The 115,343-nt window shown below is 58.6% G+C and carries 76 protein-coding genes and 23 pseudogenes (2 of these 99 running past the window's edge); 48 read left to right on the top strand and 51 right to left on the bottom strand.

Translation table 11 applies throughout. The annotated features are described in order from the left end of the window. Together AMC88_RS26775 and AMC88_RS26770 are read left to right on the top strand one after the other, a co-directional pair. Positions 1–37 carry the final stretch of an MreC domain-containing protein gene (locus AMC88_RS26775; RefSeq protein ID WP_029875595.1) on the top strand. 638 nt of this gene lie to the left of the window's left edge, so only the last 37 of its 675 coding nucleotides appear in the window; its start codon lies beyond the left edge, outside the window; the stop codon is at positions 35–37. Positions 38–165: 128 nt separating this feature from the next. After that, a complete protein-coding gene (locus AMC88_RS26770) occupies positions 166–705 on the top strand; it encodes a hypothetical protein (RefSeq protein ID WP_004679185.1) in 540 nt (179 codons plus the stop codon). A 550-nt stretch (positions 706–1,255) separates the two neighbouring features. Here AMC88_RS26770 and hemN read toward each other — a convergent pair. The 6 genes and pseudogenes from hemN to AMC88_RS26730 all read right to left on the bottom strand — a co-directional run bounded on the left by hemN (position 1,256) and on the right by AMC88_RS26730 (position 9,054). After that, entirely contained in the window at positions 1,256–2,602 is a 1,347-nt protein-coding gene (gene hemN / locus AMC88_RS26765) for an oxygen-independent coproporphyrinogen III oxidase (RefSeq protein WP_080712026.1), read from the bottom strand. Positions 2,603–2,690: 88 nt separating this feature from the next. Then, positions 2,691–2,888: pseudogene (locus AMC88_RS26760) on the bottom strand (hypothetical protein); the annotation flags it as partial. A 107-nt stretch (positions 2,889–2,995) separates the two neighbouring features. Then, entirely contained in the window at positions 2,996–3,889 is an 894-nt protein-coding gene (gene nifH / locus AMC88_RS26755) for a nitrogenase iron protein (RefSeq protein WP_004675840.1), read from the bottom strand. A gap of 886 nt (positions 3,890–4,775) precedes the next feature. Beyond that, complete coding sequence (locus AMC88_RS26750; protein WP_008536495.1) at positions 4,776–5,486, bottom strand: nitrogen fixation protein NifQ; 711 nt, start codon at positions 5,484–5,486, stop codon at positions 4,776–4,778. Positions 5,487–6,003: 517 nt separating this feature from the next. Beyond that, positions 6,004–6,441, bottom strand: coding sequence for a DUF3846 domain-containing protein (locus tag AMC88_RS26740; RefSeq protein WP_008536498.1), 438 nt, complete (start codon positions 6,439–6,441; stop codon positions 6,004–6,006). Positions 6,442–7,864: 1,423 nt separating this feature from the next. Further along, positions 7,865–9,054 (bottom strand): annotated as a pseudogene (locus tag AMC88_RS26730) (IS3 family transposase). A gap of 1,224 nt (positions 9,055–10,278) precedes the next feature. Between AMC88_RS26730 and AMC88_RS26720 the strand changes: the two are divergent. From AMC88_RS26720 to fni, 8 genes are all read left to right on the top strand, one after another. Continuing rightward, the gene (locus AMC88_RS26720; RefSeq protein ID WP_008536508.1) at positions 10,279–10,458 is read left to right on the top strand and encodes a cytochrome P450; all 180 of its coding nucleotides are present in this window, start codon (positions 10,279–10,281) and stop codon (positions 10,456–10,458) included. Positions 10,459–10,526: 68 nt separating this feature from the next. Next, the gene (locus AMC88_RS26715) at positions 10,527–11,807 is read left to right on the top strand and encodes a cytochrome P450 (protein WP_011053445.1); all 1,281 of its coding nucleotides are present in this window, start codon (positions 10,527–10,529) and stop codon (positions 11,805–11,807) included. Between the two features lie 5 nt (positions 11,808–11,812). Then, positions 11,813–13,414, top strand: a complete 1,602-nt coding sequence (locus AMC88_RS26710; protein WP_064820029.1) for a cytochrome P450 — start codon at positions 11,813–11,815, stop codon at positions 13,412–13,414. Beyond that, on the top strand, positions 13,401–14,243 hold the full coding sequence (locus tag AMC88_RS26705; protein ID WP_008536513.1) for an SDR family oxidoreductase: 843 nt from the start codon (positions 13,401–13,403) through the stop codon (positions 14,241–14,243). Before AMC88_RS26710 ends, AMC88_RS26705 begins: the two co-directional genes overlap by 14 nt. Then, the gene (locus AMC88_RS26700; protein WP_029875527.1) at positions 14,243–15,586 is read left to right on the top strand and encodes a cytochrome P450; all 1,344 of its coding nucleotides are present in this window, start codon (positions 14,243–14,245) and stop codon (positions 15,584–15,586) included. The genes AMC88_RS26705 and AMC88_RS26700 overlap by 1 nt, the downstream gene beginning before the upstream one ends. Before the next feature lie 773 nt (positions 15,587–16,359). Further along, positions 16,360–17,913, top strand: a complete 1,554-nt coding sequence (locus AMC88_RS26690) for a hypothetical protein (RefSeq protein ID WP_012489559.1) — start codon at positions 16,360–16,362, stop codon at positions 17,911–17,913. Then, complete coding sequence (locus tag AMC88_RS26685; RefSeq protein WP_008536520.1) at positions 17,910–18,812, top strand: terpene synthase family protein; 903 nt, start codon at positions 17,910–17,912, stop codon at positions 18,810–18,812. Before AMC88_RS26690 ends, AMC88_RS26685 begins: the two co-directional genes overlap by 4 nt. Next, positions 18,799–19,965 (top strand): type 2 isopentenyl-diphosphate Delta-isomerase, encoded by a 1,167-nt coding sequence (gene fni, locus AMC88_RS26680; RefSeq protein ID WP_016737499.1) that lies wholly within the window; start codon positions 18,799–18,801, stop codon positions 19,963–19,965. Before AMC88_RS26685 ends, fni begins: the two co-directional genes overlap by 14 nt. Before the next feature lie 188 nt (positions 19,966–20,153). Here the strand turns inward: fni and AMC88_RS26675 are convergent, their stop codons facing one another. From AMC88_RS26675 to AMC88_RS26665, 4 genes and pseudogenes are all read right to left on the bottom strand, one after another. Continuing rightward, a complete protein-coding gene (locus AMC88_RS26675) occupies positions 20,154–21,083 on the bottom strand; it encodes a polyprenyl synthetase family protein (RefSeq protein WP_008536525.1) in 930 nt (309 codons plus the stop codon). A gap of 830 nt (positions 21,084–21,913) precedes the next feature. Then, positions 21,914–22,061, bottom strand: a pseudogene (locus tag AMC88_RS34745) (IS5/IS1182 family transposase); the annotation flags it as partial. An 86-nt stretch (positions 22,062–22,147) separates the two neighbouring features. After that, complete coding sequence (locus tag AMC88_RS33380; RefSeq protein ID WP_008536526.1) at positions 22,148–22,264, bottom strand: transposase; 117 nt, start codon at positions 22,262–22,264, stop codon at positions 22,148–22,150. A 32-nt stretch (positions 22,265–22,296) separates the two neighbouring features. Continuing rightward, positions 22,297–22,587: a hypothetical protein gene (locus AMC88_RS26665; RefSeq protein ID WP_008536527.1), complete on the bottom strand. Its 291-nt coding sequence runs from the start codon at positions 22,585–22,587 to the stop codon at positions 22,297–22,299. Between AMC88_RS26665 and tnpA the strand changes: the two genes are divergently transcribed. The 3 genes from tnpA to tnpC all read left to right on the top strand — a co-directional run bounded on the left by tnpA (position 22,559) and on the right by tnpC (position 25,063). Continuing rightward, positions 22,559–22,966, top strand: a complete 408-nt coding sequence (gene tnpA, locus AMC88_RS34740) for an IS66-like element accessory protein TnpA (RefSeq protein WP_011053439.1) — start codon at positions 22,559–22,561, stop codon at positions 22,964–22,966. The two genes, AMC88_RS26665 and tnpA, sit on opposite strands and share 29 nt — an antisense overlap. Continuing rightward, positions 22,963–23,313, top strand: a complete 351-nt coding sequence (gene tnpB, locus AMC88_RS26655; protein ID WP_016737501.1) for an IS66 family insertion sequence element accessory protein TnpB — start codon at positions 22,963–22,965, stop codon at positions 23,311–23,313. Before tnpA ends, tnpB (AMC88_RS26655) begins: the two co-directional genes overlap by 4 nt. 59 nt (positions 23,314–23,372) lie before the next feature. After that, positions 23,373–25,063 (top strand): IS66 family transposase gene (gene tnpC, locus AMC88_RS32600; protein ID WP_237353185.1). Its coding sequence is split into 2 segments (ribosomal slippage): positions 23,373–23,925 and positions 23,925–25,063, totalling 1,692 coding nucleotides; the frame shifts between segments, so codons are not numbered across the junction. A gap of 675 nt (positions 25,064–25,738) precedes the next feature. Here the strand turns inward: tnpC and AMC88_RS34240 are convergent. Together AMC88_RS34240 and AMC88_RS32590 are read right to left on the bottom strand one after the other, a co-directional pair. Beyond that, positions 25,739–26,881, bottom strand: a pseudogene (locus tag AMC88_RS34240) (recombinase family protein); the annotation flags it as partial. Beyond that, positions 26,878–27,285, bottom strand: coding sequence for a hypothetical protein (locus AMC88_RS32590; protein WP_012489556.1), 408 nt, complete (start codon positions 27,283–27,285; stop codon positions 26,878–26,880). The gene AMC88_RS32590 and the pseudogene AMC88_RS34240, both read right to left, overlap by 4 nt. Here AMC88_RS32590 and AMC88_RS32585 point away from each other — a divergent pair. Both AMC88_RS32585 and AMC88_RS26635 read left to right on the top strand, forming a co-directional pair. Then, positions 27,258–27,488, top strand: a pseudogene (locus AMC88_RS32585) (transposase domain-containing protein); the annotation flags it as partial. The gene AMC88_RS32590 and the pseudogene AMC88_RS32585 sit on opposite strands and share 28 nt — an antisense overlap. Beyond that, positions 27,488–27,788, top strand: a pseudogene (locus tag AMC88_RS26635) (hypothetical protein). The pseudogenes AMC88_RS32585 and AMC88_RS26635, both read left to right, overlap by 1 nt. Here AMC88_RS26635 and AMC88_RS33930 read toward each other — a convergent pair. Next, the gene (locus AMC88_RS33930; RefSeq protein ID WP_170965075.1) at positions 27,763–27,954 is read right to left on the bottom strand and encodes a hypothetical protein; all 192 of its coding nucleotides are present in this window, start codon (positions 27,952–27,954) and stop codon (positions 27,763–27,765) included. The pseudogene AMC88_RS26635 and the gene AMC88_RS33930 overlap by 26 nt on opposite strands. A 1,543-nt stretch (positions 27,955–29,497) precedes the next feature. Between AMC88_RS33930 and AMC88_RS26625 the strand changes: the two genes are divergently transcribed. Further along, positions 29,498–30,001, top strand: a complete 504-nt coding sequence (locus AMC88_RS26625; protein ID WP_010069248.1) for a helix-turn-helix transcriptional regulator — start codon at positions 29,498–29,500, stop codon at positions 29,999–30,001. A 517-nt stretch (positions 30,002–30,518) separates the two neighbouring features. Here the strand turns inward: AMC88_RS26625 and AMC88_RS26620 are convergent. Further along, a pseudogene (locus AMC88_RS26620) lies at positions 30,519–31,462 on the bottom strand (IS481 family transposase). Positions 31,463–31,904: 442 nt separating this feature from the next. On the opposite strand from AMC88_RS26620, the gene AMC88_RS32575 reads away from it, so the two are divergent. The 4 genes and pseudogenes from AMC88_RS32575 to hisC all read left to right on the top strand — a co-directional run bounded on the left by AMC88_RS32575 (position 31,905) and on the right by hisC (position 34,832). Continuing rightward, positions 31,905–32,411, top strand: a complete 507-nt coding sequence (locus tag AMC88_RS32575) for a helix-turn-helix domain-containing protein (RefSeq protein ID WP_004671987.1) — start codon at positions 31,905–31,907, stop codon at positions 32,409–32,411. A gap of 395 nt (positions 32,412–32,806) precedes the next feature. Continuing rightward, positions 32,807–32,986 (top strand): annotated as a pseudogene (locus tag AMC88_RS34735) (hypothetical protein); the annotation flags it as partial. Between the two features lie 39 nt (positions 32,987–33,025). Next, positions 33,026–33,570 (top strand): annotated as a pseudogene (locus AMC88_RS34630) (adenylyl-sulfate kinase); the annotation flags it as partial. Positions 33,571–33,728: 158 nt separating this feature from the next. Continuing rightward, positions 33,729–34,832: a histidinol-phosphate transaminase gene (hisC, locus tag AMC88_RS26605; RefSeq protein ID WP_008536542.1), complete on the top strand. Its 1,104-nt coding sequence runs from the start codon at positions 33,729–33,731 to the stop codon at positions 34,830–34,832. Between the two features lie 444 nt (positions 34,833–35,276). Here the strand turns inward: hisC and AMC88_RS26600 are convergent, their stop codons facing one another. The 15 genes from AMC88_RS26600 to AMC88_RS26530 all read right to left on the bottom strand — a co-directional run bounded on the left by AMC88_RS26600 (position 35,277) and on the right by AMC88_RS26530 (position 50,268). Further along, a complete protein-coding gene (locus tag AMC88_RS26600; RefSeq protein WP_012489553.1) occupies positions 35,277–36,215 on the bottom strand; it encodes an SIR2 family NAD-dependent protein deacylase in 939 nt (312 codons plus the stop codon). A 30-nt stretch (positions 36,216–36,245) separates the two neighbouring features. Next, positions 36,246–36,458, bottom strand: coding sequence for a putative nitrogen fixation protein NifT (nifT, locus tag AMC88_RS26595; RefSeq protein WP_004678514.1), 213 nt, complete (start codon positions 36,456–36,458; stop codon positions 36,246–36,248). A 4-nt stretch (positions 36,459–36,462) separates the two neighbouring features. Further along, positions 36,463–36,780, bottom strand: coding sequence for a nitrogen fixation protein NifZ (locus tag AMC88_RS26590; RefSeq protein WP_012489552.1), 318 nt, complete (start codon positions 36,778–36,780; stop codon positions 36,463–36,465). A 64-nt stretch (positions 36,781–36,844) separates the two neighbouring features. Then, positions 36,845–37,051: a 4Fe-4S binding protein gene (locus tag AMC88_RS26585; RefSeq protein ID WP_012489551.1), complete on the bottom strand. Its 207-nt coding sequence runs from the start codon at positions 37,049–37,051 to the stop codon at positions 36,845–36,847. A gap of 34 nt (positions 37,052–37,085) precedes the next feature. After that, positions 37,086–38,564 carry a nitrogenase cofactor biosynthesis protein NifB gene (gene nifB, locus AMC88_RS26580; RefSeq protein ID WP_012489550.1) on the bottom strand — a complete coding sequence of 493 codons (1,479 nt, stop codon included), beginning with the start codon at positions 38,562–38,564 and terminating at the stop codon, positions 37,086–37,088. A 213-nt stretch (positions 38,565–38,777) separates the two neighbouring features. Next, a complete protein-coding gene (nifA, locus tag AMC88_RS26575; protein ID WP_011053431.1) occupies positions 38,778–40,466 on the bottom strand; it encodes a nif-specific transcriptional activator NifA in 1,689 nt (562 codons plus the stop codon). 220 nt (positions 40,467–40,686) lie between these two features. Next, the gene (locus tag AMC88_RS26570) at positions 40,687–40,986 is read right to left on the bottom strand and encodes a ferredoxin family protein (RefSeq protein ID WP_004678523.1); all 300 of its coding nucleotides are present in this window, start codon (positions 40,984–40,986) and stop codon (positions 40,687–40,689) included. Positions 40,987–40,998: 12 nt separating this feature from the next. Next, the gene (locus AMC88_RS26565; protein ID WP_008536548.1) at positions 40,999–42,306 is read right to left on the bottom strand and encodes an FAD-binding protein; all 1,308 of its coding nucleotides are present in this window, start codon (positions 42,304–42,306) and stop codon (positions 40,999–41,001) included. Positions 42,307–42,315: 9 nt separating this feature from the next. Then, a complete protein-coding gene (locus AMC88_RS26560) occupies positions 42,316–43,425 on the bottom strand; it encodes an electron transfer flavoprotein subunit alpha/FixB family protein (RefSeq protein WP_008536549.1) in 1,110 nt (369 codons plus the stop codon). Positions 43,426–43,440: 15 nt separating this feature from the next. Then, a complete protein-coding gene (locus AMC88_RS26555) occupies positions 43,441–44,289 on the bottom strand; it encodes an electron transfer flavoprotein subunit beta/FixA family protein (RefSeq protein ID WP_004678528.1) in 849 nt (282 codons plus the stop codon). Positions 44,290–44,465: 176 nt separating this feature from the next. After that, entirely contained in the window at positions 44,466–44,849 is a 384-nt protein-coding gene (nifW, locus tag AMC88_RS26550; protein WP_008536550.1) for a nitrogenase stabilizing/protective protein NifW, read from the bottom strand. A gap of 339 nt (positions 44,850–45,188) precedes the next feature. Next, on the bottom strand, positions 45,189–46,385 hold the full coding sequence (gene nifS / locus AMC88_RS26545) for a cysteine desulfurase NifS (RefSeq protein WP_012489549.1): 1,197 nt from the start codon (positions 46,383–46,385) through the stop codon (positions 45,189–45,191). A gap of 969 nt (positions 46,386–47,354) precedes the next feature. After that, on the bottom strand, positions 47,355–47,672 hold the full coding sequence (locus AMC88_RS26540; protein ID WP_009995752.1) for a HesB/IscA family protein: 318 nt from the start codon (positions 47,670–47,672) through the stop codon (positions 47,355–47,357). A 529-nt stretch (positions 47,673–48,201) separates the two neighbouring features. Beyond that, a complete protein-coding gene (gene rpoN / locus AMC88_RS26535; protein ID WP_011053429.1) occupies positions 48,202–49,653 on the bottom strand; it encodes an RNA polymerase factor sigma-54 in 1,452 nt (483 codons plus the stop codon). A 75-nt stretch (positions 49,654–49,728) separates the two neighbouring features. Then, positions 49,729–50,268 carry a peroxiredoxin gene (locus tag AMC88_RS26530; protein ID WP_004678566.1) on the bottom strand — a complete coding sequence of 180 codons (540 nt, stop codon included), beginning with the start codon at positions 50,266–50,268 and terminating at the stop codon, positions 49,729–49,731. 803 nt (positions 50,269–51,071) lie between these two features. Between AMC88_RS26530 and AMC88_RS33375 the strand changes: the two are divergent. Continuing rightward, a pseudogene (locus AMC88_RS33375) lies at positions 51,072–51,161 on the top strand (L,D-transpeptidase); the annotation flags it as partial. On the opposite strand, the gene AMC88_RS26525 reads toward AMC88_RS33375, so the two are convergent. After that, positions 51,151–51,867 (bottom strand): Crp/Fnr family transcriptional regulator, encoded by a 717-nt coding sequence (locus AMC88_RS26525; RefSeq protein ID WP_010009905.1) that lies wholly within the window; start codon positions 51,865–51,867, stop codon positions 51,151–51,153. The pseudogene AMC88_RS33375 and the gene AMC88_RS26525 sit on opposite strands and share 11 nt — an antisense overlap. 596 nt (positions 51,868–52,463) lie before the next feature. Continuing rightward, positions 52,464–52,637: a hypothetical protein gene (locus AMC88_RS33795; protein ID WP_010009909.1), complete on the bottom strand. Its 174-nt coding sequence runs from the start codon at positions 52,635–52,637 to the stop codon at positions 52,464–52,466. A gap of 306 nt (positions 52,638–52,943) precedes the next feature. Between AMC88_RS33795 and AMC88_RS26520 the strand changes: the two genes are divergently transcribed. From AMC88_RS26520 to AMC88_RS32555, 4 genes and pseudogenes are all read left to right on the top strand, one after another. Then, positions 52,944–54,122 (top strand): cytochrome P450, encoded by a 1,179-nt coding sequence (locus tag AMC88_RS26520; RefSeq protein WP_010009913.1) that lies wholly within the window; start codon positions 52,944–52,946, stop codon positions 54,120–54,122. 20 nt (positions 54,123–54,142) lie between these two features. Then, a complete protein-coding gene (locus tag AMC88_RS26515; RefSeq protein WP_004678571.1) occupies positions 54,143–54,397 on the top strand; it encodes a ferredoxin in 255 nt (84 codons plus the stop codon). Between the two features lie 204 nt (positions 54,398–54,601). Further along, positions 54,602–54,844 (top strand): annotated as a pseudogene (locus AMC88_RS26510) (nuclear transport factor 2 family protein); the annotation flags it as partial. A gap of 1 nt (position 54,845) precedes the next feature. Beyond that, a pseudogene (locus tag AMC88_RS32555) lies at positions 54,846–55,058 on the top strand (integrase core domain-containing protein); the annotation flags it as partial. Here AMC88_RS32555 and AMC88_RS33790 read toward each other — a convergent pair. Beyond that, positions 54,986–55,414 (bottom strand): hypothetical protein, encoded by a 429-nt coding sequence (locus tag AMC88_RS33790; protein ID WP_064820026.1) that lies wholly within the window; start codon positions 55,412–55,414, stop codon positions 54,986–54,988. The pseudogene AMC88_RS32555 and the gene AMC88_RS33790 overlap by 73 nt on opposite strands. 64 nt (positions 55,415–55,478) lie before the next feature. On the opposite strand from AMC88_RS33790, the gene nifH (AMC88_RS26500) reads away from it, so the two are divergent. The 9 genes from nifH (AMC88_RS26500) (at position 55,479) to AMC88_RS26460 (ending at position 65,516) form a co-directional block, all read left to right on the top strand. Further along, positions 55,479–56,372: a nitrogenase iron protein gene (gene nifH / locus AMC88_RS26500; RefSeq protein ID WP_040111861.1), complete on the top strand. Its 894-nt coding sequence runs from the start codon at positions 55,479–55,481 to the stop codon at positions 56,370–56,372. A 107-nt stretch (positions 56,373–56,479) separates the two neighbouring features. After that, a complete protein-coding gene (gene nifD / locus AMC88_RS26495) occupies positions 56,480–57,982 on the top strand; it encodes a nitrogenase molybdenum-iron protein alpha chain (RefSeq protein ID WP_064820025.1) in 1,503 nt (500 codons plus the stop codon). A 123-nt stretch (positions 57,983–58,105) separates the two neighbouring features. Beyond that, positions 58,106–59,647, top strand: a complete 1,542-nt coding sequence (gene nifK / locus AMC88_RS26490) for a nitrogenase molybdenum-iron protein subunit beta (protein WP_018247184.1) — start codon at positions 58,106–58,108, stop codon at positions 59,645–59,647. Between the two features lie 58 nt (positions 59,648–59,705). After that, positions 59,706–61,196, top strand: a complete 1,491-nt coding sequence (gene nifE, locus AMC88_RS26485; protein ID WP_012489544.1) for a nitrogenase iron-molybdenum cofactor biosynthesis protein NifE — start codon at positions 59,706–59,708, stop codon at positions 61,194–61,196. Between the two features lie 9 nt (positions 61,197–61,205). Beyond that, positions 61,206–62,561, top strand: coding sequence for a nitrogenase iron-molybdenum cofactor biosynthesis protein NifN (nifN, locus tag AMC88_RS26480; protein WP_012489543.1), 1,356 nt, complete (start codon positions 61,206–61,208; stop codon positions 62,559–62,561). After that, complete coding sequence (gene nifX, locus AMC88_RS26475; RefSeq protein ID WP_008536565.1) at positions 62,558–63,052, top strand: nitrogen fixation protein NifX; 495 nt, start codon at positions 62,558–62,560, stop codon at positions 63,050–63,052. Before nifN ends, nifX begins: the two co-directional genes overlap by 4 nt. Before the next feature lie 3 nt (positions 63,053–63,055). Next, complete coding sequence (locus AMC88_RS26470; RefSeq protein WP_037145513.1) at positions 63,056–63,544, top strand: NifX-associated nitrogen fixation protein; 489 nt, start codon at positions 63,056–63,058, stop codon at positions 63,542–63,544. A gap of 665 nt (positions 63,545–64,209) precedes the next feature. After that, positions 64,210–64,362: an IS66 family transposase zinc-finger binding domain-containing protein gene (locus AMC88_RS34625; protein WP_196411598.1), complete on the top strand. Its 153-nt coding sequence runs from the start codon at positions 64,210–64,212 to the stop codon at positions 64,360–64,362. A 221-nt stretch (positions 64,363–64,583) separates the two neighbouring features. Beyond that, positions 64,584–65,516 (top strand): cation diffusion facilitator family transporter, encoded by a 933-nt coding sequence (locus tag AMC88_RS26460; RefSeq protein ID WP_012489540.1) that lies wholly within the window; start codon positions 64,584–64,586, stop codon positions 65,514–65,516. 130 nt (positions 65,517–65,646) lie between these two features. On the opposite strand, the gene AMC88_RS26455 is transcribed toward AMC88_RS26460, so the two are convergent. From AMC88_RS26455 to AMC88_RS26440, 4 genes are all read right to left on the bottom strand, one after another. Beyond that, positions 65,647–67,239 (bottom strand): IS66-like element ISRle3 family transposase, encoded by a 1,593-nt coding sequence (locus AMC88_RS26455; RefSeq protein ID WP_016737534.1) that lies wholly within the window; start codon positions 67,237–67,239, stop codon positions 65,647–65,649. A gap of 74 nt (positions 67,240–67,313) precedes the next feature. After that, positions 67,314–67,658, bottom strand: a complete 345-nt coding sequence (gene tnpB, locus AMC88_RS34730) for an IS66 family insertion sequence element accessory protein TnpB (protein WP_003592504.1) — start codon at positions 67,656–67,658, stop codon at positions 67,314–67,316. Positions 67,659–67,749: 91 nt separating this feature from the next. Next, positions 67,750–67,908, bottom strand: coding sequence for a transposase (locus tag AMC88_RS34725; RefSeq protein WP_369685954.1), 159 nt, complete (start codon positions 67,906–67,908; stop codon positions 67,750–67,752). A gap of 722 nt (positions 67,909–68,630) precedes the next feature. Continuing rightward, positions 68,631–69,359, bottom strand: a complete 729-nt coding sequence (locus tag AMC88_RS26440; protein WP_029532496.1) for a carbonic anhydrase — start codon at positions 69,357–69,359, stop codon at positions 68,631–68,633. A 620-nt stretch (positions 69,360–69,979) separates the two neighbouring features. Between AMC88_RS26440 and AMC88_RS26435 the strand changes: the two are divergent. After that, positions 69,980–70,228: pseudogene (locus tag AMC88_RS26435) on the top strand (biotin/lipoyl-containing protein); the annotation flags it as partial. A gap of 173 nt (positions 70,229–70,401) precedes the next feature. Next, a complete protein-coding gene (locus tag AMC88_RS26430) occupies positions 70,402–71,823 on the top strand; it encodes an ISNCY-like element ISRel10 family transposase (RefSeq protein ID WP_064820024.1) in 1,422 nt (473 codons plus the stop codon). Between the two features lie 6 nt (positions 71,824–71,829). Here the strand turns inward: AMC88_RS26430 and AMC88_RS26425 are convergent. Then, positions 71,830–72,565: pseudogene (locus tag AMC88_RS26425) on the bottom strand (hypothetical protein). 311 nt (positions 72,566–72,876) lie between these two features. Here AMC88_RS26425 and AMC88_RS26420 point away from each other — a divergent pair. Beyond that, positions 72,877–74,183: pseudogene (locus tag AMC88_RS26420) on the top strand (helix-turn-helix domain-containing protein). Positions 74,184–74,412: 229 nt separating this feature from the next. On the opposite strand, the gene AMC88_RS26415 reads toward AMC88_RS26420, so the two are convergent. From AMC88_RS26415 to AMC88_RS26405, 4 genes and pseudogenes are all read right to left on the bottom strand, one after another. Further along, on the bottom strand, positions 74,413–77,502 hold the full coding sequence (locus tag AMC88_RS26415) for a Ulp1 family isopeptidase (RefSeq protein WP_064830113.1): 3,090 nt from the start codon (positions 77,500–77,502) through the stop codon (positions 74,413–74,415). 402 nt (positions 77,503–77,904) lie between these two features. After that, a pseudogene (locus AMC88_RS34720) lies at positions 77,905–78,128 on the bottom strand (hypothetical protein); the annotation flags it as partial. Between the two features lie 448 nt (positions 78,129–78,576). After that, on the bottom strand, positions 78,577–81,672 hold the full coding sequence (locus AMC88_RS26410; RefSeq protein ID WP_064830112.1) for a Ulp1 family isopeptidase: 3,096 nt from the start codon (positions 81,670–81,672) through the stop codon (positions 78,577–78,579). Between the two features lie 345 nt (positions 81,673–82,017). Beyond that, the gene (locus AMC88_RS26405) at positions 82,018–85,227 is read right to left on the bottom strand and encodes a Ulp1 family isopeptidase (RefSeq protein ID WP_237353182.1); all 3,210 of its coding nucleotides are present in this window, start codon (positions 85,225–85,227) and stop codon (positions 82,018–82,020) included. A gap of 60 nt (positions 85,228–85,287) precedes the next feature. Between AMC88_RS26405 and istA the strand changes: the two are divergent. Together istA and istB are read left to right on the top strand one after the other, a co-directional pair. Then, positions 85,288–86,781, top strand: a pseudogene (istA, locus tag AMC88_RS26400) (IS21 family transposase); the annotation flags it as partial. A gap of 5 nt (positions 86,782–86,786) precedes the next feature. Then, positions 86,787–87,521, top strand: coding sequence for an IS21-like element helper ATPase IstB (gene istB, locus AMC88_RS26395; RefSeq protein WP_064818141.1), 735 nt, complete (start codon positions 86,787–86,789; stop codon positions 87,519–87,521). A gap of 326 nt (positions 87,522–87,847) precedes the next feature. Here istB and AMC88_RS32540 read toward each other — a convergent pair. Then, positions 87,848–88,358 (bottom strand): annotated as a pseudogene (locus AMC88_RS32540) (transposase); the annotation flags it as partial. Positions 88,359–88,881: 523 nt separating this feature from the next. Here AMC88_RS32540 and AMC88_RS26380 point away from each other — a divergent pair. Both AMC88_RS26380 and AMC88_RS32520 read left to right on the top strand, forming a co-directional pair. Then, positions 88,882–89,769 (top strand): hypothetical protein, encoded by an 888-nt coding sequence (locus AMC88_RS26380; protein ID WP_008536079.1) that lies wholly within the window; start codon positions 88,882–88,884, stop codon positions 89,767–89,769. A 2,251-nt stretch (positions 89,770–92,020) separates the two neighbouring features. Then, positions 92,021–92,578 (top strand): annotated as a pseudogene (locus AMC88_RS32520) (radical SAM protein); the annotation flags it as partial. A 209-nt stretch (positions 92,579–92,787) separates the two neighbouring features. Here the strand turns inward: AMC88_RS32520 and AMC88_RS26365 are convergent. The 8 genes and pseudogenes from AMC88_RS26365 to tssK form a co-directional block, all read right to left on the bottom strand. After that, a complete protein-coding gene (locus tag AMC88_RS26365; protein WP_012489527.1) occupies positions 92,788–93,798 on the bottom strand; it encodes a LysR family transcriptional regulator in 1,011 nt (336 codons plus the stop codon). 191 nt (positions 93,799–93,989) lie between these two features. Then, a pseudogene (locus AMC88_RS33360) lies at positions 93,990–94,316 on the bottom strand (carbamoyltransferase N-terminal domain-containing protein); the annotation flags it as partial. An 823-nt stretch (positions 94,317–95,139) separates the two neighbouring features. After that, positions 95,140–95,378 (bottom strand): annotated as a pseudogene (locus AMC88_RS26360) (SIR2 family protein); the annotation flags it as partial. Positions 95,379–95,477: 99 nt separating this feature from the next. Further along, on the bottom strand, positions 95,478–97,094 hold the full coding sequence (locus tag AMC88_RS26355) for a hypothetical protein (protein WP_012489526.1): 1,617 nt from the start codon (positions 97,092–97,094) through the stop codon (positions 95,478–95,480). A gap of 296 nt (positions 97,095–97,390) precedes the next feature. Next, positions 97,391–100,996, bottom strand: coding sequence for a type VI secretion system membrane subunit TssM (gene tssM / locus AMC88_RS26345; RefSeq protein ID WP_012489525.1), 3,606 nt, complete (start codon positions 100,994–100,996; stop codon positions 97,391–97,393). 9 nt (positions 100,997–101,005) lie between these two features. After that, positions 101,006–102,295: a type IVB secretion system protein IcmH/DotU gene (gene icmH / locus AMC88_RS26340; RefSeq protein WP_008536065.1), complete on the bottom strand. Its 1,290-nt coding sequence runs from the start codon at positions 102,293–102,295 to the stop codon at positions 101,006–101,008. After that, complete coding sequence (locus AMC88_RS26335) at positions 102,295–103,515, bottom strand: type VI secretion system-associated FHA domain protein (RefSeq protein WP_210256236.1); 1,221 nt, start codon at positions 103,513–103,515, stop codon at positions 102,295–102,297. Before AMC88_RS26335 ends, icmH begins: the two co-directional genes overlap by 1 nt. A gap of 7 nt (positions 103,516–103,522) precedes the next feature. Then, positions 103,523–104,878, bottom strand: a complete 1,356-nt coding sequence (tssK, locus tag AMC88_RS26330; RefSeq protein ID WP_016737477.1) for a type VI secretion system baseplate subunit TssK — start codon at positions 104,876–104,878, stop codon at positions 103,523–103,525. 653 nt (positions 104,879–105,531) lie between these two features. On the opposite strand from tssK, the pseudogene AMC88_RS32505 reads away from it, so the two are divergent. Both AMC88_RS32505 and AMC88_RS26320 read left to right on the top strand, forming a co-directional pair. After that, positions 105,532–106,079 (top strand): annotated as a pseudogene (locus AMC88_RS32505) (transposase); the annotation flags it as partial. Between the two features lie 1,355 nt (positions 106,080–107,434). Next, entirely contained in the window at positions 107,435–109,714 is a 2,280-nt protein-coding gene (locus AMC88_RS26320) for a hypothetical protein (RefSeq protein WP_064820044.1), read from the top strand. Between the two features lie 1,248 nt (positions 109,715–110,962). On the opposite strand, the pseudogene AMC88_RS33355 reads toward AMC88_RS26320, so the two are convergent. Continuing rightward, positions 110,963–111,319: pseudogene (locus tag AMC88_RS33355) on the bottom strand (IS3 family transposase); the annotation flags it as partial. 93 nt (positions 111,320–111,412) lie between these two features. Here AMC88_RS33355 and tssA point away from each other — a divergent pair. The 5 genes from tssA to tssE all read left to right on the top strand — a co-directional run. Beyond that, positions 111,413–112,405, top strand: coding sequence for a type VI secretion system protein TssA (gene tssA, locus AMC88_RS26315; protein WP_004680423.1), 993 nt, complete (start codon positions 111,413–111,415; stop codon positions 112,403–112,405). A 35-nt stretch (positions 112,406–112,440) separates the two neighbouring features. Further along, positions 112,441–112,995 (top strand): type VI secretion system contractile sheath small subunit, encoded by a 555-nt coding sequence (tssB, locus tag AMC88_RS26310; protein ID WP_016737476.1) that lies wholly within the window; start codon positions 112,441–112,443, stop codon positions 112,993–112,995. Positions 112,996–112,997: 2 nt separating this feature from the next. Then, positions 112,998–114,485, top strand: coding sequence for a type VI secretion system contractile sheath large subunit (gene tssC, locus AMC88_RS26305; RefSeq protein WP_004680425.1), 1,488 nt, complete (start codon positions 112,998–113,000; stop codon positions 114,483–114,485). A 115-nt stretch (positions 114,486–114,600) separates the two neighbouring features. Then, the gene (locus tag AMC88_RS26300) at positions 114,601–115,134 is read left to right on the top strand and encodes an Hcp family type VI secretion system effector (RefSeq protein ID WP_004680426.1); all 534 of its coding nucleotides are present in this window, start codon (positions 114,601–114,603) and stop codon (positions 115,132–115,134) included. A gap of 86 nt (positions 115,135–115,220) precedes the next feature. Continuing rightward, positions 115,221–115,343, top strand: partial view of a type VI secretion system baseplate subunit TssE gene (gene tssE, locus AMC88_RS26295; protein WP_004680427.1) — the beginning only. 381 nt of this gene lie beyond the right edge of the window; 123 of the gene's 504 nt are visible here — the first part of the coding sequence; the start codon lies at positions 115,221–115,223; its stop codon lies beyond the right edge, outside the window.

Below are 115,343 nucleotides of genomic sequence, written 5' to 3'. Positions count from 1 at the left end.
AAATGAAGATCTGCGCAAACGGCTCAAGCTCGATTGATATAAGCAGCCGGTCAATAAGCGACCGGATCTACATTCTTATCGAGACAAACAATTCGGCAACGGTAATGCTGTTGCCGGACCCCAAACTCACTGCCTGCTTGCGGGATAAAACGCGAGGTCGGATAGATGGCGTCTCCCTGGAAACTTCTTGCCCGACTGATCTCACCGGGTCGCGAACAAAAGCGAGAAAACGGCTCGGACCAGAAGGTTACGCCGGACACATTGGCCATTGCCGGTCCGACCGAAACGCCTGCCGAGAAGAGCCTGATAAGCGCCGTTCGACCGGCAAGCGAGGGGCCTCCCCGTCACGGCCATTCTCCTGCAATTTCCACCGAGTTTGTTGTTTCTAAGGAAGTCGGAATCGGTGGCCACGATCAGGTCGAAGGCCAAGATGCCAAAAACGTTGAGGCGGCCGATCCACCTCCATTCGGCGGGCTTAGTACCGACATCGCCGCTGGGCACGATGCTACGAGGCTCGAGCGAACTCTCGAGGTCGCCCCGCGTAAGAAGGCATCAGCCGCGATTGCAAACGCTGCCCCGGCAGTTCACACTGCGGACCAGATGAGCCTCGACGAAGACATCAGGGTGCTCAGGAGGCAGCTAGCCAGAAAGCTAAGGCTGCAAAACGCGCAGTTGAGAACAATGCTGGAGCGGTTTGAACGGTGACCTGTCGCAGTGCAACAACCTGTCGCCCTGGGCATGTAGTGGAGCCAACGGCAGCATCACCTGTGTACGGCAAGGACAAATAATTGGGGTCCGAACACGGTCCCATTTCGTCGAGATCAACGACAAGAGTGTTTAGGCCATGTTCTAGGCATTTAACCGCGCTCGATCGCCACCGTGAACATCGAGCCTGCCGCAGGTTTCCTGGATGCGCGTCTCCGCCGCCTGCGCAATCGAAGCCGCATTGGTGGCGTCAAGCTGAACTGTCCGGGCGTCTGGTCCGTTTTGAACGAAGGTGTCGCCTGCTTCAAGTTGGCGCGCGCAACCGAGCCGGTGAAGCCGTGCTGCGCCAGACCTTTCACGATATTTGACGGCGGATTTCTTTGCCAGTGGCGAGAGCTGAACTGTGACGCGATCGAGACCGACACATGCCATGGACTGCGAATTCAGCGATCGATTTAAAATCGAGCAATTGGGGGCTTGCCTCCTGCCTAACATCTCCACGAACTCGAGCTCGATTAAGTGATCACTCCAAGGTCCTCCGTTTGCCAGTCTAGATCGGCTGGCGGCCAAGATAAGCATCGAACGCGGCAGCGACATGGCGAAGGGCAGAGCGACGTTCGTGCCGCACACTGACTAAACCGTTGTCAAACTCAACGATCCCATCCTCAGCCAGAATCTCTAGCTGCTTAGCTGAACTCACTAGATGGGTCTGATCAAATCCCTGAGCCGTACAGATTGCTGATATGTCCGCCTCCAAGTAGCACATGAGCTGTTCGATGATTGCAGCTCTTACGCGATCCTCGGTAGCTAAACGGTAGCCCCTTGAGATCGCCAAGCGGCCGGATGCTATGTGCCGGTTATAACAGCTTTGCGTGAGATCGTTTTGAACGTAACCGTCGCCGCAACGACCAATGGCGGACGCGCCCAAACCGATGACAGTTGAGCAGGTTTCGGCAGAGTAACCAAGCGAATTTCGGCGCAGACGACCAGCTCTCTGTGCTATTGCAAGCTCGTCATCCGGCAAAGCAAAATGGTCGAGACCAATTTGCAGATAGCCTGCTGCAACTAACGTATCGGCCATGGCTGAGGCCTGCTCAGCTCGCGCGGCTATATCGGGCAGTGCTGCTGTGTCAATCAAGCGCTGATTTTTTCGAAAAGATGGAACGTGGGAATAACCGAAAACCGCGAGGCGGTCGGGACGCATCGCAATAGCTAACATAGCGCTCTCGAGACAGGACTGGACGGTTTGGTTCGGCAAACCGAACATCAAGTCGAAATTGATACGCCTGACCCCATACAGGCGGAGGTTTTCGACGGCGGTCATCACTTGCGCCTCGCTCTGAATCCGGTTGATCGCTTTTTGTACGACGGGATCGAAGCTCTGCACACCGACGCTTGCGCGATTCACACCGGTTCTTTCTAGGGCTTCGGCCATATCGGTGGTGAACGTGCGCGGGTCGACCTCAACGGCAATGGTTGCACCTCGCTCAAGCGCAAAACGGCCGCGCAGGAGTTCCATTAGCGACAGGAAGTCTGCCGATGGCATAATGGTCGGGGATCCGCCGCCAAAGTGCACGTCACCCACGGAGAGTGCCTGCGGCACTTGCTCGGCGACCAGGCGGATTTCCTCGCGCAGCATTGCTAGATAATCGGTTATCAAAGTGTCCCGACGAGTGATGCTAGTCGGAAAACCACAATACCAGCACATCGAGCGGCAGAATGGAATGTGGAGATAGAGCGAGACAGCGTCATCAGTTCCCTGGCTTCTCAGCCATTGCTCATAAGTGTGGGCGCCGATTTCTGGAGAAAACTCCTGTATTGTTGGGTAGATAGTATACCAAGGCAACTGCGCCCCGCTATTTGTGTTCGGAACGAAAATCGACGACGGTGCGCGCAAAGACTTTCGCCTGCAGTCCGTGTCACGTTCACATACAATATTTGACACGTTTTTTTCCTTCGAAAGCGTGGTCCTATTGGGCACATGCCACGCCCGGAATGGACTTGATGTTCGATTTGACGACGCATTCGGAAAGGGCCTTCGGCTCATCGCCAGGCTCGTCGCCGCTCGTTGCGACGCTGAGGTGCTTCTTGCGGCGCTTCGCCGCCTTGTCTGGATATTGCGCTAACACTTCCGCAATGAGCTGTTCATGCAAAACGCTGTCATTCTCGTAATCAAGGCTCATGGGCCCCTGCCCCCTTTCAAGGTTCGGGTTAGGTCGTCGTCGCCGAAGCGGCTTTCTTGGAAGGACGCGCTGGCGCAAGGGCCAGCGCGTCCTGTCGACAGCGGCAGTTATTGAGCCGCAACCACCGCTGACTCCTTGGCCTGTAGTTCGGCCAGCATCTGCTCGTCGCTCTTCATGATGCCGAAGTCGAGCAGCATGTCTTCGAGCTCTTCCATGGTAATCGGGGTCGGAATGGTCCCTTGGCCCGAATTGGCATGGATCTTCTCGGCTAGCGCCCGATATTCCCCGGCCTGCTTGGAGTCCGGCGCGTACTGGATCACCGTCATCTTCCTGAGCTCGGCGTGCTGGACGATGTTGTCACGCGGCACAAAGTGGATGAGCTTGGAATTGAGCCTGGCAGCCAGCGCCTCGGAGAGGTCGAGCTCGCGGTCCGTCTGGCGCTCGTTACAGATCAGGCCGCCGAGCCGCACGCCGCCGGAATGGGCATATTTCAGGATGCCCTTGGCGATGTTGTTGGCGGCATAGAGCGCCATCATCTCGCCGGACATCACGATGTAGATCTCCTGGGCCTTGTTCTCACGGATCGGCATCGCAAAGCCACCGCACACCACATCGCCGAGCACGTCATAGGAGACGTAGTCGACATCGTCATATGCACCGTTCTCTTCAAGGAAATTGATCGAGGTGATGACGCCGCGCCCGGCGCAGCCGACGCCCGGTTCCGGACCGCCGGACTCCACGCACTTGATGCCTTTGTAGCCGGCCTTGAGCACGTCCTCGAGCTCAAGGTCTTCCACCGAACCTTCCTGCGCTGCCAGATGCAGAACCGTGTCCTGTGCTTTGGCGTTCAGGATCAGCCGGGTGGAGTCGGCTTTCGGGTCGCATCCGACGATCAGGATCTTCTGCCCGAGGTCGACAAGCGCTGCGAGCGTATTTTGGGAGGTGGTGGACTTGCCGATCCCCCCTTTGCCGTAAAATGCGATTTGACGCAAATCTGACATATCGCCTTCCTTCTTTCGTTCCATCCATCGCTGAGTAAAAGGCAGGCAGCTCGCGCCGCCTCGCATGGCAATCTTCAAAACCCGTGCCATGTGGGCAGCAGCATATAAAACAGCTGTTTTGCTGATCTTCAGCTATTTAGTTCCGAACTTTCGAAGGCGGGATCGACAAACTCTTGTCTCGAAACCGCCAAACTGGACGAAGCGGCTGCGAGGTCTTGTCGGTTGGAAATCGCTTGCGTCAAAGATCAACAAATCTCGTCCGTATCCTTACATCTCAGGCGAGGGACAGAAGTAGTGTGGCAAGTCGTAGAGCCAAGCAGATCGGTACCGTCTTGACGGCCGATCGGCTTCGCACCACGCGTCGAATCAAGGCCGGATGATCAGCAGAACGCATATGAAGGCACAGTAGAGATTGTCGCTTACAACAAACTCGCTGTTATGCTGTCTCCATGAACAAATAGGGGGAATGCCGACAGCTTGGCAGCTGCAGTCTTGCAGGCCCGGATTGTTTCGCCATTGGCTGAGATTGACAACGGAGCCGGTTTCGATCGTCAGCGGGCCAGATTCTGAGGAAATGCTCGAAGGCTACAGCAAAGATCGCGAGCAAGCTATCAAGTTAAAGCGCTAGTCGCGGACGCTTTTTTCCGGCCATACGCTCAGCTCCGACAAATTGTGGATCGCGTAGTCGAATACGGCGAAGAGCTTAAGGCAATTTTAGTAGGTGCTATCAGAATTGACCGATGATCATTATCCGACGACGACATCACCGCTCATCTTTAGGAAAGTGGCATTTGCGCGTGCCCGCACAGTCGTAATATCGGGAGCAATAATCCCCCGTATCGGTTCAACGTCGCCGGACAAGCCCGCCAAGTTGCATCTGTGGCCTTCACGTTTTCAAGATCTCGCGCCCGACGAACTCTGCCGCTCCAGAAAGACTTCCGCTTTCCTCAGGGAGAAAGCATTCATTAAAATCGCCGCATTCCTTGCAGCTGGGAGCGCTACAAAGGGAAAAGCCTTCAGCTTCGCAAATCTTGCGGTAAAAATACTTCTTCCACCTCATGTTGTTGGTGTTGCCTGCCACCAGCGCCGGAAAATGCGCGAACAGCAATCTCCTAAGTTCGGCTTTGTCAAGCAAGCCGAGATCCCGCCAGAGGTGGTCTTCGCGCATGGAACGTCGCGCAATGATCTTAGCAAAACGCACGCCCTCAGGGTCGCCTGGCCGCACATGCCCTAGGAGCATATCGCGCAACAGTTGCTCCTCCGCATCAGGCACGCAATCACTCGCCTCTTGCAGGGCAAAAGCGCGGATAAGCCTTGCCGGGAAACTGCGGGCTGGTATATCCCGCAGCTCCCTAAGCGAAAGGCCGGTTGCCTCGGTCGCGGTGGCAATCCCCATCTCAATTTCTTCAAGTGCGCGCGAAAAAACGCGGAAGAGCACATAGTCATCAAAATATAACTTGAGACCCATCTGGCATGGTCGGCTGAAATAGCGTGTTTGGCAATCGTCGCAGTGGTCGACGGCTATGCCGGTTTGACGTGCGGCGTCCGCAGCTGGCACCGCCACCGTCGAGACCCCGATGTGATGCACATTTGGCATGCGCTTCGTCGCTTTCTCCAATAATCGAATTCAGTTGGCTGCTTTGATCCCCGCAAGGCGAGCATTCAAAGGTTGTGCCAGCTTGAGCAAGTGACAGTTGAAGCCGGCTTTTCAATCACTCGATCGCCCGTGCAGCGGGGAGGCGATCCCGCCTCCCAGTTATCGCCAAACGGACAAACGCAGGCTTTCAATCTGCGGCGCCGATCGAGCAGTCTGAGTGTAGCAATCTGAGGGAAGATCAAAGATCAATTGCTGCGCAACGACGTGTTAGCCGCCGATAGAGTTATCATATGTCTCTTCGATAGTCCTCAGAGTAGTTGGAGACCGGCACTGAACGTCTTCCGACCTTCAGTGTTGACCTTTGTCCAGTTGAACGGGAGGCCTTCGGCAACGTAGTAAACGCCGCTTTGAGGCGTCAGCTTTCCGTTTCTCGAGCCCATGTCGCCACGCTCGCGGACTCTCAGCGAATCGGCGCGATAGAGTTCATTCTCCTGGATCCTATCATTCGTCATTGCGCTCATAGGAGCACCGGGGAGCGGCGATCAATACGCACTTGCAGGCCTTCCAGTGCGCCCGCAACGATGAGGCCCTTGTTCGCCACTCGGTCCATCGGAACAAACACAGGATCAAGCACCGGCCGGCAACATTCAAAACGTCGCGCGGCTTCCGTCATCGTTATTGACGGCGAACGATAAGGTTTACTACCATCGCCTCCCAAAAGCGCTATCTGCCCGGCAAGAGGGATCGGGTACCCGTCAAAGATCGTAAAGGCGGTTAACCCAACTCGCAAAGCTTCTTCGCCAACAAATAGCGAGTGCATGTCGTCGAAGCGGATCATCTGAATAAGATCACTGCCAATTAAACCGGCGATCGATGCAATGCTGTTGCGATCAGGGAGCTCAGCGGCGCGAAAGATCGCACTTTCTGGCTCCAACAGATACACAAAATTTTCCATATCCTTGCCTTCTAAATTCTTGAAAAGAGCTCGTGCCCAGCTGCTTTTGACGGGAGCGAAAGCGACTCGTGCATCAACTTGGGATAGCGACAACGCGCGGCAATATGCAGATTTCAGCGTGCTGTGTAAATGGTCCTGCGCCAATTCGGTTCGGTTCAATTCAAGCCAGGCTCCGGACGCGTCGCTCCGATGTCGCCCAGCCAGTTGATTCTATTGAGATATTTTAATGGGCGTGTTTTTATTCCGGCCAGCCCCCATACCAACTCCGGGCCAAACATGAACGCGACGATGTTAGACCATACCGGCAGCCGCGAGTCGACTAAGCGGGTTCAGCAATCGAACGCGGCGGCCATCGGCGTCGCCGCACGTATGGCTCGAATTTGTCCCAAATTTGCGGAACGGATCCCGACCTTGGGCAAACTATGCAAACGGGTGCGTGTTCCAAGTTTGACGAGATCTGTACGTTGTACGAATACCCGGCAGAATTAGAAATCATTTCCCATGCTGCAGACGCGAGAGCCTGAACTCGAAGCTAACGAGTGGAGCTTCTATCAAGGCACCCCTTACGACGTATAAAGCAGAAAGAAAATTTGCAATCGGCGAGTTCCATCCGAGCATCACGACATTTGGCTAGCGCAACCGGGGCAACAGCCGCGCTCACTGTTGGCTGACTTAAAGTGTGCTGAAAGCCGCGGTCGCGAGTTCGCGCTCGGTCCCCAGGCGTTTTCGGTGCCGCGTTTTTAGCGTTATTCAAAACGCGGATGATGGCATCCAATCAATCTATTTTGCCTGATTAGCGACCTTGGTGCATGACCAAGGTGTCTCACCAAACAAGCCGATCGCGACCTCAGCGGAGAACGTACAAAAATGCAATAGATAGGAAGCGGCAGATTTTATTGCGTATCCCGGAGAGATACTGGCGCCGCCTTGTTGCTCGCTATGGCGGCGGCCTTCGGAGTCTGGCGAACAGGATTTGCCGAGTCGGAAGCCGCGAAAGAAGAAGTCGTCACTTTGGCGTATTCGCGCTGACCCAACTTTTGGCAACCTATGGCACTCACGGCGAAGTCATGCACGTTCATAGCGTGGACGAATCGGGCGAAACGTCAGCGTCGACGCAGTTCAAGTATTGGACGAACGAACGGGAGCAAGGCTTTGTCCTTTAGAACTTTTTTTTGCATCCTGCTACTGGTCACGTGCACCAGCGCTGTTTCGGCCTACGCCGCGTCGCTTTCCATCTTCAAAGCGTTCGCCGTAACACTAGCGGCTTCGGTTTTCCTTCAGGTCGTTTATTTCTTGAGCCTGCTATTTATGTCCTTCCGGCCCACGCGCGAGAGCGACAGGTCGATACATTCAGGAACTCGGCAGGCAAACCAGCCACAAAAACATGATCGCGATGAAACTGAGCTGACCTGCCACTGAATTTTCATCCGGCGGCGATTAGAGCCTCGGCGGTTTTGAATACGCCAAGTGGCGCGGTGTGAGCAACCGGCGGAAACGCGAAGCCTTCATCTTGCGCAGCGTTGGAGCCGGTTGCGGCGATGGTCCCGGCATAATCTGCCGGGGTCTGATATCCGAGCGATTAGTGCGGCCGGAAATTATTGTGATCGTCCGCCCATTCGGCAATGGCGCTTCGGGCATGATTGAGGCCAAAGAACAGGCTTTCGTTGAGCAGTTCGTCGCGCATCCGACCATTGAAGCTCTCGGCATAGCCGTTCTGCATCGGCTTTCCCGGCGCGATGTAGTGCCAGTCGACTTTGTGATCCTTCGACCACGCGAGGATCGCATTCGAGGTGAGTTCAGTGCCGTTGTCGGAGACGATCATCCCCGGCTTGCCGCGTCGTTCGATCAGCGTCGTCAGTTCTCTGGCGACACGGCGGCCGGAGATCGACGTGTCCGGGATCGCCGCCAGGCATTCGCGCGTTACGTCATCGACGATGTTGAGCACGCGAAACCTCCTTCCGCAAGCGAACTGGTCGTGCACGAAGTCTAGCGACCATCGGGCATTGGCCTTAGCTTCGACCAGAAATCGGAGCACGCGTGCGGACAGCACGGCGTCTGGCTTTGCGCTTGCGGACAGAGAGACCCTCCTCCCGATAAAGGCGATAGATGCGATTGACCCCGGACGGTTCTCCCTCCCGCCGAAGCAGGACGAACAGTCGCCGGTAGCCGAAACGCCGCCGCTCATTGGCGAGGTCGCGCAGCTTCGCTCGCAACTCGGTTTCCGGCGGTCGGTTCGACTGATAGCGGATCGTCTTGCGGTCGGCGGATATGATCTGGCAGGCCCGCCGTTCCGAAAGACCCATGACGGTCTTCAGATGCGTGACGGCGTCACGCTTCGCGACAGGCCCTACCATTTTTTTGAAAGAAGCTCGCGGAGTGCTGCTGCGTCCAACATCTGCTCGGCCAGCAGCTTCTTCAGCCTGGCATTCTCATCTTCAAGCGCCTTCAGCCGCTTGGCCTCGGAGACTTCCAGGCCGCCGTATTTGGCTTTCCAGTTGTAAAACGTCGCTTCTGAAATCCGTGCTTGCGGCAAAGGTCGGCCGCCTTCGCACCAGCCTCCTGCTCCTTCAGCACCGCAATTATCTGCTCTTCGGTAAATCTCTGCTTCTTCATTCGTCCGTCCTTTGATGGGCCGGACTCTAATCAATTCTGGAGGAAATTCGCAGGGGCAGGTCAGAGCAGTCCAACGTCCCCCAGCTTGACCTAAGGCGTAAACGGCGCACCCCTTAGTTAGCGGTGTAGGTATTGACCCAATTCATCAGGCTAAAGCTCAATTCGATGTCATGGAACTACTCAACAACCTCCAGCAACCGAGGACCGCTTTCTTCACCACGGTGCGGCGGTCCATGAGATGCTGCATTGGTCTCCCGATTGCTTCATCTTCGGCAGGAGGCTTCTGGATTGGGCATCGTCTGGTTTAGAAAGCACCTCCGACTCAGGCGACTGTTGCCGACCGCCGCTCCTGATTAGATGACATGTTTCCGGAAGAGAACATGCTTCGAAATTTGAGCGTTTCCCGTTGCCTTTTCTACCTACGCCGATCGAGAAGCTCGACCGTCTCGGTAAGCGCGGGGGTGGAAACATTAAGAACAACGTCAACGAGATGACTACAAGCTCAGAACTTGCATTTGGCGGAAATAAGCTCCGCAAACTTTACTACCGGAGGGTCGAGGCGGGTCCAGTCTGATTTGCCCAGAGCCGGCGCTTTTAACGCGGCGGCCTCGGCGCAGTCGACGACGTTCCCGCCCATCGGACGAAAACTGGCGGGGCAACTTCGACGTCGAAGATGGCGCGGATTGTTGCACGAAAGCCCGCCGCGAGGGCATCCCATGCAGGTCGCCGACTATCGGACGCAGACCGGCTTAGAGCAGTCTTTTGTCAGACATGTACTCCGCGGTTGTCGGCATTGAGACTGAATGGCGGGAGCTTGACACTACGCGCTGCTACGAAATGCCTGCTGAACCCACGAATTCACTTCGGCACGCGATTTGCTCTGGTCACGGTATGTCGCCAATCGCAGCGCGATGGTCTTCGGGCGGCGCATCGCTGTTCGCGTCTCGTGAGTTCCGATGGTTTGCTGGGCAATGATAGTGGCTCGGTTGTGTGTGCCGGGAAAATGTGAGGAGTGTTAGATGCGATCTAGAGTTCTTCGTTTGCGACCCACAACAATCGCCCACGTCGCGAGCGGTACAGCCAAAGCGGCAGACCTTGAGCCAGGCGGGAAGCCGGGGGTGTGGGACTGGACTGGAAGTTCTGTTTGCGGACGGGTCGGTGGGCGGGTGCGGTCGAACCTGCTGCGCCAATTCCTACGGTCGGCCGACCTATGGCGATACCGACATGTTCGATTTCAACCGGCTGCAAAACCCGCACCTGCCGCTCGGCCAGGGGCCGCATCTGTGCCTGGGCGCTGCGCTGGCGCGCCTGGAATTGGGAAGTGTCTTCCCCCCGCCGTTCGTGCGGCCGGAGGATCTGGCGCTGGCAATCGCCGCAGAGGGCGTGGTCTACACGTTGCCTTAACTCATTTGCTGCCCGCAGTCTGCCCATCATCTTCCGCCCCTTCCGGGCTTAAAGAGTGAAGCGTCACCATGTCCGAACAATCCTTGCCGACGCTGCCGATGTGGCGGGTCGATCACATCGAGCCCTCGCCCGAGATGTTAGCGCTACGCGCCAAAGGTCCGATCCACCGCGTGCGCCTTCCGTCCGGGCACGAATGCTGGTGGGTGACAGGCTATGACGAGGCCAAGGCGGTTCTGTCTGACGCGGCATTCCTGCCCGCGGGAATGCCTCCGGCGGATTTCACCCCCGATTCGGTCATTCTCGGTTCGCCGGGATGGCTGGTCTCGCACGAAGGGGACGAGCATGCTCGGTTACGCACGATCGTGGCGCCGGCCTTCAGCAACAGCAGGGTGAAGCTGCTTACGCAGCAGGTCGAGGCGATCACCGTGCAGTTGTTCGATACGCTGGCGGTTCAGCCCCAGCCCGCAGACTTGCGACGCCATCTCTCCTTTCCGCTTCCGGCCAAGGTAATCAGCGCGCTGATGGGCGTGCCCTTCGAGGAACACGCCTTTTTCGCAGGGCTCTCCGACGAGGTGATGACGCACCAGCATGAAAGCGGCCCGCGCAGCGCGTCCGGCCTGGCCTGGGAAGAGCTCCGCGCCTACATCCACGGCAAAATACGGGGCAAGCGACAGGATCCGGGCGATAACCTGCTGACGGATCTGCTAGCCGCGGTCGACCAGGGCAAAGCGACCGAGGAAGAGGCGATCGGCCTCGCGGCGGGCGTGCTGGTGGCGGGGCACGAGAGCACCGTCGCGCAGATCGAATTCGGCCTGCTGGCCATGTTTCGCCATCCGCAACAGCGCGAACGCCTGGTCCGCGATCCTTCCCTGGTTGACAAGGCGGTGGAAGAAATACTGCGCATGTATTCGCCTGGCGCGGGGTGGGACGGCATCATGCGCTATCCCCGGACCGACGTTACCATCGCGGGCGTGCATATACCCGCGGAGAGCAAAGTACTGGTCGGCCTGCCGGCGACCTCGTTTGATCCGTGCCATTTCAAAGACCCGGAAGTCTTCGACATCGGACGCGACGCAAATCCCCACCTGGCGTTCTCCTACGGGCAGCACAATTGCATCGGGGCGGCGCTGGCGAGGCTGGAACTGAAGGCCATATTCGGTTCGATCTTCCAGCGCTTTCCCGCGTTGCGCCTGGCCGTGGCGCCCGAAGAACTGAAGTTGCGCAAGGAGATCATCACCGGCGGGTTCGAGGAGATGCCGGTGCTCTGGTGCGGACGCCCCCCGGCATCGCAATCTTCTCATTTGGCGGCGCCTGGCGCGCACCGGTCAGATCAGCCACTCGACAGGTAATCAAGATGGACGTGCAAGACACCACGGCAGCATGCCACGACGCCTTCGCCGAGCTGGCGTCGCCAGCATGCATCCAAGACCCGTACCCGTTCATGCGGTGGTTGCGAGAGCACGATCCGGTGCACCGCGCGGCGTCGGGCCTCTTTCTGTTGAGCCGCCACGCCGACATCTACTGGGCGTTCAAGGCTACGGGCGATGCGTTTCGGGGGCCGGCGCCATCCGAACTGGCGCGCTATTTCCCGCGTGCGGCGAGCAGCCTGTCGCTCAATCTGCTGGCGTCTACGCTAGCCATGAAGGAACCACCGACGCATACGCGTCTGCGCCGGCTGATTTCGCGCGATTTCACCGTGGGCCAGATCGACAACCTGCGGCCGAGCATCGCGCGCATCGTCGCAGCTCGCCTGGATGGCATGGCGCCCGCACTGGAGCGAGGAGAGGCGGTGGACCTGCATCGGGAATTCGCACTGGCCTTGCCCATGCTTGTCTTCGCTGAATTGTTCGGCATGCCCCAAGACGACGTTTTCGAGCTCTCAGCGATCGTCAGCGCCATTCTAGAAGGCCTGAGCCCGCACGCCAGCGATCCACAGCTCGCCGCGGCGGACGTGGCCAGCGCCAGGGTGAAGGCCTATTTCGGCGACCTCATACTGCGCAAGCGCGCCGATCCCCGCCGCGACATCGTGTCGACACTGGTCGGCGCACACACCGACGACGCCGATACGCTCTCGGACGCGGAGTTGATCAGCATGCTGTGGGGCATGTTGCTGGGCGGCTTCGCCACCACTGCTGCGACTATCGACCATGCGGTGCTGGCGATGCTGGCCTACCCCGAGGAGCGGCACTGGCTGCAGGGAGACGCCGCAGGGGTGGAGGCATTTGTAGAAGAAGTACTGCGCTGCGAGGCGCCCGCCATGTTCAGCTCCATTCCGCGTATCGCCCAGCGCGACATCGAACTGCATGGCGTGGTGATCCCGAAGGACGCGGACGTGCGCGTGCTGATCGCGGCCGGCAATCGCGACCCGGACGCTTTCGCTGATCCCGACCGCTTCGATCCGGTGCGGTTCTACGGCACCAGGCCTGGCATGTCGAGCGACGGAAAGATTATGCTGAGCTTCGGCCACGGCATCCACTTCTGCCTAGGTGCTCAACTCGCCAGGGTGCAACTGGCCGAGAGCCTGCCGCAGATCCAGGCTCGCTTCCCCACGTTGGCCTTGGCCGAGCAGCCGACCCGGGAGCCCTCAGCGTTCCTTAGGACGTTCCGCGCGCTGCCGGTGCGGCTGCACGCGCAGGCGGCGGCTGAGGTTCGCGCCGTGGTCGACCAGGACCTGTGCGGAACCACTGGTCAGTGCGTGTTGACGCTGCCGGGCACCTTTCGTCAGCGCGAGCCGGACGGCGTGGCGGAAGTGTGCATGGCGACGGTCCCGCAGGCGCTGCACGCCGCCGTGCGCCTAGCAGCCAGCCAGTGCCCGGTCGCGGCCATTCGGGTGATCGAAAGCGAAGCCGGCGATGACCATTGCACCAACCCCGGCCCTACGCCCTCTCCGGCAGACGCTGAGCGACATGCAGCGAAAGACCTACGCAATCCAGGAGAACATGATGGAACGATTTAAAGGCAAGGTGGCCGTGGTGACCGGCGCCGGCGCCGGGATCGGCAAGGCATGCGCCCTCGCCATCGCGCGCGAGGGCGGCAGAGTGGTGGTGGCCGACATTGATGGCCCCGCTGCCATCGCCTGCACCGCACAGATCGCAGCCGAAGCGGGCCAAGCGCTGGCCGTGGCCATGGACATCGCAGATGCGCAGGCGGTGGCAGAGCTGTTCAAAACGGCGAAGCGGCGCTTCGGTGGGGTCGACGTGCTTGTGAACAATGCGAGCGCCATGCATTTGACTCCGCACGACCGCGCGATCCTCGACCTGGACGTGGCGGTCTGGGACCAGACCATGGCGACCAATTTGCGCGGCACGCTCCTTTGCTGCCGGCAGGCCATCCCACAAATGATCGGCCGTGGTGGTGGCGCGATCGTGAACATGTCATCGTGCCAAGGGCTCAGCGGCGACACCGCACTGACGTCATACGCCGCGTCGAAGGCCGCAATGAACATGCTGTCGGCCTCGCTTGCCACCCAATACGGACACGCGAAGATCCGCTGCAACGCGGTTGCGCCAGGTCTTGTCATGACCGAACGTCTCTTCGCCAAGCTGGACGAGTGCATGCAACGGCATCTACACCGGCACCAGCTCCTGCCGCACGTCGGCCGCCCCGAGGACGTAGCCGCGCTGGTCGCGTTCCTGCTCTCGGAGGAGGCTGCGTTCATCACCGGCCAGGTGGTGTGCATCGACGGCGGCATGTTGGCGCATGTTCCAACCTACGCCGACGGTGGCAACAGCGCGGCTCGGCCGGCCGGTGACGCCGCCGAAGCAGCCGCAGCGTCGCATTGGTGATGGACATGCTGCTCAACCCGCTGAACCGCTGGCGCCGGCTACGGGACGACATCCCGGTCATGCCTGGCGCTTTCCCCCTGGTCGGGCATCTTCCCGCCATCGTCTGCGATCTGCCGCGCCTGCTGCGGCGCGCGGAAAGGACCCTAGGCAGCCACTTCTGGCTGGACTTCGGCCCGGCCGGACACCTGATGACATGCCTGGATCCAGATGCGCTCGCATTGCTCCGGCACAAGGAAGTGTCCTCGGCACTGATCGAAGAGATCGCGCCCGACATCCTTGGCGGAACGTTGGTCACTTTGGACGGTAGCGCGCACCGGCAGGCGCGCGATGGGATAAAAGCGGCGTTTCTGCCGAGGGGTCTGACCGAGGCCGGCATTGGCGAGCTGTTCGAACCAATTATTAGGGCTCAGGTCAAGGCGTGGCGCGACCGCGGTGAAGTCGCTATCCTGCCAGACACCCGCAACCTGATGCTCAAACTCACCTTCAGTCTCATGGGCATCCCCGCCCAAGACCTGTCGGAGTGGCATCGCAAGTATCGGCAACTGCTACAATTGATGGTCGCGCCCCCGATCGACCTGCCGGGGATGCCCTTGCGACGCGGCCGCGCCGCCCGCGATTGGATCGACGCGCAGTCGCGCCAGTTCATCCGGGACGCGCGCGCGCGCGCCGCGCGCACCGGGTTGATCAACGACATGGTGAGCGCCTTCGATTGCAGCGATGGCGCGCTCTCCGATGACGTCCTGGTCGCCAATATCCGCTTGCTGCTGCTTGCCGGCCACGAGACCTCCGCCTCGACGATAGCCTGGATGGTGATCGAGCTGGCGCAGCATCCAGAGCTGTGGGACGCCCTGGTCGAAGAGGCGCAACGCGTGGGCGCGGTGCCGACCGGGCACGAGGACCTGGCGCAATGTCCGGTCGCAGAGGCGCTGTTTCGGGAGACGCTACGAATGCATCCGGCTTCCTCGCTCGTACCGCGTCGCGCGATGCAGGAATTACAACTCGGCCAGCGGCGCATTCCTTCGGGCACTCATTTGTGCATCCCACTACTGCATTTCTCGACCTCGCCGCTGCTGCACGAAGCGCCCGATCAGTTCCGTCTGGGGCGGTGGCTGCAACGCACGGAGCCGATCCGGCCGGTGGACATGCTGCAGTTCGGTGCCGGCCCACACGTCTGCATGGGCTATCACCTTGTATGGCTGGAGCTGGTGCAGTTCAGCATCGCCTTGGCATTGACCATGCAGGAGGCCGGGGTGCGGCCGCGATTGATGAGCGGCGTCGAAAAAGGCCGGCGCTATTACCCGACCGCACATCCGTCCATGACAGTCCGCATCGGATTCTCATGAGCTGGGATCCTCTGCCCCGTGTCAAGAGGCAGCGGCGACGACGATGGGCGGCATTGCTGCACTCGGCGCGCGCGCGCGGTGCGACGCCGGCAGCACCGCGGCGGCTCGCCGCTCGCCGCGGCATTCTCTGTCAGGTAGAAGGAGATGAACAACATGCAGAAGGGTTCCACGCTAAACGACGACCGAACTGGCGTTTCCCCGTTCGGCGGATCGGGCGCGCAGGCGTGCGGCGGATTGCCGGTGCGCGCGTCCATAGGCATTGGCGCGCTATGCGCCGTCGCGGAGGATGCCGCGCTTTACTCTGTACCGCGCACTGGATCGCTATCGCGCCTGTTTCGGCCTTGTATTGTAGGTGGTCGAGGATGACACGCCAGCGGATGACGCGACGCTGGGCAAGCCCCCGGCAAGCATGCGGCGGAGAAGAAAGCAACCGGCGTGCCGATCACGAAGCTGCATGCAGCGCCCCAGTCAGTGCCGGGCCTATGGCCAGAGGCCGAGGAAGCCATCACCTCGCTGCGCCCGCGTGCGGAGCGGTTGGCGCAGGCCGTGCAGCGGGCCAAAAGGGTATCTGTTCAAGCACGCGCCGTGCGCATTGGCGCCGGTCCGCACGGAGGCGCCGCCGTACCGCTGCGATCGGCCGGCGGCACCGCTAGATGCTACATTGTGTTCGATTCCACGGCGCAGATCGGAGCGGTTGCCCACCGCGGACCGCCGCCAGCATAGGTGCGCTTCGCCGCGCTTCTCGTCAACTGCCTGCAGAGGGAACATCCCGCATGAGTGCGCTGTCCGAACAGATCCTTTCTGAATTGCGCCACTTGCTGAACGAGACGCGCGATGGCGGCAGCGTGAGTCCGTCCGTTTACGACACGGCGCGCGTTTTGCAGTTCAGCGGCAACGTCACCGGTCGGCAGAACGGATACGCGTGGCTCATGGCGCAGCAACAGGCCGATGGCGGGTGGGGAAGTGCTGACTTCCCACTGTTCCGCCATGTACCCACGTGGGCGGCGTTGCTTGCATTGCGGCGTGCCGATCCTCTTCCCGGCGCTGCGGACGCAGTTCAGGCTGCAACGCGGTTCCTCGAGCGCCAGCCGGATCCCTACGCGGATGCGGTGCCGGAAGACGCGCCGGTAGGCGCGGAGCTGATCCTGCCGCAGATCTCCGGCGAGGCCACATCCTTGGTGGGCGACGTGGTGTTTCCGCGCTACCCGGCGCTGTTGCCGTTGCGGCAAGCGTGCCTGGTTAAGTTGGGGACGGTGGGACCGCTGCCGAGCGGCCATCCGTTGTTGCACTCCTGGGAAGCCTGGGGGACGTCGCCGACCACGGCATGCCTGGACGACGACGGCAGCATCGGCATCAGCCCGGCGGCAACCGCCGCGTGGCGTGCGCACGCCCTCACACAGGCGAGCGCGCCACAGGTCGAGCGTGCCGACAGGTATCTTCAGGCCGCATCGCGCGCGGCGCGCAGCGGCATCGAAGGTGTCGTTCCCAGCGTCTGGCCGATCAACGTGTTCGAGCCATGCTGGTCGCTGTACACTCTGCATCTGGCCGGGTTGTTTTCGCATCCCGCGCTCGCCGAGGCGGTGCGCGTGATCGTCGCGCAGCTCGATGCCTGTCTGGGCGTGCGCGGTCTGGGTCCGGCCTTGCACTTCGCGGCCGATGCGGATGACACTGCTGTTGCGTTGTGCATCCTGCACCTAGCAGGACGCAACCCGGCTGCCAACGCGTTGCGCCACTTCGAAATCGGCGGGCTGTTCGTTACCTTCCCCGGCGAGCGCAATGCCTCGGTGTCGACCAACATCCACGCCCTGCATGCGTTCAGACTGTTGGGAAAGCCCACCGCCGGTACCAGCGCTTACCTTGAGGCCAATCGCAACGCGGACGGTCTATGGGACAATGACAAATGGCATGTTTCGTGGCTGTATCCCACCGCGCATGCAATCGCTGCGCTCGCGCAAGGCGCGCCCCAGTGGCGCGACGAGCGCGCGCTGGCGGCGCTGTTGCAGGCGCAGCGCGACGACGGCGGCTGGGGCGCGGGTCGCGCGTCAACATTTGAGGAAACCGCCTATGCGCTGTTCGCGTTGCACGTGATGGATGGGCGCGAAGAGCCGACAGGGCGCGCCCGCATCGCGCTGGCGGTCGCGCGCGCGCTGGAGTGGATGCTCGCTCGCCATGAGGCGCATGAATTGCCGCAGACGCCGCTGTGGATCGGCAAGGAATTGTATTGCCCGACCCGGGTCGTGCGCGTGATCGAACTCGCCGGCTTGTGGCTGGCTCTTCGTTGGGGGCGGCGCATCCCGACCGAGGGAGCAGGAGGAATGGCGCAATGATCCCGACGGAAAGCGCGCTGCAGCAAGTACTGGAGTGGGGGCGTTCCCTGACCGGATTCGCCGACGAGCATGCCGTAGAAGCAGTTAGGGGCGGACAGTACATCCTGCAGTGTATCCAACCGAGCTTGCACGATATCAGCGCCCGCACCGGCCGAGATCCGCAGGACGAAAAGCTGATCGTGGCGTTTTATCGCGAGTTGGCGCTACTGTTTTGGCTCGACGATTGCAACGACCTTGGCCTGATCGCGCCGGAGCAGCTGGCCGCGGTGGAGCAGGCGCTGGGGCAGGGCGTGCCATGCGCGGTCCCCGGTTTCGAGGGCTGCGCTGTGCTGCGCGCTTCCCTGGCCGCGCTCGCCTACGATAGGCGCGACTATACTGAGCTTCTAAACGATACCCGGTGCTACTGCGCGGCGCTGCGCGCCGGACCCGCGCAGGCGGCGGGGGCTGAACGCTGGTCGTACGCCGAATACTTGCACAATTCCATCGATTCGATCGCCTACGCGAACGTGTTCTGTTGCCTGTCGTTGCTATGGGGGCTGGACATGGCGACCCTGCGCGCGCGTCCGGCGTTTCGCCAGGTGCTGCGGCTCATCTCCACGATAGGGCGCCTGCAGAACGATCTGCATGGATGCGCCAAGGATAGGGCGGCGGGAGAAGCCGACAACGCTGCCATCCTGCTCCTGCAGCGTTATCCGGCTATGCCTGTGGAGGATTTCCTCAACGACGAGCTGGTCGGCCATGCGCGCATGCTGCACCGAGTGATGGTGAAAGAACGCTTTCCTGCACCATGGGGACCGTTAATCGAGGCCATGGCGGTCATTCGCGCGAAGTACTACCAGACCTCGATCAGCCGCTACGGCAACGATGCGGCGGGGGGAGGCCAGCGTGCGCCGGCGTGAACGCGCGGGAGGCGGCGGCGTGCGCGCGGCGCCCTCGGTCCGATCCGACGCAACGCCAACGCCCAATACGGCGGATCGAGCGAGCGGGTGCGACGACGCCCTGACCCGGCGCAAGGACGACCATCTGGACCTCGTGCTGGATCGGCGAACGGCGCCAGCCACGGTCGCTGCCGGCTGGGAGCAAATCCGGTTCGAACACTGCGCACTGCCCGAGCTGGACCTGACGCAGATCGAACTGCGCACATCGCTGTTAGGCAAGCCCATACGTGCGCCGCTGCTGATCAGTTCCATGACCGGCGGAATGCCACGCGCAAAGGCCATCAATCGGCACCTGAGCGAGGCGGCGCAAGCCTTGGGGATCGCCATGTGCGTCGGTTCGCAGCGCGTGAGCCTCCAATCGCGCAATTCCCAGGGGCTGACGCGCGCCCTACGCCGCCTGGCGCCTGACATTCCCTTGCTGGCCAATATCGGCGCTGCGCAACTGCGCGAGGCCGACGGCCTTGATCTGGCGCGCCGGGCTGTCGATGCGCTGGAGGCTGATGGGCTGATCGTCCATCTCAATCCGCTGCAGGAAGTGCTACAGCCGGATGGCGACCGCGACTGGCACGGCGTACTGGCGCAGGTGGCTCGCGCCGCGCGTAGCGTGGGCGTGCCGATCGTGGCCAAAGAAGTCGGGTGGGGCCTGTCCGCCTCGGTGGCCTGCGCGCTCGTCGAGGCGGGTGTTGAGGTGATTGATGTCGCCGGAGCCGGCGGCACCAGTTGGGCCGCGGTGGAGGGCGAGCGCGCCCGCGATGCCGCCGGCCGTGCAGTGGCGATGGCGTTTGCCGATTGGGGGATCCCGACACCGGCCAGCTTGCAGGCGGTCCGTCGGGCACTGCCAACGGTGAAGCTTATCGCGTCCGGCGGGATCCGCGACGGCGTCGACGTGGCCAAGGCCATTCGCCTGGGTGCGGACATTGCCGGGCAGGCAGCCGGCGTGCTGCCGGCGGCTACGGTATCGACCGAAGCGGTCGTTGCGCATTTCGAGGTCGTCATCCGCCAGTTGGCCGTCGCCTGCTTTTGCACCGGCTCACCTGATCTGGCGACGTTGCGCCAGGCGCGCTTGTTGCCCTCCGCGCACTTGTTGCCCTCCGCGCATCCGCCAGTCGGATGATGCCGGCGTCGCCCGCTCTGTCGGCCGGCCCTCCAAGCTGGTTGCAAAAACCGTTAACGCTAAAGCTAGACCTCTAATCCACCTTGGCCCAGCGGTTCGATGCAGGGAACGAAATGTTCATGAAGCAGCTGTTGACGATGAAGCGGTAATGATGCCGCCGGCTAGGTTATGCGTACCGTAACTCGGGCTTACAAAGGCGCGCAATCCAGCGCCGTTTGTTGAATCAGACCGGCTTTTCCCGGTCCAGCCACGCCTTTGCAAAGTGCATGATTAAGCCAGTCAACGAAGGACCGTTTTTGAGGGCTGGCAGGAATGGTGTCACCTATCTGTTCGAGATACGCATAAAATCTGGCGGCTGCGCTGTCCAATCCTTGGCCGCGAACGATACTGGGTCGATTCAGCTGCGTGTCCACGGCAGGCAATTTGCCAAGCACTTCTGCGCGGCCGACTGTATCTGCGATGTCGTCGGCGATCTGATACGCGTGCCCGAGCAATTCCCCCACCTTAGACCATGGGGCCGGATCTGCACCACTTGCCAGGGCACCGCAAGTGGCCGCCGCGACAAAGAGGGAGCCGGTCTTGTAATGGTGATAGCGGTCGATTGGGACGTGCGTCATTGCCTCCATCGACTGTCCGGCGATCAGTCCGTGACTGGGGCCGACCGCCTCCGCAACCACCTCGATCATGCGCGCGCCCAACTCAGGTGTTAGCGCAGCCTGCAAGCTGAGGTATTTGAAAGCCATCACAATCAAGGCATCGCCGGTCAAAACGGCGATAGGCTCTCCGAAAAGCCGGTGCACCGTTGGTCTGCCGCGGCGTAGCGCCGCGTTATCGAAGCAAGGCAAGTCGTCATGCACCAACGAGGCACAGTGCAGCAATTCAATTGCTGCCGCGGCTCTTGTCGCCAGCTCAGGATCTTTTTCGCCGCACACATAGGAGACTTTCAAGCAGAGCTTGGGGCGCATCCGGGAGCCCCCTGGAAACACTGCCGCGTCCAGCGCTCCACGCAGGTGAGCCGGCGCAGCCGGACTTAGAGCAGTATCCATGGCAGCTCGCAGCGCTTGCTCGATGAGCTTGTCGCTATCGCCAACCACGTCGGCTTGGTGATTCGAAATCATATCGCATCTCCACTTTTGAGACGAAAACGAAAACGGGCCTAGTCCAACCGGTGCCAAACAAAAGGCCGATTTCGCTGTGTCTCTTCAGGTTCTAAGGCACCGTTAAGTTTAGCGGATTGCGGCGGCCAACATGCGGCACCGGCGTGACCAATGAAACCGTGTGCCAGTGGGAGCCTTAACTCGGCAAGGCGATCTCCCACTGGAATCCCTTGAAGCAGTCTCATTCGTGGCGACCTGACATCTGAACGTCGGTTACTTCGATCGCGCGCGAAGAACATTGGCTCCGGCGGCGCTGTCGGCCAGAATGGCATCGCTCTCAACGTCTTGGTCCAAAGCTGAAGAGGCTCCCGCGCTGAGCAGTGGCTGGTGACAAAGCTCTTTGGATCGGCTGCACGCCGCCGCGCGTGATGATCGCTGACGAGCTCCGTTCGTACGGTACGACATGGGCGAAGATGGGCCTTACATCTAAAGGTGTTGGTCATCGTCGATAGTAGCCACTGGAGCTTGGACCGGAACCATTGCTGGCAGAGATCTGGGCTCCTACAAGCAATTGGTGTGCCACCAGATCATTGTTAGTGAATGTTTCAATGGCGACAGAAGGCGTCTTCCGGTGCTCACCGTGTGTCGGGAGTCGCGGATTGTGCCACTCCGCCTAGTATTTGAACAGCGTCAACCTTGCGAGCGATCCGTCCGAAGGCCAACCCAGCATTGGAGTGATTTGGGTTGAGGTCACAATGCACGTCGGCGCTTGCATCATGCCAGCCTGTCAATGTGCGCGATCGCACACGACTGTCAGCTTTGCGTCAATTACGATCGAACCGATGCTTTTGACGTTTCACGAGGTTACGCTGCCGATAGACCCAGCGTGAGAAGACGACTGAGCCTTCCAGTTGTTCTTCGGCGCAATGTTGCCGAAGCCTTACACTCGACCGGCTTGGCGAGGATTTCAGCGCTGCCGTAGCCCTTGTCGGCCGGCAGGAAACCGCTTCGAAAAGTCGGTCCCCTACCGCCTTTTGCTAGCGGACTAAAAGGGCGGAGCAGGTGGATCTATACAGCGCTTTCTTTCAAAGCCCTGGTTGCGCCTTGTGTTCGTCAGCGATCAGGAGCGCCTTCGGCTCCACATGCTTGGCGACGGCCGCCCATGCATCCTTGCCGTTCTCGTCCAGGATCACCCGCGTCACCGTTCTGTTCGGTGCATGGCGGTTGGCCTCCCTCAGCGCCAGAACTCACATACGCTTGCCGTTCTGATTTTCCTTCTTGCGCCCGTCCTTGCGCTCTTCCTTCTTGTCACCTTGCGGAGGACGCCGCCCACATACTTGCCGTCGATCTGCACCGTACCGTGCAGCTTGATCGCATCACGGCGAAGGTCGGCTGCCTCCCGGAGCTTCTGCAGCAGGAAGTAGGCGGTCTTGTACGTACCCATCCGGCGAAGGCCGTCTGTCCTGACTTGCTGATTGGCTTTAAGTCCATGCCTTATGTCATGCGCTACAATCATTTCCCCCATTGAGGTCTTGTCCGTCGACGATCTTGGTCGCCGACGGGATTGGTCGGACGAAGAGAAGGTTCGGATCGTCGAGGAAAGTCTACAAGGCTTTCGGAAAGGCTCGGTGACGGCGCGGCGATATGGATTGTCACGGTCATTGTTGACCCGTTGGCGTCGGGAATACCGTAGTGGTCTTCTGAGCAGTTCCGCTACAACGGGCTTCGTGCCACTTACGATTTCGCCACCGGCGGCGGCATCTTGCGAGGTAGCCTCACGGCCGCGATTTGAAGACGACATGACGATCGAGATCGGCCTGCCGAATGGCCGACGGCTGACGATCCCAGCCTCGCTTGATCCGACCATTCTTGCCCGCCTGTTGCCCGTCGTGGATGGGTCATGATCGCGTTTCCCGCGGGGGTAAAGGTGTGGATCGCGGGCGGGGTGACGGACATGCGTTGCGGCATGAACAGCCTGGCGCTGAAGGTTCAGCAAGGTCTTGGCCGCGATCCTCATGGCGGCGAAGTCTTCTGCTTCCGGGGTCGCAAGGGTGACCTGATCAAGGTCCTCTGGCATGACGGCGTCGGCATGTCGCTTTACCTGAAGCGGCTGGAAGCTGGAAAGTTCATCTGGCCGGTCAGCCAGAATGGCTCCGCCGTGCCTGTATCGTCGGCGCAGCTCGGCTATCTCCTGGAAGGGATCGACTGGCGCAACCCGCGCTGGACGCAGCGGCCTTCGAAGGCAGGCTGACCGCCTGCATTCCTCTGTTTTTGTTGGGCTTTCGGCATGCGGCATGGTAGCTTTCGGCCATGGATGATGCTGCTTCGGAGATAGCCAGACTGCGCGCCGCGCTTGCGGCATCGGAAGCGCGTGCCGCCTCTGCCGAGGCCGACCTCGCACAGGTGCGCGCGGTCGTGACGACGTCTGAGGCGATGATCCGGCATCTCAAGCTCGAGATCGCCAAGATACGTCGCGAGCAGTACGGCCAGAGCTCGGAGCGCCGCGCCCGGCTGATCGAGCAAATGGAATTGCAGCTCGAAGAACTTGAAGCCGACGCCACCGAAGACGAGATCGCTGCGGAACGCGTGGCGACGAGAATCACAAATGTCTCCGCTTTCGAACGCCGCCGGCCGGCCCGCAAGCCGTTTCCCGAGCACCTGCCGCGCGAGCGCCTGGTCATCGATGCCCCGTCGACCTGCACCTGCTGCGGCTCGCACCGCATCGTGAAGATGGGCGAAGACATCACCGAGACGCTGGAGATCATTCCGCGCCAGTGGAAGGTGATCCAGACGGTGCGCGAGAAGTTCACCTGCCGGGACTGCGAGAAGATCAGCCAGCCACCGGCCCCTTTCCATGCGACACGCGGGGATGGGCAGGACCGCACCTGCTGGCGACGATCCTGTTCGAGAAGTTCGGCCAACATCAGCCATTGAACCGCCAGGCTGAGCGCTACGCCAGGGAAGGCGTCGCTCTCAGTCTCTCCACACTGGCCGATCAGGTCGGAGCCTGCACGACGGCCCTGCAGCCGATCCATGACCTGATCCGTGCCCATGTTCTGGCCGCCGAGCGGCTGCATGGTGACGACACCACCGTGCCGCTTCTGGCCAGGGGAGCAACAAAGCAGGCGAGGCTCTGGACTTACGTCCGCGATGACCGCCCTTTCGCGGGCGGCGCGCCTCCCGCCGCACTCTTCCACTTCTCTCCCGATCGCGAGAAGACCCACCCCAACACGCATCTCGCCGGATGGCACGGCACCCTGCAAGCCGATGCCTATGGCGGCTACAACGACCTCTATCGTGCCGACCGCCGCCCCGCGCTGGTGATCAGCGCACTTTGCTGGAGCCACGCGCGGCGCAAATTCTTCGAACTCGCTGACATCGCCGGCAACGTGCGCAAGGGCAAACCTGCCCACGAGATATCGCCCGTCGCGCTTGAGGCCGTTGCCCGCATCGACGCGCTCTTCGACATCGAGCGCGGCATAAACGGAATGCCTGCCGAGGATAGGCTCGCAGCGAGGCTGCAACATGCTCGCCCGCTCGTCGAAGAACTGCACGATTGGCTCATGGCCCAGCGCGGGCAAATGTCGAAGCACAACCCCGTCGCCGAGCCGATCAACTACATGTTCGAGAAGGAGGGTCGCTGGGAAGCCTTCGCCCGGTTCCTCGACGACGGCAGACTGTGTCTGACGAACAATGCCGCCGAACGAGCCCTGCGCGGCGTTGCCGTACCTGAGTCATTGTGCACTCCCTCTTTAAGTATCTGTAAACATTGGAAGCGTCTCGGTGTCAGCAATGCGACACGGGCGGCCCTTTCGGGCTATCGCGGCTTGGACGGTTGCCGAAGTCAGATTGCTGGCCCGGATTTGATACGGCGCGCCGGGAACCACCTGCTCGGCAGACAACACGTTCGTCTTGATCAGGTGGCGTATTCGGTGGTTGGTCACGCCCAAAACCGCCGCCGCCTCTGTCATGGTCAGCCATTCGCCCTCTTTATCGGCTGATTTGTACGCGTGAATGGCCCGGACCCGCCTTACTGAAGCGACCCGGTGTGCAGTCCAGGTTTTTCCTTGCCCCGTGGGCATTCCCATTCGATTGAGCGACGCGGCGATATGTTCATCGGACCAGCGTCCTGCCATGCTCCGCATCACTGCCAAAGCATCTTCCGTTGTGGCGCACCCGTGTTCAACCGTCTGGGGCTTGCGAACCTTGAGCTCCGAATGCTGACCGCCTTTCCAATGGATGGTCAGCACCACGTCGCGCACCTCATCATCGACATCGACAACAATGTCGGCGATCAATGTACGTAGCAGTTGCTGGCGCACGCGCATGGTGACATCCGGCGACTCCCAGGCCGCCTGCAGATTGTCGGCGAGGTTTGCGAAAGTGCCTGGGTCAACTTCGATGGTTGAAGGACTTTCGGTAGGCCTGCGCACTTCCAGATCACGGACGCGGCGTAGCGCCGTTTCCCAATTCTTCTCAAGCTGTGCAGCTATCAGGCGGTTGTCGGGATCGCATGCCGCATAGCGGCGCTCGGCGAGGCTAGCCTCGTAGCGGGCCTGTTGTAGCTCCAGATCGTGAATGTGGCGCTGGTCTTCCTGTCGCTCCCGGTGCATCCGCTCTGCTTTAAAAGTCGCCTCGATCGCTAATGGTTCTACCGCGCGCAACAACTCGCGCGCAACCGCCGCATCGACCTTCGAGCCGCCGAACGTCATGCAACGGGGCAAGCCCATCATCAGGTTCTGTTTATAGCAGCGATAGACAGGATTTTGTGGATTTCCCGTATAGGCAACACTCAGTCGCCGTCCAGACCGTCCGCAGGTCAGGAGACCTGATAATAATGCTTTGCCGCCGCGGCCCGATTTAGTCCCACCCGATCGGCCATAATTATTGAGGGCCAGTTGCTGTTGGTTACGCTCGTATTCGCCCCAACTAATGTAACCTTCGTGATGGTCCCGGATCATCACCTCCCAGGTACCGACGGGCTTGCCGTGCCCGTAACTGCGCCGAGCCCATCCATCGACGATGGCAGTCCGCTTCTCGCTCTTCCCATAGACGTAAACGCCGGCGTAGAAGGGGTTTTTGAGGATGCCGATCACATTGCGATAACGTACTGGCATCCATACGAAGTTGGTCATGCGCCCTTCATCCGACGGCCGAGGGAAGTGAATGTGATCTTTCGTCATCGACAGCAGCACCTGACGCGCGCTTCCAAGGTCGTGGAAGCGGGCGAAGATGGATCGAATTACCTCTTGCAGACGCAGATCAGGATCGAGCCCAAGCCCGGCCTCCCGATGCCAAATGTAGCCGAACGGAACAGAAAGTCGCAGTTCGCCACGGCGCGCCTTCGACCTGGCGGCATCGAGCATCCGGGCTCTCAGCACGCCCAGTTCGAACTCGCTGATACTGCCCTTCATTCCCAGCAGCCGATCGTTGGGTCGACATGGATTGTAGACGCCGTCATGGTCAATGACGCGGGCTTCGACCAGGCCGCACAGTTCGAGCAGGTGATGCCAGTCCCGACCGTTGCGCGCAAGCCGTGAAGCATCGAAGCAGAAAACGGCACCAACTTTGCCGGCGCACAGTAGGGCGACGAGACGATCGAAGCCCGGACGGGCGACGGTTCCGCTGGCAGAGCGCCCGAGGTCGTCGTCGATCACCTCGACGTGGCTGAAGCCGTGGTGTCGCGCAATGTCAACAAGATCATACTGCCGTCGCTGGCTTTCCAGATTGGTTATAACCTGCGACTGAGTGGATTGCCGCACATAAACGACGGCCTTGCGCGCGAGCAGCGCTGTCGGAATCAAATCAGTGATGGTCATCGTTGAGCTCCTCGAATATCAGGTCGAGCTGCCGGCCCGACGCCGGCACCAGCGTATTGCGAGATCTCATCATGGTCCTCCTGAGTGATTCTACGTCCACTTCGGAAGGGTGCCGCTTTGCTGCCGCCAGAGACCAGCCTGTTCAATTCGATTAGCGTCGCAAGATCGACGCGTGGCGTTCCCATGGTCATGCCGCGGCAGACCACGGGATCGATCATCCACCCTGAGATCGCGATGACGACACCTGTCGGCCCCAGAACCTTCAAAAACCGGCCTGTCGCTCGTTCTTCGACGCGACGAATGGAAACCTTCTGGCCAAAATATGGATGCCAGCAATAGTGAACCTCGACTTCATCGCCGACATGGGCAGAATGAACAGGGCATTGCTCTCGGAAGAAAGGCATGGCTATTCGCCGGTTCCCAGCGCGGAGGCGAGCGTGCTGCCTTCATGTATTCCCTAATCGTCACGGCAAAGACGAACGATATCGATCCGCAGGCCTGGTTGGCGGACGTGCTCGCCCGCATGCCTGGCATTCCCGTATCACGGCTGCCGGAACTGCTGCCGTGGAACTGGCCCGCCGGAAGCGCCCGGCAGATGGCGGCCTGATGGCGCGCCCGACGCATGTCTACACGATCAACTACGTCGCCACGCTGATTGGCGAGAACCTCGAACTCATCCAGGAGGTCGCCAGCAACTCCGACAACATCGACTATGGTGAGATGATCCATGCCCATGACGGCAGCGAAGAGGGCATCACGACCTTCACCGACCGGGGCATCGAAAGCTTGAAGGAGTTCCTCGCCGATATCCGCACCTGGGAAGGAGGTGTTCGGCAGTTCCTTGTCGACGAGCAATGCGATCGCGACAAGATTCGAACGCATCATGGCAGACGAGCCGAAATCATAAGTGCCGCGGCCTTCGCCGGATGGATACTCTTGTACTGGACGTTGACCTTGCGGCTCAGATGGAGCGCCGCCATGCCCTTGGCGGCCGTGATTCCTCCCAGATTGCCATGATGATCTTCTTGAATGAAAGCTTGCGGTCGGCGAAAACCGAAAATTCGGCGCGGCATTCCGGCTCCGAGCATCAGAACGACGACGCCGTACGGCGCCAGGCAGCCACAGCGAGGGCAATATGGCTTCCCGACGTTCTTGGGCCAACGGAAGTCGACGAACAGGCCGTAGGTGTCGTCCTCGGCTGCCCGAAGCCTCTCTCGGGTCAGGCCAGGCGCACTGGTCGTATTTCGAACCTCCGGTCTCCTGCGGAGAAAGCGTCGTAGGAATTGGAATTCGCTCCTGCAGCATGTTCAGGCTTCCGGTCCATACGCGAGACATAAGCAGACAACTCCGTCGTAAGGACGGAAGCGAAAGGTCAGTGCTCTATTCGTATCGATTTGAACATGAAAGGACCCTTACCAGGAGAACGAAACCACGTTCAGGGGTTAGCACTTTCGTAAGGTTGTCAAACCCGTGCCCTTATATCGGGAGAAAATTCAATGTCTCAGAGCCAGACTACCCAGCGCAATCTATAATCCAGTTCAGTGAATGGGTCCAGATCGTGAGAGCTGTCTTCGGGTGACCGCGCCTCATGACGACTATTAACGACTCGTTCCCAACAATCGAACATCCGCAAGGTAGATTCACGTTCGAGCATCTTGTGCCTACCTCTGTATGCCTTACTGGGCAGGTAACATTGCCGTTTCAGGCCCTGTCCTGACCTCTGGCCTTAATGATCTTGTTGTTTATTACCTTTTCCCGAGCAGATCAGACGAACACAACGTAGAACTGGTGGTAAAAAGCGCTGATCAGAAAGAAATTAATTTCAGCCGCATCAAGCGAAGGTGTAACGTCTGCCAACTCGTAAAAAAGGCTCATTTCCAGCAAATAAGGGTGCCCTAGAAACAAAAAAGGCCCCCTAAAGGAGCCTTCCCATGGCGTTTCCGCCGAACGCGTGTGCCCTACCGTGGTGTACCGACCTCTAAGGGTGCACCTGCAACAGCGACCTTTCGGAAGCCTCGTTGTCTGCTGCTCACAAAGATATAACCCTCACGGTCGACTATTTCAAGCCCTTTGTGTGGATGCGATAAGGTGGCGGCTTCGTTTAGCAAAGTTCACGTTTGTGGCACTTGCTCCATGATGCCGGAATTTTCAGAGAGCATCGAACCTACACGCTAGCGGGAGCGGTAACCGATATGGGTTCTTGGCTGAGTGATTTCCAGCACGGCGGAGCTTTCCCAGCTAGCCAAATGGGATATCGTGGGACGGGGAAATGGATCGGTTTTCGAGGATTATGTCTTATCGTCCTCAACGAAGACCGCTTAGAAGATGTTGAGCATTGAATGTGAATTTTCGCTCAAATTCGACGCAACCTAGATGTTTCAGTCGCGGGTGCGGCCATAGCCGACTCATCTTTCATGGAACTGGGCCACCGGTCTAGCGAGACTGTTTTGAATGCATTCATGAAGCAATTTGGCTAAACTCTCAAATATTTGCTATAACGCAAAAAATGCCCAAAATGGGTATTTAAAACGGTTGTAGTGTGGCGATGACAAGTGGTTCAAATCGGTTCAGGTTGGCTCAAGCCTACAACGAGTGGCAGGAAAACAGGGACGTGCGGTGACGGAAGATCTAGCAAGCTACAGAAGTTCGAGAGGCCTCGTCAGCACCGCCGATCCGGAGGTTGACAAGGCGATCTATCGAAAGCCAGGTTTCGGCGGCGAAATTACATCGTTGGGTCACATGGAGGAATTGATCAGCGCGTTCCTGAAAAAGACACGCGAAGCGCAGGGCCTGTCTCGCGCAGACGTTGCTCCAATGCTTGGTCTGTCCATCCCTGTATACGGACGCTACGAGCGGGCATTTTCCAAAATGACTGTTACTCGGATGATCCATCTGTGTGAGATTCTTGGCTTCATGCCTATCGATATGATCTTTGAAGCTGCGCCACATCTTTGGGGCCGCACATCGGAGGAGGCCGAGGATTGTCTCACACTGGCGAGGATTCTTAGGAGACTTCCGAACGGCACGACGCGCGATCTTATTCGGCTCCTGCAGCGAATGATCCCCGATGACGACGAGAGCGACAGAGGTATCAGTGATGTAGCGGAGCCCGTGAAGTGAGCTGGGTTTGTCTATGACGCCCCGACCAGTAGTTAGCAGTATTGGTGATAGCTGTCGCAGCCGACGCGCTGTCGTCGGTGTGCAGACACCCGCAATCTCACAACTTAGTTTTTCACTCGAATTTCCGTCTGATCAACAATACGCGCCGATTGCGCAATTTTTCGATGTTTGGTTGGCGTTGATCTCGCTCGATGCTCGAGCGATTCGTCGGCGAGCGACGCCAAGTCTATTTGCATGCGCTTTGCTTCGACAGTAGGGTCTGTGTTAAACTCCCTCGTTGGGTTTTCCCGCTCAATGCCATGTGGGTATTCGAGCTGCCGGCGCGCATGCTTTGATTTCGATTGCTGAATCTAAGCCCGTCCTCTCCGCGCCTCCGTTCCATCGCGCCGATCCTTTTTGCCATTCGGCTCGGAAACAGTCTTTTGACATCACGATCAGGTTCCGCGAAAACGGGGTCGAGTCGCTGAGACTGGAAACGCTGTTCATGGCTGTCGCCGTTCAGAGGTAAGGGCATCGCCTAGGTGTTTAGTCCCGGCATTTGATGGATGGGGTCGATGATGAATCGATCCGGCTCCAAAGTCCATCGTCTACAGATGAACTCGTAAGGCGTAAGGCCCTTTAACGTCTTGAGCCGGCGCCCGAAATTGTAGGCGTCGATAAAGTCGGCCAGATGTTTTTTCAACTGCGCATGATCGTCGTAGTGGAAGCGCTTGACGGTCGGCTCCTTGATCGTTCGGTTCATCCGTTCGACCTGTCCGTTGGTCCAGGGATGCTTCACCTTGGTCAGGCGATGCTCGATGCTGTGATCGTCGCAGACCCAATCGAAGATGTGCTGGAAGGCATTTCGATCACAAGCTCGGTTGGTGAACTGAATGCCATTGTCGGTCAAAACGGTGTGAATGGTGTAGGGCACTGCCGCGATCAGATTGCGCAAGAACTGAGCGGCATTCATCTTGCCGGCTTTGGTGTAGAGTTCCGCGAACGCGAACTTGGATGTTCGGTCAATTGCGACAAAGAGATAGAGCTTGCCCTCAGCCGTCTGCACCTCGTCAATATCGATGTGGAAGTAAGCGATCGGATAGCTTTTGAACTTCTTCTTCGGCTCCTTGTCGCCTCTGACCTCCGGCAGACGTGAAATGCCGTGGCGCTGCAAACACCTGTGCAACGACGAACGCGTCAGATGTGAAATGGTCGGCTGAAGAGCGTAGAGGCAATCATCGAGCGGCAGCAACGTGTGCCGGCGGAAGGCGACGATAGCGGCCTCTTCTTCGAGGGAAAGGGTCGTCGAGTGCGGGTCCTTTGGGCCTGTAGGAAGGTCGACCAACGATGTCCGCTTCTTCCATTTCGCCACGGTTTTCTGGTTGATCCCGTATCGCTTCGAAAGCGTTTTCAGGCTCTCTTCACTATTGCTCGACGGATTGCCTCTGTCGTCGTGGCGCTCCCGTGTAGAACCTGGCCCATAGTGCTTCCCTCCATGCCAAGGAAAATATTGCACCATCAAATGCCGGAACCAAACACCAGAGCAGCCAGCGCGCGGAGCCGTGATTGGTCTGCCGTGAACCGAGAGCTCCACGTGCAGGACAAAAGGCCACCATGCCCGCACACGACGTCCCGGGAGCTAGACGAGGAAATGAAGCGACCGTTATCACCAAAATCACTGAGGGTCATAGCCAATTTGGCGCAAGTGGATAATCCTTGCGTGAAGCGATTTCGGTATGATCTATGTCTATGTACTTGCGATCACTTATATATTTTGGTGAACGATAGCTATCGGGTGAGGTCCGCGTGGCCCAAAATGCGCCAAATTAGATCGAAACGAAACATTGGTGGTTCCAAGCACATCACTTTCCGTATAAAGAGCTTTGGCGCATTTACCTCAGTCGGAGCAATGTCAGGACCACCATTGAAGCAATGGATTAATGAACTCGGTTTGCAACAAGTCGATGATCCAGGCATAGACAAGCCGGTCTATCGAAAACCTTTTGACGGACGGATTGCACTTAGCGCCGAACTCGAAAACTTGATCAGCATCAGCCTTCGCGAAGCCCGCGATAAGCGAAAACTCCCGCGCTCGAAACTGGCGCCCTTGCTTGGCATCACTAAGCAGGTCTACGGCCGGTACGAAAATGGAGTATCCCGCTTGACCGTGAGCCGACTGATTCATCTGTGTGAGGTTTTGGATGCCACTCCGGAAGAGATTATCGCCCCGGCGGCACCTTATCTTTGGGGCGAAACTGAAACCAAAGCGGTTCTGCTGCTGGCTACTATCGTGAAGTTGCGGACTTTCGATGAAGAGATCTTGCAAGATATTTTCAGCTTACTAAGCCGCATAGACGAGACCGGTAGCGATAGCGGCGATCGTGCCATGAAAGTCGCGTCTACCAGCGCCACTGCAGACGATCGCGAATAGGACGTAGATCGCTAGCTTCAATAAACAGAACGTGCGTCCCTGATGAAGTTCCATCAGAAACCGCGAAGGACTAGCTGGCGACCGTTCATCGCCACTCCGGGACATAGGTGGGTAAACCGGGGAGGGCGCAGTTGGGTCAACTGGTCCAACGCATCCCTGCTTTCGGCCGCTGGAGGGGACGCGCGGTCGTCTTTACGCCGCGAGTGCCAGGGAGGTCACGTCAAAGTCTAAGAAACCCGTATATTCGACATACAAAGCATCGATAATTCCATTCATACAATCCATTTTACCAATCTCCCGTGATGATGCACTAGGAATGATCTCAGACGCGAGTGACGGCGAAACATTTGACGATCCGGACTGGCTATAGCGCGAACCCGAGCAACGGCGCCGACATGCATCGGGGCGGCCACTGCTTCGATCGCACAGTGCGGGCTTCAAAAACAGCAGCAGGAAATACCAAAGGAGGTCTTTGCATGCGTTCTGAGGTGCGGTGGAAGCTGTGCTGGGAAAACGAGCTGGAACTCATCGACCACGTCGATCCTCCCGAGCTCTTTCGCAAAGCCCAAGGGCCGACCGGGGTCTTCAATTTCAGTGGCAGCCAAAGCTGGGCAAGGCGCGCCGACAACCTGCATTGGCAGGCGACCGACGCTGACAAGGGCGCGCGCGGCGATGAAGAGTCAGCAGCCAGCCGTCCTTTTGTTCACTGGACTTTCCGGCTCCGGCAAGTCGACAATCGCCAATGCGCTCGACCGGCTGCTGCATGCCCACGGGAAGCACACCTACATCCTCGACGGCGACAACGTGCGCCACGGGCTCAATCGCGACCTGGCTTCAATCAACCCGATCGCGTCGAGAACATCCGCCGCGTTGCCGAGGTCGCCGAGCTGATGGAGGAGGGGAGCTTATTGAAATCCTCGTCGACACGCCGCTTGAGGAATGCGCGCGACGCGATCCGAAGGGGCTTTATCGGAAGGCGCTCGCCGGCAAGATCGCCAATTTCACCGGCGTTTCCTCGCCGTACGAAATCCCTGAGGGCGCTGAATTACATCTCGAAACGGTTGGCCACGACCCTGCGGCGTTGGCGTTTGAGATCGAACAGTTCCTCGAAAGGCGAATGGAGCAAGTGACGCATGAGTGTGAGAGTGGGGAGGCTTGACCATTGGCGGCTTGAAGCGGCCGCGGCGGTCCTTGGCCTATTAACTACGCGGCGACCGTAGCAGCCCGCAGGCGGCCCGCGCCAACGTCCGATGTGGCTTCAACAGGAGACGGCCGATCACGCGCTCACGACTCGGCTTACTGAAACGGAGAAAAGATATGGCTGATGCAAAGCTGCAAGCCGTGCTTTCGGCTCTTTCGCCGATGGCGAGACAGCTAAATGCGCTACCCTCCAATCAACCGGGGCGAGATGCGAACTGCGTTAAACTAAACACGAATGAGAATCCGTTTCCGTTGCCGATGATGGTGTTGCAAAGTGCGCTGGCGGCCCTCGAACGGCATTATCTGTATCCCGAAGATGACAATCTGAGCTTGCGCGACGCAGCCGCCAGCGCGTATGGCCTCTCCCAGGATCAGGTGGTCGCCGGGAACGGCTCGTCGGAGCTGCTTGGGCTCATCTACAGAGCATTCCTCGACCCGGGAGATAGCGTTGCGATGATATCGCCAGGTTTTTCCTTTAACCGCAAACTGGCCAAGTTGCAGGGTGCCAGATTTCTCGAAATCGAATGGGGCGAGTCTTATTCTCTGCCAATCGAGCAGCTGCTTCTTGGTCCAGCAAAAGATGCAAAATTCATACTGCTGGCCAATCCGAACAATCCAACGGGAACATTCGTTCCGGTGGCTGAAATCGACCGCCTCGTCGCGCAATCGGACCAGTTGATAGTGGTGGATGAAGCGTATGTCGACTTTGCACCCGATGATGCCCTGCGCCTAGTCGATCGTCATCCAAACCTTCTAGTATTGAGAACACTTTCGAAAGGCTTTGCAGCCGCGGGAATTCGCGTCGGTTTCGGCTTTGGTCATCCCGAACTTATTGGGAGGCTACGCAACCTGCAAAATGTCTTTAACATGAACGTGATCGGCCATGCGGTGGGCATTAGTATCCTTTCGCACCGCGCCGACTACGACGAGAACCACAGATATATTAAACATGAAAGACACAGAACGACCACTGCCTTGTCTCAATTGGGCTTTTCTGTCATTCCCTCCCACACAAACTTTTTGCTAGCTCGGGTGCCACCCGGACGAGATGGCAAATGGTGGCAAGCGTCTTTGGATAGGCAGAACATACTTGTAGCCGTCTTTCCCGATGCCGGTTTGGAAAATTTTATCCGCGTCAGCATCGGCACCAGAACCCAAATGGACGCGTTCCTTTCAGCCGCCAGGGACATCATTTCTGGAAGTATGAAGACGCAGAGCTAGGCGGTTAGAATTATTGGCCACACTGCTTGTCACTTGGAAACACCAAGTATCGAAGTCCATATTGTGGGATAAAGATCACAAATAAGCGCAAGACCGTAAAGCGTGTGCCGTCTCGATCCCGTTGATTACGCGTGTTATTGGCGCACGAGTGGAGCACCCGGTGGCCGATGCGAGGCTTATTTCTGGCGATTCGGCCGCGGCTCTGCCGCTGTATTGGGAATGGTTTAGGTTTCTTCATAATCGGTCCTTCGCATTGACATTGAGCGAACAGTAATCTGCGGTCGTCGCCGATCTTCCGTCGATCACCTGCGACAGAACCTCGATCCGCTAAAGATCACGCTCGCTCATCGCCATTGATCCCACCCGCAATCCCCTACGCCAGCAAACGTGGGCAGTATGGCATTCGAACTTGGCAGAAACAGAACTTTTTCAATCTGCGGCACTCTAGCCGCTACAGAGATTCGAAGCGGGAGCCGTGCGGCCATGGTCACCATCCGCCTTGCTACCAAATGGTACAAGCAGAGCCGCGGCTTCGCCGATCGGCAGGTCGACCACCGTGATTCCGCTTGCTGCAAGGAAACGGCGCTCGTTTTTGGTAAGGCCTTCCGCATCAAGTACTGCAAAGTGGGGGCCGTGAGAGCGCTTGATGATCTGTCGAGCGTAGATCCGGAGCATCTGATCGTTGAAGCGGCAGCCAATGAAAAGAAAACCGCGATCTATACGCCGTTCTTTCACCATTCCAGGTATTGGCGTCTGGATATCGATTTCGGTTAGGACTTCCACGTAATCGGAATCGGACACCAGAAAGTTCGAAGCTGGTATAACACTGCCGTACGGCGCATAGAGGACCGTCTTTGGCGCTGCGACGCATTCGACGTCTCTCCCGGACAGATCGTAAGTTTTTGTCCAAATGTCGCCGCCGCCGTTTGCACGCGTGACGCCCTGAATCTCGACGACATCCGTTCGACCGGTCTTCGCGAAAGCCGCACGCATTGTCCCGTCGTACCAACCGTCGACGATAAGGGAGAGCGGCAGCGTTGCGAGCCAGTCGTGGAGGGCGGTCGGCGCCACGGGTGCTCCAAATATTTCTGCCATCCAGGCCTGAAGCGTCCGGCGATGCCGTCGCTGTTCAATAAACTGCGCGACTGACCACATATTGCTGCGTATCCTGGAAGGGGCAGGTGTGCGTTCGTTGAGTGCCGCGGAGACGGCTTCCGGGGTGTCCGGTACAGGTGGTTCCGTGGATTGCAGCCGAAGGAGATCCGGACCGAGATAGGGAACGATCCGATCCGCAGCGAGCGCTTCCTGAAGCAGCCTAAGTCTTTCTTCGGCGTCACCGTTGCGAATGATCAGGAGACGGTCCGAGGTCAAAATTTTATTCATGCTGTTTTCTCTTACCTCTCGTTTGCAGCATCAGTCCTCGTCAGGAATCTTCCTTGCGTGGACGGTGATCGGCAGAGGCGTATCCCGCGATAGCTTGGGCAAGACGAGTCTCCAGCCGTTCCTGAGAGTGATCGTGCCGCCCCACATGTCATCAGCCTCGACATCTACGATCGGCTCTTCGAGATCTTTCTTTGGTACGTAAGCCGACAAGCCGGCGCTCGTTCTGCGAATCATTATCTTCATGTCGCTATTCCTTCGTTGGGGGCCCCGCGATTTCAGCAGCGCCGCAAGCAGCGGCGTTGTCTAGACTCGTCAGTTCACGGGCACGCATGCCGACGATAGTGCCACGTTCGACCCATTCGACGGCATAGATGTAAAACTGCTGGAGAAAGGTGCCGATGTCGCGCACATAGCCTTCGTCGCCCTTCCGCACCAAACTTTCCCCAATTTTTTTGCCAGCATAGGTGCCGTCATTCTTTACGTGAAGTCTGGCCCGCACCCGCTCGCCGGGTGTAAATCGTGGAGGCCTGTGGATTTCGACCTCCTGTTCACGTCCAAGGCCCATGGGCATTCCTCCTTGCAGGATATCATTGAAGGCTTCTCCGCAGGAGCCCCGACCATGCTGAAGGTCAAATCGCAGGTGCGGCGAGGACGCAGGTCTTCGGCACGGGGCAAACCTCCGCGCATTGCTGCGTTTCGAAGGTACCCTTGCATTCGGTGCATTTTTCCGGGTCGATAACGTAGATCTCACCTTTGAACCTGATCGCACCGGAGGGGCATTCGAACTCGCAGGCACCGCACTGGGTGCATTGGGACGCTATGATCCTGAAGGCCATTTTTAAACTCCTGAAGATGTTGGATTAAGAGCGCTCACGCCGTCGCCGCTTGTGGTTCGACGCCAAACTTGGCGGCGTAGAGGGTGCCGATGGCGGTCTCGATGTAGTCATAGCAATAAGCATCCGTTGCCCGAACCCCGGCCTCCATGAGCTTAGTCTTAGGGCACTCCCCGATCTTGGCGCATAGCACGACGTCAATACCGACCAGCGCAGTTATGATGCCGTCGAGGGTGGCTTCCTCGCCCCTGCCTCCGAGGCAATACTGTTCGATCTTGCGATGCCCGACGTAGGTGATGCCTCTCGACGAAGCTTCGTATACTTGGAACTCCTTCGCATGGCCGAAGTGCTCGTTGATGCGACCGCCACCCTTTGTCGCGACCGCGACGTGGAGGGACCCATCGCCGGCTGCTTTGACTGTCTCGATTGCCTCGCTCTTGGCGGTCGCGTGATCGCCGCGTTCGCGGGCGATCACTTCCCGATAGGCCTCGCGCTTACGGGCGTCATAGGTGATCTCTCCGGGAAGCTGGTCGAGTGCGAACTCCTGGCCCCGATCATCCCCAAGCAGGCCGACGGCATCGGCCCTACACTGCCGGCAATGGCGCATTAGCTTTGCGCCGCCTTCGAGACGATCCTGGAGCGCCTTCAATTCGAGCGCCCGCGGGCCGCGCTGTCCGGTCAAGCCGTAGTAGGTGCCATGGGCCGGATCGGAAATAAGCGGCATGACGTTGTGCAGGAACGCCCCCCGCTCCTTGACCCATTTATTTACCTCGACCAGGTGTTCGTCGTTGACACCAGGAATCATCACCGAATTGACTTTGGTGATGATGCCGCACGCGGTCAGCATCTCCAGGCCCACCATTTGCCGCTCGTGCAGAATTCTCGCAGCTTCGATGCCGGTGTAACGACGGTTGCGGTAAAAGATCCAGGGATAGATCTTTGCGCCGATTTCAGGGTCAACCATGTTGATCGTAATTGTCACGTGATCGACATTCATGTCGACAAGTTCGGCGACGTGATCCGGCAGCGCAAGCCCGTTGGTGGAGATGCACAGCTTGATGTCGTGGATCTCCCCCGCAACTCGTTCGAACGTTTCCTTTGTCTTCTTCCAGTCGTAACAGGCATCGCCCGGTCCGGCGACACCCAGCACGGAAAGCTGCGGCACTTCGTTGGCGACGGCAATGACCTTGCGCAGCGCCTGGTCTGGCGTCAACTTTTCCGAGACGACCCCAGGGCGGCTTTCGTTGGCGCAGTCATATTTACGATTGCAATAGTTGCACTGGATATTGCAGGCTGGTGCGACCGCGACATGCATGCGCGCGAAATAATGGTGAGCCTCTTCTGAATAGCAGGGGTGGTTTTTGATCTTCGCCCAGATAGCCTGGTCCACGTCGGCCGGTTTTGTGGACACGCCACATGACGAGGATGTGCAGCCACTCGGTTTCGCGGTCGCCAGCAATTGATACAAGGATGTCGTGCTGGTCGCACTTTCAAGCGAAATCATCGGTGCGGACATTGAGTGCTCCGTTGCTAGTTGACGTCGCCTTTCAAAACGCAAAAGCCATGCCATCCCAAGGACGGGATTTGCTTTAAGAATTTGCATTTATTGCCCGATTCCGACCGTGTTCGGACACAGACTTGTCAAGCTTCCGACAGTCGACAAAAGAGTTGTCCGTAAGCCACCAAACCAGGCATTGGAGATCGAGAAGGTCCAACATCACCCAGGCGCTTAAAGCTTTTTCACCTCGATGCGATGCTGGCGTAGAGCATAGCCGACCTGACGAGGCGTAAGGCCGAGAATACGAGCCGCTTTGGCCTGAACCCATCCGGCCTTTTCCATCGCCTCGATCAACCGGTCCCGTTGCGTGAGGCGCGACTCCATTGCGGGACAACCGGAACCGTGCGGATCACAAGCCTTGACGGAAGATACCTCGTCCGACGCACCGATGCTCCCGCCCGAGCGCGGCGATGAAGTCGGCATCACATTGCTCCGGGCATGCCCATCGACGGTGATGCCGCCGGGCGACCCGTCGGTTTTCCAGAGGAGCGACGAAAGGCACTGGCTGTTCTTGCAGGCAAAATCAGACGAAACGATCGAGCTTGAACGCGCAAGGGTGGCAGTCCTTCGCACGCAGTTTTCGAGTTCCCGGACGTTACCTGGGAAATAGCATTGCGACATCACCTCGATCGCCGACGACGAAAACGTCAGCTCGCGTTGGTTCTCCTTGTTGAATCGGTCAAGAAGAGCGTTCGCAAGGCGTGGAATATCGCCGGGTCGCTCTCGAAGCGGCGGCAGGACAATTGGAACTACGCTGATGCGGTAATACAGGTCGGCCCTGAATTCGGCGTTTGCAACAGCCATCTCGAGGTTCTTATTCGTGGCGCATATGAGCCGGACGTCGACCGCAAGCGTCTTGGTTCCGCCCACCCTCTCCAGTTCGCCTTCCTGCAGGACGCGCAGCAGTTTGGCTTGAAAGGCGGGCGAAATCTCGCCAATCTCGTCAAGTAGAAGCGTTCCGCCATTTGCCAGTTCGAAGCGTCCGGCGCGCTGCGCGATGGCCCCGGTGAAAGCCCCTTTTTCATGCCCAAACAGCTCCGATTCCAGGACGCCTTCGGGCAGCGCGGCGCAGTTCAATTTGACGAACGGCTTGTTTTTACGAGGGGAAAGTTCATGGATCGCCTGTGCAAAAAATTCCTTGCCGGTGCCGCTTTCGCCCCGCAGAAGCACGGTGGAATTCGTCCTCGCCACCACCGAGACGGTTTCAACCACCTGCTGGAGAGCCGGGCTATCCCCGATAATCCCGTCGATTTTGACGGGTGGATGTCGGCCCGGCGCGCCCCTTTGCGCGATGATCGGCTTCTCCGGTCTCTCTTGTTCGCCGATAGGTCGCCGACCCTCCAGGTTCAGGAAACGATGAAGCCTGATCGTCCGACTGACCAGATTGGCGACCATGGTCAGAAAGCGAACGTCCTCGTCGGCGGGGAAGGGGGCGGCGTCGTTCCTGACGCGATCGATCGATATTGTGCCAAGTATTTTATTATCGGCTTTTACCGGAACGCCAATAAAAGAAATTGGGACGGTGCCGCTGCTCCAAGGCGGTTGCGGCTCAGCCTGAAATAATTCGGACTTGCTGACATCCTTTACGATTAAGGGCATACCGGTCGTCGCGATATGGTCGATTACGGCCTTAGGTATAACGCCTCGAGCGGCTGATTGAGAGGATGGGGGGATGTCGCCAGTTGCGGCAATCTCGGGCTGACCTTCAGCGTCTAGAACAACGATTGCTCCGCATCGAATCTGCAGAAAGGAAGAGAGGACGTTCACGACGTTGGCAAGCGTAATCTCTAGCCGGGCGGGGGCAGTCAGTACCTTTGATATCTCGTAGATTCCGCTGCGCTGCGTGCCCGCTTGGCGCATAGGTCCAGCAGGTAGCGCAGATAGGGGTTCCGCTCCATCGACCGGTCGGGCGGGCATGTGGGTCATTATATGGCCTTGGGTTGTCTAACGTTTCTTATCACCCTTGCTTGCATGTATATATAGTAATTTCTAATACCAATCTGCAACGCGCACCTCTGCAAGTTTCCGATGCGCCCGTCTGCAAACCCAAGTTGGTTCTGAATCGTGGAGTTGCAAACCTTTATCCGAACTTGAAGAGAACGCCGAAACCGCCTCTCGGATAGTTCCACTCGATATCTCCACTTGCCTCGCAGAGTACGCGGCACGTGCCGCACTCCATGCACCCGTCGGCGATAACCTCCACTTGGCCCTGGTCATTCAATTCGTAGCACTTGGCCGGACAGACACTTGTGAGGGCATACAGATTTACGCTTGGCCAATCGTGTGGACGCACCCTAATATGCGGGCGTCCGGCATCGACCACGTATCGATTTTGGTAAAGCTTGTCCTCTACGCGTATGTTCGTCACTGCAACCGTCATCTCATCTCTCCTTTATCGCCACGCGCGCGCCAAGCGAACCGCGTCACCAAACAGCCCCCAGCGGGAGCGTGCCTTGATGAAGGTGCCCGTGGTCGCCCGTTCCTTGTCGATCTTCGGGGTGCCATCGACTCGCACAAAGTTCTGTGCGGCCTGCGACAGCAACCTTGGATAAGTCGTGAAGAAATTGCGGGAATTGGTGTGCAGCAGGGCAGGCATGTCCTTGTATTTCCGCAAGTCTTTGATAACGAACGACTTTTCAAGCATCGACTTGTAAAGGGAGAGGTTCTCCTTGACCATCGGCTTTTTGCGATTCTTGATCTGGACGATTGCTTCGCCGGCGATGCGCCCCGACGTCATGGCGAGGTTGGACCCCTCGCGGTGCACCGCATTATTAAGTTGTGCCGCGTCGCCGACGACGACCCAGCCGTCACCAAAAAGCTGCGGAATTGCCTTGTAACCACCTTCTGGAATGAGATGCGCCGCATATTCCTTGACTTCCGCTCCTGCGATCAGCGGCTTTACCGACGGATGGCTTTTGAATTTTTCGAGCAGATCATAAGGACTTTCCATTGTTGCCGCGAATTCGGAGACAAGGCAGCCAATGCCGATCGAGATCGATTCTTTGTTGGTGTAGAGGAAGGCAAGCCCGGCCATGTTGCGAGAGATCGTGCCAACTGCCTCGATGACGCAGCCTTCATTGGCCTGGAGGCCGAACCGCTGGTCAATTACCTCTTCGGCCAGGAAATGCATTTCCTTGACGGCGAGCGCGACAGTTTCCGGTTTTGGCGTGTCACGCAATCCAGCACGCGTGCCGAGCAGCCCATTGACGCCCTCTGCGAGAACGACCACGTCAGCAAGAATCACGTCGCCGGCGCGGTCGGTGCGAACGCCAATCACCTTGCCCTTTGGATCACGAACGAGTTCCGTCACGGTCGTCTCGCATAGAAGCGTCGCTCCGGCCTCGCGCACCTTGCGTGAAAACCATTTGTCGAATTGGGCGCGAATGACCGTGTAGCGATTGTGTCTCGACTCGTTGAAGTCGTCCGACCGGTATTGCATACCGATGTGGGACGAGTCGTCCATCATCCAGAAGCGCTGCTCGACTAAGTGCCGCTCCAGAGGCGCATCATCCCGGAAATCCGGCAGGATTTTCTCCAGCATGTCCGCGTACATGATGGCGCCCTGCACATTCTTGGAGCCCGGATACTCGCCACGCTCCAACTGCAGCACCTTCATGCCGCGGTTCGACATCGTGTAAGCAGCTGCGTTTCCGGCCATGCCGGCCCCGATAACTATGGCGTCGAAGTTTTCCTCAGTCATGGGGCGCCCTCAGTTTGCAAGCTTATCGCGACTGTGCGGCGACAGTCGATGGGTGAAGAGTTCCGTTAATGACGGCAGTAAACGGATCGCATCGGTGACGACGCCGAGGTGGGCGAAATCAAAAATCGGCGCGTTAGGATCGGTGTTAATGGCTAAAATAAGATCAGCTCCCTCGACGCCAACGCGATGCTGGATGGCGCCGGAAATGCCGGCTGCTATGTAAAGCTTCGGCCGGATAGTTTTGCCAGTTTGGCCGATCTGCCGATCAGCAGGCATCCAGCCCTTTTGGACGAGGGGGCGCGAACAGCCATAATCGGCCCCGATCGTCCGCGCGAGTTTCTTCATAAGCTTCACGTTCTCCACCGCGCCGAGACCGAGGCCTCCAGCAACCACGACGTCCGCATAGGCGAGATTCGCCGTCGCCGACTGGCCATCGGACAAGAAACCGAGGACCTTAGTGACGATCTCTTCCTCGATCATCGACACTTTGTGTTGAATGACGCGTCCGATCTTATTATTCCCGCGCGGAGGCATGGCCATGACCCTCGGCCGGACCGTTGCCATCTGCGGCCGGCAGTTGAGCGTGTAGATCGTGCAAAGCAAGGAGCCGCCGAAAGTCGGCCGGGTCGCCGCAAGCGAGCCGTCCGCATCCACATCAAGTTCGGTGCAATCCGCCGTGAGCCCTGTCAACAAGGTCGTCGCCACGGAACCGGCAAGGTCGCGCCCGAGCGTCGTTGCCCCTAAAAGAAGGATTTCCGGTTTGTAGTTAGTAACCAGATCCGTCAATGCTTTGGTGAAAGGCTCATTTCGGTAGTCGGCGAGCAGTGGGGCCTCGACGAGGTAGGCCAGGTCGGCGCCATAAGCAAAAGCCTCGGCGATGGCAAACCACGTGGCCTCTCCCGGTGGTCCGAGAACGACGCCGGCAAGCTGGACGCCCAGCTTGTCGGCGAGCTTGCGGCCTTCGCCGAGCAGCTCGAAGGAGACGGGATGCACCTGATCGCGCTCCAGCTCCATGAAGACCCAAACGTGCCGATGGTCCTTAAACTGATCGGGCAGCTCTTTCTTCATGGCGGCACGGCCAGCGGCTGGAGGAGGGCTCTCTCGATTCGTGCTCAACATCGTCGCTCCTTGCCTTCATTCGCCGTCAAAGGCGAGTTCGCTTTCGAGCGCCGGCTGGCGCAAAAAGATCCCAGCGATCAACTCCTCCGCGAGATCGCGCGGTGTTTTTTCCGCGGTGTCGATCTGCTCCGCCTTTTCCGCCCGCTCAGGAGGGGCAAAGACCCTCTTAACGACGGTTGGCGAGCCACGCAGGCCGCACTTGGTGAGGTCCTCTATGCCAGCGTCGGCCGCATTCCACTTCACGATCTGGCTGCGCGCGGCCCGTAGCGCGTCATCGAGCGAGCCGCGGCGGATTTCGTTTGTGCCTTCGAGCATTGTAATTAGGCAAGGGAGCTTGCTCATCAGCGTCTGCGTGCCCCCTTCCGAGCGGCGCTCCACCGTAATCTCGCGCCCATTGATGTCGACAGAGACGATTTTGGCAACGTAGGTGAGCTGCAGGAGGTCGAGGCGCTTGGCGATGCCAGGCCCAACCTGGGCGGTATCGCCGTCGATGGTCTGTTTGCCCGTAAAGACGATATCGGGCGTACCGAAGGCCTCTCCGATCTTCGCGATGGCTCGCGAAAGAGCAAACGAGGTCGCCAGAGTGTCGGAGCCGGCAAAATGACGGTCGGTCAAGAGTACGGCGCGGTCGGCGCCGTAGGTGAGCGCCTTGCGCAACGCGTCCTCTGCCATGGGCGGCCCCATGGTGAGCACGGTCACCTCGCCGCCATGGCGGTCGCGCAACTGGAGCGCCTCTTCAAGGGCGAACAGATCATAGGGGTTGATGATGGTTGGCACTCCCTGACGCATGATTGTGTTCGTCACCGGATGCACTCGTATTTGTGCGGAGTCCGGTACCTGTTTGATACAGATAACTATGTGCATGGCGGTTTCTTACTCCCTCCCTCTATGGGTGGCGGGCTTGTCAGTACACATGCTTGCGTGCATCATTCGTGCCAACCGTTTGGCGTTCTCTATCACATTGAAATGGCTTCGATTCCGACGTTGCTAGCATATGACTGAATTGTAAGCTTCCCGACATTGTCGTGTCGCAACCGTGCTCACTTCTTTTCGAACGGCTTCAGGAAAGAGTCTAACGGGACAACGGTGCGGCCGGGTGTGACAGGTCTGTTCGGATTGTGGTCCTTGAGCACCTTGAAGACCCGGTGCGAGAGCGGCGCGGAGGTCGCGAAATCACAGTAGGCCCTTTCCAGTATGGCACGGGCACGAGCAGCGATTACCCGGTCTGGGAGATGGGAGAAGTCCTCTGCCGCGAGGTATTGGCCCATACGCTTCATGATATGGAGTCGTGAGACATCGAGAACCTTAGGGTCATAGGGGACCCCTAGGGCTGCGAAGAACTCCTCCGCAGCCGAGAGAGATTTCAGCCGATTGAGGATGTCTTTGACATCGACGGGACTGCTGTCAGCGGAGCAACGGCACATAAGATTCCCCCTGGTCGTGAGCGGTGATCGCGAGATCGTTCTCCCGTAGCTTAAGCTGCAACGTACGGAATGCGTGGTTCGACGCGGCTAGGCGCAAGGCAGTCGCGTTGCAACTGGAGTCGGCATAGGCTGGTGGTCGGATGCGATCCACCGATGGTGTCGAGAGATTGATTAAGATGATATGGCGCTGGGCCCCCTCCACGAACACGCATGGGCGGTGAACCGGCGATCTATGTGACTGAGAGCCCCGGCTTTTACCTGATCGTTCATACGATGCCGGTGCCGTCATGCAGGTCGTATCGGTGAAAAGGAATTGCCGTTTCATGAGCGTGCCTGCTCCTACTCCCCTGAACGAACCCGGCTGCTCGTGTCGGCCACGTGGCCGGAACGGCATTGGCTCCGGAGCCTTTCAACGATGCCCGGTAAAACTTCGAGCACCCGGTCGACATCCTCGTCACAGTTATCGCGCGAGAACGAGAAGCGGATTGTTCCGTGCGCCATAGCATGAGGGATATCCATTGCCCTCAAGACATGGCTCGGCTCCAGCGAACCGGAGGAGCAAGCAGAGCCGGAAGAGCAGGCGATGCCATAGCGGTTGAGAAGAAGGAGCATACTGTCTCCTTCGACACGTTGAAAGGCGATGTTCGCCGTGTTCGGCAACCTCTTAAGCCTATCGCCGGTTACGAAGGCGCCTGGAACACGCTGGACAATGCCGTTCTCCAATCGATCTCGGAGCGACTTTAATCGGGTGCTCTCGTCGTCTATTGATTTCAGGGCGAGTTCGGCAGCCTTGCCTAAACCGACAATCCCGGCCGTATTTTCTGTCCCTGCGCGTCGGTCGCGCTCCTGATGACCTCCCTTGATCAGTGAGGAGAAAGATAAGCCCCGCCTGAGATAGAGTGCACCAATGCCTTTTGGTCCATGGAATTTGTGTCCGGACAACGAAAGCATGTCGATTGCAGTAGGTTGGAGGTCCATTGGAACCTTGCCGACCGCCTGGACCGCGTCGGTGTGGAAAAGTGCACCGATTCTCTTGGCCATCTCGGCAAGCTTAGCGACCGGGAAAATGGTTCCCGTCTCGTTGTTCGCCCACATGATCGAAGCAATCGCTACACGATGAGTGAGGGCGGTCTCATAGGCGTCAAGATCGAGACGTCCATGTCGATCCACTGGGATCCTGTGTACCTTAATGCCGCGCGTCTTCTCCAGATGGCCGCAGAGTGTCAGCACCGCTGAATGCTCGACTGCGGAAGTCACGATCTCTGTGCGCTCAGGCATCACCTCCAGCGCCGAAAGGATCGCCGCATTGTCGCTTTCCGTCCCCCCCGAGGTGAACACGATCTCATGATCGAACTCGGCGCCGATCAGCGCTTGCAATTGCCGGCGCGCCTTCCTCACCGCCTCGCGGATGGAGGAGCCAAAAGCGTGCGTCGACGAAGGGTTTCCAAACTGATCCGCAAAGAACGGCAGCATGGCTTCAACCACTTCAGGATCGACTCTGGTCGTTGCATTATTGTCGAGATAGATCGCTCTCATGGGTGGATCTCGACTGAGGGGAAGCGGTGACAATGCTGCGGCGTCTTGCACATGCTGTTGTTTGATAGCCTCGGGCAAGCAGCGCGGGGTGGAGTCGTGCGATGGCGCGTCACGCGATCTTGTTGGCATCGATAACGTCGCATAGCCGCCATCAGTAGGAAGGGAAGAACGTTGTGCGCTCGCGCCTTTTCCAACGGTTGGATTCGCCGCGGCTGCTTAACTAGATGGGTCGCCAGCTTAGCTTGTCGCTGAGAACTGAACTGTTGCAGGCTGCGGCGATTTTTAGACCCTGTCCTACGCGATTGCCGGCTACAACATCCATTTCGACCCTGCCAATTTCTCCAGGCCTCAGATTTCTGTTGTGACGGTCTGATCGTCCTCCTCTGCCGGAACGAGGCTTTCGACGACCAGTATTGTATAAACCGCTGACACGTCTTCGACGGCTTGAACGAGTGTCGTCCGTCTACTGCCAGATCTAGCGAAGTGAGCGACTTGGTCATGAAATCAAGCCTCTTGACACGCACGCGTCTTCGCTCACCTTTCCTCGGCGCGGAACTGCTTGCAGAGGGGGCGTCTCCTTTGGAATCCTGGCCCGGATGCCCGCCAAAAAATTTTGCTGCCTCAGGATAATCCGTTGATGAGCAGACCTTTCTCTCCGGCAGCAAACCGCTTAAAAAGCCTGCTGTCTCCTGACGGACGGTTTGAGGCGCTTCGGCGGGCTTTAGGGTTATGAGTTCGGCCAGCGCTGGCGAGAAGGCGGTCGCTGGGTTGGAACGCAAGGACGACGGCGTCACCAGAAACGCTTCCACCGTTGGATCGACTCCAATTATCAATTCAGGCCCTCTACCGTAGGAAACTGCCCCGGTCTCGCTGAGGGGATTTTCCTGCACGCCGTCGTTCTTCGGATTGAAAAAGGAAACCATGACCTTTTCGCAATAATTCCGCATGGCTCTCTCGCTTTCTCGGTGATCAGCCGAAGGATTTGCCGCAAGTGCAGTTCTGGTGCGCATTGGGATTGTCGAAGACAAAACCGGAGGTTTCTGGTCCCGTCACGAAGTCGATCGTCATGCCGTTGATGTGTGCTTGCGAGTCTGCGTCAACGAACACCTTGACCCCATTTGTTTCGATCACCGCGTCGCCCTGGCCCTGGACGCTTTCTAGCCCCACCAGGTATTTGTAGCCGGCGCATCCACCTGCCTCGACCGCGATGCGAAAGCCTTCCGCCTGCTCGGCTCGGGAAAGCGTTACGTTCATGATGGCGGCGGCATTCTCTGTGAGCTTGATCATGGGATGATTCCTTTTTGTTCGATGGCGCATTTTCGGATTACCGTGCATGCGTCGTGCCAAGCGGTGAGGAAGGCCAAGAGTTCGATCAGCCCGCGTGTTGTATTCCTGCGTCGTCGAACATCGGAGATCTCGAAAGCGCGCCAACTCCAGAACGTCTGCCCGCGTATCTCCGTCTATCATTTTCGGTTGAGGCTCTCGTTGCCGCCGCACCGAAATCCCAGCGGTTCGGCGAAAATGAATGGGAGGCGACAACTGCTTCTAGATTTGTCGCTTGCGCGACATAAAAATTCTGCACGAGTTTTCGTGATTAACCGCTTAGCCCCTAAGCGCTTGGGCTATGGAACAGACATCTAATCTTTTCTGGAACGTCAGCTTAAGCGGCCGGAACAACTTTTGAAGCTCCCGTGACGAGGCTGCGGTCGCCAGCCCATATGAAGTCGATCCTCCATGGAGAGGACTAAGCACAATGTCACATGTGCCTCAGTTCCGCGGTTTTTGGGAAAAGGGCATCACCTACGGTACAAAGGACTTATCCCTCCGCGGCCGCCAGTACAAACCGTTTCTCCCGCCGGCGTTGCGCGGACGAGGGGATGTTCATCGCCTCGCGATATTTGGCGACTGTGCGGCGAGCAATGTCGACGCCTGTTTCCTTGAGCTTGGCAACGATGCCATCGTCGGACAGCACATCATGGAGCGTCTCTGCGGCAATAAGTGCCCTTATCTGATGGCGCACAGCTTCGGCCGAGTGCGCGTCACCGCCTTGTGAGGACGGGATCGCGACGGTGAAAAAATACTTGAGCTCGAACACGCCGCGGGGCGTGAGAATGTATTTGTTCGACGTTACCCGACTTACAGTGGACTCGTGCATGTCGATCGCGTCAGCGATGGTCTTAAGATTGAGAGGGCGAAGATGAGCAATGCCATCTTCCAAAAAGACATCCTGGTGGCGCACGATTTCGGTCGCCACCTTAAGGATCGTCGTGGCGCGCTGATCGAGACTCCGAACCAACCAGCTCGCGCTCTGGAAGCATTCGTTCAGGAATGACTGATCTTTCGAGCTTTGGGCGGTTAGGCGAGTAACTTGCGCAAAATAGGTTTGGTTGATCAGTACCTTGGGCAAAATCTCCCGATTAAGCTCGACGTGCCATCCGCCTCCCGGCGAGGGTAGGACGAAGACGTCGGGTATGATGGATTCCGACCTTGCGGACTGGAACTGGTTTCCAGGCTTTGGGTCAAGTGCACGAATTTCGTTCAACATATCGAGAAGGTCGTCTTCATCGACCCGGCAACGTCGCTTCAGTGCTCGAAAATCGCGTCGCGCAAGCAACTCGAGATTTGCGACCAGAGCTGCCATGGCCGGGTCGAACCGGTCTCGTTGGCGCAACTGAATCTCGAGGCATTCGCCCAGACTTCGCGCAAATATGCCCGGCGGGTCAAATAGCTGCAAAGCCTCAAGAACCCGCTTCACTCCAGCCTCAGGGCTATTTAGCCTCTCTGCTAGCTCCAGAAGGTTCACTTGCAGATACCCAGTGTCATCCAGATGGTCGGCAAGCGCGCCAGCAATCAGCCGCTCCTGGGGTGTGAAGGCAGTGAGGGCGATCTGATGGGCGACATGTTCGTGCAATGTCTCAGTTGAGGCGGCGAACTCATCCAGGGAAGGCCTTTCCCCCGGCGAAAGGTTGCCTGTGTCACGGATTGATTTCCAGGGACTAGACAGCTCAGGCATGTCCGTCCTGGCCGGTCCATCAACGTGGTCTTCGCGTGCGCTGATATTTGGATCATCCGCCGCAGTTGGCGATACGCCAGAAGCCCCGCCGTCATTCGACGCCAGGTCGAGAAATGGGTTCTTCTCGATTTCCTGTTCCACGAACTGATTCAGTTCGGTGTGCGCCAGCTGCAGCAAGCGAATAGACGCGATGAGCTGGGGCGTAATAACCAGCGATTGCTGCTGACGCTGATGAAGGCTTGTAAAGGACTTCATGGTTCGAGCAAAACTCCTATCATTCGGCGCAGGTGTGCACGACAAGTCGTAGCTGCTGGTCGTTGGCTTCAATGCTCATACGAAGGCTGGGGCCTTAAGGCATTTCAAAATGTTTTGCGGCGAAGAAACGCCATACGGATCGGTCGCGCAGTTGTCGCCAAAGCCTTCTTCCTCGAACCACCCCTCCACGACGCCATTATTGATCACGGCAGCGTAGCGCCAGGAGCGCAGACCGAAACCGAGATTGTCCTTGGCGACGAGCATACCCATTTTCCGAGTGAATTCTCCCGAACCGTCCGGGATAAGCTTGACATTTTTCAACCCCTGAGACTTGCCCCAAGCATTCATGACGAAGGCATCGTTGACGGAGAGACAGTAGATGTCGTCAATGCCATTCTTCTTAAACTCGACATAAAGACTTTCGAAATCAGGCAGTTGGAAGGTGGAGCAGATTGGCGTGAAGGCGCCCGGCAGCGAAAAAAGGATTACCCGCTTACCGCTGAAATAGTCATCGGTCGTCTTGTCTTCCCAGCGGTAGGGGTTGGGACCGGATATAGACTCGTCGCGAACCCGCGTGCGAAAGGTGACAATAGGGACCTGCTTTTCCATGGTCATCAATGAAGCTCCTCTAGGAAAATTTATTTGCGGCCTCTCAGTCACGGCTAACACGAATCCGACCTCGGCCCACACGCCAGGGCAAGCAAGCGTCATGCCATTTGGCCTGAAGGAGATGGACTTGCGGTCAGCACAGGGCCTTCGTCGCCGCACTCGTGCGCTGCTCGTGCGGGCGAGCGAATTGTGAAGCCGTTGTGCCGCGCTGACGGCCGGGCGCTGTTTCGGCTACTTCCGACCGCATCTCGATCAAGGTTTCTCTGCCGCCTTTTAGAACCTTAGCATACTGCCCGCCAGTCCGGTCGCGGCGGGAAGGCGCGGGTCACGAGGTTTGAGGTTCTGCTCGTGCGTATGTCTACCCGCGCACGTTTTCTTGTTTGAAACTGCACAAGAAAGTTTGAGGTCCGACAAAAAGGGGGCGCCAGGCTCGGACCGCGCATCGAAAAATGGTGAAACGCAAACGGCTCCGATAATTTCGTCACAGAAGACGACGATGGCGGATATCCGCAGGTTGGGGGCGTGAAGAGCTCGCAGCCGCCAATATCGATCGGCTGATGCCGACCGGCACCCGGGTCGCGCTATGTAGCCTTTGGCCTACGAGCATTTGTTGCTCGGCTGACGTCGCCGCGGAGCTGATATTTTGTTCCTCTCACCGCTCACCGCTCAGCTCGCTGGCGACCTGCTGGGCGCCCGGCGCCGATGGCGACGCCACCCACCTGCCCGGCGGCTATCCCGAGCTGCAAGCCGGCGGCTCCGGGACTAGAAGTTTTCTCGCCCGGAATGCTCGATGTGGTAGCGCCCGGCACGTCCGTCTGCATCCCGACAATGCCGCCTAGTTCTTTACGCTGGCGCGCCAGGCTGGCCTTTCCAATACGCGGGTGGTAATTACCCGCTGATTTTCTTTGCGAGCGCATCCATGTCGGGCACGGTGATATGCCGGATGTTCTCGATGCGGATGACGCCCTCTTTGCGAAGCCGGGTCAACTGGCGGCTGACGGTTTCGATCGTCAGCCCGAGAAAGTCGGCAATCTCGGCACGCGATAGCGGCAGATCGAAGGCAGTGCTCGTCGCCGTCTCGGCGTGGGCGGCAATGAGGTGGAGCAGGCTTGCGACCTTCTCCTCGGCGGTCCGCCGGCCGAGCGTCAGCATCCATTCGCGCGCGGCATCCAGCTCATTCAGCGCCTGAGCGTGCAGGCTACGCTGCAATTCCCTAGTCTCCAATATCATGCGTTCGAGCAAATTGCGGGGGAACACGCAGATCTCCGCATCGGTCGCGGCCTCGGCCGACAGCGTGCTTTCGCGCACGAAGGGGCGGCCGACGAAATCGGGGGCGAATTGCAGGCCAACGATCTGCTGGCGCCCGTCCGACATCACCTTGCAGAGCTTCACCACGCCGCGCGTGATGTTCGAATAGAAAGAGTTTTCCGATCCTTGTGCAATGATCTCGCAGCCTGCGTCGACCTTGCGGCGCAGCGAGTGGCGGCCAAGTTCGCTAAGCTGGCCAGCCGACAAGGCGCCGCAAACGACGCCGTGCCGCGCCTGGCAGGAACGGCAAGCGACGGAAGTGCCAATCACGAGAACCTCACTGCGTGCGACGTCCATGTCCTGATCCCTTCGAAAACCGCCTATGCCGGACATGCCCGAGACGACCACGCGGCCGTTGCGACTTCGGCTATCCCTATTTCTTCCAGCGCGTCTTTGATGGCTATCAATTTCATCGGGATTGCGATTTGATCCAGATCAAATCTCCGTACCCACGCTCTTGCCGTGCCAGGCAGGGTAGTTTGTGGATTTGTTTCGGACGGCATTTTCGGCCCGCCGCTTGAGCGGGCTTTCTGCGGCCATCGCCTTCCGTCTCGGCGGACGGTAGGCCACCATACCCATTGCTGTCAGGCAACACCCAATCGGCAGATTGCCGCCGACTCTTAGGGTGGTGTCGTCGGGCTGGTAGAACTGACATTCAGGACAAAGGAGTAGCACGCTTCGAGCTGTTCCCGGAATTCCGCCGCTAGCTCGATGCCACAATTCAAAGCTACCCACCCTCAAGCTATCCCACTGCATCGCAGTACATCAGGACATTCGTTACTCGTCGCGCTGTCTCTGGCCCCCGGCTGTGGTGGCTGGAAAAAAGTCGCACCTGAATAGATGGCATCCGGCACCTGATGTCGGGTTTTGTTAGATACGCGACACGGCCTTGATCAGCCAATCTTTAGTTCTGCCTTGAGCCAAAGCGCTGAAAGGCAATTGAAAAATTTCTTTCCGGCCAAATCAATCAAATTGGCATGAACTTTGAAGTTCTTCTTGCGGGGCGGCAAGGACTGTCGGCCGGTTTCTTTGGTGACCGCCATGGAGCGGAGGAAATCAAAATGCATCTGTGCTCAGAACGCATTTACCGGAAGAGAGGTACCCGTGAAAATCCGATGTCGACCGGAAGGGCGGGCGAGGCATCCAAGAAATTTCGACTTCGGCCAACAAAGCAGCGTGGATTTCGAGCCGCACGGCGATCTGATCGCTGCATCGCATGTCATTGGCGCCTCGCGCTGCTGAGATTGGAAATCTGGCGCTCAACGATTTTGCTCGCTCCCTCTCCGAGGAGAATTCGTTCTCGGCGAAGGGGCTTTGATGACAGGAGAAAAGCAGTGGCTACCATTAGGGTTCCAGAACATGTCCCTCCCGAAATGGTGAAGGACTTCAGCCTGTTCACGTCGCCCGGCATGGAGCGCATGCCAAATGGGGATCCGCACGCAGCTGTCGCTTGCCTCCATAATGGACCGAGAATCTTTTATTCTCCCTGCAATACGCGCGATGGCCGAGGTACCTGGGTCATCGTTCGCGCTCAGGACCAACGCAAATTGCTGCAGGACACCGGAACCTTTTCCAGCCATCGGAGCCTTTTCGCCTCGGCGCTTGGCGAAAACTGGCCGCTGATCCCGCTTGAACTCGACCCCCCGGCTCACAGCGTGTTTCGCTCACTTCTCAATCCGCTGCTTTCGCCCAGGCGGATAATGGAGCTTGAACCGGCGGTCCGTGATCGGGCGATTGCGTTGATTTCCAAGATTTCCGCGTCGAGCACAAGCTGCGACATCTTGACGGACTTCGCCTTTCCTTTTGCGGTTAGTATCTTCCTCCGTTTGCTCGGCTTATCCGATGAGCGCCTCAATACATTCGTGGGCTGGGGGAAGGACCTGCTCCACGGCGACGGCATCAGACGAACCGCAGCCGCCCGAACAATTTTGGCGTTCATCGATGAACTTGCAGCGATGCGCCGCAAAGAACCGGCCGACGATTTCATGACCTTCGTCGTGCAGGCAAAGGTCGACGGCCGCCTGTTGAGAGACCAGGAAATCCATGGAATAGGCGTGCTTCTATTCGTCGCGGGACTGGACACCGTGGCAACGGCGATCGGCTTTGACCTGGCCTATCTCGCGCGCAATCCGACAGAACAGGAATTGCTGCGGAGCAAACCGGATCGAATTGTGCTCGCAGCCGAAGAACTGCTTCGCGCCTATTCGACCGTGCAGATGATCCGTGTGGCGACGAAAGATATCAATTTCGAAGGCGCGCCGATCCGTAAGGGGGACTACATTTCCTGCGCCACGATGATTGCCAATCGTGATCCGGTGGAATTCGAAAATCCGAACACGATCGATTTGGCACGAGAAGACAATCGCCACACCGCTTTTGCGTACGGTCCCCATCGCTGTCTTGGATCACACCTTGCCCGGCGAGAGATCGTCATCGGCCTGGAGGAGTGGCTGTCGCGCATCCCTGACTTCCGTATCAAGGATGGTACGGCGCCCATCACCTATGGGGGCCACGTGTTTGGAATGGAGAATCTGATCCTGGACTGGTCCTGATAATTGAGAGGAGGAAAGACATGGAGTACCGTATGCGCGTCATAGTGCACACTTCCAAATGCCAAGGTCATGCAAGATGCTGGGCCCAAGCGCCCGAAATATTCAATCTTGACGACGAGGGATACATACTGCCCGGTGCAATCGATGTCGAGGAGAGGGACGAACTGTTCGCGTCGCGAGGCGCTCGATCCTGCCCTGAACGTGCGCTGGAGATAGATTGCGTTTCGGATGCGTTGCTCGATCGCCTTTTGTTCAACCAACATTGTGGGGGTTGAAACGCAACGCAACTGGTGCATGACGGCGCCGTCGCTGTCCAAACACCTTACCCGCAGCTCTCCCATTGATGTCTACTTCTAAGGGCAGTTGTTTACATGCATGCCTAAGCAGAGGGAGGGTTTTTCCTTACGTCAGCCGAGCAGTTGAAAGCTGGCTGCGTCACTGGATGGGTAAGCGCCCCGATATCAGATGTGCGACAAGCGATGAAACACAAAAAAATTACCGAATTGCTCGACCGCGAGGCGCTCCGCGACTGCCTCTATCGGTATTGCCGCGGGATAGACCGCGCCGATGAAAGGGCGCTGCGCAGTTCCTACTGGCCCGATGCACGTGACAATCACGGGACCTATTCCGGTTCGGCCGAGGGCTTCATCGAGTTCGCCCTTGGTGTCTTCAAGACGGGACCGCGCAACATCCATCAAATCACGAACATTCTGATTGAGTTCAAAGCCGACTGATAATGCTTTCATCGAAGCGTTCAATGGCCGCTTCCGTGCAGAATGCCTGAACCAGCATTGGTTCCTGACCCTTGCGGATGCCCGCGAAAAGATGGAGGATTGGCGTAGATACTACAATGAGGAAAGACCTCATGGTGCGATCGGCAACAAGGCGCCGATCTCGTTGGTGAATTCGGGAGGCGCAACCAGCCCGCCTCCCTGAATGAAGCCGGAAAACTCTAGCATCCGGTGGTCCAACGTTTGGGAGCGGTTCAAGACCGCCGAGGCTCTAATCGCCGTCAGCGGCAGGTCAGGATCGAAAGCTTCAACATTTTTCGATTGGGAGCTGGGTGCGATTGTCTCCAGTTTTCGGATCCGTTGTCCTGCTGATAGTCGCGGTCGACCTAGCGGTGCAAGTGATGCCATCACGACACCGTCTGTCGGCTTTGTCTGATCGGCGACATTAGGTTTGTTTGGCAGTTTCCTGTGGTGGTTCGGAGTAACTTTCTGAAACCCAACCAAAAAGATCTTTCCTTCGGCTCGATCGGCCCACATGGCACGGGTTTTGAAGATTGCCATGCGAGGCGGCGCGAGCTGCCTGCCTTTTACTCAGCGATGGATGGAACGAAAGAAGGAAGGCGATATGGTAGATTTGCGTCAAATCGCATTTTACGGCAAAGGGGGGATCGGCAAGTCCACCACCTCCCAAAATACGCTCGCAGCGCTTGTCGACCTCGGGCAGAAGATCCTGATCGTCGGATGCGACCCGAAAGCCGACTCCACCCGGCTGATCCTGAACGCCAAAGCACAGGACACGGTTCTGCATCTGGCAGCGCAGGAAGGTTCGGTGGAAGACCTTGAGCTCGAGGACGTGCTCAAGGCCGGCTACAAAGGCATCAAGTGCGTGGAGTCCGGCGGTCCGGAACCGGGCGTCGGCTGCGCCGGGCGCGGCGTCATCACCTCGATCAATTTCCTTGAAGAGAACGGTGCATATGACGATGTCGACTACGTCTCCTATGACGTGCTCGGCGATGTGGTGTGCGGTGGCTTTGCGATGCCGATCCGTGAGAACAAGGCCCAGGAGATCTACATCGTGATGTCCGGCGAGATGATGGCGCTCTATGCCGCCAACAACATCGCCAAGGGCATCCTGAAATATGCCCATTCCGGCGGCGTGCGGCTCGGCGGCCTGATCTGTAACGAGCGCCAGACGGACCGCGAGCTCGACCTCTCCGAGGCGCTGGCTGCCAGGCTCAATTCCAAGCTCATCCACTTTGTGCCGCGTGACAACATCGTCCAGCACGCCGAGCTCAGGAAGATGACGGTGATCCAGTACGCGCCGGACTCCAAGCAGGCCGGGGAATATCGGGCGCTAGCCGAGAAGATCCATGCCAATTCGGGCCAAGGGACCATTCCGACCCCGATTACCATGGAAGAGCTCGAAGACATGCTGCTCGACTTCGGCATCATGAAGAGCGACGAGCAGATGCTGGCCGAATTACAGGCCAAGGAGTCAGCGGTGGTTGCGGCTCAATAACTGCCGCTGTCGACAGGACGCGCTGGCCCTTGAGCCAGCGCGTCCTTCCACGAAAGACGCTTCGGCGACGACGACCTAACCCGAACCTTGAAAGGGGGCAGGGGCCCATGAGCCTTGATTACGAGAATGACAGCGTTTTGCATGAAAAGCTCATTGCGGAAGTGTTAGCGCAATATCCAGACAAGGCGGCGAAGCGCCGCAAGAAGCACCTCAGCGTCGCAACGAGCCGCGACGAGCCTGGCGATGAGCCGAAGGCCCTTTCCGAATGCGACGTCAAATCGAACATCAAGTCCATTCCGGGCGTGATGACGATCCGCGGCTGCGCCTATGCCGGCTCCAAAGGCGTGGTATGGGGGCCGGTCAAGGACATGGTCCACATCTCGCACGGGCCGGTCGGTTGCGGTCATTATTCCTGGTCGCAACGCCGCAACTACTACGTCGGCCTGACGGGCATCGACACGTTCGTGACGCTGCAGTTCACCTCAGACTTCCAGGAAAAGGACATCGTGTTCGGCGGCGACAAGAAGCTTGAACAGGTCATCGACGAGATCGAGGAGCTTTTCCCCCTCAACAACGGCATCAGCGTGCAGTCGGAATGCCCGATCGGGCTGATTGGCGACGACATTGAGGCGGTGTCGCGCAAGAAGGCCAAGGAGCACGAAAAGACGATCGTGCCGGTACGCTGCGAGGGCTTCCGCGGCGTCTCGCAATCGCTCGGCCACCACATCGCCAACGACGCCATCCGTGACTGGGTTTTCGACAAGAACGAAGTCGAGTTTGAGACCGGCCCTTACGATGTCAACGTCGTCGGCGACTACAATATCGGTGGCGACGCGTGGGCTACGCGTATTCTATTGGAGGAGGTGGGGCTGCGCGTGGTCGGCAACTGGTCGGGTGATGCCACGCTCGCTGAAGTCGAGCGCGCGCCAAAGGCCAAGCTGAACCTCATCCACTGCTACCGCTCGATGAACTACATCTGTCGGCACATGGAGGAAAAATACGGCATCCCGTGGATGGAATACAATTTCTTTGGTCCGTCCCAGATCGAAACCTCCCTGCGCGAAATAGCCAAGCACTTCGGTCCGGAAATCGTCGACAAGACCGAGGCTGTCATCACCAAGTACCGGCCCCTGGTCGATGCTGTCGTCGACAAGTACCGGCCGCGCCTCGAAGGCAAGACGGTGATGCTCTATGTCGGCGGCCTGCGTCCTCGCCACGTCATCACGGCCTATGAGGACCTCGGCATGCGGATCGTCGGCACCGGCTACGAGTTCGCCCACAACGACGACTATCAGCGCACCGGCCATTATGTGAACAAGGGTACGCTGATCTATGACGACGTGACCGGTTACGAGCTGGAAAAGTTCATCGAAGGCATCCGCCCCGACCTTGTTGGGTCCGGCATCAAAGAGAAGTATCCGGTGCAGAAGATGGGCATCCCCTTCCGCCAGATGCACTCCTGGGATTATTCCGGCCCGTATCACGGCTATGACGGCTTCGCCATATTCGCCCGCGACATGGATCTGGCCATCAATAATCCGGTGTGGGATCTCTACGACGTCCCCTGGAAAAAAGAGGCCGCGCCAGCTGAGGCGGTTGCGGCCGAATGAGAGCCTGGCCTGTCTTGGGAAGGGGCAGGCCAGGCTCTTCCCATCGGACTTGATCCGCACTCGTGACAGATGACATCCCATTGCCGCCACCGGTGCGGCGCGATGAAAAGAAAGGTGCTTACTATGCCGCAGTCGGCGGAAAAAGTTCTCGACCATGCTCCCCTGTTCCGCGAGCCGGAATACAGGCAGATGCTCGCCGAGAAGAAAGCCAATTTCGAATGCCCCCACCCGGATCAGGTCGTTGCCGATCAAAACGACTTCACGAAGACCTGGGAGTATCGCGAAAAGAACCTGGGCCGCGAAGCCCTGGTCGTGAACCCGGCCAAAGCCTGCCAGCCGCTCGGTGCCGTCTTCGCAGCCGCAGGCTTTGAGCAAACGATGTCCTTCGTCCATGGCAGCCAGGGCTGCGTCGCTTATTACCGTTCGCATCTGTCGCGTCACTTCAAGGAGCCTTCATCGGCGGTCTCGTCCTCGATGACGGAGGACGCGGCAGTGTTCGGCGGGTTGAAGAACATGGTCGACGGGCTCGCCAATACATACAAGCTCTACGATCCGAAGATGATCGCCGTCTCGACCACCTGCATGGCCGAAGTCATTGGAGACGACCTCCACGGCTTCATCGAAAACGCAAAGAACGAAGGGTCGGTCCCGCACGACTTCGATGTTCCTTTCGCCCACACGCCTGCCTTCGTCGGCAGCCACGTCGATGGCTATGACGGCATGATCAAGGGCATTCTGGAGAACTTCTGGAAAGGCAACGAGCGGAAGGAGGTTGCTCAAGCCATCAACATCATTCCCGGCTTCGACGGCTTCTGCGTCGGCAACAACCGCGAACTGAAGCGCCTGCTCGACATGATGGGCGTATCCTACATCTTCATCCAGGATGCCTCCGACCAGTTCGACACGCCGTCTGACGGTACGTACCGCATGTATGACGGCGGCACGAAGATCGAGGACTTGAAAACGGCGTTGAATGCCGAAGCGACCCTGTCGCTGCAGCACTATAACACGCGCAAAACGCTGGAATATTGCAAGGAGGTCGGTCAGGTTACGGCTTCGTTCCATTATCCGCTGGGTGTTCAGGCGACCGACGAATTCCTGATGAAGGTCTCGGAGATTACCGGCAAGGAAATTCCTCCGACAATCGGCCTGGAACGCGGCCGTCTCGTCGACGCTATGGCAGATAGCCAAGCCTGGCTGCACGGGAAGAAATACGCGATCTACGGCGATCCTGACTTCGTCTACGCCGTTGCCCGGTTCGTCTTGGAAACCGGCGGTGAGCCGACCCACTGCCTTGCTACCAACGGCACGTCGGCCTGGGAAGCCGAGATGAAGGCGTTGCTCGCATCCTCGCCCTTCGGCAAGGATGCCCAGGTCTGGGCGGGCAAGGACCTGTGGGCGTTGCGCTCGCTGCTCTTTACCGAGCCGGTTGATCTTATGATCGGCAATTCCTATGGCAAGTATCTCGAGCGCGACACCGGCACCCCATTGATCCGGCTGACCTTTCCGATATTCGACCGGCACCATCACCACCGTTTCCCGCTCATGGGCTACCAGGGCGGCCTGCGCGTCCTGACGACGATCCTCGACAAGATCTTCGACAAGCTCGATCGCGAGACGAGCGAGCCGGGTGTGACGGACTATTCTTACGACCTGACCCGCTAGGAGCGGCGGCGGTCGGCCTTGTGAGGCCGGCCGCCTTCATCTGAACTTGGAGACCGCAATGCCCTTGCTCAATGCTAAAGTCCAGGATGTCTTTGACGAGCCTGCCTGCGAGAAGAACCGCAGCAAGGATTCCAAGGCGCGCAAAAACGGCTGTTCGAAGCCGCTGATCCCCGGGGCGGCAGCCGGCGGATGCGCTTTCGATGGCGCCAAGATCGTGCTGCAGCCGATCACCGACGTCGCGCACCTGATCCATGGGCCTCTCGGCTGTGAGGGCAATTCCTGGGACAACCGCGGATCGGCTTCCTCAGGTCCAACGCTCTGGCGCACCAGTTTCACGACCGACCTCACTGAAACCGAAGTGGTGATGGGGCACGGCGAGCGGAAACTTTTTAAAGCAATCCGCGAGATCAAGGAGGCCTATGCTCCACCGGCGATTTTCGTCTATTCGACCTGTGTGACAGCATTGATCGGCGACGACATCGAGGCCGTCTGCAAGCGGGCCGCGGAAAAATTCGGCCTTCCGGTGGTGCCGGTCAACGCACCGGGCTTTGCCGGCTCCAAGAACCTTGGCAATAAGCTCGCCGGTGAAGCGTTGCTCGATCATGTGATCGGCAGCGTAGAGCCGAACGACGTGACCGCCTACGACATCAATATCATTGGTGAGTTCAACCTATCCGGCGAGTTTTGGCTGGTAAAGCCGCTTCTTGACCGGCTGGGGATCAGAGTAAGGGCCTGCATTCCAGGAGACGCCCGATATCTTGACATTGCTTCTGCGCATCGCGCCAAGGCGTCCATGTTGGTGTGCTCGACAGCACTCATCAACCTCGCCCGCAAAATGGAGGAGCTCTGGGATATCCCGTTCTTCGAAGGCTCCTTTTACGGAATTACCGACACCTCGGAAGCACTCAGACAGATCGCCAAGCTGCTCGTGATGCAGGGGGCGGATCCCGAAATCCTCGAGCGCACCGAGGCATTGATCGCGGAGGAGGAGGCGATTGCCTGGATGAAACTCGCAGCATATCGACCAAGGCTTGAAGGCAAGCGCGTGTTGCTCAACACCGGCGGCGTCAAGTCCTGGTCGGTTGTCCATGCGCTGATGGAGGTGGGCATCGAGATCGTGGGCACCTCGGTCAAGAAATCCACGCCTGAAGACAAGGAACGTATCAAGCAACTCCTGAAAGACGAAAAACACCTGTTCGAGTCGATGGCGCCGCGCGAGCTTTATAACATGCTCGCCGACGGTAAAGCCGACATCATGTTGTCTGGCGGGCGCACGCAATTCATCGCGCTGAAGGCCAAGACACCTTGGCTCGATATCAACCAGGAACGCCACCACCCCTATGCCGGCTATGACGGCATGGTGGAGCTCGTTCGCCAGATCGATCTTGCTATTCACAATCCGATCTGGATGGAGGTGCGGGAGCCGGCACCGTGGGAATGCCAGCATGCGGTGGAAGAAGAACTGACGAATACCAAGAGCGAGAACGAGACTGGGTACGTCTTGCAAAACTTTGTCGGCGCGGTCGCCGGCAGCTTCGGCAAGCGTTGAGGAAAGCCGATGGTTCAAGTCTTTCCCCAGACCAAATCAGCTGCGGTCAATCCGCTGAAATCGTCGCAGCCGCTCGGCGCCGCGCTCGCCTTTCTTGGCGTCGAGCGTGCCGTGCCGCTGTTCCACGGCAGCCAGGGCTGCACCAGCTTGGCGCTGGTACTTTTAGTCCGGCACTTTAAGGAAGCCATTCCCTTGCAGACAACGGCATTGGACGCAGTGGCGACCATTCTTGGCGGCGCAGGCAATCTGGAAGAGGCGATCCTAAATCTCAAGAGGCGCGCAAAACCCAAGCTGATCGGAATTTGCACGACAGCCCTGGTGGAAACCCGCGGCGAAGATTTCGCAGGCGATCTCGCCAACATCAAGCGGGATCGTGCCGATGAGCTCGCGGGTACGGAGGTTGTGCTGGCGAATACCCCGGATTTCGAGGGAGCGATCGAAGAGGGATGGGCGAAGGCCGTCATCTCTATGGTCGAGCGCATCACCACTCCAGGCGAGCAGAGCCGCCACCAAAAGAAGATTGCGATCCTACCAGGATGGCATCTGACAGTCGCTGACATCGAGCTTCTGCGCGAAACGGTCGAAAGCTTCGGTCTGAAGCCGGTGATCCTGCCGGACATTTCCGGCTCTCTCGACGGCACGGTGCCCGGCGATCGTTGGGTTCCGACCACCTATGGCGGTACTCCCGTCGACGAGATACAAGAGCTTGGCACGGCGGCGCAATGTATCGCGATCGGCGAGCATATGCGCCGCCCCGCAGAGCTACTGCGGACCCGGACGGGAGTCCCTTACGCATTGTTCCAGTCGCTGACAGGATTGAAACGAGCCGACCGGTTCGTCTCGTTTCTTTCTGAGATTTCTGGTGCGCCGGTGCCAGCAAACATCCGCCGTCGCCGAGCACAGCTGCAGGACGCCCTGCTCGACGGACATTTCCATTTCGGAGGCAAGAAAATCGCAATTGCTGTGGAGCCGGACCAGCTCTACCAATTCGCTACCTTCTTCACCGGCATGGGCGCCGAAATCGCGGCAGCGGTCACCACGACCGGCACCTCAAAAATACTCGCGGAAATGCCGGCCGAATCGCTCCAGGTCGGTGATCTTGGCGATCTCGAAGAACTTGCCGTCGGCGCTGATCTTCTCGTCACGCATTCGCATGGACGACAAGCGGCGGAGCGCCTTGGGATTCCGCTCATGCGGGTGGGCTTCCCGATATACGACCGACTCGGCAGCCAGCATAAGCTCACAAGTCTCTATCAGGGAACGCGCGACCTGATCTTCGATGTTTCCAACATCTTCCAGGCCAATCAGCGCGCGCCGTGTCCTGGATCGCTTGATCCCTCCCGCAAAGGAGAACTGCCTAGATGATCGCCGCTCGTCGCCTTTCCCTCGTCCCTGACGGGGTTCACTCGTCAGCTCCAAAACGGAAGGCTGGCGCGTTGCGCGTCGCAATCGCCACTCAAGATATGAAATCTCTCGACGCCCATTTCGGATCGGCAAAACGTTTCGTCGTCTATGATGTGAGTCCCGACGACTGGAAACTGGTGGAAGTCCTGGACTTCGAAGACGTTTCCGACCAGAGCGGAAAGCATCGGAACGAGGACGTCGATCGTATTAACCCGAAGGTGAAGGCGTTGGAAGGTTGTCACTTATTGTTCTGTCTGGCGATCGGTGGGCCATCGGCAGCCCGAGTTGTTTCGGCCAAAATCCACCCAATTAAAGTATCCGATCCTCAACTGATCGAAGATGTTTTGTCGCGAACTCGGGCGATGCTCAGGACTACTCCGCCACCCTGGTTACGCAAGGTGCTAACCGAAGCAGGCGCCATTGAAAAGAAGCCTTTCGATGAGGAGGACTAAGAAATGGGTACATTGACAGGAAGTACGGATGGCCCTGCTGTCAACGAGGATGGGGATCTCGCCACCCCTTTTCTCAGATGCCTGATAAGGCTCATTCGCGCTCAGGATGCCCATGGGGCGTGGGAAGGCAAATCGGACACTGACCTGCTGGCCGACTTCATCCTCACCAAGGAGCAGCGCCGTAAGATCCCGATCATAGGCGATCCGGATCCGTATGTGCTGTGGAGGCTACAGAACTTTTACAGTTGCGTGGGGCTTGTGATCGAAGAGTGCACAGGCCTGTTGGCATCGCCGATCATGACGATCGGCCATGAGGGCTTCGGCCGCTTGCTTTTGACGACTGGACGGTTGGTCGTTCTGTCGAAGACCCTGCGCGATGTCCACCGGTTCGGCTTTGAGACGCTAGGCAAGCTCGCCGAGACCGGCACGAAAATGGTCGATGACGCTATTGAAGTTATCGAAACCTATCCCGACGTGGCGCGGGCATCATGAAATCAATTTTCGAGGAAAGAGATCATGTCAGACATTGTGGAGCAGCTGAAGAAGGTCCGCAAGCTGCAGTCCCGCGCCGCCGCTGCCAAAATCTCAGCATTTGCAATGGCCAGAACGAGAGTTCGATGGTGAGCTCACTGGCATGATCATGGCTCTCAACCACGCGGCGGTTGCCGCCTGAAGAACTGCCAGACTCTCGTTGCCGCAGACGACATTGCTGCGCAATCTCGCGAACAAATCAGGAGAACGGTGTTGCGTTTCACAATCTTTTGCGGCCTCCTGCTGCTCGTCGTCTGGGCGAAGGCACTAACGAGTTACTTCGTCTGGCATTCCATCCACGAAGTCATCGTTGCAATGGTGGCTAGTTTGTTGCTTCTTCAGTGGGCGTATATCGCAAGCCTGCTCTTTTCCATCTGGCAATCCAGCCGTAATTACAGGAGTCGCCAAAGGGCTCGACGATCCGATCATCGCTAGACTAGAACGTGGTGTCAGCCACAGCCTATCATGAGGGCGAAAACCTCGGCGTTCTTTGGAACGCCTCTCATCAAATCAGATCCAACCATGAGTCAACGGAATTCGAACCTGCCGGATGACGTGGATGCGTCGAGAGCCCTATCGCCGCGCAAGCTCTGCAACCTCGGCCGTGCCATGATGACGTGTAACAGGTGGCCTGCTCATGCCCTATCTGTGGTGGCTCCGACTTCATTCGCGGCGGCGAGACCGTCAGCGAAGTGCTGGACTATGTTCATGCGTCCTTCCGTGTCGTGCATCATGTCCAGCCCCGCTTTACCTGCAAAGCAAAATTGGCCCTTGTTTAGATAGTCGAGGCCGCACTGCCAGAACACAGCGAGGCGATTTTGTCTTGTGGCCAGGTATGTGAAAGACGCTCATGCGAGCCCACTGGACAGGAGAGGTCAGCATTTGAATTTAAAAAGGTACCTTGATCCAAAAGTGGATGTGCTCGCTTCAGTAGCTGAATTGGATGGTCTGTACCGCGTCCAGAGGACCATAAAGAAACGTAAGTTATAAGGCTGAGCCTATGAATTTCATGAGAACGGAGCAGGGGCTTCTCTGCGTTTCAATTGCCGTTACCATCCTCCTTGCCTGCATCGGCATTTTGTTCGGGATCATTTCAGGTTCGTTCGCAATCATATTCGATGGTGTCTACGCATTGACGGACGCTGCTATGACTGTCGTAGCTCTGCTTGTTACAAAGCTCATCGCGTCATCCGAAGCGCCCTCCAGCAAAGGAAAACTTATCGAGCATTTCACGATGGGGTTCTGGCATCTTGAGCCCATAGTCTTGGCTCTCAACGGCATTCTCATAACCGGGTCGGCTGTTTACGCACTTGTCAACGCAATCGGCAGCATTTTGCATGGGGGACGTCCGCTCAACTTTAGTCAAGCGATCGTCTACTCCGTCGTAACACTCGGTGTGACAGCCACCATGGGGGTTATTGGTGATCGAGCTAATCGTAAGATCAAATCTGATTTCGTTGCCCTGGATACGAAAGCTTGGCTGATGTCCGCCGGGCTAACGATCGGGTTACTCGTCGCGTTTGCCATCGGATATTTCATTCAGGGGTCTTCTTACGAATGGATCTCGCCGTTTATTGACCCGGTCGCGCTGGCATTAATCTGCATTGTGATCATTCCCATTCCGGCGGGCACGGTTCGGCGAGCGCTCGCCGACATACTGCTTGTTACGCCATTAGATCTCAAACAACAAGTTGACGCGGTCGCCAAAACAATCATCGAACGACATGGATTCATATCCCACCGGGCTTATGTGGCCCGGGTCGGCCGAGGCCGGCAAATCGAGCTACATTTCGTTGTCTCAGAGGACCTCCCGGCGAGGAAATTGCAGGAATGGGATAAGATCCGTGACGAAATCGGGCTCGCGATTGGTAACGAGGGTCCGAGTCGTCGGCTCACCATCGCCTTTACAACCGATCCTGAGTGGGCGGATTAGGATTTTGAACCGAATTTGGAGCCCTGTATCGCAGGCATTCCATAGCGGGCGTGATCCTCGAACCGGATGCATAGCTCGGCGTTTTTTCCAGCCACCATGCGTCAATTTGTAAGCGACAAGCCGTGGCCGTTCAGGCGGCGTAGTTCCATGGCATGAGCGCGTCGATTTCACTGCTGGGCCATCCATTCGCAAGGCGCTCAAGCGTCTGGGTCAACCAAGCTTGCGGATCGACTGCATTCATCTTTGCCGTTTGCAGGAGCGTCGCGATGGTCGCCCAAGTCCGGCCGCCACCGTCGCTTCCAGCGAATAGACTATTTTTTCTCGTGATCGCTTGGGGTCTGATTGCTCGCTCGACTATGTTGGAGTCGAGTTCGATGCGGCCGTCGGTCAGGAAGCGCTCGAAGATGTCTCGACGCGAGATGGCATACCGCAGAGCTTCGGCGAGTTTGGATTTTCCAGAGACCCGTGGCAGGGTCGCCTGCCAGAGAGTGAAGAGGTCACGGACGATCGCTGCGGAGATCTCCTGGCGTGCAGCGACACGAGCTTCAGGGCTTTGGCCGCGCACACGCTCCTCGATCTCCCATAACCTCGCCATACGCTCGACGGTGTCTGTAGCGACCTTCGAGCTCTTTGCGACATGCAACTCGTAGAACTTTCTCCGGCTGTGCGACCAACAGCCGGCCAGGATGGCGCTGTCATTGCCTCCATCTTTCCGGACGAGCTTGTTATAAGCGGCATATCCGTCGACCTGCAGGATTCCACGATAGCCGCTCAGGTGTCGTGCGACACACTCGGTGGCTCGACTGTCCTCGAAGCGATAGGCTACCATCGGTGGACCGCTGCCCCCAAAAGTCCGGTCATCCCTGGCATACGCCCATAGCCATGCCGTCTTCGCTGATCCGGAACCAGGTGCAAGTGTGGGCAAGGTCGTTTCGTCGGCAAAGATCCGTTCGGCCTTCTTGATCTCATCGAGGATGTAGTCGGCGAGGATATTGAGCTCGAACCCCAGCTTGCCCATCCATTGAGCCATCAGCTTGCGGTCGAGTTCGACCTTGTCGCGTGCGTAGATGGCTTCCTGGCGATAGAGTGGCAGCCCGTCGGCATATTTGGAAACGGCGATCTGGGCCAGAAGTGCTTCCGTTGGAATGCCACCTTCGATGATATGTGCCGGAGCCGCCGCCTGGACGACACCATCCTCGTTCCTAAAGGCATACTTCGGCCGACGGGTGACGATGACACGGAACTTCGCTGCCACGACATCCAGCCGCTCGGAGACGTCTTCTCCAATCAGGATTTTGGTCTTACCTGCATGTTCTGGAAGCTCTTCCGGTTCGATCACGACCTCGACGCGCTCAAGATGAGGCGCAAAGCCCTTGCGTGGCCGCGGAGCGCGTTTGCTGTCCGCGCTACCGCGGCCTTTCGTGACCTGAGCCTTGATCGTCGCAATGCCGGTCTCGATCTCTTCGAAGACAAAGGCGTGCTGCTCGTCATCGACGGTGGATGATGCAAGCCTTTCCGAGCGTCGGCCAAATCGGGCGCGATCGAAAGCCTTCAGGATCTGCGTCAGCCGCTCGATGCGCTCATCGGCGTCCGCGTTGCGGGCCTCTAGATCGTCAACCTGCTTCTCCAAAGCCTCGACGCGGGCTGCTTTTGCGGCCATGGCAAGAACCATGGCTTTGAGAGCCTCTACATCATCCGGGAGCTCAATCTCGGGCCGCGTCATGGGTATGATCAGAGCATATTTTGCCGCGCTCCGCCCATGCTTTCAGGGACCTGATTCACTTCGCCGCAGCGGTTTTACCCAACAATCTCGGGAGGCTTCACCGGCGTGGATCGAACCCGCTTCCAGTCCATTCCGTCGACTAAAGCCAGAAGCTGGGCATGATTGAGCTGGACGCGATGATGGCCGATCCGGGGCCAGCAGAACTGGGCTTTTTCCAGCCGCTTCGCATAGAGGCAAACGCCGGAGCCATCCCACCACACGATCTTGACTCGGTCTGCTCTCTTGGCCCGAAAGACATAAAGTGCACCGTTGAACGGATCACTGCCAGCATCCCGTACCAGCGAAAGCAAGCTGTCCGGCCCCTTTCGGAAGTCGATGGGATGGCTCGCAAGAAAGACCTTCACGCCGGACGGGATCATGCCGACCGCACCGCTCGGATCACCCGCTGCAGGTGTGCTTCGCCGATATCTGCGTCGGCCCGGATAACGACGTCGCCGATGATAAGCTCGATCATCGCACGTGTGCCAATCGTCCCAGTCTCCGTCTGACCAGCCCGATTTGCGAGGAAGATCGTTGTCCGTCACGAGCATCACGACGCCAGCCAAATAGCTGCGAGGGATGTATGCCGATGCGATGCGCAATGGCTGAGACGCTTGCGCCGGGCTCCATTGCCTCAGCCACAGCCCGCGCTTTAAAATCATCGGACCAGCGGCGCCGAAATTGCCGTGGGGCGCCCTCAAGCCGTTCCGGAACAGCCTCGATCATATGGAAGTTTCTAGTTCCAGAGCTAGGCGCAGACATAGAAGCTCACAGTTTGTGAATCGTCTGTCCGCAATACAGCGGCCAACGCTACTGACGCCAGATGGGGTCAGCTTGTCGCTTACGTCAATTTCACGGTTCGTACCAATCTTCGATCAATGCGGCCAGTTTCGATGCCGTAGTTTTCCGTTATGCCTCCAGGCGCGATACTCGATTCAGCGAATAGGGTTGGCTGAACCCAGATCGCGCCTTTGCGTTCAAGCTCCACAGGCGGTTTCGCCGTCTTGATCTTGTTGAGATCCTGCCGGAGGCCGATTGTCTCGCGTTCTTTGAAACGAGCGACGCCTATGTCCTTGTACTGGCTCAGGAGGGCGCGGCCCAGCTGCCCAGGTTCCGATAGATGTCATCGCGCAGCTGTCGGACCTGTCGATTGAGCTCACCAAATTGCGCAGGCGTATGGTCGGAAATTTCCAGAAGAGCGTCGCCCAGGCAGCCAGCTCGCGACCTCAGCTCCGGCCCGCGTAACCCGCCGGGTGATGCTGCGGGCGGCAAGGGTCATCAGCGACTATGGTTCCGCGAACGCGACGAGGCGCCCGCGGATAGCCGTCGGCAACATGAAGTCGCCTCGTAGGTCAGACCTTGTGCAGAAAATCGACCACGCCGGTATCGAGATCATAATAGGCGGGCACGATCTTCACCTTGCCTTCCTCGACCAGGCGAGAAACAATCGCACTTTCGGTGAGGATGCGCTCGGCGCCGTTGAAGGCATTGGCATGGACGGTCTTGTCGACAAAATTGTCGCCGCGATCGGTCTCCGCCAAAGCCACGGGCAGGATCGGCTGGGTCATCTTGCCGATTGAGCCATCGAGCTTGGTGCCCTTGGACACGACCTCGCAGGCGGCGGAGACCGCCCCGCAACGCTTGTGGCCCATGACGACGATCAGCGGCGCATGCAGATGTTCGGTGCCATATTCGATCGTGCCGAGCACATCGGTGTCGACCACGTTTCCGGCATTGCGGGCGACGAAGAGTTCGCCGAGCGTCACCCCGCCGAATACAAGTTCCGGCACGACACGGCTGTCGGAACAGGTCAGCACGATCGCCCAAGGTGCCTGGCTCTTGGCGACGTCCTGCCGGCGCTTGGAAATATTGGCGGCGCAGGCTTCCGTGTCGGTGACGAATTTCTTGTTGCCTTCCTGGAGTTTTGCCAGTGCTTCATCCGGCAGGAGGGCGGGAGCGTTCGAGGCGAATGCCGGCATGGTCATGTCAAAGCCTGCAGTCATGACGGCCACGCCTCCGATGCCGGCAAATTTCAGCAGGGAGCGACGGCTGAGTGGGGAGGAATTGCATTCAAAGCACATGGTATCGGTCCTTTTGCAATATCCGGGATGGCTGCGGAGAAATGGCACCTGCTCCAAGTCATGTCCGGCAATTCTCCGGGAATCGGAGAATGGCCGATTGGTTATGCCTTGATATGGCACTCATCAAGCGGAATTTTGACGCATCGGAGGAGCTAAGCCAATCCTGGAGTATTGCCCCGGCCGTACGGTAGATCAACCCGGCCCTGACGGGTTCTGGCGAGGGATGCTCATGCGCGGCATATTGGGTTGCAAGGGACCCTTTGGGCGCTGCCTTCTGCTTCTTTAGTGGCTCCGCTGCCGCCGGCGGGATCGCATTCATTAACTCACTCGGGAACCTAGGAGCATTTGTGGGGCCGTTCGTTATAGGGTATCTCCGTAGTCAGCCCGGAGGTTTTTCTACAGGCCTATACGCTTTGGCAATCATGGGCCTAGCCGCGACAGTCATGTTGATTTTCCTCCTGCGCCTCCTGCGCCAAACTTGATAGAAACAACCAGATGTTCTTGTGTTTGTTGTCACGTGAGCCGAGCCGGTTAGGTGCACAACGAGATGCGGCTCGGGTCCGCGAGGAACCAACAGCAAGAGCTCGCAAAATTCCTCAGCGTCACCGGCCGCCGTCTTCGCACCCAAGGCCGAACCCGGCAATGCCGCTCATGTCGGCGCACCGATGCCGGGCGCCATCTCGCGCGTCTTTATGTCGCCCGGACAGGCGATCAATGCCGACGATGTGCTGGTGTCGACCGAAGCGATGAAGGTGGAAACGGCAATTCACGCCGAGGAGAACGGCACGATCGCCGAAGTTCTCGTCAAAGCCGGCGACCAGATCGATGCCAAGGACCTGCTTGTAACTATCGCGGCCGGTTCAGCGTAAAGTTCCATAACGTTGATTATGCTATTTGGTGTTGTAGAGGCTATTTAGTAATGCGACAGTTGGGCCAGTTAGAGATGCGACAATCTCGCCTCTCGACGACTGGTCAATGCCAATGTCGGGAGCAAGGATGACGACCTTCAGCCTGGTCGAGACCATGAGCGGTCGGAGTCGTCATGTCCTTTATGATCACTATGTCGCAGAAAGAATTGCATCGGCTCGAACTCATCCAGAAGATCCGTGACGAACGCCTGAGCGTTGTGCAGGCCGCCGAACGGCTCGACCTCAGTCGAAGTCAGGTCCATCGGCTGCTGCAGGCCTATGACCGGGATGGTCCGGCCGGGCTTGTTTCCAAGAAGCGATCGCGACCGAGCAACCGGCGCCATAGCGAGGAGTTTCGCAATGCGGCGCTGAATGTGATCCGTGAACGCTATCTGGATTTCGGTCCGACGCTGGCGCGTGAGAAGCTGATCGAGCTGCACCGGATCTCGGTCGCCAAGGAGACCCTGCGGCAATGGATGACCGAGGCCGGCATCTGGGTCTCGCGTCGGGAACGCAAGAAGCGGGTTTTCCAGCCACGCGGCCGACGTGATTGCTTTGGCGAACTGGTACAGATCGATGGCTCGCATCACTGGTGGTTCGAGAACCGTGGGCCCAAATGCGGCCTGCTCGTCTATATCGACGACGCCACCGGCAAGCTGCTGCATCTACGGTTTGCCGGCTCGGAGAACACCTTCGACTATCTGCACGCGACCAAGGCCTATCTGCAGCAATGGGGCAAACCGCTGGCCTTCTACAGTGACAAGCACGGCGTCTTTCGTTCGACCCATGCGTCGGAGAAGGACCGGACGAGCGGCCTGACACAATTCGGCCGCGCGCTTTATGAGCTGAACATCGACATCATCTGTGCCAATACCCCGCAGGCCAAAGGCCGCGTCGAACGTGCGAACCAGACACTGCAGGATCGGCTGGTCAAGGAAATGCGGCTGCGCGGCATCGACACGATCGAGGAAGCCAACGCCTATGCGCCTGAGTTCATTGCGGATTTCAACGCGCGTTTTGGCAAACAGCCGCGTAATCCGAAGGACATGCACCGGCCGTTGGCCGACCACGAGAACCTCGATGGCGCCATGTGCCGCAAGGAAGTTCGCACGCTGTCGCAGGCTTTGACGCTGCGCTATGACAAGGTGCTGTTCATCCTTGATCCGACAGATCTTTCCAGGTCCCTGGCGGGTAAGAAGGTCGTCGTTTGCGACTATCCGGACGGGCGCCTCGAGATCATGCACGAGAGCTTTGCCCTGCCCTACCGAACCTTTGACACGTTACGCTCCGTGCATCGCGCCGAGGTCGTCGATAACAAGCGGTTGGACGACATGCTGTCTGTTGTCGCCGAGCTGCAGGCTGGGCGGGAGCAGCAGCGCAGCAAGGGCGGACCACGGCGAACTGGGCAGACGGACCATATGTTCGGCATTCGCGATGGCAGCACGGGGAACGGCTACCAGAAACGTGGACGCAAGCCGAGAACGGATTACATGAACGATCCGGCGGTGATCGCACGGCGGGAGAAAGCGTTATTGAGGCAGCCGGCTGCGGAATAAAGGGCGTCAATGCACGCCGATATCGCTTTGCGTATCTGACTCCAATTGCAGGCAGGCGGACCAAAGCGGCGTCTTGTGGAAGGCTCCGTCTTGAAGAAGCGTGAGCCCTTCTCGTGCCTCATAAAGCAGGCCCAGCCAGCACAGGCGCCGCAGGACGCCATATTGGAGATCGGATTTGAGCTCCCAGGCTTCCAGGGTCATTTCGGTGGCGGACAGAGGTGCCGTGTCTGGATAGAGGATCTTCACGACGTCCAAAGGCGTACAGCCTTCTCTCGCCTTGATATTGAGAAGATTGAGGAACATGCGCCACCAGCGTAGGCGCGCTTGCACCTCAGCTTCCCGCTCGGTGGCATGGACATACGAGTAGAGATAGTCTGTGGCCACGAGATCGAAGAAGGCTTGCGGGTTCACCAGAAACTCCCGGCCGCGTCTGGTTGGCAGCAGCACATCCTTTTTCCGGCGAAGAAGCTTCAGATGGCGGGTCGTGTCCCGCACGACCCAGAGCGGCGGCATGTCGCTTTCGTTCAGCACTTTGTTCATGCTGTAAAGGTCTTCAGCTGTGAAGTCGGGCCACAGGAAGTTCACAGCGGCCCAATGTACGAATTTGCGGTTCATAGCACCGGTCGCGGTCAATCCTATGCCACCCTCACCGTCAGCATAGGCAACGGACAGAAGCATGCCGCGGAAGAGGTGACAGCGCGGCGACATCGACGTCACCCTGCAGCTTGATTTCCGGAAGCATCGTGCAGCTTTGATCCCTACCCGCTCAATTCAGATAAAAGCGAGTATCAGCCGGCGACTGAACAATTGCTATTGAGAAAGCTAAAGCCGAAGAGGTGTTCTTTCACCCGCCCCCGCTCCGCCCTTTCAACCCGGCCCAGCCGGTCGGATCGGGGGCTGATCATCGGTGCCAGTGTCGCGTTTCTAACTGGCCGACAGCGTCGCAGCCCTATTCGGCTTTGACAGGTGTTGTAGCCGCAAAGTTGAAGTGTCCTGATTCTGCAAAGTTGGAATGTCACACTCTCCCCGTTTTGATGACGGCGGAGATTGCAGATGGGATTGATAGCGATGAGCGAGCGTGATCTGCAGCGGATCGCGGTTTTGTCGAAGGTTGCCGACGGCCGCATGACGATGGTGTCGGCGTCGCATGTGCTTGCTCTCAGCGAGCGCCAGGTGCGGCGGCTGTTGGATCGCATCAGAACGACCGGTGCGGCATCGATCCGGCACAAGGCGATCGGCCGGCCGTCGAACAACCGGATCAGCGATGGTGTTCGCGATTATGCGGTGACGCTGGTTCGTGAACGTTATGCGGATTTCGGTCCGACGCTGGCGGCCGAGAAGCTTGCCGAGCGCGATGGATTGCGTGTGTCGCGCGAGACGTTGCGCGGCTGGATGACGCAGGCCGGATTGTGGCTGTCACGCAAGCAGCGGCGGACGTTTCATCAGCCGCGCTTGCGGCGCGAAGCCTATGGCGGGCTGGTGCAGATCGACGGGTCCGAGCATCGCTGGTTCGAGGATCGTGGAGATCCGTGCTCGCTCCTGGTGTTTGTCGACGATGCGACGGGCCGGTTGATGCAGTTGCGGTTCGTGCGCTCTGCCTTTTATTCCGACAAGCACTCGGTCTTCCGGGTGACGAAGAAGGAGGCCAAGGGTGGTCAGGGCATGACCCAGTTCGGGCACTCTCGGAGCTAAATATCGAGATTCTCTGTGCAAACTCCAGCCAGGCCAAAGGCCGTGTCGAGCGGATGAACCGGACGCTGCAGGATCGTCTGGTCAAGGAATTGCGACTGGCAGGCATCGACAGCATGGAGGCAGGCAATGCATTTCTGCCGGGCTTCATGGTGGACTACAATGGGCGGTTTGCGATTGTCCCTGCCCGATCCGATGACCTGCACCGGCCGGTAAATCTTGCACCGGATCGGTTGAAAGAGATCCTGTGCAAACGCGAGCAGCGCTATGTCGGATCGCAGCTGACGTTTTCGTTCGAGCGTAAGCGGATCATGCTGGAGGAGAGCGACGTGACGCGCGGATTGGCCGGCCGCTATGTCGAGACCTATGCCTATGCCGACGGCCGCCTCGATGTACGATGGAAGGGACATTCCCTGCCCTACAAAACCTTCGACAAGGACCAGCGGGTGACGCATGCGGCGATCACCGAGAACAAACGGCTCGGCGACGTTCTGTCTTATATCAAGGAGCGTCAGGAGCAGCCGTCGAAGCCGGTGGTGATGACCAACAGCGAGATGAACGGCTATGTGCGACGTGCTCACGGTCCGGGACGGCGGAAGGATTTTACGAACGATCCGGCCGTCATCGAACGCCATAAAGCTGCGCTGGCAAAGCGCGATGCTGCCGAGTGAGGCGTCGATCGCATCGTCTTAAAGCTAAAGCCGATGGGCGCCCCTCACCCGCCCCCGCTCCGCCCTTTCAACCCGGCCCAGCCGGTCGGATCGGGGCTGATCATCAGAGCCAGCGTCGCGTTTCTAACTGGCTGACAATGTCGCCCCTCTAATCAGCTTTGACAGCAATTGTAACCGCAAAGTTAGAATGTAAGAACGACTGGCATCTATTGCTCGATCCATCTCCACCCTATTGCAGGAAAAGGTAAATGTCGCTCTGCATGCCTGATGGCCCCAGAGTGGCCGTGTAGGGCACACCATGGATACTGAAGTTGGTGGGTTTGTCCGCGCTCGGCAGCAAGTCAAACAAGTACATTGCAGGCAGAAGGTCATCTGGTACCGGTTGATTGCCGTGTTGCCAGCTCGGAGGGACAAATCCTCCCAAGTCGTCCACAGGCAGCGTGTACTGTGGGGTGCCGAAGATCGATGCCCCCAAGCTTTGCTCCCATGGTGCGTCTGGCGGATTGACGCTTTGCACCGGTGAATAGGCGGCTGACGGCAAATCCTGCCGGAAGGTCGCTGTATTCCAGCTATCGGGAAGCTGGCCGGGTTGACCCACTCCATGCCAAAACTCTGCGGGATCGGCGATCTGTGTGGAGGACTCCGGTTCAGCCGCCGCAGCCCCCGCTCGAGCACTGTTGGTCGCGGTGCTCAGACGTCGTTGGAGTTGCTCCCGATCGGCGACGAGGTTGTCGAGGTGCAGCACGGCTGGCCGGTCTCTTCGCGCCAGACGTCTAACGAGCGCCCGCGTGCCGTCAACCACGAAGACTCCGCAATCATAGCCGTTCCGCTGTTGGGTCATGCGGACGGGCTCCAGACGGGTACCCAACCTTTGTGCGAGCATTGCTGCAAACTCGTCGTTCTGGCCCCGGAAGGAGTCATAGTGATAGGCAGCCGGCCCCTCGCGGTTGCGACGGTCAACGAGTAGCAGCGACCAATGGGTGCCGCGGTGATCAGGATCCGAAGCACTGGCATCGCTCACTGGAAGGAACAGGAAGTCGGCTGTATCTCTTCCATTCTGATCATTAACGATGCGCTGGAAAGCGCTCAGCGCGGTGCTCTCATCGCCCAGGCGCAGATGATAATGGGCTATCAGGGGATCGATAAGCCGCGTCCTGGCTGCGAGATCCGGATCGTTTCGCTGCAAGTCCTGCATTAGCAGCTCATAATCCGTCTGGATATGCTGGTCGCCCAGCCATTCGATATGGTCGAGCGACAATCCGCTGCGGCCTTCGATCGACGGATCAACCTGCTGCAGCGGCGAAGTTGATCTGAACTCGGCACGTGAATCCGAACGGCCGTCCAGACCGGCCGGTTCGCGGCCACTTGCCGGCTCAGGGGACAACCCCGACGCTGCGTTCGCCTCAACGACTTGCTGGTACTGCCGAAGCCGCTTGAAAGAGATAGTGTGTTTTCCCATGTCTTCGGTGAAGTCTTGGTAATCTTTTTTCAACGACCATTGCTGCTGATCACTGCCGTTGAGCCGGCTCGCTATGCTCTCCCTACCCCTGGTTTGCAGCCAATCACTAAACTTTCGTTGATTGCTGGCCAGTCTCCAGACGACTCTCCTCTTGGAAGTCGAGGCCGATCCGAGCTTGCTCAGCTCTTCGTTGGCCAAGGCATCAATCATGAGGGCGTCGTCGGGATAAGGATGATGCTGTTTCAACTGCGACTCAGCGCCTAGATACTGCCGCAGCCGATCGAGACTCACGTTTATTTTTACTTCAACGTTAGTAGTAAATTCCCTAAAATCGTCCTTCAACGACCGTTGCTGCTCATCACTGCCAGTCAGGCGACTGCTTATGCTCCCCCGACCATTCTTTCGGAGCCAATTACTAAACCTCCGTTGATTGCTGGCCAGATTCAAGACGCCTTTCCTCTTGGAAGTCGAGTCCGGTCCGAGCTTGCTCAGCTCTTCATTGGCGAAGCCATCAATCATGCGGGTGTCGTCGGGATAAGGATCATGCTGTTTCAACTGCGACTCGGCGCCTAGATACTGTCGCAGCCGATCGAAACCCACGCTTATTTTTACTTCAACGTTAGTAGTAAATTCCCTAAAATCGTCCTTCAACGACCGTTGCTGCTCATCACTGCCAGTCAGGCGACTGCTTATGCTCCCCCGACCATTCTTTTGGAGCCAATCACTAAACCTCCGTTGATTTATCGCCATATTCTGGACAACTTTCCTCTTGGAAGTCGAGTCCGGTCCGAGCTTGCTCAGCTCTTCGTTGGCCAAGCCATCAATCATGAGGGCGTCGTCGGGATAAGGATTATGCTGTTTCAACTGGGACTCGGCGCCTAGATACTGCCGCAGCCGATCTAAACTCACGACCACTTTTCCCTCGGCCTCGGTAAATTTCCTAAAATCCTCCTGCAACGACCGTTGCTGCTGATCAGTACCCGTGAGTCGGCTGACTATGCTCCCCCTACCCTCCCTTTTGAGCCAATCGCTAAACTTTCGTTGGTTACTGGCATTTTTCTGAGAAATCGAGACCGGTCCGAACTTACTCAGCTCTTCCTTGGCCAAGCTATCAATGACGCGGGCGTCATCGGGATAGGGATCATGAATTCGGCGGCCCATCAGGCGCGGCCCAGCTCCAACGGCTTGGAGTTCTTGCCCCTCAGGTCCGAGCCTCCTGAAATGAGACAGCGCTGAGTTAAGACGGTTCTGATCGTCCTCACCGCTTGCCCAATAATCCGCGATATCAACGGCTAGTGAATCTGGATCGTTTAAAAACCGAGAAGCCATCGAATCTCTGTTTGCTGCTCGGAGCCAACGAGCGAACCTCCTAAGAATCCCTAAATTGTTCTCGACGGTAGCCTCGGGAACCCTTCCGTCCCCTCGGCCGATGCTACCGTCGGGTAGAATTTCATAGCCTCGGACTGCTTCCGCGAACTGGTTGATGCGGGTCTCGTCATCGGGATGCATGTCCCGGTCGGCGGGGCGACCACGCTTGGCGCCGACGCGAACCTTGGTTGAGGCCACGTGAGTCTCCGTTGCGGCATCGACGTCTTGCTGCCCCGAACCCCTCTCCGGCGCCAGCGACTGCGGCGTCACTCGCATCGAACCGCCCACGGATCTGCGACGCGGCACACGGTCGCCGGCGTCACTATCGTGCGAACCGAGGCGTAAGTCGCTCGGATCCTGTTCCATGTCTCGGCTCTCTGAATAGTAGTCCTCGATCCAGGCGTCCGTATCGAAAGCTCCGGTCACGCCTTCGATCCACCCACTTACTTCGCGAGAATCGTCATCGCGCGGCTGGTTCCGTCTTGGGTACATCGATGCCGGTCCTCCGGAAATTCAAATTTGGAACCTCGATCCTAATGCCTGCCGACCGCCGCCCAGCATGCTAAAGCCAGATCCAATCATGCCCTCAAGGCATGGCCGAACACCATATGGCGACGGCTTGCCGACAATCGTCTGCACTCGACCATCAGGCCGGCACATGGCTTGAGAGGCTCGCCAGCAGTTTCGGGTGATGTGTGGAACATGCAGCGCGAAGGGTGCCGTCAGAATTTCCGATTCCAACCAATCTTTCCGCCGGCCTTTCTGATTTCGCCGCCTCAGGCAACGGAACCATTGCGGTGTAGCTGCTGACAGAACCCGTTGCGCGCCTGATAGTTATGCGACCTATGGGGCGGCGATCAGGATGAGACGCGCGCGACAATCTGGATGAGATTCTTATGTCGCGGTCGGGATGAAGTTATCATGTTGATTGTCGCTGGCAAGAGCTTCATCGTGGTCTGATTGCCGCTCCGCGACAAACTGTGCGGTGCCTTTGATTGTCGCGAATGAGGCTGGCCTGCCGCGCCGGCGTTTGACCCCCATGGGTGGAACGTCGTCGATAGCTTTCAACGTTCATTTCGAATGATCGTTGCGTGATGAACAAGTCGGTCCACCGCGGCACCCGCCCGCAGGCATTAGTTGCAGGATACGGGGTCGGCATCGAGTACCCAACTCACACGTTGGCTCATGATCGCCGCATGAAATGCATCCGGCGCCATGGGGGGGTCGTCCGGGCCTGAAGCCATAGTAGAACCCGCAAAGGATAGGCCGTCATCGACGGCACTAAGCACTTCAGCGACCGCGCCAGCATCCTTCGCACCCGAGGCTCTTCCCGCATCCGTATCTGTCTACACTTCAGATGCGACAGCCGTCGCCTCTTGGGATGCTGGCCAAACGTCACGTTTTGAAGGAAGACGGACGACGTGCACATTCGATGTTGCCCCGGCACTGGGGATCGTCTCATCTGGGTTGGCGCGCTGCACGTGGCCGCGTAAAAACGGATTCTCTCTCAACGGTTTGGTGCTTTTTCAAGAACGACTGGCATCTATTGCTCGATCCATCTCCACCCTATTGCAGGAAAAGGTAAATGTCGCTCTGCATGCCTGATGGCCCCAGAGTGGCCGTGTAGGGCACACCATGGATAGTGATGCTGGTCTGGGGTTTGTCCGCGCTCGGCAGCAAGTCAAACAAGTACATTGCAGGCAGAAGGTCATCTGGTACCGGTTGATTGCCGTGTTGCCAGCTCGGAGGGACAAATCCTCCCAAGTCGTCCACAGGCAGCGTGTACTGTGGGGTGCCGAAGATCGATGCCCCCAAGCTTTGCTCCCATGGTGCGTCTGGCGGATTGACGCTTTGCACCGGTGAATAGGCGGCTGACGGCAAATCCTGCCGGAAGGTCGCTGTATTCCAGCTATCGGGAAGCTGGCCGGGTTGACCCACTCCATGCCAAAACTCTGCGGGATCGGCGATCTGTGTGGAGGACTCCGGTTCAGCCGCCGCAGCCCCCGCTCGAGCACTGTTGGTCGCGGTGCTCAGACGTCGTTGGAGTTGCTCCCGATCGGCGACGAGGTTGTCGAGGTGCAGCACGGCTGGCCGGTCTCTTCGCGCCAGACGTCTAACGAGCGCCCGCGTGCCGTCAACCACGAAGACTCCGCAATCATAGCCGTTCCGCTGTTGGGTCATGCGGACGGGCTCCAGACGGGTACCCAACCTTTGTGCGAGCATTGCTGCAAACTCGTCGTTCTGGCCCCGGAAGGAGTCATAGTGATAGGCAGCCGGCCCCTCGCGGTTGCGACGGTCAACGAGTAGCAGCGACCAATGGGTGCCGCGGTGATCAGGATCCGAAGCACTGGCATCGCTCACTGGAAGGAACAGGAAGTCGGCTGTATCTCTTCCATTCTGATCATTAACGATGCGCTGGAAAGCGCTCAGCGCGGTGCTCTCATCGCCCAGGCGCAGATGATAATGGGCTATCAGGGGATCGATAAGCCGCGTCCTGGCTGCGAGATCCGGATCGTTTCGCTGCAAGTCCTGCATTAGCAGCTCATAATCCGTCTGGATATGCTGGTCGCCCAGCCATTCGATATGGTCGAGCGACAATCCGCTGCGGCCTTCGATCGACGGATCAACCTGCTGCAGCGGCGAAGTTGATCTGAACTCGGCACGTGAATCCGAACGGCCGTCCAGACCGGCCGGTTCGCGGCCACTTGCCGGCTCAGGGGACAACCCCGACGCTGCGTTCGCCTCAACGACTTGCTGGTACTGCCGAAGCCGCTTGAAAGAGATAGTGTGTTTTCCCATGTCTTCGGTGAAGTCTTGGTAATCTTTTTTCAACGACCATTGCTGCTGATCACTGCCGTTGAGCCGGCTCGCTATGCTCTCCCTACCCCTGGTTTGCAGCCAATCACCAAACTTTCGCTGATTGCTGACCAGCTTCGAGACGACTATCCTCTGCGAAGTCGAGTCCGATCCGAGCTTGCTCAGCTCTTCGTTGGCGAAGCTATCAATCATGAGGGCGTCGTCGGGATAAGGATTATGCTGTTTCAACTGCGACTCAGCGCCTAGATACTGCCGCAGCCGATCGAGACTCACGTTTATTCTTTTTCCTTCAGCCTTGGTAAAGGCCCTCAAATCGTCCTTTAACGACCGTTGCTGCTGATCACTGCCAGTCAGGCGACTGGCTATGCTCCCCCGACCCTTCTTTCGGAGCCAATCACTAAACCTCCGTTTATTGCTGGCCAGATTCAAAACGCTTTTCCGCTTGGAACTCGAGTCCGATCCGAGCTTGCTCAGCTCTTCCTTGGTGAAGCTATCAATCATGAGGGCGTCGTCGGGATAAGGATTATGCTGTTTCAACTGGGACTCGGCGCCTAGATACTGCCGCAGCCGATCTAAACTCACGACCACTTTTTTTCCTTCCTCCTTGGTAAAGGCCCTAAAATCCTCCTGCAACGACCGTTGCTGCTCATCAGTACCCGTGAGTCGGCTGACTATGCTCTCCCTGCCCTCCCTTTTGAGCCAAGCGCTAAATTTTCGTTGGTTACTGGCATTTTTCCGGGAAGTCGCGGCCGGTCGGAGCTTACTCCGCTCTTCGTTGGCCAAGGCATCAATAATGAGGGCGTCGTCGGGATGGGGATCATGCTGTTTCAACTGCGACTCAGCGCCTAGATACTGCCGCAGCCGATCGAAACTCACGCTTATTTTTTTTCCTTCAGCGTTGGTAAAGTTACTGTAATCGTCCTTTAACGACTGTTGCTGCTGATCACTGCCAGTCAGGCGACTGGCGATGCTCTCCCTGCCCTCCCTTTGGAGCCAATCGCTAAACCTCCGTTGATTGCTGGCCATATTCCAGACAACATTCCTCTTGGAAGTCGAGACCGGTCGGAGCTTACTCCGCTCTTCGTTGGCCAAGGCATCAATAATGAGGGCGTCGTCGGGATAGGGAACATGAATTCGGCGCCCCATCAGGCGCGGCCCAGGTCCAACGGCTTGGAGTTCTTGCCCCTCAGGCGAGAGCCTCCTGAAATGAGACAGTGCTGAGTTAAGACGCTTACGATCGTCCCCACCGTTTGCCCAGTAATCCGCGATATCACCGGCTAGCGAATCTGGATCGTTTAAAAACCGAGAAGCCATCGAATCTCTGTTTTCTGCTCGGAGCCAACGAGCGAACCTCCTAAGAATCCCTAAATTGTTCTCGACGGTAGCCTCGGGAACCCTTCCGTCCCCTCGGCCGACGCTACCGTCGGGTAGAATTTCGTAGTTTCGGACTGCTTCCGCGAACTGGTTGATGCGGGTCTCGTCATCGGGATGCATGTCCCGGTCGGCGGGGCGACCACGCTTGGCGCCGACGCGAGCCTTGGTTGAGACCACGTGAGTCTCCGTTGCGGCATCGACGTCTTGCTGCCCCGAACCCCTCTCCGGCGCCAGCGACTGCGGCGTCACTCGCATCGAACCGCCCACGGAACTGCGACGCGGCACACGGTCGCCGGCGTCACTATCGTGCGAACCGAGGCGCAAGTCGGTCGGATCCTGTTCCATCTCTCGGCTCTCTGGATAGCAATCCTCAATCCAGGCGTCCGTATCGAAAGCTCCGGTCACGCCTTCGATCCACCCACTAACTTCGCGAGAATCGTCATCGCGCGGCTGGTTCCGTCTTGGGTACATCGATGCCGGTCCTCCGGAAATTCAAATTTGGAACCTCGATCCTAATGCCTGCCGACCGCCGCCCAGCATGCTAAAGCCAGATCCAATCATGCCCTCAAGGCATGGCCGAACACCATATGGCGACGGCTTGCCGACAATCGTCTGCACTCGACCATCAGGCCGACACAGAGGCTCGCCAGCTTGCCGCTTGCCATGCGGAGCCCGCCATTCGATGTCGCCCCCGGCACTGGGGATCGTCTCATCTGGGTTGGCGCGCTGCACGTGGCCGCGTAAAAACGGATTCTCTCTCAACGGTTTGGTGCTTTTCAAGAACGACTGGCATCTATTGCTCAATCCATCTCCACCCTATTGCAGGAAAAGGTAAATGTCGTTCTCCATGCCTGATGGCCCCAGAGTGGCCGTGTAGGGCACACCATGGATACTGAAGTTGGTGGGTTTGTCCGCGCTCGGCAGCAAGTCAAACAAGTACATTGCAGGCAGAAGGTCATCTGGTACCGGTTGATTGCCGTGTTGCCAGCTCGGAGGGACAAATCCTCCCAAGTCGTCCACAGGCAGCGTGTACTGTGGGGTGCCGAAGATCGATGCCCCCAAGCTTTGCTCCCATGGTGCGTCTGGCGGATTGACGCTTTGCACCGGTGAATAGGCGGCTGACGGCAAATCCTGCCGGAAGGTCGCTGTATTCCAGCTATCGGGAAGCTGGCCGGGTTGAGCCACTCCATGCCAAAACTCTGCGGGATCGGCGATCTGTGTGGAGGACTCCGGTTCAGCCGCCGCAGCCCCCGCTCGAGCACTGTTGGGCGCGGGGCTCAGACGTCGTTGGAGTTGCTCCCGATCGGCGACGAGGTTGTCGAGGTGCAGCACGGCTGGCCGGCCTCTTCGTGCCAGTCGTCTAACGAGCGCCCGCGTGCCGTCAACCACGAAGACTCCGCAATCATAGTCGTTGCGCTGTTGGGTCATGCGGACGGGCTCCAGACGGGTACCCAACCTTTGTGCGAGCATTGCTGCAAACTCGTTGTTCTGGCCCCGGAAGGAGTCATAGTGATAGGCAGCCGGCCCCTCGCGGTTGCGACGGTCAACGAGTAGCAGCGACCAATGGGTGCCGCGGTGATCAGGATCCGAAGCACTGGCATCGCTCACTGGAAGGAACAGGAAGTCGGCTGTATCTCTTCCATTCTGATCATTAACGATGCGCTGGAAAGCGCTCAGCGCGGTGCTCTCATCGCCCAGGCGCAGATGATAATGGGCTATCAGGGGATCGATAAGCCGCGTCCTGGCTGCGAGATCCGGATCGTTTCGCTGCAAGTCCTGCATTAGCAGCTCATAATCCGTCTGGATATGCTGGTCGCCCAGCCATTCGATATGGTCGAGCGACAATCCGCTGCGGCCTTCGATCGACGGATCAACCTGCTGCAGCGGCGAAGTTGATCTGAACTCGGCACGTGAATCCGAACGGCCGTCCAGACCGGCCGGTTCGCGGCCACTTGCCGGCTCAGGGGACAACCCCGACGCTGCGTTCGCCTCAACGACTTGCTGGTACTGCCGAAGCCGCTTGAAAGAGATAGTGTGTTTTCCCATGTCTTCGGTGAAGTCTTGGTAATCTTTTTTCAACGACCATTGCTGCTGATCACTGCCGTTGAGCCGGCTCGCTATGCTCTCCCTACCCCTGGTTTGCAGCCAATCACTAAACTTTCGTTGATTGCTGGCCAGTCTCCAGACGACTCTCCTCTTGGAAGTCGAGGCCGATCCGAGCTTGCTCAGCTCTTCGTTGGCCAAGGCATCAATCATGAGGGCGTCGTCGGGATAAGGATGATGCTGTTTCAACTGCGACTCAGCGCCTAGATACTGCCGCAGCCGATCGAGACTCACGTTTATTTTTACTTCAACGTTAGTAGTAAATTCCCTAAAATCGTCCTTCAACGACCGTTGCTGCTCATCACTGCCAGTCAGGCGACTGCTTATGCTCCCCCGACCATTCTTTCGGAGCCAATTACTAAACCTCCGTTGATTGCTGGCCAGATTCAAGACGCCTTTCCTCTTGGAAGTCGAGTCCGGTCCGAGCTTGCTCAGCTCTTCATTGGCGAAGCCATCAATCATGCGGGTGTCGTCGGGATAAGGATCATGCTGTTTCAACTGCGACTCGGCGCCTAGATACTGTCGCAGCCGATCGAAACCCACGCTTATTTTTACTTCAACGTTAGTAGTAAATTCCCTAAAATCGTCCTTCAACGACCGTTGCTGCTCATCACTGCCAGTCAGGCGACTGCTTATGCTCCCCCGACCATTCTTTTGGAGCCAATCACTAAACCTCCGTTGATTTATCGCCATATTCTGGACAACTTTCCTCTTGGAAGTCGAGTCCGGTCCGAGCTTGCTCAGCTCTTCGTTGGCCAAGCCATCAATCATGAGGGCGTCGTCGGGATAAGGATTATGCTGTTTCAACTGGGACTCGGCGCCTAGATACTGCCGCAGCCGATCTAAACTCACGACCACTTTTCCCTCGGCCTCGGTAAATTTCCTAAAATCCTCCTGCAACGACCGTTGCTGCTGATCAGTACCCGTGAGTCGGCTGACTATGCTCCCCCTACCCTCCCTTTTGAGCCAATCGCTAAACTTTCGTTGGTTACTGGCATTTTTCTGAGAAATCGAGACCGGTCCGAACTTACTCAGCTCTTCCTTGGCCAAGCTATCAATGACGCGGGCGTCATCGGGATAGGGATCATGAATTCGGCGGCCCATCAGGCGCGGCCCAGCTCCAACGGCTTGGAGTTCTTGCCCCTCAGGTCCGAGCCTCCTGAAATGAGACAGCGCTGAGTTAAGACGGTTCTGATCGTCCTCACCGCTTGCCCAATAATCCGCGATATCAACGGCTAGTGAATCTGGATCGTTTAAAAACCGAGAAGCCATCGAATCTCTGTTTGCTGCTCGGAGCCAACGAGCGAACCTCCTAAGAATCCCTAAATTGTTCTCGACGGTAGCCTCGGGAACCCTTCCGTCCCCTCGGCCGATGCTACCGTCGGGTAGAATTTCATAGCCTCGGACTGCTTCCGCGAACTGGTTGATGCGGGTCTCGTCATCGGGATGCATGTCCCGGTCGGCGGGGCGACCACGCTTGGCGCCGACGCGAACCTTGGTTGAGGCCACGTGAGTCTCCGTTGCGGCATCGACGTCTTGCTGCCCCGAACTCCGCGACGACGTCTTGCCGCTGCTCAATCCGAACGCCTTCTTGAACCCTGACGCCATGCGCGACGTAAATCCGCGGCGTTTGCCCTGCGGCGCCGCGGCGACTTCGCCCGCCTCCGCCATATTGCTCGATGTCTTGCTCCCCGAGCCGCCGAATCGCAAGCTGCTGGAGCCCGCCCGAGAGACGTCTATGCTGTGGCGGGCGCCGCTCAACGAGTTCTCCGGCGCCAACGACTGCGGCGTCACTCGCATCGAACCGCCCACGGATCTGCGACGCGGCACACGGTCGCCGGCGTCACTGTCGTGCGAACCGAGGCGCAAGTCTGTGTTTCGGCGTGCAAATTTGACCCCCTTGGCGGGGTAATCGGCGTCCAATTTTGACCCCCCTCAGATTTCATCTGACCATCCGGCTTTTGGCGGCGGATGGAGTGGGAGTTGAAGCGAGTGGATACTATTGCGCGTGTTCGACGGGCCTTCCATGTGCAGGGCTGGTCGGTGAAGAAGATCGTCCGGGAACTGCATGTTTCGCGCAACACGGTCCGCAAGATTTTGCGTTCCGACGAGACCGATTTTACCTATGAACGAGAGCGACAACCGCTGCCGAGGATCGGAGCGTGGAAGGCCGAGATCGAGCGGTTCCTGACGACCAACGAGGGCAAGCCATCGCGCGAACGGTTGACGCTGATCCGGATTTACGAGGAGGTTCGGGCACTCGGCTACGACGGCAGTTATGACGCGATCCGGCGATACGCCAAGACCTGGGCGAAGAACCGGGGAGCCATGACGGCGGAAGCCTACGTGCCGCTCTATTACGCGCCGGGTGAGGCCTACCAGTTCGACTGGAGCCACGAGATCATTCTGATCAACGGCGTGACGACGACCGTCAAGGTTGCTCACGTCCGGCTCTGCCACAGCCGGATGATGTTCGTCAGGGCCTATATGCGCGAAAGCCAGGAGATGGTGTTCGATGCGCACGACAAGGCCTTCGCCTTCTTCCGTGGCACCTGCACGCGCGGCATCTACGACAACATGAAGACGGCGGTCGAGGCCGTATTCGTCGGCAAGGAGCGGCAATACAATCGCCGTTTCCTGCAGATGTGCAGCCATTATCTCGTTCATCCCGTGGCCTGCACGCCCGCATCAGGCTGGGAGAAGGGGCAGGTCGAGAACCAGGTTGGCCTCGTGCGCGAACGCTTCTTCACTCCACGCCTTCGCGTCAAAAGCCTGGAAGAGCTGAACGTATGGCTGCTCGACAAGTGCATCGCCTACGCCAAGGCGCACCGCCATCCCGAGCAGACCGAGCGGATGATCTGGCAAATGTTCGAGGAGGAGCGCGGCAGCCTCGTCCATTACGTCGGGCCGTTCGACGGATTCCACTGCGTCCCGACCTCGGTGTCGAAGACCTGCACGGTCCGCTTCGACAACAACAAATACTCCGTCCTCTCAACTGCGGTCGGCCGGCCGGTCGAGGTTCACGCCTATGCCGAGAAGATCGTCATCAGGCAGGACGGTGTGAACGTCGGTGAGCATCCTCGTTGCTTTGGCCGTGGCGAGACGATCTACGATCCCTGGCATTATGTCCCTGTTCTGGCACGCAAACCCGGTGCTTTGCGCAATGGTGCGCCGTTCCGTGAATGGGTCCTACCCACAGCGATGGAGAAAGTGCGCCGGCGGCTGAAGAGTGTCCATGATGGTGATCGGCAAATGGTCACCATTCTCGGATGCGTTCCCGCCGACGGTCTGGCGGCCGTCGATGCTGCCTGCCAGGAGGCTTTGGATCACGGCGTCTGCTCGGCCTCGGTGATCATCAACATTCTGGCCCGGAGCCGTGATCCGGCCCCGGCCGCAACCCTGCAAACCCCGGATGCGCTGCGGCTTACCCATGAACCGGTCGCCGACTGCGCACGGTATGACAGCCTCAGGAGGGCAAGCTGATGGAACGCACACAGGTTCTCGAACTGATGAGCACGCTGAAGCTCTATGGAATGCGCGGCGCTTACGACGAGGTCATGGGCAACGGCATCAAGCGGCAGCACGAACCGCCGCGCATCGTCGGCGATCTCTTGCAGTCGGAGATCGCCGAGAAGCAGGCCCGCTCCATTCGCTACCAGCTCAGCATTGCCAAGCTGCCGCTCGCCAAGGACATCGACGACTTCGACTTCGCCGATACGCCCGTCAATGAACCCCTGGTGCGGGAGCTGTCGACCGGCACCTTCGTCGCCGATCAGCGCAATGTTGTCCTCGTCGGCGGCACGGGAACCGGGAAGAGCCATCTGGCCATCGCGATTGCCCGCGCACTGATCCGCAACGGAACACGCGGGCGCTTCTTCAATGTCGTCGATCTGGTCAATCGCTTGGAAACGGAAACGCGCAGCGGCAAGCAGGGGCGGACGGCCGACTACCTCAACCGTCTCGACTTCATCATCCTTGACGAACTCGGCTACCTGCCGTTCGCCCAGGCCGGCGGCCAACTCCTGTTCCATCTGATCAGCAGGCTCTACGAGCGGACTTCGATCATCGTCACCACGAACCTGGCCTTTGGAGAATGGCCGACGGTGTTCGGTGACGCCAAGATGACGACCGCGCTTCTGGACCGTCTCACCCACCACTGCGAGATCGTCGAAACCGGAAACGAATCCTGGCGCTTCAAGAACCGCTCTCAAAGCTAAAGCCGAAGACGATCATCACGCGCACTTGGCCTACCCTCTGCAACCCCGGCCAGCGCCGGGCAGGCCAAGCGCTGATCTACAGCATATGGGGGGTCAAAATTGGACGCCGATAAGGGGTGAACTTTGGACGCCGATTGACACAAGTCGCTCAGATCCTGTTCCACATCTCGTCTCTGTGAATTGTACTCCCGGATCCAGGCGTCCGTATCGAAAGCTCCGGTCACGCCTTCGATCCACTCACTTACTTCGCGAGAATCGTCATCGCGCGGCTGGTTCCGTCTTGGGTACATCGATGCCGGTCCTCCGGAAATCAAATTTGGAACCTCGATCCTATTGACGCCGGACGGCTCTCCTTCCCGTCGAAGCAGGACGAACAGTCGCCGATAGCCGAAACGCCGACGCTCGTTTGCAAGGTCACGCAGCTTTGCCCGCAGCGCCACCTCCGGCGGTCGGCAGGACCGATAACGCACCGTCTTGCGGTCGGCGGATATGATCTGGCAGGCCCGCCGCTCCGAAAGACCCATCACGGCCTTCAGATGCGTGACGGCTTCACGCTTGGCGGCAGGCCCTACCATTTTTTTTTGCAAGAAGCTCGCGGAGCGCGGCCGCATCCAGCATCTGTTCGGCCAGCAGCTTTTTCAGCCTGGCGTTCTCGTCCTCAAGCGCCTTCAGCCGCTTGGCCTCGGACACTTCCATACCACCGTATTTGGCTTTCCAGTTGTAAAACGTCGCTTCCGAAATCCCGTGCTTACGGCAGAGGTCGGCCGCCTTCGCGCCTGCCTCCTGCTCCTTCAGTACCGCAATTATCTGCTCTTCGGTAAACCTCTGCTTCTTCATTCGTCCGTCCTTTGATGGGCCGGACTCTAATCAATTCTGGAGGAAATTCGCAGTGGCAGGTCACCTTCACCACCTAAGGGGTCACGTGGCTCCGCTTTTCCAAAGCATTTTAGAATATCGATTTTGCATGATGGCGACCAGTCCGGTTGCACTAGCATATGCGTAATCTGCAATTGGAGACCAACAACGGTGAAAACAGAACAGGCCCGCGGGGCGGTAAATTTTCCGAGACGCCTCTAACATTCAAGCTAATCTTAGCCCTGCCGCGGCGCAGACACCTCCGACGGACTGTCAGCCGATTCGACGATGGTCTGGCGAAGGGAGCCACGCTTTCGCGGATCCTCGAGGCTTGGGCTGAGGTAAAGGGATCAGGAGCGGCGCATGCAACGCGCACCGCCCGCTTCATCGAGTCTAGCAGTCACGTATCCGCTTTATAGGCCGGACATGTGAGCGCACCGTTCCCATGTGAAGCGACTGAAAAGAATGCGCTTCATCACACCTTTCACTCTCAGGAGAGACCGCCATGGATAACTCAGAACGATCGCTGCGCTACAACATTTCCGAGGAAGATGATCGCACCCGGGCCATGGCGGGGTGGATCGAGAATATGACCGGGGCACAAACGCTTACGGGCATGCCGTCCCGATCAACGCCAGATCCCCATGCTCTTTCGCCTTCGTCGCCAACGCGACCATACTCGCTCTCTTCCGAACCTCCAATTAAGGTGCTCGACAGATCGACATTTGCCAGAAAAGTAAGGGAATTTTACGGTGATGAAATCAAGCACATTTCCGTCAATCCACAAGAGTACTCGCCCTTCGTGTCCTCTAAAGCCCTGCGTACGGCTACCATCGCTCGACTCTACGGCGGCACCGACAATGATACGCCCAGCGCGCGATATTTCAGCTATGATCTGGGAGAACGAAGCGTTGGGCTTTTAAGAACAGAGGATGGATTTAGCATCGAAAACGAGCCGTGGCGGGAACTATTTCCCGGTCGAAGAAGAATCACGTCGATTGTAGACCTTCGCGTTACTCATCCGCTTGTCGAGAACGCAGGCGATATTCTGCTCGAACATCAACTTCAACTCGACGGCGAACAGCCGTTGATCATGTCACGTCCCGCTACGCCGGAGATGGGAACCCGTCTAGAGCAGATGGGTTTCGTTAATGTGGGTGAAAATCGCTGGGTGCTCGACCCTACGCAACATCCCGACAAGTGGACAAAGAATAGCAAGGGTGGATGGCAGCGCGCCGACAAACCTTGGAGTTATCTCTCTAAAACCGTGGAGTATCTTAGCGACGATGAAGCAGGTGTCGAGGAGCATTCGAGTGACGCCAGTGTCGAGACAGATTCATCCGATGATGACCCGTCTTGGTACTTCGAACACCTCAATTTGAACCGCGGCTAAAAGCTTGCCTCATCGTGAGGACTTTTTGCGCCGCCGGCTGAGTTGATACGCCCTTGTATTACGGGAGGACGCAGGCGAAGATTAGAGACTGCAATAATTGCTGCGACTCTCTGCGACGGCCCGCCTCATGCTGCACTCCGATCCTGCCGCGATGCAGATTGGCGGGGCTGGCTTCTGGGTGGTCCGCAACGATATCGCCGTTGGGGGTATCTTCTGATAATGGCCGTCGGGTTCGAAAACCTTCTGGTTGAGCCCCTAAAAGATCACCCAGGTACTCCCCAGGCGCCTCATGAATAACGACACCGAAGCGCTTGAACTCGAATCGCTCGTATCCGGACCCGTCGCCAAGCCCAAGGCGACCGTCCGACACGATGTCGATGAATGATCGACGTGCGAGCTGACCGGAAACCGCAAGGTCCGGTCGACATCATCGGGACGCGCCCATGGGCCCCATCGGCACGCGTCGGCGAATAGCGGCGAGATCCGTCTCGTCGGCGCGTTCCAGTTCTCGACCATCGGCGTGCGCACATAGCCGAGCTCTTATGGCCGTCAGGCCCACTCGACGCGACGCCAACTCGCATGCCAAACTTTTCGTGATCAAGATCAGGCCCCTTCCAGGCAGCGTAGCCGTTGCGTCTGGGGCGCCCAGCAACCCGCCCAGCGAGGCCACATTGAAGATCGCAGGGCCGCGCGGCAACGCCGCACCGCACCGTTCCGCTTCCAGGAAGATCCACGGCAACGACAATGTCGCCGTTTGTCGCAAAGGCATCGACCAGAGCGCGGCCAATCCCGCCTGCAGCGCGTGTAATGACGGCGGGTGTCTGCTTGCTTCATGGATTAGCTTCTCCTGCTCCGGCGTATGCGATCTAACGCTAAAGGAGCCAGATGACAGCAAGTTAGCACCACGTCCCGGAAAAGAAGAGTTCGGCACCAGCTGAACGCGCCGCTATTCCGCCTCGGCTTTTCATGCTCTTTGCCGCTTCCGAGCGTATAGACCGGGTCGTTAGAATGCGATGTTCCGATCGGCTGCCTGAAACCGAACCGCTCAAACTCTGGCGACGCCGCCTGCTGTGTCTGCTCCTCGAGCCAATCATAGACCACTGTGCGGTCGGCAATTCTCCACTCCCCTTCCCTTTTCAGAAAATGGTCGCAATATCGACCACATAGGAGAAACCTGGCAACGTTTGATCCGGCCGCAGTCCGGCCCTCGTTGGAGCGCAGTGAAGTAGCTCTCGACAGGTGCTTCAGCCGGGCTGATAAACTCAATCAGAACGTTGGTGATCTGGTGGATGTTGCGCGGTTCGGTCTTGAAGACACCAAGCGTGAACTCAATGAATCCCTCGGCGGAGCCCGTGTACGCTCCGTGAACGTCCTGCGCATCAGGCCAGAAGGAGCTGCGCAGCCCCGCCTCGTCCGCCCGTCTATCCCGCGGCAATACCGATAGGACAGTCGCGGATCGTTTCGCGATCATGCAATTCGACCCATTTTCGTGGTCCATGGCCCGTCGCAAGTCTGGTCTTGAGTTGAAAATGGCGTTCTATGCATCTGCGAACGGACATTCGCGCCGTCGGCGCTTGACTTGGCCTCGCAATGCCACTTCCCAGGGAACGTCTGTGAACTCAAACAGCGTGCGTAGGACAGCAACTCCCGCGCAATCAAGGACCATTGGTGCGTTGGATTTTGTCTGCAAGAACAGCCAGGGCCTCTCTGCGCTTGTGTGGAAGGTAGCTAACGGTCCATTCGGCGACAATGCGATCGACGAGTTCGCCAGAAAGAGCCCAATGTCGACTGGATCCCCGTTTGCGGCCGCCGGGGCTGCCGGTGCCTGTCTCGGCGAAGTCTCCTCCAAAGCCTGTATCCGAACGATCCTGCCTGGCTCCCAATCGGGCTCGTCTGACCGAGCGGGAGCGGCTGATCGACGCGAGGGAGAAATCTGGGGCCAGGCGGCTCGCCTCTCGGCGTCACCCCACGTTAGGCTGGTTATGCCATCCGCGGGCATCAAATCGGGGTGAAAGAAAGTTCTAAGCCTGGTGTGGTCGAGCGGCCCGACCTGCCCTCCTCAACTCAAGCACTCGAGGCGAGCCGCCATTTTACCGGTGTAGGTCTATTGTCGAATGCCTGACAACCCTATGTCGGGTCGCAAATGGAGGGAACCGGACAAAAAACTCTAACCAATTGAAAACTAACGCAATTTTCATTGGCATGGCCCTTGCTTCTTGAACCGCGACGTTAAGCAGCAACGGAGCCTTTAATGCCCCCACCAATGATTTCGCTCAAGAACCTGACCAGCACGACAACTATGAACCAACTGCTGGCCACAGCGAAGTCCACTGCTTGCGCCGCGTCATTGTGCGGTTCGTCCGCAAAGCCGCACCACGTCGAGCCGGCTGTCTGGGAGAAAATCACGGACCTTTCCTGCTATTTAGAAAAAGCGCACTACTATTTCGCGCGCATGCACGTCGTAGCCGCACCAGCTTGCAATATCCAGTGCAACTACTGCAATAGTAAATACTGCGCCAACGAAAGCCGGCCTACGCCTGACCAGGCGCTGCGAAAGGTCGTTGCGGTCGCCAATGAAGTCCCTCAGCTTTCCGTGCTCTTTATCGCCGGACCAAGCGATGCCTGTTATGACCGGAAGAAGACAAAGGCGACATTTGCACGCGGAGCCACAGAGGTCCCCGATATCAAGCTGTGTCTTTCAACCAACGGTCCGGCAGTGCCAGACCGTGTCGGCGAGCCTGCTGACATAAATGTTGATCACTTGACGATCACCATCAAAATGGTCGATCCGAGAGCCGGCGCGAAGATATCCGCGCCACTGCAGGGCCGAGCCGCAGCTCAGCAGAAGCCCGGATACAAGCAGACCCCGCGAGCACATAGGCATCCAAGTCTCGATATTCGTCCAACATGCCTGGCACTCTCGGGCGCAGCAGCGCTGAGCTCTTGGTCATCTCCCCGCGCAAAATCCCCGTTTGCTCTCTTTGATGCTTCGGGAGCATCCCGATCACCGCTTCTGTGTCAGTCTGCTCCCGTCTCCAACGCTGCGGCGACCTCCTTGCGCAGCCATTTATGCTGCGGGTCGTGATGGCACCGCTCGTGCCAGATGAGCATGACCTTGTACGGTGCCGGCTCGAGGGGTGGATCAACAACCCTAAGCGGCAGCATCGCGGAAACTTGGGTCGCAACGCGGCGCGGGACGAGCAATACCAAATCCGTCCCCGAAGCCACCACCGCTGCCGTGAGAACGCTGGAAAAAAGTATGGGACTACGATCCTCTCGCAGGTTGGGCAAGTGGTCGTAGATCGGGCCGAAATGGTCGGGGGAGTCCGTACTGATGGCAGCGTGACGCAAGGTCGCGAAGTTGTCGATCGTCCATTCCTGCGCCAGCGCGGGATGGTCGTGGCGCAACAAACACGCGAAGCGGTCTGTATAGAGACTGCGCCGAAAATAGCCAGGCAGTTGCACGTCAATATGCCCAACGGCCAAATCAATATCACCTTGCTCAAGCCCCCGCACGGCACGATCAAACGGCAAACAGGCGAGTGTGTCGAGATGAGGGGCACGCTCGCGTAACCACGGCAGGAGGCGCGGTAGTACAGCCAAAGCTTGATGATCGGGGATCGCCAGCGTTGCCCCCCTCCCCCATTCTTTTGAGATTACGCTGCGGCTTGTCACCATCTCTCGGATCGTACGCAGTGCCGACGGCAGCCTTTGAGCCAAGTGTTCGCCTTGCGGCGTTGGGATCAAACCCGTTGAAGACCGCACCAGCAGGTCATCATTGAACATGCCGCGCAGCCTTCCCAGTGCCCGGCTCATCGCCGGTTGACTCCGCCCGATGTGCTGGCCCGCGTGCGTCACGTTCCGGTATTCGAGCAGAGCCTCGAGCGCGACCAGGAGGTTGAGGTCTATTGATGCCAAGTTTATCTGGTGTCCAGTGAGGCGCTCTCCTCTCCAATCTTGCAACATCTTTCGCCTATAAGCGAGTTGATCCGTCACCTCTTTTTCTACATAGCGTTTCATGACGTTCATTCCTCAACAATCAATTCCGGGTCCAACGTTTTCGAGTTCATCTCGGCGGTGGAGCGCGGGTGACAACCTCATGGCATTGTGCCATCACGCGTCCAAGGGGCGGCCAGATCTGTGTGACGATGGCGATCACATGGAACATCGGGGTGTCCCACAGGAATATAGCGCCCGTGTCGACTTCCCCGAGCCCGTTGCAACAGTCTCGGATCCGATGCTGGGGTGCTTGGGTGAAAGAGGCGCACGCGCTCGAGCACAGCGTTGCAATAGGCCTCGGTCGCATAATACGCGATGCGGTCGATGTCGCTCAGGTGAACACCTGCAGATGCGAGGCAATATTGAATCGAACGCATTGGTAACTTGTTGGAGTGCTTGATCCGGTTAAGGCGCTCCTCCTCGACCGCCGCTATCACTCGCCCGTCGCGAACGGGAACCGCAGCCCCATCGTGCATAAAGGTGCTCGGTAGATCGGACGAATTTTCGTAATCTTTGCTTAGACCGCCACTGAGCCCTAGACACAGCATGTTGCTCTCCAGTTCGTTTCGGAAGGTAGGTCGCTCTGGCCTGGCCACCGGCCTTCGTAGTTTCATAGGGTGGCGCTTGACAGTGCAGCTAGAGCTCACGGGGTCGAAGCCGATACCATTAGTGACCGGCGCGGCGACATTGCCGACAACCGATCCTGCGCAACCTTCTTGATCATTGTTGCGACGCCGCACAGAAACCCGGGCCGAAGCGCTTGCAGCAGAACTGCCTAACCTATCCACATCACTCAATCCTTCATATTTCGGCCCGACAGCCGCAAGAAAACATCACGAGGTTTGGTGGCCCTGCAAAAGGCGCAGACCAAGTCCTCGCGGCTGCGAGCGCGCCTGCTCTGGCTTCTAGTGATTGTGGGAGATGCACTCACAGGTTAGTCGACCAGGGAACAGTGCTTCTTGTGAGAGCCCTATCAGCACTGAAACGGGAGAAGCAACGGTGAAGATTCTGCCCGATCACGACCAGCGTAAGATAACAATCGAGGCCAGGCAACTGACAGAGGGCTCCAGGTCGAATTTCCAGCATCGTCTCCGCACCTGAGGACCCATTTTTTTAGAACTCCACATAATCTACACAGCGCTCTTCAGCGTTTTCTAAGGGCAATCGTTTTGAGCAGTAAAATCGTTTTTGTGGATGGAATGCGTGCAAAAAGGAATGGGTGGATTCATAGCAAGGCGAGCGGCACTTTCAAACAGCGGCCGTGATGATCAACGTTTACGGCAAATCCGCCTCCGACGTCGGTGCCGACGACCGACCTCCGAAATCCTCGTGTATCGTCGTACCCGCAACACTCCTTCTCTACTCTGGTTTTCAGCCGATAAACCTAGCCGCAGCTTCGCCAGTCGGCACGTCGATAAGCGTGATCGGGCTTGCTGCAAGGAAACGGCGTTGGTTGTTGGTCGGCGCTGCCGCATCCAGCACCGCAAAACGTGGTGCGTTGGATCGCGTCATGATCCGTCGGGCGTAGGTGCGCAGCATCTGGTCGTTGAAGCGGCAGCCGATGAAGAAGAGCCTCTGTTGGTGCGCCGCTCCTTCACCGCTTCGCTGACCCACCTGAGCGGCGGAACTCCTTCCGTCGCTGATGAGGCCGTTGATGGCCTGCTCGCCCGGCCTTCCGGTGGGTCGGCCGGCATCGAGACAGGCGATTATTACGCGGCGGGCGCGGCGCGCGAGGTTTCGATGCGCTTCAGTCCATCGGTGATGGCCGCGAGCCCTTCCCGCAGCGTCTGCCCTATAGTGCCCGGACCGATGTCGATTGGAGGATTGTCAAGCATGGCTACAATGTCGCTGCCGTTGAGATAATCGAGCTTCTTCTGGACTGTGGTTCGGACACGCTCGGTCGCGCTCGACAGTGCCTCACCGTTGCGTTCGGTGATGGCGGAGAGCTGATCTGAAAGCTCTCCTCCGAACTGCAGGAAGATGTCGTCGACATACCTCCACGTTCCGCCGCGGGCTTCCACATCGACCATCTGGTTGATCTTGCTCTTTACCTCATCCCGCAGCGTCAAGGCAGTGTCGAGATGAGCCTGCCATATAGCTATGATACTTTCGACCGAGTTCTCGATGGATTTGGTCCTTTCGGGCTGGTCTGCGATGCCAAGAAGGACCAGAAGTTGATCATCGTTACCGAGCCGCGGGACCACCGCTGCGATCAGACGCTCCACAACCGCGCGCCTACGGGCTGCATCGCCTAGTTCCTTCGGCCATTGCGACGACACTATCTTCGCAATCCTCTCAGAATTCGCGTTCTCTAGCGGATAAGAAAGCTGTCGCTCCTGAGCCTTTGCCTTGATCAGACGGAACAAGGACTCTACTACCTCGTCTTGATCGAGAGCGCCCGTTGGAACTCTGTTCAGATCGATCCCATTCACCACGACCTCTTCGCGGCGGTCGCCGTTTGTCTCGCCCTGCCCCGCCCCATCGGGCATGTCATCCACATATTGAAGATTTCGCAGATTCTCAGGATAGGCCAGCATCAACAGAAGTCGGCCGGCGAAGTTGTGCAGCGTTGCCTCCTGCTCTTCCGGAGGCGTCGCAGCCAGCACACGTTGCAGCCAATCCGCGATCTTCGTGGTCAGATGGGACAACTCTGCGGTCTGTCCCGCGCCAATTTGCGCGCTGAGACTTACTGCGTGATTGGAAATGGTCGCGGCCGCGGCGGCAATGCCCTCCTTCACTTCCGGGAGAAGCTGCTCCAGGAGCTCAGCCCCGCCTTCACGCTTGCTTCTCTCTTCAGTTTCTTCAACACTCCCTGCAGAGTTCCCTTCCGCGCTATCGAGCGCCGTCATCGGCCGATTGAATTCTTCAGAGTCGTCGGGTGGAAGAAATTGGGAGTTCTCCTCGGCGTTCATCTCAAACTGCTGAATGTCTTCTTCAGTTAAGATTCCTGCTTCCTGCATGTCAGGCAACCTCATGCGGAAGTTCACGAAATACTTCTTCATCACCTTTTGGACCTGCGGGAACCCGGCCTTTCCACCATCAGCCAACTTGACGAGGATAACGCCGTTTTCGTTCATCCTGCCCGTGCCTCTCCGCAGAAGCGAAAAGTTCTCCTTACTACTATCCTCATCATCTTCAAAAGGCATGTTTTTCAAAGTTTGTGCCAATCCATTGAGCTTTTTCTTACTCACCAGGACAGCAGGCTTCCGCAGATCGCCAACCGTGCCGACCGCAAAGCAGAACTCCAAATCCGCTCTGTTCTTCGTCTGGTCGATCAACTGCAGAAATTTCTTCGCTCTTGTCCTATTGTGCTTCATTCCGGCCATTATATCTCTCCAGTTTCCTGTTCTAGATCAGTGTACGTCGGTTGATAGGGTGGGACAGGATCTGATCACCCAACTTCCCGAAGATCTGCCTGATGGAGGTGACCGCGCTCTCCAGCGGTCTAGTCGAGCGGGAAAGCGGCGCGCCGAGATCAAGCGACGATCGCCGCCAGTCGCAGCCGTGACCGCCTCCGATCCGGCCGGCAACCGACATGCCGACCTCTCCCGCCGCAGACCTGCGTGGGCGTCTCGTGACCCCATAGGGCTTTCCCAGCGCCAGTCGGATGCTATCCCGGCGTTCATAAGAAATCTGGACATCGGAATTCTGACAGCAGATTGCGGGACAACGGGCTCATCACGCTGTCAGGCTGGAGGTTAAAAACCGCCCAATGGCGACCGGACACCAGTCGTACCTGAATAAGGTCCCCTCCTCCCAATGGCTGCTTATCCGCCTCATTTAAGAGGCGAAACAGCGCCCAATGGCCGCTCTTGGAGAGGGTGGCGCCTTGAAAACCGATGAAAGCGACGGAAGCGCCGCCGACGCCGCCGGCCGTAGGCCAATGGAAATGCATGGCCGCGGCGGCCGTTCCTCGTCGATGTTCGAGGCGCTGGCCGTCGATGTCTACCACCACCTGGTCTGTCAACGGATCGGTCTCGGCGACGGTGAGCAGGAATCCAACTGACACCTGGCCGGCATCATCGAACATGGTGTCGCGGATCGTGGCTGCCCGTTGGAACTGGGCCAAGGTATTGCGGCCGATAGGGAAATCGACACCGCTCGTTGGCCGAAACTGCCACGAACCTTTGGATTTGTCGACGAATGGGGAAAGGTTCTCGGCGAAGAAAGTGTCGATCTCCGCCTTGCGGCCGAACAGCCGGGCGAAATCGCTCAAAGGGATATCCCGGCGGGATCCGCTCGCGAAGGGATACCGTCCTTCGGTAGCCCGTCGGCACAAATCGCCGGGGCCGCCCGCCCAACCGCTCGCCAACCCGCGCCTCATGCCGCTGACGGTTAGGTCCGAGCTGTGGCGGCTGAGGCCGAGGATCCATTGCCGGATGGGTTCGGGCAGATCGGCCGCCCCCGCCTCGATCTGTTGGATGGCGACGCCCGCCTGCCCGTTGTGTTCCAAGATGTTCGAACCCGCCAGCCCCTGCGCCTGGCTGAGGGAGCGATACAGTTCGCCGAGATCCCGGAGAGCACTGTCGATCGGCGCCTGCGCGCCCGCTTGGCTGTTCGACGGCACTTCGACCAGCTGGTGCAGCCACCGGAAATGATCGCCCATATAGAGCTGGACGTGAGCTTCAGGCGTGTCCGCGGCCGGTTGAGACCGGAACAGTGCCTCGAGCTCGCTTGGCAACACCTCGCCCTGGGGGACACTGTCACCTTTCGTCAAGCCGTCCTCGGGAGCCGGTGGTTGCTTGAGCTTTAGCTCCTGCGCCGCCGCGAAAAGGAACAGGCGCATTGGTGACGTCGGCGCGGACAGCGTGTTCAAGGTGCGCAGCGCGTCATCGATACCCCCAGACGGGCGGATGGACATATCGCCAATGAGCTGGTCCCAGCGCAACGCGAACTCCTGAGCGTAGAGATCCGCCGCCGAACGCCGCAGCTTCTGGCTCACATCACCGGCTGCAATCGGCGCGACTACCTGTGAGTCGAGAACCCAGCCTTCTGCAGCGACAGCGTCAGCCACTTGCGGCAGCAATCGCAGGAAGGTTCCGTAAAACCCCGCCCTCGTGTAGATGCCAGGAACCCCCTCGCTGAGCGGCTGTCCCGATTTGCGAGCCAGGACGCCCTGCGCCAGCGGCCCGGCATGGTCGGCCAGACGCCAGGTTGGCGCCCGCGAGGCTTCGGGACTGGTCGCGATGATGTCGAGGACGCGGCGCGCCATCGAGACGGTCTGGAGCTTCGCGCGGCTCCTCTCGATCAGTTCGCCATTAAGCTCACTATGGGGCAGCGGCCCTTCCATGAGTGCATCCAGGTGATCAGCGAGCGCGCTGCGCAGGCCGGCATCGGCTTCGGCCGGAAACATCACTCGCCAGTCGGCAGCCATCCAGTTTTTGACGACCGCGCGCTGGAGCGGACCCTGCTGACCCAGCATCAGGTAAACCTTTAACGCCTGGTAGACGAACTGATCATCGTCGTGCCGCTCGACCAATAAGGTTTCCAACCGGAACATCAGCCGCGGCAGCAGGATGGTGTTCACGGCGCGGCGGTACGCCGCGAGCGTCTGAACCTTGATTTTCTTACTCTGGTCGAGACCCGAACTTGATAGGCGGCCGCCCGCGCTGTCGCCGTTGGCATCACGCAGCCGCTGAAGCAGTGGCAGGATGGGTCGAAGATCGCCACTCTCAACCCGGTCGAGCTTCAGCTTTTCAGCCCCTCTGGCATAGCTGCCAGCCATTAGGCGAACGCTCTCGATCAGCTGAACATTCCGAATATAGCTGAACGTCCATAAGACGCTGGCGGTAACAATGACCGCCGCTATCATCGTGTAGGCGCCATACCGGATCCGCCGCTGGCGCCGATCGAAGCGGTGATTGGCATCGACGAGCCCAGCTTCGGCGAAAACGACTTCGCGCAGCAGCCGGCTGATGAAATAATTACGGCCCGGGCCACGAAGCGCTGTACAGGGCGGCTGAGCGATCTCGAAGGTCTGAGATCTGGCGTTCGCAACTCGATCGAAGGGCATGCCAATTTGCGTGCCGCTTAAGAAGTAGACGCCGCGGAGCATAAGCGGTTCCTGGAACGAATTCCCGCCAAAGGCTTCCTTCAAGAACTGTTGCGTCAGGTGCTTGAGGCTAGCGACCTGCTGTGGGAAGCCGAACATGAGCGCACGACGCTGGAGGTTGCTTTCGTGCTGCATTCGTTCAAGCAGCCTTTCGTTTAGGCGGCCAACAAGCGCATCGTATGCTGCGGCAAACGCCATCGGATCGCCTTCGTCCTCCGACGCCTCTTGCGCAAAGGTGAACCCCCACACCGCCTCCCGCCCCTCGCGACCCAGATCGTCGAAGAATTCAACAAATCCCGCCAGCAGATCGCTCTTAGTGAAAAGCACATAAATCGGCAGTTGCAGGCGAAGCTCCCTGTACACTTCGAGGAGCCGCTCACGGATACAGCGCGCGCGATCGGCGAGCACTTCCTCGGATGTAGAATTCAGCTCGCTGATTGCGATCGTGACTAAGACACCGTTCAGCGGCTGCCGTGGCCGGGAGCGTCTGAGCATACGAAGCAAGCCACGCCAAACCGCTTTGTCCCGGTCTGCATCACCCTCCTGTACCGTGTAGCGCCCAGCAGTGTCGACGAACACCGCGTCATCGGTGATCCACCAGTCGCAGTTTTCCGTACCCGCTAACCCACCGGCGGCTCTCAGACCGGACCTCGCCGCCATCGGAAAGCTGAGCCCGGAATTGACTATTGCTGTGGTCTTCCCCGAGTTGGGCGGACCGATCATCACATACCAGGGCCGCTGATAGAGCCACCGCCTGCTGATACCTCCTGCGTAGCGGCGCCCCTTGAGTGTGGTAAGGGTCTCGCGGAAACGATGACGAATCGCCTCCAGCTCTCTTTCAGCAAGCGTGCTGGCTTGCCCCACACTTCGGTCGGAAGGCCTTGGGTCTCCCTTCTTCTGCTCGGCCCCACCCGCGTCCAGCGCTCCCGACACTCGTGATTGGACGAGGTCTTCAAAATAGGCCTGAACCTTGTAAAGCTGGGACTGGATCAAGTAGATCACGGTGTATCCGACCGGAATCAGCATCGATGCCGCGATCTGGCTGCGAAGGCTGTCAAGCGGCGCAAATCCTCCGACCGAGATATGCGGTCCGAGCGTGAAGATTAAGGCACATACGATCGCCGCCCCGCCGACACGGAGCCATTGCCACCTAAGCGCTTTCTTGATTGACTGCATGGCTTGTCTTCATTGTGTCTTTGTGATGATGATTTGAATCCGACGGTTCCGCGCGCGGCCCTCGGGCGTGTGGTTCGAAGCGACCGGTTCTCCGCTCCCTCTGCCCTCTTCTCGCACGCGGCCTGGGTCATCCATCATGGATTTGATAATCTCGGCAGCTGCGCTCGCACGCGCGAGCGAAAGGGAATCGTTTGAAGGGAAGGCGAGTGATTGCACCGGAATGGCGTCGGTGTGCCCGGTCAGGAGGACCGATCCCGACTCACCGTTCAGAGAACGACCAATTCGTAAAAGAAGCGGCAGGAACATTTTCTTCACTTCCGGACTAGCAGAATCGAACATCCCGGAGGCGCGAATGATAACGACGATCTGCTGTGGGTCCTCGGACACAGTGACAAGCCCTTCGCGGATTTCGGGCTCGAGGAAGTTACGCAGTCGGTCGCTGCTCATAACAACCTTTGGTGGCAATGCGATTCTCGCCGATCTGACAACGCCGTTCGGCGGCAATGTCGCGATATCGTTGAAGACAGCGTCGGCGCGGGCATTTAATGCATGCAGGAGTCCGGTATAGATCGAGAGGAGTAATCCTGCCCCAAACGCTACGACGGCCCAGATTGGAACGATTGTGCGGCGTGGCTTCGGATTATTTGAGTTCCTCCGCCAGTGCGGGGATAGTTCGCGCTCGAAGTCACCACGGGCTGCTCGGATCAGGCGGTAGACGTCTTCGCACAGCACACTGAGCTCTGCGGCTCCTCCCGCAGTGACGCGGTAGCGGCCTTCGAAGCCCAACCTCATGCAGTAGTAGAGCAGCTCCAGCAGTTCTATATTGATGGCCGGTTCATTTTTCAATTGCGTCAGCAGATCGAAGAAGCGCTCGCCGCCCCAGGTATCGCTGAACAGCGATCCCACCAAGCTGCGCGTCGTCCAGACGCTGTTGCTGCCCCAGGCTGTGTTCAGAACGATGTCATCGATGGTCGCGCAGAGGGCGTATTTGCAGACCTTGATCGCTCGCGAGGGCAATCCGAGCGGCGTGATCCGACGCTCAAAAGCATCGATCTCCCGCAGCACCCTAAGGCGCAGTGCTTCAACGTCGATATGGCTAGCACTGCTCTTGAGCTGAGCGCTGAGACCCAGCAGCGCCGCCGCGGCCGCGACCAGTGGATTAAGTCGGTCGAGCGCAAGCATCTCCCAGGTAAGTTCGTCCGCCACTGGCGATGACGGCGAAGGGACAGCCAACTGCTCCTCGGCGTGAAGGAGGACGAGTGGCTGGGATTTTGGCATCGTTTCCTCAATCACCACCATCAACCCGCCCACTTCCCTTCGGAGCGGACGCTCTCATCGTGGGATCGGCGGGCGGGTCGACTACGCTCTCGCACTGGGCGCGCGAAGTCGGCGCCGAAGCTCCGGAGCAAATCGGTTTCGATGCTCGATACGACGTCATTGAAGACGCGCACGTACGCACTCCGGTTTCGCGCCTTATGGTTGCGGTGCAAAAGGGAACGGGGCCGCCCCATCGCCTTCTCGATCCCTGCTAGGGACAAGCGTGCACGGACGCTGGACAGAGCCTTCTGCACAGCCGCGAATGACACGTCATGCGTCCCACGGTCGGTGAAGGCTTGCTCAACGGCCAGGTCTCCGCGGAGGGACCCGCTGGAGTCATTGCACAGAACTGCGCGCAACGCCTCGCCGACATCGGGAACGAGACTCAGGGTTTTTTCGTCGGAACTCTTATTTCTGAATAATTGTTCGCCAGCTCTCGCTCGGAGAGTATGCTGTGCAGCGCGGCGGAATACAGAAGCATTTTCCCTGCACGATCCAGCACGCTTACGATGCCGGCATTCCGGACATCTGCCAATGATAAGCCGCAGGCGGCAAGGAAAGCCGTGACCGCCGCTCGATGATTCTTGGCGAGATGATTGCTCCACCTTGGGTTGCGTCAAGATGGGGGCCCGATCTGGCACACTGTCTGCGTAGATATCCCACGGACTTCTCATCATGCCCGCCAGCGCGTCTAAACGAGTGCCTAAGAACGGCAATGGTAGGAACTCGCCGTCCCTCAGGTCCAGCAGCGCTTCTTCACCCCGGGTGCAATTGCCCGCCAGGAGCGACGAGGCCGTTTCGAGGGGGCCAAGAAGACTCAACTCCTCACTTGTCGCTGCAAGTTGTCCCTCCGGTTCGGCGGCACTCTCCGCAATGGATATCGAAGGCGACACCGCGACGACATCGGTCATATAGGCGCCGATCTGAATAACATCGCTGGTTTTCCGGGCGACCGGCGCCTCTGACGGAAGCGGCACCGCCTCGTCATTTTGACATGTGTCGTCGCGGCCTCGGTCGATCAGTACGTATCGCCGTGCCATGCACTCGATTGAGCAGTGGGATTTCGAGACCATCTGCTGATCATCCGGCAGAACCAGGCTGTTGCCTGCTCGGCTGGTAGTCAGTCCACCAGCCGCGTCGCCCGGCACGAGATATTCCGGAAAACTACATCTATTGCTGTGTACACGTAGCGTGAGGGGCATTGGTGGGCTAACTCAAATGTGGGTTCTGTCCGGCTCGGATGGCCCAGAGAGCCATTTCGAGATTTGGGAAGTCGCCAGCAACGTGCAGCGCCAAGCCGGCGGATTGGGGCATATCCTTCCAGAAGCGGCTATTTTGATCGATCTCGAAATAGCTGAATCCAACATGGAAGGGGATCTGACGCGGCGCGACCGGTAGGGGATTGATGATAATGCCGGGCAGTGCGACATTGACGAGTTCCGTGATTTTCTCCGCCGGGCCGATCTTAATCTGAGACGGGAACTCGCGCCGGAGGCGCTCGACCTCAATATCAGCCCGAGCAGCCAGCACGAAGCTCGAGGTCGTAAAGAGAGAGCGGTCGGCCACCTCAGCCACATGGACACCGTATTTTTGCCGCTGCAGCGGTACGGGGACCGCAGTCTGCTCAATCACTGCACCCAGCGAAGCCCGGATCGACTGTATCACTGGCAAAAACGCCTCCGCGAGAGAGTCGTGCTTGTAAACACCAAGGGTCGGGGCACGTTTATCGACGCGGGCGAACGTGGCTAGTTCACCCGCCAACTGGAGCATGAGAACATACAGCGATTCCGGATTTACAACGGCGGCCTTGGACAGGTGGCAGAAGTACGGCTCGTACCGATTGATCGCCTGCAGCAGAAGGAAGTCCGCGAGCTCTGCAACCCGGTTCGTTCCCGACTGGGAGACCCGAGTGGCCAGAGCTTCACCACGATGGTGAAGCAGGCCGGTGATCTCAGTGATGTAGTTCGAGAGGACCCGGGAGCTGGCGCAGTCGGGGGTTGGCGGCACGTGCGTTTCGTCCAGAATGATCTGTCGGTCGGCCCGGACCTCTATGATACGGGCGATTGGGATGCAAGTGTAGCCAGACCGGTCTGCCGCGTCCGGCAGCAGTCGAAAATCCAGCCTCGCTACGTCGATGGAGGCGCTGCCTCGCTCGCCAGCGTTGGTGTCGACAACATCCTCAGTGGAGACTGCGAAGCGGATAGGTACGTCAATTCCCGCTTGCGCGTCGGTTTCAAGAGCGCCGGGTTGATAAAACGGTACCGCCAAGTGAATAAGCGAATCTCGAAAATCCGGCGGAACGTCGTAGGGAGTTGGCTGGTTGGCTTCGTCAGGAATACTGAAGGGCATCCCGTCCTCCAAGACGCCGCGAGCCGCTTCGATGGCGATCTTACCGAGACCAAGCAGCTCTCGATTGAGCCGCAGCTCGCTGATACCCCACCCGTACCCATGCAAAACCGCCGTCCTGCTGCGCACCAGCTGTTCGACGTGACGATCGGCCTGCTGAAAATGCTGCGGGCGGAGGAACAAGCCCTCCGACCAGACGACCCTATTATTCCACGACATTCAAGACTCGCCTCGCGTCCACCTGACAGAACGGCTTTCTCCGTAAAAGTAGCAGAGCTTCACTGCCCCCTTGCATGCACATCTGATATCCAACAATGCGCTGGTAGAAGGGCATCGCGTGTCGGGACAGCTCAGATATGCAAGCGCCGAAGCTCATCAGGATTGGTCATGAGCCCCCTTGCAGCGCGACAAGCAAGGGGTCTCATCTAGACTGTCGCTCAGTAGCCCGTTGCCCTCAGAGCCTTATTGGTCGTTCATGTTCACACTGACCTACAACGCGCCAATTCGCCTGTCCTGTCACTCGTACGGGATGAATCTCGCAAATGACCGCCCGGAAGCCTTGAGACCCGGCGCCGCAAGTACGGGGCCAAAAGAGCAGCGCAACAGGCAAGGTGACACGTGATGCGCATTGCCTCGTCGAAAATGTTCCTGAATACGCTGAGGCAGTGCCGCCGCCAACATCGTCTTCACGCGCCGCCGCCCCTAAAGCACCTTGACGACCAGTTTAGCGATTAGACAACCACCTCCTGGACACGATCCACGAACCGGTTGCAGTCCCGGTTCGCGCCAGGTGCGGGATAGCAGCCTGGCGGCATGGATCATTCATGCGGCGAAGATAGGCATTTCCACATTTGGTGATGCCCAATAGCTAGCGAATGGGATATGCGCTGCGCCTCATGTTGGCGCGCGAGCACATGCAAGATGGCACGGTGGAGATCGACCGTTTTCATCTCGGTGAGCGACCGAGAATGGATCCGGACGGTCTACCGCCTGGACGGGGCCGAAAAGGCCTTTCGATACATGCAGGGCGCGCGACGGCGAAAGGGATCGAACCGCAACCTGCCTGATGGGCGGTGAGGCGTTCATGGCGATTGGCAAGAGCTTTGCTACGCATGAGAACGTAAAGCATTCGAGCCGCGAATTCGTCCAAGTCGCCGTCCACTCGGTGGGAGGTTTCAGGTCCCGGGTCCGCCGCACCATTGCCGGCGTCTTTCATCATATCAGCCCGCAGCATGCCTTGTCTTTCCACGAGATCGGCTTCCGCTGGTCACAGCGCATTGTTACGGGCCAGGCAGTGCGGATACTAGTCACGGGTGCCGCCGGCGCTGCGATTGCTGCAAGTCTTTCGCGCTATTACCGGCCGGCAATGCGCAGAAGTCCGGATGCCGGGATCATCGTTAGATCTCCCAGCCTTTTGTGATAAGGCCGCGTTGTTTAGCGGAAGCCAGCAAGGAGTTCGAAGACGAAGGCCGACCTCACTGGCGCCGCAATTGGCGACAGTTGCCACTACCCTGGTATCGTTGGGCCAATCCCACCATAGAAGAGATCATGTCGATGTTTCGTCGTAACCGGCTTGCGCGGCACCGGCGGCCGTCAGCGTTGATAGCAATCCGAGCCGATCGCCACATCAAGCACGGACCTCCGGTCTGGAGAACGGGTCGTCGCTGCATCTCTCGAAGGATCGCCGCTGTCGTTATGGGTTCACGCAGGAGCTGCGCCATAGCCGCTCACTAACCGGATGCGAGCATATCACCTGTGCATGCAATCCAATACCGGGACTGCGCTAGTTTGAATCGCGGGCTCTTCTCCGTGGTTTTTGAGGTTCTGCTGCAATGATGCGTTTACGCTACCAGTTATCAACGGCCTGGCCATGTCTTCGGGATCTGCCGGCCTCCCGTCACCTGAGCTCGATTCCGCAGAGCCGCCCCATGCCACAACAGCAAAAAACGGGACCCACGGTGATTGAGCGGCGTCCGAACGAGGCTCGGCAAGCTGGAGCGGTCGATGGTCGCAGTCGCGCCCCTTGCACTCTGGTTAAGTCGCTTGAGCCCCTGATAAATTCTGACCTTCCGTCAGCAGTCGGTGCCCGACAGCTGACCCCTTGTTTCCTGAAGGCCATATCCCAGGGGGGTGAGCATGGTTGACAGGGACCCTCGGACTAAGGGGCAGGGCTCTTCGCGGCCGGATGAGGGCCGGCACCCAGCGGATCAAAGAGCGCAGTCTTCAGTGGCGCGTGTCGATCAAGTGGCCGACAACTTCAATTCGGACGACATCTGGCAAGAGAATTCGGTATTGCGTTACGTGGAAAGGCTAAGCGTCGACCAGCCAAGCCCGCCGACCGAGCTTCAAAGCCCTGAAGAACAAACCCCGCAAATGATGGCTGACATGACGGAACTGACGAGAGTTCCGGTCGTCCCGGCAGAGACCGCGTTCAACCTCACGAGGACAACAGATGAATACAATAATGCCGATCGCACTATTCACCTCGTCGAGGGCCAGCCGCTGGAGACTGGCCCTCAGCGCGGGGGGCTGCATGGCCTTGGGAATTTAGAAGCCTCAGCGGTTGCCGGGCCCACCGAGGTGCCGGGTGGAAGAGAGGAGCATTCGGCCATGTCCGAGGTGCCCGCGGAGCCCAGCGATCCGACCGGTGGCGGGCGCAAGAGGCGGACTACTGAGAAGGACGCAGATCCCAGGCCCAGCCGCAGGCAGACGTTATATGCTCAAAGGCCGCTGGCGTTGGCGCCTGATCTCAGCGCCGCGAATGCCGGCATAATCGTGGGGGCCTCAACGGGCGATCTCGTCAATCGAGCGGCGTTCCGGACGGTGTCGGCCCAGGACCAGGCGAGGCTGGACGAAATCGCCAGGCAGACACCGCGGCAGTCGAGGCAGAGCAAGGGGGCGTGGGCGGACGCGCTGAAGGCGGCCCATCCCAATCTCAGCGCCGCCGATGCCGCCGTAATCGTGGGCGTCGTAAAGCGGGTTATCGCCAGGAGGGCGGCGTATCGAACGGTGTCGGCCCAGGACCGGGCGAGGCTTGACGAGATCAAGGCGGCGACACCGCAGCTGCCGGGGCAGAGCAAGGGGGCGTGGGCGGACGCGCTGAAGGCGGCCCATCCCGATCTCAGCGCCGCCGATGCCGCCATAACCGTGGGCTCTTTTAAGGACGATATTGCAAGGAGGACGGCGTTCCGGACGGTGTCGGCCCAGGACCAGGCGAGGCTGGACGAAATCGCCAGGCAGACACCGCAGCTACCGGGGCAGAGCAAGGGGGCGTGGGCGGACGCGCTGAAGGCGGCCCATCCCGATCTCAGCGCCGCCGATGCCGCCATAATCGTGGGTGCCGTAAAGCAGGATATTGCTAAAAGGGCCGCGTTCCAGACGGTGTCGGCCCAGGACCAGGCGAGACTGGACGAAATCGCGGCGGTGACACCGCGGCTGCCGGGGCAGAGCAAGGGGGCGTGGGCGGACGCGCTGAAGGCGGCCCATCCCGATCTCAGCGCCGCCGATGCCGCCATAATCGTGAATGCCGTAAAGCAGGATATTGCTAAAAGGACAGCGTTCCAGACGGTGTCGGCCCAGGACCACGCGAGGCTGGACGAAATCGCCAGGCAGACACCGCAGCTACAGGGGCAGAGCAAGGGGGCGTGGGCGGACGCACTGAAGGCGGCCCATCCCGATCTCAGCGCCGCCGATGCCGCCGCCATCGTGGGCGCCGTAAAGCGGGTTATCGCCAGGAGGGCGGCTTTTCAGACGGTGTCGGCCCAGGATCAGGCGAGGCTGGACGAAATCGCTAGGCAGACACCGCGGCTGCCGGGGCAGAGCAAGGGGGCGTGGGCGGACGCGCTGAAGGCGGCCCATCCCGATCTCAGCGCCGCCGATGCCGCCATAATTGTGGGTTCCGTAAAGCATAATATTGTAAAAAGGGCGGCGTTCCGGACGGTGTCGGCTCAGGACCAGGCGAGGCTGGACGAAATCGCCAGGCAAACACCGCGACAGTCGAGGCAGAGCAAGGGGGCGTGGGCGGACGCGCTGAAGGCGGCCCATCCCGATCTCAGCGCCGCCGATGCCGCCACAATCGTGGGCGCCTTAAAGGACGATATCGCCGTGAGGGCAGCGTTCCGGACGGTGTCGGCCCAGGACCAGGCGAGGCTGGACGAAATCGCGGCGGTGACACCGCGGCAGGGGCGGAGCAATGCGGCCTGGGCGGACGCGCTGAAGGCGGCCCATCCCGATCTCAGCGCCGCCGATGCCGCCACCATCGTGGGCGCCGCAAAGGACGAAATCGCCAGGAGGGCGGCGTTCCGGACGGTGTCGGCCCAGGACCAGGCGAGGCTGGACGAACTCGCTAGGCAGACACCGCAGCTGCCGGGGCAGAGCAATGCGGCCTGGGCGGACGCGCTGAAGGCGGCCCATCCCAATCTCAGCGCCGCCGATGCCGCCGTAATCGTGGGTGCCATAAAGCAGGATATTGCTAAAAGGGCGGCGTTCCGGACGGTGTCGGCCCAGGACCAGGCGAGGCTGGACGAAATCGCGGCGGCAACACCGCGGCAGGGGGGGAGCAATGCGGCCTGGGCCGATGCGCTGAAGGCGGCCCATCCCGATCTCAGCGCCGCCGATGCCGCCACCATCCTGGGCACCTTTAGGGACGATATCGCCAGGAGGGCGGCGTTCCGGACGGTGTCGGCCCAGGATCAGGCGAGGCTGGACGAGATCAAGGCGGCGACACCGCAGCTGCCGGGGCAGAGCAAGGGGGCGTGGGCGGACGCGCTGAAGGCGGCCCATCCCGATCTCAGCGCCGCCGATGCCGCCATAGTCGTGGGTGCCGTAAGGCGCGATATCGCCGTGAGGACGGCGTTCCAGACGGTGTCGGCCCAGGACCAGGCGAGGCTGGACGAAATCGCTAGGCAGACACCGCAGCTGCCGGGGCAGAGCAAGGGGGCGTGGGCAGACGCACTGAAGGCGGCCCATCCCGATCTCAGCGCCGCCGATGCCGCCATAATCGTGGGTGCCTCGAAGAAACGGATAGCCAGGAGGGCAGCGTTCAAGGTGATATAGGACGGCTCATGACTCATCACCACATTCCCTAGGAACTGCACCATCATGTGCGTTGGTTGTCCACCACGGGATTGCATGAGCATGTGAGAGCGCCGAATTTTTCTTCAGTCTGGAGGCCAATACCTGGCTCGAGATCGATATTTAGGGGCACGACGGCCGGCGCATTCCGGCTGACTAACACGCCGAGAGCGACCTCGTCTTCGACGGTCGGGAGCGCAGAATGTCGGCTCGCATGCCGCTGCGACCATCAGCCCGCTCCTCGCAAGATTGGCGCCAAGGCCGCCGTCGAACGATGGCGACGAGGCAAGTTTTTCCAAAACTTTCTTTAGCATAGAGGTAGAAGGATCGCTACAGCGGGGTTGCAGTGCGCGGGCGGCTAGGGTGACTAAGTGCGTGCACTCCACGACCGTCAAACGGGGTCGGTGTCCGTCAATTCGAAATCGCAGGGATCTGCACGAGAGACCGCGTGGTTGCCCTGCACGACTAATGGAAGCAGGGTCGACAGTCACGTTGGGATGCGGTAGGTGCGCGATAGAACGGGGGATTGGCGGCGGGACTCGATTCTTTTTAGAAGATCACGCAAAGCCGCATCACACCCATTGTCAAAAGTAAATACCGCGACGATGGTTATTAACCTTCGACTTCCGTCGAAAACGGCAATGGCGCTCACGAAGGAGGCCGGCCGCTGCGAAACCCCGCCATCTCCGCACCCCACTCCTTCGCTCCAACTGGGAGCAAAATGAATGAGGCAACGTGCGAATCTCGGGGAGCATCGTTACATGCGGTCAATACGGATCTCATCCAGATTGTCGCCCTATATGCCTCGTGCGGCGGTCCGGCGGAGCGCAGGAGATATAATGCCGTTGAAGTGCTCGAGCCGTTCTACCACTGACGCCGGGTCGCTGCACGCGCGATGGCGCCGACACCCCCAAGAGCGATCGCCGAGGACGCCATCCACCTTATGCAGCAACTGGCGCGGAGGCGGCCGCGCGAAGACTTCGTAGTTGGAGGCCTTCAGGCTCACGTTTGCAACGGTACTCCGCAGGTTGCCCTTTGCAACGACTGCCCGACGATGTCAATTCAATCTGGCTGAGCTTGTACCGTCAAGTTTATCCAGTTTGGGGTTCGCTCCAGCGGTGGGTTGCGCATCTGCGGCGGCATCGGCGGGTTTAGGTGCGGAGACCATTCCGGCTGCGCAGCACTGCATCACGTCGCGGGTTGCCGATCTGGGCGAACTCTGCAGGGTTAGTTAGCCGAGGCCAGAGTGCTTGGCTTGCCACGCTCCTCGATAACCCGATCCAGTCCACAGGCGACCGCAGGCCGGAGAGCGAAGTATCGGCGACGAGAGTCCGGCTTTCCTCACGACCATCAGAAGCCTGAACCCGCGCCAACGATCATTGGCAGCCAGCGGGATCAACACCAACGCTTGCCTTTCGCTCGTTTCCGGCCACGGCGCTTGCGCATCGTGAGCTTCTCCTCCCGATGGACCCGGAAGAGCTTCTTGTTGTTCACAAGGTGTCCCTCGCGCCTGAGCAGCACATAGCTGCGTCAAGATCCGAAGCGGCGGCATTCACGCCCCAAGCATTCACGACATATACGAATGTCGATTGTGCATGAGCAATCGCGTCTGCTCATTGCTAAACATTGAGAAACAGAGGCGCGACGATCTTTTATGTCGGGAAAACTGGGATTTGGGTCATGCTCGATGCAGATCATCTATTAAAACCGATCAGCGACGGCAACGCATGCGGGGATGCTCTCGATTACGATTTGAGCTTCCTGGAGTTGGAGATAGCGTCGCATGGCAAGCCGCACCAGCAGATAGGCGACTCCATCGCCACCGAGGAGGCTCCCGATTGGACAGAGGTGTGGCGGCTTGGCCTCGACCTTTCTGCCCGCACTAAGGATCTAAGAGTCGGAATCTTGCTCACACGATCCGCCCTCAGTCAGTTCGGCTTCTCTGGTCTAAGTCGGGGGCTTGAGCTGCTCGCGGCCTATGTCGAGCTCTACTGGTCAGAGCTACATCCGCGACCGGATCCAGAAGATGACGAAGATCAGACCGTTCGCCTCAACGCTCTAGCGAGCCTCTGCGATCTCTCCGGGCTCTTGGCAGAAATACGCCAAGTCCCACTCACCTCCTCCAGGCAATTCGGGACTTTCACGCTCCGCGATTGGGCTGGTGCGCTACGGTCCCAATCTACGGAAATTGATCGTTCGACCATCGAGCACGCCTTCATCGACACCGATCCACTGCAGCTCGAGCAGATCAGCACTGGTCTCCACGCCAGCCTGGCAGCCGCCACCCATCTAGACGCGAGTGTTCGGCAGCACGTCGCGAGTGACGAGGCCGTTCGATTCGACCCTCTGATAGTGCTACTCACCCAGGCCAAGGATCTGGTCGACGCCCATCGGAAAAGGGCCCAGCCTGCAGCCCCGGCATCTCCATTGCCAGACTCTAGCAAGGCCTCTTACCCCGAAGTGATCCGCAACCGCGATGACGTTGTCGAAATTCTTGGCCGCATTTGCCACTGGTACCAGGTGAATGAGCCCGCGAGCCCGCTGCCAGCCCTCCTGGAGCGCGCGCAGCGACTTGTCTCGAAGGACTTCATGGCTCTTATCAAAGAGTTGGCGCCAGAAGGGGTTGCCCAATACCGTTCGATTGCCGGTCTGGCGGTCGGCGAGGGCACGTGACGTGCGCAATCTTCCCTATCAGGAGAGTGGAACACATGACAAAGGCGAGTAGTCAAAAGTTCATCGCGCGGGTTCGTCCGCCTCGCGTACAGATCGAATACGACGTCGAGACCTATGGCTCTCAGAAGAAGGTTCAGCTTCCCTTCGTGGTCGGCGTGATGTCCGACCTCGCCGGCAATGCTGCCGAGCCGCTTGCCCCTGTCGCGGAGCGCAAGATGATGGAGATCGATATCGACAATTTCGATGATCGGCTCAGATCGCTGAGGCCCAGGGTGGTGATGCGGGTGCCGAACCTATTGACCGGAGAAGGCCAACTCGCTGTCGACTTGACGTTCGAGCGGCTCGAAGATTTCTCGCCGGCGGCCGTGGCGCGCAAGGTCGACAGCCTTAGCAGGCTGCTCGAGGCGCGAACGGAGCTCTCCAATCTGCTGGCCTATATGGACGGTAAGAACGGTGCCGAAGAGTTGCTCACCCACTTCCTCGCGGATTCGGCACTGCTAAGCGCCCTCGGCAATGGCATCGAGACTGAGAAGCCTGATGCATTGGTTGCCGCTCCGCCATTGCCATCCCCAGACACAGAGGAGAACTGATCATGATGCCTGCAGATGCCACAGATGTACAGGTCGCCACCGTTGATCTCGGCGATTTCACCCGCATGCTTCGATTCGAGTTCAAGATCCGCTCGGACCACTCCCGTGACTTGGTGGAGAGTGCCGTCCGAACACTGGCCGAGCAGGCACTTCAAAACACGTCGCTAATCAGCGACGATGTCGTCACGACTATCCAAGCAATGATTGCTTCGATCGACCAGAAGCTTTCTGCACAACTCAACGAGATCCTCCATCACGAAAATTTCCAGCGCGTGGAATCAGCTTGGCGGGGCTTGCATCACCTTGCCATCAACACCGAAACCGATGAAACGTTGAAGATTCGCGTTCTCCCAGTTTCAAAGGTGGAGATGTCCCGAACTCTGCGGAAATATAAGGGTGTCACCTGGGATCAGAGTCCGCTATTCAAAAAAATTTACGAAGACGAATACGGCCAAATCGGCGGTGAACCCTATGGCTGCCTGATTGCCGACTACTATTTCGACCATACCCCACCGGACGTAGAGTTGCTTTCGGGACTGGCGCAGATCGCGGCGGCGAGCCACTCACCGCTTATATCTGCCGTCTCACCACATCTGCTGCAGATGGATTCTTGGCGTGAGCTTGCGAACCCGCGTGACATCACAAAAATCTTCCTCACGCCCGAACATGCCCCTTGGCGGGCGTTCCGCGAGAGCGAGAACTCTCGGTACGTGGCCCTGACCTTACCACGCACCCTTGGCCGGCTGCCCTACGGGGCCAAAACCAACCCGGTCGATGAATTCGCCTTCGAGGAGGACACAGACGGCGGCGACAGCGAGAAATACCTTTGGACGAACGCAGCCTACGCCATGGGCGTAAATATCACGCGCTCGTTCAAGCTCTATGGCTGGCTCTCCAGAATTCGTGGCGTCGAATCCGGCGGCCTGGTCGAGGGTCTGCCGGTACATACCTTCCGCAGCGACGACGGTGGCGTCGACCTAAAATGCCCCACTGAGATCGCGATCAGCGACCGCCGTGAGGCCGAACTGTCCAAAAACGGTCTTCTACCGCTGTTGCACCGCAAAAACACGGACCTCGGCGTATTTATTGGCGCTCAAACTATTAACAAGCCGGTCAAATACGAAGACCCCGACGCGTCAGCGAACGCCGAACTCAGTGCCCGGCTACCCTACATCTTCGCAACCTGCCGCTTCGCACATTATTTGAAGTGTATGGTCCGGGACAAGATTGGCACGTTCAAGGAGCGCCACGAGGTCGAGGAGTGGCTCAACCAATGGATTCAGGGCTATGTCCACCCCTCGCCCGAGCTTGGGAGCGAAGAGAGTAAGGCACAGCAGCCGCTCTCCTCAGCCGAGGTCAAGGTGGAAGAGGTCGAAGATAATCCCGGATATTACGTTGCGAGATTTTACATGCGGCCACACTACCAGCTCGAAGGCCTAACCATCTCTTTGAGACTTGTCTCGCGCCTGCCATCCGCCCGCAAGGACTGAGAAAACCCGCAGATGATTGTGCTCCGTTCTCGGCGCCAAAACTCCGGAATAGCTGCCCCGGGCTGGCCGATGCAATCCAGGCCCAATCAGATCAACGAGAAAAGGAAAGTCCATCATGGCGTTCGACGCGGTTATAAAATTCACGCAAGCGTCCAAGGACGGCATTTTGCCCAAGGGCGAATCTATCATTCTAAAGGACGGTATCACCCTAGCGGACGAATGGAGCTTTTCACTCGAAAACAAGCTGAACATTGGGCCTCATACCGCCGGGGCGGGCGCGGGCAAGGCCGAATTCGAGGTCTTCACTATCAAGAAGCAGGTGGATACGTCATCGCCCTCTCTGTACGTTGCCTGTGGTCGCGGCGCCCACTTCAATAGCGTCGAACTGAAACTTTTCAAAGCGACGGGGAGCGGACAAGCTACATCAGAATCGAACCTGTTCTTGCACTGGAGTTTCAACATGCTGGTAGTCGAGAAGGTCGAGTGGTCCTATGCGGAAGAGGCCCCCGAGGAGACGATCACATTCCGGTTCGGCGCCTGCAAGGTCATTTATTACAGGCAGGATGAAAAAGGCGCTCTTACCAAAGCCGGCGAGGGCATCTGGAACCAAATCGCGAACAGCACCGACTTCAATAGGCTCGTCGGCTGATGGGGCCATCGGCAACCCGGGAATATTCGGGGCTGCGCGCGAAAACGACGGATCGACTCGTCGCTATTGCACCTGGAGATTGTAACATGGGCAGAGATGTTAAGCGGGATCTCGTGCAACCATCCCTCCTGGACCGGCTTACGGACGATGAGCCGCGCAGCTCGTGTGAAGCGCAGGACAAGCGCAGCTTCTCTGTTCGCCAACTGGAA

Source organism: Rhizobium phaseoli, assembly GCF_001664385.1.
Lineage (GTDB): Bacteria > Pseudomonadota > Alphaproteobacteria > Rhizobiales > Rhizobiaceae > Rhizobium > Rhizobium phaseoli.
This window is presented reverse-complemented; position numbering and strand designations above follow the sequence as displayed.

Excerpts from the sequence above, each read along its gene's own strand:
- istB (WP_064818141.1), top strand. The coding sequence starts at position 86,787 with ATGGAACGCACACAGGTTCTCGAACTGATGAGCACGCTGAAGCTCTAT.
- AMC88_RS26585 (WP_012489551.1), bottom strand. The coding sequence starts at position 37,051 with ATGGCCTTCAGGATCATAGCGTCCCAATGCACCCAGTGCGGTGCCTGC.
- AMC88_RS26665 (WP_008536527.1), bottom strand. The coding sequence starts at position 22,587 with ATGGGGGAAATGATTGTAGCGCATGACATAAGGCATGGACTTAAAGCC.
- AMC88_RS26470 (WP_037145513.1), top strand. The coding sequence starts at position 63,056 with ATGGGTACATTGACAGGAAGTACGGATGGCCCTGCTGTCAACGAGGAT.
- AMC88_RS26380 (WP_008536079.1), top strand. The coding sequence starts at position 88,882 with ATGGATAACTCAGAACGATCGCTGCGCTACAACATTTCCGAGGAAGAT.
- AMC88_RS26555 (WP_004678528.1), bottom strand. The coding sequence starts at position 44,289 with ATGCACATAGTTATCTGTATCAAACAGGTACCGGACTCCGCACAAATA.
- AMC88_RS26705 (WP_008536513.1), top strand. The coding sequence starts at position 13,401 with ATGGAACGATTTAAAGGCAAGGTGGCCGTGGTGACCGGCGCCGGCGCC.
- AMC88_RS26365 (WP_012489527.1), bottom strand. The coding sequence starts at position 93,798 with ATGAACGTCATGAAACGCTATGTAGAAAAAGAGGTGACGGATCAACTC.
- AMC88_RS26715 (WP_011053445.1), top strand. The coding sequence starts at position 10,527 with ATGTCCGAACAATCCTTGCCGACGCTGCCGATGTGGCGGGTCGATCAC.
- AMC88_RS26355 (WP_012489526.1), bottom strand. The coding sequence starts at position 97,094 with ATGGCCGGAATGAAGCACAATAGGACAAGAGCGAAGAAATTTCTGCAG.
- tnpA (WP_011053439.1), top strand. The coding sequence starts at position 22,559 with ATGTCATGCGCTACAATCATTTCCCCCATTGAGGTCTTGTCCGTCGAC.
- nifT (WP_004678514.1), bottom strand. The coding sequence starts at position 36,458 with ATGAAGATAATGATTCGCAGAACGAGCGCCGGCTTGTCGGCTTACGTA.
- nifD (WP_064820025.1), top strand. The coding sequence starts at position 56,480 with ATGAGCCTTGATTACGAGAATGACAGCGTTTTGCATGAAAAGCTCATT.
- AMC88_RS26540 (WP_009995752.1), bottom strand. The coding sequence starts at position 47,672 with ATGATCAAGCTCACAGAGAATGCCGCCGCCATCATGAACGTAACGCTT.
- AMC88_RS26460 (WP_012489540.1), top strand. The coding sequence starts at position 64,584 with ATGAATTTCATGAGAACGGAGCAGGGGCTTCTCTGCGTTTCAATTGCC.
- tssA (WP_004680423.1), top strand. The coding sequence starts at position 111,413 with ATGCTCGATGCAGATCATCTATTAAAACCGATCAGCGACGGCAACGCA.
- AMC88_RS26770 (WP_004679185.1), top strand. The coding sequence starts at position 166 with ATGGCGTCTCCCTGGAAACTTCTTGCCCGACTGATCTCACCGGGTCGC.
- AMC88_RS26570 (WP_004678523.1), bottom strand. The coding sequence starts at position 40,986 with ATGACGGTTGCAGTGACGAACATACGCGTAGAGGACAAGCTTTACCAA.
- AMC88_RS26430 (WP_064820024.1), top strand. The coding sequence starts at position 70,402 with ATGTCCTTTATGATCACTATGTCGCAGAAAGAATTGCATCGGCTCGAA.
- AMC88_RS26440 (WP_029532496.1), bottom strand. The coding sequence starts at position 69,359 with ATGTGCTTTGAATGCAATTCCTCCCCACTCAGCCGTCGCTCCCTGCTG.
- nifE (WP_012489544.1), top strand. The coding sequence starts at position 59,706 with ATGCCCTTGCTCAATGCTAAAGTCCAGGATGTCTTTGACGAGCCTGCC.
- AMC88_RS26335 (WP_210256236.1), bottom strand. The coding sequence starts at position 103,515 with ATGCCCCTCACGCTACGTGTACACAGCAATAGATGTAGTTTTCCGGAA.
- rpoN (WP_011053429.1), bottom strand. The coding sequence starts at position 49,653 with ATGAAGTCCTTTACAAGCCTTCATCAGCGTCAGCAGCAATCGCTGGTT.
- AMC88_RS26685 (WP_008536520.1), top strand. The coding sequence starts at position 17,910 with ATGATCCCGACGGAAAGCGCGCTGCAGCAAGTACTGGAGTGGGGGCGT.
- icmH (WP_008536065.1), bottom strand. The coding sequence starts at position 102,295 with ATGGTGGTGATTGAGGAAACGATGCCAAAATCCCAGCCACTCGTCCTC.
- AMC88_RS26720 (WP_008536508.1), top strand. The coding sequence starts at position 10,279 with ATGTTCGATTTCAACCGGCTGCAAAACCCGCACCTGCCGCTCGGCCAG.
- AMC88_RS26455 (WP_016737534.1), bottom strand. The coding sequence starts at position 67,239 with ATGACGCGGCCCGAGATTGAGCTCCCGGATGATGTAGAGGCTCTCAAA.
- tssB (WP_016737476.1), top strand. The coding sequence starts at position 112,441 with ATGACAAAGGCGAGTAGTCAAAAGTTCATCGCGCGGGTTCGTCCGCCT.
- AMC88_RS26700 (WP_029875527.1), top strand. The coding sequence starts at position 14,243 with ATGGACATGCTGCTCAACCCGCTGAACCGCTGGCGCCGGCTACGGGAC.
- nifA (WP_011053431.1), bottom strand. The coding sequence starts at position 40,466 with ATGCGCCAAGCGGGCACGCAGCGCAGCGGAATCTACGAGATATCAAAG.
- AMC88_RS33790 (WP_064820026.1), bottom strand. The coding sequence starts at position 55,414 with ATGGCAATCTTCAAAACCCGTGCCATGTGGGCCGATCGAGCCGAAGGA.
- AMC88_RS33795 (WP_010009909.1), bottom strand. The coding sequence starts at position 52,637 with ATGCATTTTGATTTCCTCCGCTCCATGGCGGTCACCAAAGAAACCGGC.
- tssM (WP_012489525.1), bottom strand. The coding sequence starts at position 100,996 with ATGCAGTCAATCAAGAAAGCGCTTAGGTGGCAATGGCTCCGTGTCGGC.
- AMC88_RS26565 (WP_008536548.1), bottom strand. The coding sequence starts at position 42,306 with ATGACTGAGGAAAACTTCGACGCCATAGTTATCGGGGCCGGCATGGCC.
- nifS (WP_012489549.1), bottom strand. The coding sequence starts at position 46,385 with ATGAGAGCGATCTATCTCGACAATAATGCAACGACCAGAGTCGATCCT.
- nifN (WP_012489543.1), top strand. The coding sequence starts at position 61,206 with ATGGTTCAAGTCTTTCCCCAGACCAAATCAGCTGCGGTCAATCCGCTG.
- AMC88_RS33930 (WP_170965075.1), bottom strand. The coding sequence starts at position 27,954 with ATGCCGCGCCGAATTTTCGGTTTTCGCCGACCGCAAGCTTTCATTCAA.
- nifW (WP_008536550.1), bottom strand. The coding sequence starts at position 44,849 with ATGTGCCGTTGCTCCGCTGACAGCAGTCCCGTCGATGTCAAAGACATC.
- tnpB (WP_003592504.1), bottom strand. The coding sequence starts at position 67,658 with ATGATCCCGTCCGGCGTGAAGGTCTTTCTTGCGAGCCATCCCATCGAC.
- AMC88_RS26690 (WP_012489559.1), top strand. The coding sequence starts at position 16,360 with ATGAGTGCGCTGTCCGAACAGATCCTTTCTGAATTGCGCCACTTGCTG.
- AMC88_RS34725 (WP_369685954.1), bottom strand. The coding sequence starts at position 67,908 with ATGGAGCCCGGCGCAAGCGTCTCAGCCATTGCGCATCGCATCGGCATA.
- AMC88_RS26600 (WP_012489553.1), bottom strand. The coding sequence starts at position 36,215 with ATGAATAAAATTTTGACCTCGGACCGTCTCCTGATCATTCGCAACGGT.
- AMC88_RS26590 (WP_012489552.1), bottom strand. The coding sequence starts at position 36,780 with ATGGGCCTTGGACGTGAACAGGAGGTCGAAATCCACAGGCCTCCACGA.
- nifH (WP_004675840.1), bottom strand. The coding sequence starts at position 3,889 with ATGTCAGATTTGCGTCAAATCGCATTTTACGGCAAAGGGGGGATCGGC.
- tssK (WP_016737477.1), bottom strand. The coding sequence starts at position 104,878 with ATGTCGTGGAATAATAGGGTCGTCTGGTCGGAGGGCTTGTTCCTCCGC.
- tnpB (WP_016737501.1), top strand. The coding sequence starts at position 22,963 with ATGATCGCGTTTCCCGCGGGGGTAAAGGTGTGGATCGCGGGCGGGGTG.
- AMC88_RS26415 (WP_064830113.1), bottom strand. The coding sequence starts at position 77,502 with ATGTACCCAAGACGGAACCAGCCGCGCGATGACGATTCTCGCGAAGTA.
- tssC (WP_004680425.1), top strand. The coding sequence starts at position 112,998 with ATGATGCCTGCAGATGCCACAGATGTACAGGTCGCCACCGTTGATCTC.
- nifX (WP_008536565.1), top strand. The coding sequence starts at position 62,558 with ATGATCGCCGCTCGTCGCCTTTCCCTCGTCCCTGACGGGGTTCACTCG.
- nifK (WP_018247184.1), top strand. The coding sequence starts at position 58,106 with ATGCCGCAGTCGGCGGAAAAAGTTCTCGACCATGCTCCCCTGTTCCGC.
- AMC88_RS26675 (WP_008536525.1), bottom strand. The coding sequence starts at position 21,083 with ATGATTTCGAATCACCAAGCCGACGTGGTTGGCGATAGCGACAAGCTC.
- AMC88_RS26515 (WP_004678571.1), top strand. The coding sequence starts at position 54,143 with ATGGAGTACCGTATGCGCGTCATAGTGCACACTTCCAAATGCCAAGGT.
- AMC88_RS26750 (WP_008536495.1), bottom strand. The coding sequence starts at position 5,486 with ATGCCAAATGTGCATCACATCGGGGTCTCGACGGTGGCGGTGCCAGCT.
- AMC88_RS26560 (WP_008536549.1), bottom strand. The coding sequence starts at position 43,425 with ATGTTGAGCACGAATCGAGAGAGCCCTCCTCCAGCCGCTGGCCGTGCC.
- AMC88_RS32590 (WP_012489556.1), bottom strand. The coding sequence starts at position 27,285 with ATGCCTTTCTTCCGAGAGCAATGCCCTGTTCATTCTGCCCATGTCGGC.
- AMC88_RS26520 (WP_010009913.1), top strand. The coding sequence starts at position 52,944 with ATGGTGAAGGACTTCAGCCTGTTCACGTCGCCCGGCATGGAGCGCATG.
- nifB (WP_012489550.1), bottom strand. The coding sequence starts at position 38,564 with ATGTCCGCACCGATGATTTCGCTTGAAAGTGCGACCAGCACGACATCC.
- AMC88_RS26710 (WP_064820029.1), top strand. The coding sequence starts at position 11,813 with ATGGACGTGCAAGACACCACGGCAGCATGCCACGACGCCTTCGCCGAG.
- AMC88_RS26410 (WP_064830112.1), bottom strand. The coding sequence starts at position 81,672 with ATGTACCCAAGACGGAACCAGCCGCGCGATGACGATTCTCGCGAAGTT.
- AMC88_RS26525 (WP_010009905.1), bottom strand. The coding sequence starts at position 51,867 with ATGGACGTCGCACGCAGTGAGGTTCTCGTGATTGGCACTTCCGTCGCT.
- hisC (WP_008536542.1), top strand. The coding sequence starts at position 33,729 with ATGGCTGATGCAAAGCTGCAAGCCGTGCTTTCGGCTCTTTCGCCGATG.
- AMC88_RS26740 (WP_008536498.1), bottom strand. The coding sequence starts at position 6,441 with ATGGAAAATTTTGTGTATCTGTTGGAGCCAGAAAGTGCGATCTTTCGC.
- AMC88_RS26300 (WP_004680426.1), top strand. The coding sequence starts at position 114,601 with ATGGCGTTCGACGCGGTTATAAAATTCACGCAAGCGTCCAAGGACGGC.
- AMC88_RS26530 (WP_004678566.1), bottom strand. The coding sequence starts at position 50,268 with ATGACCATGGAAAAGCAGGTCCCTATTGTCACCTTTCGCACGCGGGTT.
- nifH (WP_040111861.1), top strand. The coding sequence starts at position 55,479 with ATGGTAGATTTGCGTCAAATCGCATTTTACGGCAAAGGGGGGATCGGC.